Genomic DNA, 111,007 nt, shown 5'->3' with positions numbered 1-111,007 from the left:
TGAAGGCCGTCCCGGACCAGATCCGGCAGTTCGTCCCGAACGAGTTCGCCACCCTCGGCGCCGACGGCTTCGGCTTCTCCGACACCCGCGCAGCAGCACGCCGCTTCTTCAAAAACGACATCCACTCCATCGTCGTCAAAACCCTCCAGTTGCTGGCGGCGAGGGGCGAGGTGGAGGAGGGCGCGCCGTCGTACGCCATGGACCGCTACAAACTCCTCGACGTCACGGCGGGAACAACAGGAGGAGCCGGAGGCGACTCCTGACCCACTGCCCGCTGGTTACCCCTCGAATCCCGAGTTTTGTCCAGATAATGGCCGCAAAAGGCCTCTGAAGTCGCGATATCTGGACAAAAACTCCAAGGTGGGGGGTGGTTGAGGGCTTGTCGAAACCCGGTTGTCGAGAAGATCAACTGCTGGAGCTTGCACTGCCTAAATAACGACGGCGGCCCTCACCTGGTGGTGGGGGCCGCCGTCGCGCTTCTTTGGGTTACGTCAGGGATGCCTGCGGTCCACGACGAAGCCGGTGGCTGCGCTCTCCCGGACTGCCGTGATCCCGGCGGCAACTGCCTTGATGTTGGGAAAGCTGGGCGAAACCGCAACCACGGTTCCGTCGTCTGCCGTCAGCCTGAACCGGTACTGTCCTGCGCCTGCCGTCTCGATTACGAATGTGCCTGCCATAGATGCTCCTTCCGACAACTGCACCCTTGCAGCCGCCATTACGACCCCCAATTGCCAACACGACATGTCCGAGGCTAGCCGCCATTCACTGGACGAACCACCCCTACTACCGGGTAGTCTTTGCGCCCCTAAGGTGGTGAGCATGGCTTCCTTACTTCCCAACACCACAGGCGTGTTGCTTGCAGGGGGTGCCGGCACCCGCCTGGGCCGCGGTCCGAAGGCACTGCTTCCGTTCCGGGGCCGTACCCTCGTGGAGGTCCTGGCGGACGTGCTGCTCGACGGCGGCTGCCGGGAGGTTGTGGTGGTGCTCGGTGCGGGCGCCGGGGATGTCCGCACGCGGGCTGATTTGGCCCGGCACACCGTGGTGGAGAACCCGGCGTGGGTGGGCGGGATGGGCAGTTCATTCCAGGCGGGACTGGACCGTGCACGCCAGGAGGACCATGTGCTGGTGGCGCTCGTGGACCAGCCCGGGCTGACGGCCGAAACTGTCGCCCGGCTTCTGCAGCAGCACCGGCCGGGCCGGGTGACGGCCTCCGCCTACGCCGATAAGTCCGGGAAGCTCCGGCGCGGCCACCCCCTCGTGCTCGACGCGACGCTGCGCGCGGAAGCGGCGGCGTCGGCGGGTGGCGACGCCGGTGCCCGGATTTTCCTGCAGGCGCACCCGGGGCTGATCGACCTCGTGGACTGCTCCGACCAGTCCGGCGGCGAGGACCTGGATACCCCTGACCAGCTGCACCTGCTGGGCTCTTCAGCTACTGCACCATCCCCGCCGCGAGAAGGTCCTGCAGCCCCTGCTTGAAGCGGGCCCTCCCGCCATGGGCTGGATGCCTGACTTTCGCCACGTCCAAGCCGCTGCGGCGGAGGCTGGCGTGCGCAACGTTCCCTACGGCCACCATGGTTTCAATGGGAAAGATCCCGGTCAGGGCCTGCCAGAACGGGGTCCCCAGCGCCGCTTCCGCGGGTGTTGGTGTGCGGTTGGACAGCGGCCACCCGGGCACATGCGTGTGCCAGGGGCAGGCGCTCCAGAGCAAAGGGAGGAAGCCGAGCTCGGCCAGCACCTCCCACATGACGGTGGCCGTCGGCTCGGCAGCGACGCCGGCAGCCTCCGGCGGTAGCCCGTACCCGTTCCCGGCCCCGAACAGTCCGAAGGGATTGGCGGCTCCCTGGAACATGCTGCGGTTGGTGAAGGGGACACCGGTGATCCTCATGCCGCGGAAGCCCGGCGCCTCCCCTACCAGCAGCACCTTCGGTGCCCGGTCCAGCATGTTCCCCAGATAGACCGCCAGGTTTTCCCGGCGCAGGGCGTTCGCGGGAACCGAGTGGTCGAAGAAGTTGTTGCACCCGGGCCCGGTTTCCACGGCGGCGAGCCGGTCAATGAAGCCGTCGATCAACGGTGAGGTCATGCGCCCGCTCCCCTCCACCCGGGTCACAGCGACGCGGGGTCAGATATCGCCCCTTTGAGGCCCCGGATTGGGCCGTAAGTGACCCCGCGTTGCATTTACCAGCGAGGATGGACCGCCTCACGGAAGTAGTGGTCGTAGATCCAGCGCACGCCTTCGTCGAACTCCGGGCTCAGCACGGTTACCGCCGCGGCGGCGTTGGCCCTGGCCTGCTCCACGGAGCGGGCGCCGGGAATAACGGACGTGACGCCGTCCTGCGCGGCGACCCACGCGATCGCTGCCTGCGCGGTTCCGGAGCCTTCCGGCACGAGCTGCTCGAACTCGGCAACGGCCTTGAGCCCCAGCTCGAAGTCCACCCCCGAGAAGGTTTCGCCGACGTCGAACGCGTCACCGCCGCGGTTGTAGTTGCGGTGGTCGTCCTCGGCGAAGACGGTCTCCTTGGTGTACTTGCCGGACAGCAGGCCGGAGGCGAGCGGAACCCGGGCGATGATGCCCACCCCTGCAGCCTTCGCGGCGGGGAGCACCTCCTCCAGCGGTTTGAGCCGGAACGCGTTCAGGATGATCTGTACCGAGGCAGTGCCGTCGTGGCGCAGGGCTTCGAGGGCTTCATCGGCCCGCTCCACGCTGACGCCGTAGTTCCGGATGGCGCCTTCGGCAACGAGGGTGTCCAGGGCGTCGTACACCTCGGCGCGGCTGTACACCGCCGTGGGCGGGCAGTGCAGCTGGACCAGGTCCAGGGAATCGGTCCGCAGGTTGCGGCGGGACCGGTCCACCCATTCGCGGAAGTTGGCGAGGTTGTAGTTTTCCGGGCGCTGCTCCAGCCTGCGGCCCATCTTCGTGGCCACCGTGATGCCCGTGCCCGGGTTGTCAGCGAGGAACGCTCCGATGGCCTCCTCGCTGCGGCCGTCCCCGTAGACGTCCGCCGTGTCGAAGAAGGTCACGCCGGCCTCGGCCGAGGCCGCCAGGATTGCCTGCGCCTGGGCCGGGTCAACGTTGCCCCAGTCCGCGCCGAGCTGCCAGGTTCCCAGTCCAACGACTGAAACGTTCCGTCCGGTCTTGCCTAAGATGCGCTGTTCCATCCTCCGACTATATGTTGCCGACCCCACGCGGGGTCACTTTGCGCCCTCCGGCAGCGGTTCATGGCGCACAAAGTGACTCCGCGTTGCTTGGACCTGCGGGAACGCCGGCCACGGGAACGCTGTCCGCCGCAGGAACGAGTCCGCGCTCCTTCAGCCCGAGGTAGATCTTGTCCCGGGCGATCGGCAGCTCGGCGAACCGCACGCCGGTGGCATTCCGGATGGCGTTGGCCAGCGCTGGCGCCACCGGGTTGAAGGGGCTCTCGCTCATGGACTTGGCCCCCAGAGGTCCCATCGCATCGTTGGTGTCGGCGAAGTACACCTCGCTGCGCGGCACATCGGCGAAGGACGGGATGTGGTACTGCCGGAGGATGTCCGTGGTGACCAGCCCGGCGCCGTCCACCCGCACCTCCTCGTACAGTGCGGCACCCAGCGCTTGCGCAATGCCGCCCTCGATCTGCCCCCGGCACTGCCGCGGATTAACGACGACGCCGGCGTCGGCCGCCTGCACGCTCTGCAGGATCCGCAGCTCACCGGTCCCGGTGTTGACGGCCACGCGGAAACCGTGGACGTTGAAGGCCACCGAGCGGGGCGTGCCGCCCCAACGGCCCTCGGCCTCGAGTTCGACGCCGGCCTGCCGGGCGGCGTCGAACATTTCCGTGAGCGGCACCCGGGTTCCTTCGCAGACCACGGCGTCGCCGTCGAGCACGCACCCGGAAGACTGGATCTGCCGGACGCCGGCGGCGAACGCCCCGATCCGGACGGCCAGTTCCTCGGCGGCGGCCAGTGTGGCCTTGCCGGCCACCACTGTGCCGGCCGAGCCGAACGCGCCAGTGTCGTGTTCGATCAGGTCAGTGTCGGACTGCCGGACGGTCACCCGTGCGGCCACCGTGGACAGCGCCGTCGCCGCCAGCTGTGCGTGCACCGTGGTGGTGCCATTGCCGAATTCGGCGGTTCCGACGTCGGCGGCGTACGTTCCGTCGGCCAGGAGCCGGAGCTTCGAATGGGCGAAGTGACCCCGCGGCGGCACGGTGTCGATCATGGACAGCGCCGTGCCCTCTCCCGTGACCCAGTCCGGCCCCAGGTCATCGAGGCCGGCAGCCCGGTACCGTTCCCGCCCGCGCTCCAGCGCATCCTGCACCAGCCGCGTGCACTGGTCCAGCCCGTAACTCCCGTAGCGGACGTCCTCCTCCGGCTCGGAATGGGTGGACAGCATGTCATCGCCCTCGCGGACCATGTTGCGGCGGCGGAACTCCAGCGGGTCCATGCCGATGCCCGTGGCCAGTTCGTCGACGGCCGACTCGATGGCAAAGATCATCTGGCTCAGCCCGTAACCGCGGAACGCGCCGGACGGCACGGTGTTCGTGTAGACGGCGAGCGCGTCCACCTTCTTGTTGGCGCACTTGTAGACGGCCAGGGATTCGCCGCAGCCATGGAACATGACGCCGGGGGCATGGTTGCCGTAGGCGCCCGTGTCCGTGACCACGTCCAGCTGCAGGGCCGTGAGCCTGCCGTCATTGCTAGCTCCCGCTTTGAGCTTGATGGTGAACGGGTGCCTGGTGGTGCTGGCGGTGAACTGCTCGGTCCGGGTGAACTCCAGCTGCACGGGCCGCCGCAATTTCAGGGCCGCGAGCGCGGCGATGTCCTCCGTCAGCACCTCCTGTTTGCCGCCGAAACCGCCGCCCACCCGGCCCGCCACCACATGTACCTGCTCCTCCGGCAGCCCGAACACGCGGCACAGCGTGCGGCGCACCAGAAAGGGAACCTGGCTGGACGTGCGCACCTGCAGCCGGCCGTCGCCGTCCACCGACGCGATGGACGCATGCGTTTCGAGCGCCACGTGCTGGACCCGCTGGGTGCGGTAGGTCTGCTCGTGGATGAAGTCGGCGGCCGCGAAGCCGTCGCTGACGCTCCCCAATTCGGAGTGCAGCTCGGCCACGATGTTCCGCTCCGGCTGGGCGATCCGCGCCGTGCCGCCGGCCTTGTCCCAGTGCAGGGCTGGCGCGCCGGGGAGGATGGCGTCCTGCGGGGTGAACACCGCGGGCAGTTCCCCGTACTCAACTCGGACCGCACGGACGCCCGCTTCCGCTGCCCCCACCGATTCAGCGACGACGGCGGCCACCCGCTGGCCGCGGAACCTCACCACGGTGTCCAGCAGCCGGGTGTCGTCGGGGTCGTCGGTGTAGAGCTCGTGCTGGGCGCTGGAATACAGCTGGTCCGGGGCGTCCTCGGCGGTGAGCACGGCCACCACCCCCGGCACCTCCATCGCGGCCGCGGTGTCGATGGCCAGGACCCGGGCGTGCGCGTGCGGCGAGCGCACGAGCTTCAGGTGCAGCAGACCGGGCATGGCTTCGGCCGGGACATCCAGCGTGTAGCGGGCCTGGCCTGTCACCACGGCGCGGCTGGCGGGAGCCGGAACGTCGTCACCCAGCCGGCCCGGCTCCGGGGCGGGCTGCCCGTCACCGGCGATCCCCGAGCCGGGTCCTTCCGGGGCCGGGTGGCCTTCGTGGCCGCAGACAGCGTCCGCGATGGCCCGGTACCCCGTGCAGCGGCACAGGTTGCCCTTCAGGTTGCGCGGCAGGTTTTCCTTCTGCGCCTCGTCGAACGTGGCCGCCGTCATCACCATGCCCGCGGTGCAGAAGCCGCACTGGAAGCCCTGGCGGTCCAGGAACTGCTGCTGCACCGGGTGCAGGTCAGATCCCCCGCTCGTGGCCGCGAGTCCTTCGATGGTTGTGACGGCGTGGCCTTCGGCGCGCACGGCCGGGTAGATGCAGCTGTGCACCGGGGTGCCGTCCACGTGCACGGTGCAGGCACCGCAGTCGCCGCCGTCGCAGCCCTTCTTGACGCCGAAGTTGCCCTGCTCCCGGAGGAACGTGCGCAGGCACTGGCCGGCCCGCGGGTGCGCCTGCACCGGCGTGCCGTTGATTTCCATGGCCATGCTCAGGCCCCTCTCTGCGTCTGTTGGGCCTGCGTCTGTTGGGCCGGTGTCTGCCGGGTCGGCTGCGGCTGTGTCTTCTGGGGAGGCCAGAAGTCGCCGGACACTGCTGCCGGAGCTCCGGCCGGCACGCCCAGTTCTGCCCGGATTTCCTCCGCCAGCCGGTGCGTGATGTCGTGGCGCCACGCGGGCAGCCCGTGGATATCGTCGTGGTACAGGCCCTCCGGGATGGCGTCCTCGAGTTCCCCCGCCAGCTCCGGCGCATCCGGCAGGGAGCCGAACCGCAGCTGCACGGGCCGCTTGGTGGCGGCGGTGACGGTCAGCGTGAACCGGCCGCCGCCGTCGAGCCTTCCGATCAGCAGCACCCCCGACCTGCCGAGGTTGCTCAGCGAGAGCCGGCGGAACGCCACTCTGGAGGACAGGGCCGACGCCGGGAGGCTGACGCTGCGGAGCAGCTCGCCGGGTGCCAGCGCGTTTTGCCCGTCCCCGGTGATGAAGTCCGCTACCGGCAGCTCCCGGGGGGAGCCTCCCGGGCCGAGGACCGTGGCCGTGCCGTCCAGTCCGGCGCACAGCGAGATCATGGGGCCGGCCGGCAAGGACGTGCACAGGTTGCCGCCCACGGTGGACATGTTCCAGATCTTGAAGGACGCCACGAACGAGTCGCAGCAGGGCCGGATCAGGTCCAGGGCCGGCCAGTCCCTCGTACCGGTACCGTCAGCTGCGAGCCTTTCCGGCAGCGCGTAAAGTTCGGCGACGGTGCACGTGGCGGCGAGCTCGATGCCGTCCGCCGTCACGGTGACGGGCTGCCACCCGGCCGAGCTGAGGTCCAGCAGGCGGCGCAGCGGCTCGGGGCCGAAGGCGCTGCTGCCGTAGGAAAAGAGGACGGTGCCGCCCGCGAGCCAGGCGTCGCCGTCGCGCCAGTCAGCGGGGTCGGTGGTGCGGACCACCGCCTCGATGGTGTTCATGTCCATGCGATCTCCTGGAATGCCTGTTCTGTGCCCGATGCTTGGTGGGTGCCTGATGCTTGGTGGCTGTATGCCGGTTCTGCCCCGGCGCCCTGGTCTGGGCTGGCGCTCCGGGCGGGAAGCGAATGGATGGGTCCCCTGCCGTCCCGCAAGGGAGTGCAGGTGGCGGAACCAGTGCGGGCTGCGATCAGCTCGGCAGTGATGGAGACGGCCACTTCCGCCGGCGTGGCAGCACCGAGGTCGAGGCCGATCGGCGAATGCAGGCGCGCCAACCGCTCCGGCACCACGCCGGCCTCAAGCAGCCCGTCGATGCGCTGCCGGTGGCTGCGGCGCGAGCCCAGGGCGCCGACGAAGGCAACATCCAGCTCCAGTGCTTCCTGCAGCAGCGGAATGTCGAACTTGGGGTCGTGGGTGAGGACGCAGATCACCGTGCGGGAGTCGGTCCGGCCTGCAGCGGCTTCCGCGGCGAGGTACCGGTGCGGCCAGCTGGTGGCCACCTCGTCCGCAGCCGCGAAGCGCTCCTGCGCTGCGAACGCCGGCCGGGCGTCGCACAGCGTGACGCGGTAGCCGAGCAGTTTCGCCGCCGGCACCAGCGCCGCGCCGAAGTCGTTGGCGCCGAACACCAGCAGCCGGGCCTGCGGCAGGCGGCTCTCCACCAGCAGGGTGACAGGCTCCGGCAAGGTCACGCCATCCTCAGTACAGTGGGTGCCGCGGGCTGGGACGACGCCGCCACAGCCCTGCGTCGGCGCAAGCCGGACCAGCCCCGTCCGTCCGCCGCGCAGCAGCGGTTCGAGCTGGGCGGCGGCCGCCAGCAGCACGGCCCGCCTGGCTTCAGCATCCACACTCAAAGCGTCCAGCCCCAGCAGCGCCGCGAGCTCCGACGATCCAACAACCTCGAACGAGCGCGGATCAGGAACCACCACGACGGAAGGCAGCTGTGCGTTGGCGTCGGCCGCTATCCCGGCAGCCCCCAATGCACTGCCGGACCCGGATTTGCCGGGTATGGTGCCGGTGCCGCCGTCGACGCGCCGGATCAGTGCCAGCGGCTGTTCGGGGTCCACGGTGGCCAGCCGGCGGAGGGCCCCGAGCCCGGCGGCGCTGCCGTCCAGGGGCTGGATGTGGACCTCCAGCTCACCGCCGCAGGTGAGTCCGACGGCGAACGCGTCCTCGCTGCTGAAGCCGAACGCCTCAAGGCGGGTGCCGCCGTCGGCCATCACCTCCAGCGCAGAGACAACCACTGCCCCCTCAACGCAGCCGCCGGAGAGACTGCCGAGGATCTCGCCGGATTCGGACACCAGCATGGAGGTCCCGGGCGGGCGCGGCACGGAGCCGCTGGCGGTGATGATGGTGGCCACGGCGCACCGTTCCCCGGAGGCCGCAGGGCGCCAGCCGGCCAGAGAAGGCATCAGATCCAGCATGGCAGCACTCCTTCTTTCCGTGCGATGGTGCCCATATTCTCGTTCCTATCGTTGGTAGTGGAAAGCGTACGACGCCGGTCAGGCCCAGCGACGCGCAAACGGTCCGGGGATGCGAGGAGTCCCGTGTCCTCCGGCCGTCTGCGCGTCGTGGGGCATTTTCCAACGTCGCTGCGTCCGGACCCCTATGCCCCGAGCAGCGCGCTGACCGGACCCCGCGCGAAGTAGACCACGAAGCCCACGGTGACCACCCACATCAGGGGGTGGATCTTCTTCGCCTTGCCGGAGGCCGCGCCAATCACCGCCCAGCTCACGAAGCCCACGCCGATCCCGTTGGCGATCGAGTAGCTCAGCGGCATGGTGACGATCGTCAGGAAGGCCGGCAGCGCCACCGCGAACTTGGTGAACTTGATCTCGCGGATCTGCGCCATCATCATCGCGCCCACCACCACCAGGGCTGCCGCCGCCACCTCCAGCGGCACCACGCTGGTGAGCGGGGTGAGGAACATCGAGCCCAGGAACAGCGCGCCGGTGACCACGGATGCGAGTCCGGTGCGCGCCCCCTCGCCGATTCCCGCAGCAGAGTCGATGTACACGGTGTTGGAGGAACCTGACGTGGCGCCGCCCACCACCGCGCCCACGCCTTCGACGATGAAGGCGGACTTGAGCCGGGGGAACGTGCCGTCCTTGTGCGCCACGCCCGCGCTCTTCGCGAGCCCGGTCATGGTGCCCATGGCGTCGAAGAAGTTGGTGAACACGAGCGTGAATACCAGCATCGTGGCGGCCAGGCCGCCGATCCGGCCGAAGGCGCCGAACAGGTCGAACTGGCCCACGAGGCCAAGATCCGGCGCGGAGACCAGGTGCCCCGACAGCACCGGCGTGTTCAGGTGCCAGCCACCGGGGTTGGTTTTGCTGGCAGGGCCGATGTGCAGGATTGCCTCGACGACGGCGGCGAGCGCCGTGGTGGCCACGATGCCGATGAGCAGGCCGCCCTGGACCTTCCGTGCCACCAGGATGCCCATGACCAGCAGGCCCACGATGAACACCATCGTGGGGATGGAGGTGATGGAGCCATTGTCGCCGAGCTGGACCGGCGGGCCGCCTGTGGTGGCCTTGACGAAACCGGAGTCCACAAAGCCGATGAAGGCGATGAACAGGCCGATCCCCACCGTGATGGCGGCCTTTAGCTCCTTGGGTACAGCCCTGAAGATCGCGGTCCGCGCGCCGGTGACACCAAACAGGACGATCAGGATGCCGTTGATGACCACCAGGCCCATGGCCTCGGCCCAGGTGACCTCGTGGATCACCGCCACGGCGAGGAAGGAGTTGATGCCCAGCCCCGCCGCCAGGCCGAACGGCAGGTTGGCGATCAGGCCGAACGCGATGGTCATGACGCCGGCCGTGAGCCCGGTGACCGCGCCCACCTGCGCCGCCGAGAGCCAGCCGCCGGCGACGTCGGTCGGGGCGTTGTCGGCACTGAAACCGCCGAGGATCAGGGGATTCAGGATGACGATGTAGGCCATCGTGAAGAAGGTGACCAGTCCGCCCCGCACCTCGCGGGCCACGGTGGAACCGCGCCGGGTGATATGGAAGAAGCGGTCAAGGAACGAGTTCGACGCCGGGGGTTTGGGGCTGCTGCTCCGCTGTGCTTTGCCGGTTGCCGTGTGCTTTTCGGGTGCCGCCGTCTGCCCTGTGACCGGAAGCACAGCCTGCTGTTCAGCGGTATTGTCCAGGATTGTCATGTCAGACACCGAGCCCTAGTAGTCAATCCTGGAGTCGAGCGTGTTCCAGGTGTTGAACGGTTCCAGGATGGCCGGGGCTTCGGGGTGGCCGAGCTCCAGCTTGGAGACCGGCATCAGGGTGTGCCGGTCCTCGTTGTCAAAGTACTCGTAGAAGACGGCGTCGTCGAAGCCCACGGAGGCGGCATCGTGCCGGTCGGCGGCGAAGACCACGCGGTCGATGCGGGCCCAGAGCGCGGAGGCGAGGCACATGGGGCATGGCTCGCAGCTGCTGTAGAGGGTGGCCCCGCGGAGGTCGAAGGTGCCAAGGCCGCTGCACGCGCGGCGGATGGCCGTGACCTCGGCGTGGGCGGTGGGATCGTTGTCGGCGGTGACCCGGTTGACGCCGTCGAACGCCTGACCGTCGGCGGTGACGATCACGGCGCCGAACGGGCCGCCGCTGTTCAGGACGTTGGCTGTTGCCAACCGGATGGATCTGGCCAGGAATGCCTCGGCCGTGACGGTGGTACTCATGATGCGACTCCCTTTGCTGTGGAAGCCGGTACCCCGCGGACGGAACGGAAAAGGACCAAGTGCGACGGTTACCAGGCTTCAGCATGTGCTTTTGAAGGTTAAGTTGCGCCTGGTAGATAGCTTCCCCGGAGTCCGGGTGCCCGCCTTTGGCAGAATCGAGATTAGCACCGGAATGTGGTCCGCGCCATAGTTTTCTGGAAACTTAATTTCGCAATGTGAAATGCATGTTTCGTTCGACTCACGGCCGGCGGGCACCTGGGTCGGTGACCGCGGCCGGTCACAATCCGCGGCCATTGACCGCCATCCGGTGCCCGCCCTACGCTGGTGCCGACTTGCGCCGCCGCGCTGCAGGCCCCCTGGATCAGCAGACAGGACCACTGAGCTGGAAAGTATCAGCACGCTCAGACAGGGACCCTCATGACCCAGCCCTTCAATATTCCGTCAGCACCCTCGCCAGCGCCCGCATCCCGGCTCTGGATCCAGAACCCTCTCGCGGCCTTCACGGCCAACAGCCTCGACGCTTCAGGCGGACTGGTGATCAGCGGCGGAAGGATCGTGGAGGTGCTTGGCGCCGGCCAGACGCCCTCCGCACCATGCCAGCAGACCTTCGACGCCGGCAGCCACGTGCTGCTGCCCGGCCTGATCAACACGCATCACCACTTCTACCAGACGCTCACCCGCGCCTGGGGTCCGGTGGCCAACGCTCCGCTGTTTCCCTGGCTGCAGAACCTCTACCCGGTCTGGGCCAGGCTGACCCCGCGGGAACTTGAACTCGCGGCCACCGTGGCCCTCGCCGAACTGCTGCTCTCCGGCTGCACCACCGCCGCGGACCACCACTACCTCTTCCCGGCCGGGATGGAGGATGCGATCGACGTCGAAATCGGTGCCGTGCGCCGGCTCGGCATGCGGGCCACGCTGACCCGCGGCTCCATGACATTGGGAGAGGACGACGGCGGGCTGCCGCCGCAGTCGACGGTGCAGGCGCCGGAGGCGGTGCTGGCGGACAGTGAACGGCTGATCCGCGAGTACCACGAGCGCGGGGACGGTGCCGCAATCCAGATTGCCCTGGCGCCCTGCTCCCCGTTTTCCGTCACCAAGGAGATCATGGCCGAGAGCGCCGCGATGGCGGAGCGGCATGACGTCCGGCTGCACACGCACCTCGCGGAGACCCTCGACGAGGAGCAGTTCTGCCTCGAGTCGTTCGGCCTGCGCACAGTGGACTACCTGGACAGCGTGGGCTGGCTGACCGGCCGGACCTGGCTCGGACACGGCATTCATTTCAGCGACGCCGAAATCGCCCGGCTGGGAGCGGCGGGAACCGCCGTCGCCCATTGCCCGACGTCGAACATGCGCCTCGCCTCAGGCACCGCCCGGGTGCTCGAACTGGAGGAAGCCGGAGTGCCCGTGGGGCTGGGAGTGGACGGGTCGGCGTCGAACGATGCGTCCAACATGATTCTCGAGGCGCGGCAGGCACTCTACCTGCAGCGGCTCCGCTACGGTGCGCACGTTCCGGTGGAGCGGGCACTGGGCTGGGCGACGCGGGGATCCGCGGCGGTGCTGGGCCGGCCGGACCTTGGCCAGCTGGCGCCCGGCATGCAGGCGGACCTGGCCCTGTTCCGGCTGGACGATCTGCGGTTCTCCGGCAGCCACGATCCGCTGGCCGCCCTGCTGCTGTGCGCTGCCGACCGCGCGGACCGCGTGATGGTGGGCGGCGAATGGTGCGTGGTGGACGGGCAGATTCCGGAACTGGATGTGGCGGGCCTGATTGCGGAGCATTCGGCGGCGGCACGGCGGCTCGTGAACGGCTGAGTCCCGCGCCGTTCCGCGCCGTTTCGACGGTTCCCTGCGCAGACGACGTTCCGCAACGTCGAGGGCGCAGGGAACCATCGAAATGGGGCCGGCCAACTGCTAGCGTGGCGGCATGACTCCGTCGAAGACGCCGGCCGAGATCCTAGACATCGCCGGCACCGAGGTCCGCATCTCGAGCCCGGACAAAGTGGTGTTCCCTGAGCCCGGGCTGACGAAGCTGGACCTGGTGCGCTACTACCTGGCCGTCGCGGATGGCGCGCTGCGCGGCGCGGGCGGCCGGCCGATGGTGCTCAAGCGCTTCCCGAAAGGCATCGACGCGGAGGCGTTCTTCCAGAAGCGTGTGCCGGATAACCACCCCGTCTTCATCGACACGACGACGCTGCACTACGCGTCCGGGACGTCTGCGGAGGAGGCGGTGATCCGGGATGCCGCGGGCCTGGCGTGGGTGGTGAATCTTGGCTGCCTGGACCTGAACCCGCATCCGGTGCGCGCGGAGGACCTCGAGCACCCGGACGAGCTGCGGGTGGACCTGGACCCGATGCCGGGGGTCGACTGGTCGCAGATCGTCGACGTCGCGTATGTGGCCCGGGAGGTCCTCGACGACGTGGGACTTGTGGGGTGGCCGAAGACGAGCGGGTCGCGGGGCTTGCACATCCTGGTGCGCATCGCGCCGCAGTGGCAGTACCGCGACGTCCGCCTCGCAGCCGAAACCCTCGCCCGGGAGGTGGAAAACCGCGCTCCGGGCTTGGCCACGGCGCGGTGGTGGAAGGAGGAGCGCGGCGAGAGTGTGTTCGTGGACTTCAACCAGAACGCGAAGGACCGCACCGTGGCCTCGGCCTACTCGGTGCGGCCACTGCCCGATGCCCGGGTCTCAACGCCGCTCACCTGGGGCGAGGTCCGCTCCGCCCGGCCAGAACAGTTCACAGTGCCCACGGTGCTCAAACGCTTCGCAGAGGTGGGCGACGCCCACACCGGCATTGACGATGCCGTCGGAACACTCGACGGGCTTCTCGCCCTGGCCGCCGAGCTCGGGCCGGCCGAGAAGGCCCCGCGCGCCGGCAATGGCTCCGGCCGGCGGCAGTCGGTGATGCCGCTCATTGAGGTGGCACGCACCAGGACCAAGCCCGAGGCCCTGGCGGCGCTCGACCAGTGGAAGTCCCGGCATGCGGACGTGGTCCCCGCATTGCACCCGGCCGATGTGCTGGTTGACGGAATGCGCGGGTCAAGCTCGCTCTGGTACCGGGTGCGGGTGAACCTGCAGCATGTCCCCGAGGCGGAGCGCCCGCCCCAGGAGGAGCTCGTTGCCGACTACGACCCGTGGGCCGGCGTCCGTTGGGACAGCAGGCCTTAAAGCTTGCCCGTACCAGCCCGGGTTCCGGTGCATTCGTTCAGTGATGCCGGGCTCGTAAAATGGCGGCATGGTGAAATCAGCTCCGCGATTGGCCGGATGAAGACCGCTGGTGGCCGTCTGCTGGCCGGACTCGAGCTAGACCGCGCCGCGACTCAGTCCTTGCACCGGCAACTGTATGAGCAGTTGCGCACACAGATCCTGGCAGGTTTGCTGCCGAGCGGAACCCGCCTGCCATCGACCCGGACACTCGTCAGCGAGCTGGGAGTCTCGCGGATCACGGTCGTCTCGGCGTTCGAGCAACTCACCGCCGAGGGCTTCCTGCGCTCACGGGCGGGAGACGGCACCTGCGTCGACACATTGTGGAGTGACGCCGCCCCGCGGCGGCCCATGTCCCGGCCTCCTCTTTCCGAACGCGGAGCGGCCACTTCTTCGCGTGGCACCAACCTGTTCGCCGAGGCGCCGTACGTGTGGGCGCCGACCGAAACGGAATCATTCGTCGCGAGCCAAGTGGCGTCCTCGGCTTTCCCCGCGGCCACCTGGAAGCGCCTACTGGGTCGCTATGCCGGGCGCGCCGATCCGTTCGTGACCGGGTACGGCGATCCGCACGGGCATCGCCCGCTGCGGGAGGCCATCGCGGACTACGTCAATGACGTGAGGGGGTTGGGGTGCACGGCGGACCAGGTGGTGGTCACCTCGGGTGCGCAGCAGGCATTTAACGTGCTGGCGGTGCTGCTGCTGGACGCCGGCGACCCAGTCGTCGTCGAGGATCCGGGGCACATCTCCGGACGGCTCGCCTTTCAGCCCCAGGGCTGCCCGGTCCGGGGCGTCCCCGTTGACGACGAGGGAGCGATCCTTCCGGATGAGCACGACGACGCGGCCCCGGCTCGTCTGGCTTGTCTGACTCCAGCCCGGCAGCATCCGCTCGGCATCGCGATGAGCCCGGCGCGGCGGGCGGAATGGATCGCCTGGGCGGAGCGAAACGGAAGCTGGATCGTTGAGGACGACTGCGACAGCGAGCTGCGCTACCGAGGGAAACTCCTCCCGACGCTGTTCGGGCTCGATCTGAGCAGGCATGTGATCACCGTGGGCTCATTCAGCAAGGTGCTGGCCCCGTCGATCCGCCTCGGATACTGTGTGCTGCCGGAGGACTTGGTGGAGCCTTTCGCATCCGCATCATCGATCATCGGCCGCCCGCCCGCGATGGTGCTCCAGCTGGCTCTTGCGGACTTCCTGTCAGAGGGGCATCTCCACACCCATTTACGCCGGACCCGGCGCCTGTATGCGGCACGTCAGGACGCCCTGCTCGATGCGATCGATCATCAGCTGGGCCACAGGATCGACGCTGCACCTGTGGACTCCGGCCTGCACGTCATGGGTTGGCTCCGTGAACAGGTCGACGATATAGAGGTGGCACACCCCCTCGGCGAGTACCGAGTCACCCGGCGGCTTGCCCCTGCGCTACTGATCGGGTTCGCCGGCACTGGTCGTCATGGCGGGGGGCACGATCTACAAACTCGCCAGCCTCAAGGACGCGTTCTACGTTCCCATGCAGGAGGCCATGGGACTCAGCCACTCCGAGATCGGCACGCTGCTGAGCGTCAATTCGATCGTGGCGACGGCGCTGTTCATCGTGGGCGGCTACCTTGCCGACCGTTTCTCCACGAGGATCCTCATTCCGCTGGGCCTGGTTGGCACCGGTGCGCTGGGCCTGTTCCTCAGCACCTTCCCGGGCTTCAGCAGTTTGCTGGTGGTGTTCGCGCTGCTTGCCGTGTGCTCGGACTGCCTGGTCTGGCCAGCGCTGTTGAAGGGCATCCGCCAGCTCGGCGGCTCGAAGGAGCAGGGACGGCTCTTCGGCCTCCTAGAGGGCGGCCGCGGCGTCGTCGACACCGCGGTGGCCTTCTCCGCGTTGGGAATCTTCGTGCTGCTCGGCTCGGGAGCAGGAGGATTACGCGCGGCCATCGCCTTCTACGCCATCGTTGACGTCGCCGTCGGCGTGCTGCTGTTCCTCCTCCTCCGGAACGAGGTCGGTGAGCAGCAGCCAACAGCGAAGAAGCAGAAGACCGGCCTCGGCGAGATCTGGCGCGCGGCCAAGCTGCCGCAGCTGTGGTGGGTGAGCTTCACCGTGTTCATGGTGTACGTGGTGTACTGCGGCCTCACTTATTTCATCCCCTATTTGACATACGTGTACGGGCTTCCCGTCGCACTGGTCGGCGCGTACGGAATCATTAATCAGTACGGCCTGAAGATCCTCGGCGGCCCGATCGGCGGCGTCCTTGCAGACAAGGTGTTCAAGGGGGCGAACCGGTATATCAGGCTGGCGTTCCTATGCATGGTCCCAGTGATGGCAGTGCTGCTGCTCATCCCGGCCGACCCGCGCAGCCAGATCCCGGCGATGATCGTGACCCTCTTGTTCTCGCTCATTGTCTTCACCATGCGGGGCGTGTTTTGGGCGCCGATGGAGGAGGCCGGGATCCCGGAGGAGACCAGCGGCACCGCCTTCGGGATCGCCTGCCTGGTTGGCTATGCACCCGGCATGTTCGCTTACATCGGCTATGGCGCGATCCTCGATGCGAACCCGGGAGCCGGCGGCTACCACATCGTATTTATCGTGCTCGCAGCGCTCGCGCTCGTGGGAGCGGCCGTCTCCAGCGGGCTCGTTCGGGTCGTTCGGGCCGGACGGGCAGCGGTCGGGGTCTGATCGCTTTTCCGGACACGCAAACGGACCAAGGACACGGAAGCGGTCCGGGGACACCACCGTTGGGTGTGTCCCCGGACCGCTGGCGCATCCGGCCGCGATTACCGCGTCAGCGCCGTCCGAAGCCGGGCAGGCCGTGGACCCAGCGCGAGAAGCGGCCTCGAACATGCTCCCTGTCCGCGGGGAGATGGAAGTCGGGATCCGTCCCGCCTCCGAGGGGAAGGTAGAACTCCTGGACTGAGGGTGCCGTCGTCTGTGCCGGAGCGACCGGCGTTGTGTCCTGCTGGTACATCTGATCCTCCTCTGAGGTGGTTGATTCTCGTTCTTTCGCAAAATGGAAAATAACTTTTGCTATGTGGAATATGCTAGGCGCGGTTGCATGGGTTCGTCAATGGCCCGGAAGGCGGCCAGTCACAAACTGATTTTTCGGATTGTGATGTACACCACCGGCATGCTGCGCTACTCTTGAAGTCAATTCGTGGCGCACGTCACGTAACCTGGGAGCAGCAGGCAGGGTCGTAATGAGCTGGCATCACAACTGATGTCGGCTCATTTTTTATTTGGGTCGACGCCACACGAAATGCGTGGGAAACACGCACTTAATTTCTATGTGGGACTTTCATTCCACATACCGGAAGTTGGGAACAGACCATGAGCAACAAGATCGTCCTCGGCCACAACCAGTACGGCAAGGCCGAAGTCCGCGTCGTCAAAATCACCCGCGACACCGACCGCCACGAGATCGAAGACCTGAACGTCACCTCGCAGCTCCGCGGGGACTTCGCCGCCGCCCACCTCGAAGGCGACAACGCCCACGTGGTGGCCACCGACACCCAGAAGAACACCATTTACGCCTTCGCCCGCGAAGGGGTCGGCTCCCCCGAGGCGTTCCTGCTGCGCCTCGGGGAGCACTTCACCTCCAGCTTCGACTGGGTCACCGGCGGCCGCTGGGAGGCCGAGTCCTACGCCTGGGAGCGCATCCAGGCTCACGGCAGCGCGCACGATCACTCCTTCGTCCGCAAGGGCCAGGAAGTCCGCACCGCCGTCCTGGTCAGGGACGGGGCAGCCACCCACCTGATCGCCGGACTCAAGGACCTGACCGTCCTGAAGTCCACGCAGTCCGGCTTCGTCGGCTACCCGAGGGACAAATACACCACCCTGCCGGAGACCACCGACCGCATCCTGGCCACCGACGTCTCGGCCCGCTGGCGCTTCAAGGCCGGCACCGATTTCAGCTCGCTCGACTTCAACAAGAGCTACGACGACGTCAAGAGCCTCCTGCTTGAAGGCTTCACCGAGAACTACTCCCACGCCCTCCAGCAGACCCTGTTCGACATGGGCGCGAAGGTCCTGGAAGCCCACAGCGAGATCGAGGAAATCAAGTTCTCGATGCCCAACAAGCACCACTTCCTCGTGGACCTCTCGCCGTTCGGGCTCGACAACCCCAACGAGGTCTTCTTCGCGGCCGACCGCCCGTACGGACTCATCGAGGCCACCGTCCTGCGTGACGACGCCGAAGCAGCCGACGCCGCCTGGTCGGGTATCGCAGGCTTCTGCTAGACCCCAGCCGGCCGGCCCGCGGACCAACAGACCAACAGACAAGGCCCGCGGGCCCGGCGGCACCCCACAGCACCACCGCCACAGAGTTTTTGTCCAGATATCGTGGCCTCAGGACCCTTAAGCGCCTAATAAGTGGACAAAAACTCCGGCCCAGCCCACCAAAATCGAGCCTCACGCCCGCATCCAACGGATTCGAGGCCCCACACCTCAAGACTCAAATTGTTAGCCAGACATTGTTAGCCAGACGAAGGCGTCTGCCATGAACCAAGAAAGTCTGCCATGAACATCTCCAAGAAAACCCGCCCAGCCGCAACCCGCCCGGAAGATCAGCGCCTCTCGATCGGCAGCACCTTCGCCTACGGGTTCCAGCACGTCCTCACCATGTACGGCGGCATCATCGCCCCGCCCCTCATCATCGGCGCCGCGGCCGGCATGTCGTCCCAGGACATCGGCCTGCTCATCGCCGCCTGTCTCTTCGTCGGCGGCCTCGCCACCATCCTGCAGACCGTCGGCTTCCGGTTCTTCGGCTCCCAGCTCCCGCTCGTCCAGGGCGTCTCCTTCGCCGGCGTCTCCACAATGGTGGCGATTGTCCACGGCGGCGGCGGGATCCAGGCGGTCTTCGGCTCGGTGATCGCGGCTTCGCTGATCGGGCTGCTCATCACTCCGCTGTTCTCCAAGATCATCAAGTACTTCCCGCCGGTTGTCACCGGCACGGTGATCACCACCATCGGCCTCACCTTGATGCCGGTGGCCGCCAACTGGGCCATGGGCGGCAACAAGGCGGCCCCCAACTACGGCAGCATGGCCAACGTTGGCCTGGCGGCCGCCACCATGGCGATCGTCCTGCTGCTGAGCAAGGTGGGCAACGCCGCCATCTCCCGTCTGTCCATCCTGCTCGCCATGGTCCTGGGCACCCTCATCGCCCTCGCCTTCGGCATGGCCGACTTCTCCAAGGTGGGCACGGGCGAGATTGTCGCCTTCCCCACGCCGTTTGCTTTCGGACCGCCGACGTTTGAGATCGCAGCGATCATCTCCATGCTGATCGTCATCCTGGTGACGCTCACCGAGACCTCCGCCGACATCATCGCCGTGGGCGAGATCGTGGGCACCAAAGTGGACTCCAAGCGGATCGGCGACGGGCTGCGGGCCGACATGCTCTCCAGCGCCATCTCCCCGCTGTTCAACTCCTTCACGCAGAGCGCCTTTGCCCAGAACGTGGGACTCGTGGCCATCACGGGCGTCAAGAGCCGCTTCGTCGTGAGCGCCGGCGGACTCATTCTCGTCATCCTCGGCCTGCTTCCCGTCCTTGGCCGGGTTGTAGCGGCGGTGCCGACGCCCGTCCTGGGCGGTGCCGGCGTCGTACTCTTTGGAACTGTTGCCGCCAGCGGCATCCGGACGCTCTCCAAGGTGGAGTACCGCAACAACATGAACCTGATCATCGTGGCCGCGTCCATCGGCTTCGGCATGATCCCGATCGCGGCGCCGGCGTTCTACGACCAGTTCCCGTCCTGGTTCAGCACCATCTTCCACTCCGGCATCAGCTCGGCAGCGGTCATGGCCATTCTGCTGAACCTGCTCTTCAACCACCTCAAGGCGGGCAACTCGGACAACCAGTCAGTGTTCGTGGCCGGCACCGGGCGCGTCGTCAAGGAGGAGGACCTGCACTGCCTGGCCGACGGCGACCGCTTCGAGGGCGGGAAGCTCATCGACTGCGACGGCAAGGAAGTCCCCATCGAGACATCCTCGAAGTCAGAGCACTAGCCAACGACAGCAAAGCGCGAACAAGCAGGTAATGCCCTCAAATCCCGGATTTGAGGGCATTACCTGCACGTTCGCGCTGTATTGAAGAACGACGGCGGGAGGTCAGTTTGGGGAAAGCGCGTCAGTTTTGGTTGAGCTCGTCCGAGATGGCCTGGGCTGCTTCGCGGAGGAGCGGCACGGCGCGGTCGGCGAAGGCCTGGTCCACGCGGGAGACCGGCCCGGAGACGGAGATGGCGGTGGGCGTGGGCGCATTGGGCACGGCCATGGCGAAGCAGCGCACGCCAAGCTCCTGCTCCTCCTCGTCGATCGAGTAGCCGCGCTCGCGGATCTGGTTCAGGTCCGCAATCAGGGCATCGAAGTCGCCGATGCTCTTGGCCGTGGGCGTGGGCATGCCGGTGCGGGTCACGATGCCGCGCACCACCTCGTCGTCCAGCTGCGCCAGGATCGCCTTGCCGACGCCGGTGTCGTGCGTATGGGCGCGGCGGCCCACCTCGGTGAACATGCGCATGGAGTGCAGCGACGGCACCTGGGCCACATAAATCACCATGTCCGAGTCCAGCACGGCCATGTTGGAGGTCTCCCCCAGCCGGTCCACGAGGGACTTCAGCTGCGGCCGCGCCAGGGCACCGAGCTGCTTGTTGGCGCCTTCGCCGAGCCGGATCAGCCGCGGGCCCAGGGCGTAGCGTCGGTTGGGCAGCTGGCGGATGTACCCCAGCGCCACGAGCGTGCGCAGCAGCCGGTGGATCGTGGGCAGGGGCAGGTCCGTGGAGGAGGAGAGCTCGCTGAGCGTCACGTCGCCGCCGGCGTCGGTGATCAGTTCCAAAAGTTCAAAGACGCGCTCAACGGACTGCACGCCTCCAGAGGCCTTCTCAGCCATGTAGCACTCTCCTGTTGTCTTGAATACGACAACTCTTATCCGCATCGTGAAAAAAGTTGCTTAGACAGCCAAAGATACAGCAAGCCCACAGGCCGCGTCGATGAAAGCAGTAGGGGCTTGTATTTCCATAAAGTAGATAATAATATCCATAATACGAAAATATTCACGAGAACAGCCCACCGCAGCGGCGGGCCCGAATCAGGAGGACATTCAATGGCGAACCCGAGCCCCGGAAACTCAATCACCCTGCGCGTGGAGGCACCCTCGAGCTTCACGGCCACCAGCGAGCTCGCGGCAGCCGTCGGCGCGGCCGGAGCGGCCATCACGGCACTGGACGTCACCGAGTCGCACCACGAGACGCTGGTTGTCGACGTCACCTGCAACACCACGGACCAGGACCACGCGGACCGCGTGAAGGACGCCCTTAACGCGCTCGACGGCGTCACCGTACGCAACGTCTCGGACCGCACCTTCCTGATGCACCTCGGCGGCAAGCTCGAGGTGGTCCCGAAGGTGGCGCTGCGCAACCGCGACGACCTCTCCCGCGCCTACACCCCCGGCGTCGCCCGCGTCTGCCTTGCCATCGCTGAAAACCCCGACGCCGCCCGGAACCTGACGGTCAAGCGGAACACGATCGCCGTGGTCACCGATGGTTCTGCCGTCCTGGGCCTGGGCAACATCGGCCCGGCAGCCGCGCTTCCGGTCATGGAGGGCAAGGCCGCTCTGTTCAAGCAGTTCGCCAATGTCGATGCCTGGCCGGTCTGCCTGGACACCCAGGACACCGAAGAAATCATCAAGATCGTCAAGGCCCTCGCCCCCGTCTACGGCGGCGTGAACCTCGAGGACATCGCCGCGCCGCGCTGCTTCGAGATCGAAAACCGGCTCCGTGAGGAACTGGACATCCCGGTGTTCCACGACGACCAGCACGGCACCGCCATCGTCACGCTGGCCGCCCTGGTCAACGCCCTGCGCGTCGTGGGCAAGAAGCTCGCGGACGTCCGCATCGTGGTCTCCGGCGTCGGCGCCGCAGGCTCGGCGATCATCCAGCTCCTCAAGGCCCAGGGCGCGCAGCACATCATCGCCGCCGGCCGCTCCGGCGCCATCCACTCGGGCGAAAAGTACGACGACGAACACCGCACCTGGATCGCGGCCAACACCAACGAGGAAGGCTTCTCCGGCACGCTGCACGAGGCCCTCAAGGGTGCGGACGTCTTCATCGGCGTGAGCGCCCCGCACGTGATCGGCGAGGAGCAGGTTGCCTCAATGGCGGACAAAGCCATTGTCTTCGCGATGGCCAACCCGACGCCGGAAATCGACCCCAGCATTGCGTCCAAGCACGCCGCCGTCGTGGCCACCGGCCGCAGCGACTTCCCGAACCAGATCAACAACGTCCTGGCCTTCCCGGGCTTCTTCCGCGGGCTGCTGGACGCCGGGGCATCGGACATCACGCCGGAGATGCTGGTGGCCGCCGCGGAGGCGATCGCCAACCGGGTGGCTGACGACGAGCTGAATGCGAGCTACATTATCCCCAGCGTCTTCGATCCCCACGTGGCCGCCGATGTCGCCACGGCGGTAGCCAACGCGGCACATGCGGCAGCGGGTGTCCGGACCGCACACGCAGCACCCGCTACTGTTGCGGCGCCCGCGGACGCGGCTCTCGCCAACGCCTGAATCAGCCCTGGAAAGGACCCACAATGGCTATCACAGTCACAGACCCCCGGCCGATCGAGCGTGCGGAGGAGATTCTCACCCCGAAGGCCCTCGCGTTCGTGGAGGAGCTCCACAAGCGCTTCGCCGGCAGGCGCGGCGAGCTGCTCACGGCCCGCAAAGTCAAGCGTGAGCAGGTGGCCCGCACCGGCAGGCTGGATTTCCTGCCGGAGACCAAGGACGTGCGCGACGGCGACTGGAAGGTTGCGCCGGCACCAGCGGCGCTGCAGGACCGCCGGGTTGAGATGACCGGCCCGGCCTCGCCGGCCAAGATGGCCATCAACGCCCTGAACTCCGGCGCCAAGGTGTGGCTCGCGGACCTCGAGGACGCCAGCACGCCCACATGGGGCAACGTCATTGACGCCATCCTCAACCTCCGCGACGCCGCCACCGGAACGCTGGCCTACACCTCCCCCGAGGGCAAGGAGTACCGCCTCCGCACCGACGCCCCGCTGGCCGTCGTGGTGGCCCGCCCCCGCGGCTGGCACATGGAGGAGCGGCACCTGCTGCTCGACGGCGAACCCGCCGTCGGCGGGCTGGTGGACTTCGGCCTGCACTTCTTCCACATCGCCAAGCAGCTGGTGCTCAACGGCCAGGGCCCGTACTACTACCTGCCGAAGATGGAGAGCCACCTCGAGGCGCGGCTGTGGAACGACGTGTTCGTCTTCGCCCAGGACTTCCTCGGCCTCGGCCAGGGCACCATCCGCGCGACTGTGCTGATCGAAACCATCCCTGCCGCGTTCGAGATGGACGAGATCCTCTACGAGCTGCGGGACCACGCCTCGGGGCTGAACGCCGGCCGGTGGGATTACCTCTTCAGCATCATCAAGTACTTCCGCGACGCCGGCGCCAGCTTTGTGCTGCCGGACCGGGCCACCGTTGCCATGACGGCGCCGTTCATGCGGGCGTACACGGAACTGCTGGTCAAGACCTGCCACCACCGCGGCGCCTTCGCCATGGGCGGCATGGCGGCGGTCATCCCCAACCGGCGCGAACCCGAGGTCACCGCACAGGCCTTCGAGAAGGTCCGCGCGGACAAAACCCGCGAGGCGAACGACGGCTTCGACGGCTCCTGGGTGGCACACCCGGACCTGGTGCCCGTCTGCCAGGAGGTGTTCGACTCCGTGCTCGGGGACCGCCCCAACCAGCTGGACAAGCAGCGCCCGGAGGTCTCCGTCACGGCCGGCCAGCTGCTGGACATCGCCTCCGCGGAGGGCCAGGTTACGGAAGCCGGGCTGCGCCTGAACCTCTACGTGGCTGTGGCCTACACCGCCGTCTGGATCTCCGGCAACGGCGCGGTGGCCATCCACAACCTGATGGAGGACGCCGCCACGGCGGAAATCTCCCGCTCGCAGGTCTGGCAGCAGATCCGCAACGAAGTGGTCCTGGCGGACACCGGCAACAAGGTCACGCGCGAACTGGTCACCCGGATCCTCGCCGAGGAAACCGAAAAGCTGCGCGGCGAGGTGGGCGAGGAAGCGTTCGCCCGCTACTACCAGCCCGCGAGCGCCCTGATCGGCGACATCTGCCTCTCCGAGGATTACACGGACTTCCTCACCACCCCGGCCTACGAACTGGTGGGCTGAGGCATGGCGGTACCCGAAACCTCGCTGACCGCAGCCGACCTGGCACGGATCGACGGGAAGCTGGCGGACACCGACCGGCTGCTCGAGCAGAACTACCCGGGCGACGACGGCTCCCGCCAGCCCGTCCACACGGTGTACGTCCCCGCTGACCGGTTCACGCCGTCGCTCGCCGCGGACTGGGGAACCCAGGCGCTGGCGACGGCTGCCGGCCACGGCGGGCTGGCCCGGCTCGGTTCGCTGCTGGGCCAGGACGCCGAGCTCGCCGAAGCGGTTGCCTCCCGGGTGGAGGCAAAGCTGGGCACCGAACCGATCGAGGACCTCCGGCTCGACTTCGAGGATGGGTTCGGGGATAGGGGCGACGACGCGGAGGACGCCGCCGCCATTGCCGCGGCCTCCGCCGTGGCCGCCGCAGTCTCGGCCGGCTCCGCGCCGCCGTTCATCGGGATCCGGTTCAAGTGCTTCGAGGCCCCCACCCGCGCCCGCGGGCTGCGCACCCTCGACCTGTTTGTCTCCGGCCTGGCCGCGGCCGGCGAACTGCCCGCAGGCCTGGTCCTGACCCTGCCCAAGGTCACCACCGTGGCGCAGGTGCAGGCCATGGACTACGCGGTCTCCCGCCTTGAGGAGATCCACTCGCTCCCCGCCGGACGGCTCCGGTTCGAGGTGCAGGTGGAGACGCCGCAGCTCATCCTCGGCCCGGCGGGAACGTCCCCGGTGGCACAGCTGCCGCACGCCGTTCCCGGACGGATCAGCGGGCTGCACTACGGCACGTACGATTACTCCGCTTCCCTGCAGATCTCCGCCGAGTACCAGTCGATGGAACACCCGGTGGCCGACTTCGCCAAGGAAGTCATGCAGCTGGCCGTGGCCGGTACGGGCATCCGGCTGTCCGACGGATCCACCAACATCATTCCCGTGGGCGACAACGTGGAAAAAGCCTGGCAGCTGCACGGCCGGCTGGTGCGCCGATCCCTGGAGCGCGGCTTCTACCAAGGGTGGGACCTGCACCCGGCCCAGCTCCCCAGCCGCTTCGCAGCAACGTATGCCTTCTACCGCCAGGGCCTGCCCGCCGCGGCCGCCCGGCTGCGGAACTACGTGGAGCAGACGGAAGGCGGCGTCATGGATGAGCCGGCCACCGCCCGCGCGCTCGCCGCGTTCGTGCTGCGCGGCGTCCAGTGCGGCGCGGTCGGTGCCGAGGAGGTGCTGGCGGCTGCCGGCGTCGGAATCCCCCAACTCACCGGACTGGCCCACCCACGGCTGGCCCAGACCACTTCAAAGTAAGGATCCAATGATGGGCAAGTACTACTCCCCTGAAGGCGGACTGCCGCCCCAAACGCACCTCACCACCGAGCGCGCGATCGTCAAAGAGGCCTACACCGTCATCCCCAAGGGCGTGCTGACCGATATTGTCACCAGCAACCTGCCGGGCTTCACGAACACCCGTTCGTGGATCATTGCCCGCCCGATCTCGGGGTTCGCCACCACGTTCTCCCAGCTGATCGTTGAGATCGGTCCCGGCGGAGGCGCCCCCAGGGCCGAATTCGAGGCCGGCGTCGAAGGCGTCGTCTTCGTCACCAAGGGACGGGTGAATCTGACGCTCGACGGCGAGCTGCACCAGCTGGAGGAGGGTGGCTACGCCTACCTCGCAGCAGGTTCAAGCTGGGGCCTGGAGAACGTCTCGGATGACATTGTGTCCTTCCACTGGATCCGCAAGGCCTACGAGCGGCTTGAGGGTTACGAGGCCAAGTCCTTCGTGACCAGTGATGCGGACGTTGAACCGAGCGAAATGCCGGACGTCAACGGCGTCTGGAAGACCACCCGCTTCGCGGACCCCAACGACCTGGCCCACGACATGCACGTGAACATCGTGACCTTCCAGCCCGGCGGCGTGATCCCGTTCCCGGAGACCCACGTCATGGAGCACGGCCTTTATGTCCTCCAAGGCAAAGCCATGTACCTGCTCAACAACGATTGGGTAGAGGTGGAAGCTGGCGACTTCATGTGGCTGCGCGCCTTCTGCCCGCAAGCCTGCTACGCCGGCGGCCCGGGCGAATTCCGCTACCTGCTGTACAAGGACGTCAACCGCCAGATCCGCCTGACGTAGCCTTCCTCCATACCTGCCACCGAAGTCGCCGGAAGCCTGCCCGTACGCTGGTAGCTTCCGGCGACTTCGTTGTCTTCCGGCGATTTCGCTGTGTTAGCCTGGCTGACCCACCCAACCCCTTGCGCCGCAACTGGGCGCAGGGAAGCATGAAGGCATGCTGACGATCGGAACGACTGTCCTTGGCGTCAACGACGTTGCCCGCGCCACCGCATTCTGGTGCGACGCCCTCGGTTACATCCCGCGGGAAGACGGCGACGAAACATGGGTGGTGCTCGTCCCACAAAAAGGCGACGGCGCCCGTCTCGCCCTCATGCTCAGTGAGACCCCGGCCCAGTCCCATCCGCGCCTCCACCTGGATCTCTACGCCGATGACCAGGCCGCCGAGGTGGAGCGCCTCGTCGAACTCGGTGCGGCCCGGGTGCGCTGGGACTCTTACCCGGACGACCCGGATTTCATCGTGCTGGAAGACCCGGACGGAAACCGCTTCTGCGTCGTGGATGCGGCAGCCTGAGGCCCCTAGAAGGGACGCACTGAAGGGACGCAGCATGGACTTCTCACCCCGCACCGCCATCGTCACCGGCAGCGATTCCGGCATCGGCCGCGCCACCGCTGAGGCGCTGGTCCGGGCAGCGGGCAGGGTTGCGGTGACTACCTGACCGGGGCGTCGTGGGCGGTCGACGGCGGCATGCTCCAGATGGGCCCGCAGGCCGGTTCCCACATCACCGGCCACGAGTGGCGCGAACAGTAGGACGAGCCCGGACGGAAAGCGGCTGGCGGGTGAGTCGCCCGCCAGCCGCCGTCCCGGACCTCGCTGCTAAAGCCCGGTGCCATTAAGGCCCGTCAGGGCTTGAGGACCACCTTGATGCAGCCGTCCTCTTTCTTCTGGAACTTTGCATAGAGCTCCGGTGCCTCGGCCAGCCCCGCTGTGTGGGTGACCAGATCCATCACACCCAGCGGATCGGCGTCGTCCTCCACCAGCGGAAGCAGCTCATCGGTCCACCGGCGGACGTTGCACTGGCCCATGCGCAGCTGGATCTGCTTGTCGAACATGGTGAGCAGCGGCATTGGGCTGGCCGTGCCACCATACACGCCGCTCAGGGAAAGCGTGCCCCCGCGCCGGACCGTATCCACGGCGGTGTGGAGCGCGGCGAGCCTGTCCACGCCGGCGGTTTCCATGGCCTTTTGGGCGACCTTGTCGGGAAGGAGGCCGAGTGCCTGGTGGGCGAAGCCCGCCACCGGCGAGCCGTGCGCCTCCATGCCGACGGCGTCAACCACCGAATCGGGCCCCCGGCCGCCGGTCATCTCACGCAGTTCGTCTGCGACGCCCTTGGAATAGTCCAGGACCTCGACGCCGTGGCGCGCCGCCATCTCGCGGCGCTCCGGAACGGGATCAACGCCTATCACCCGCTGGCCAAGGTAGCTGCCAATCCGGGAGGCGAACTGCCCCACCGGGCCAAGCCCGAAGACCGCCAGCGTTCCACCCGCCGGTGCATCGGCGTATTTCACGGCCTGCCAGGCGGTGGGAAGAATATCCGAGAGGAAAAGGTACCGCTCATCCGGCAGTTCCTGTCCCACTTTGACGGGGCCGTAGTCGGCGAACGGCACCCGCAGGTACTCCGCCTGGCCGCCGGGAACGGAGCCGTAAAGCTCCGAGTATCCGAAAATCGCACACCCTGAGTTCTTTTCCCGGACCTGGCTGGTTTCGCACTGCGACTGCAAGCCCTGGGAGCACATGTAACAGTTGCCGCAGGAAATGTTGAAGGGAATGACCACACGGTCGCCCTTGGCCAGATGGGTAACGGAGCTTCCCACCTCTTCCACGATGCCCATGGGCTCGTGGCCCAGCACGTCATCCTTGTGCATGTATGGACCAAGCACCTCGTACAGGTGGAGGTCCGAGCCGCAGATCGCGGACGATGTGATCCGCACAATGGCATCCGTGGGCTCCTGGATGACAGGATCCGGTACTTCCTTTACGCTCACCGAGCGCTTGCCTTGCCAAGTCAGTGCCTTCACTGGAATGCCTTCCTCTCGCTGCAGGTCGCGTCCTTTCGACCGTAACGTGATCATGTCCGGATGTGAAGATCAGTATGCTTATCAATTTTTTCGGGATTCGAAGGTAGAAGGTAAGCATCCTTGCTTTTCTCTTGTTTCGGCCCGGGATCGCTCCTAGCGTAGGAACTGTTCTTGCCCCCCAGGAAAGGCGCCCATCATGTCGCTGTACCAGCCCGAACCGGTGGAAATTTCCACCCGCATGCGCCCCGGTGAATGGACGGAGGCCAGCCTGGAGGAGCTGGTGACCACCTACCGCGCGAAAATCCTCGCCATGGGGGCCGCGGTTTCGGAAGTCGTCACCGAGGTAGTAAGGAACGACGACGGCTCCGTTGCCGTTGCGGTGTCGTGGAGCAGAGGTACCTACGCCGACGAGCCCGAGGGCGGAGGGTTCACGGGCAGCGAGTCCACGGTGGACACGGCCGGACCCTGATCCGGCGGCCGGATCAGCTACCCGGCCAGCAGCTTTCCAATGGCGCTTCCGGCCAGGTTGTCCAGCAGGTCCCGGGGGTCCTCATACACCTCAACAGCCCCCGCCTCGCGGAGTTCCGCGTCGCTGGTGCCGCCGCAGGTGAGGGCGATGGTGGGGATGCCCAGCTTGCCGGCCGCCATGACGTCCCACACCGAATCCCCCACATAGACGGCCGCGGAGGCTTCAATCCCCACGGCCTCCAGTGCCGCCACGAGGATGTCCGGCTCGGGCTTGCTGTTCTCGGCATCGTTGGAGCTGGTAGCGGCATGGATGAAGTCATCTGCCCCCAGAGCCGACCGGAGCGCCTCGAGATCCTGCTCCCTCGCGGACGAGGCCAGGGCCACCGCCAACCCGCGCTCACTGCATCCGGCCAACAGGTCGCGGGCCCCGTCGAACGCGCGGAGCGAAGGCCAGTAGGTGCCGAAGATCCCGGAATGGGCGGACAGAACAGCCTCGTCCACGTCCTTATTCCGGGAGTCCGGCAGCAGGTGGTCCACCAGTCGCGCCCCGCCCATCCCTACACAGCGGTGGATCCGGGCCATGGGCACGTCGAAGCCTAACTGGCGGAACGCCTGCCACCAGGCGAGGGTGTGGATGTACGCCGAATCGATCAGCGTCCCGTCAACATCGAACAGGACGCCCTTCTCCCGGCGCCGCCCTGCTGGCAAGTGGCCCGCCGATTCCTCGCCCCCTGACACTCCTGCCGCCCTCAGCGTTCGGCCAACTGCGGCGCGGGTACCCGGTGCGGGACGGTCCTCGGGGACCCGTAACCCACCGCAACCGTGGACTTCAGCGCCTGCCTTGCGGGCTTGCCATGCCGCTTTGGGGCGGGCCGCTTCACAGCATCCTTGCAGCAGTCACGGATCAGGCCGGTGCCGGCAATCTCCCTGGCCTGGGCAACTCCGGCAACTGCTGCGCGCTTCGTCGGGAAGGTCACGGACACAGCCATCAGCGCACCCGTTCCGTCCAGCAGCCGGATCCTGTAACCGCCGTCGGGAGCGTCCACCAACTCGAAATATCCAGACATTTGGTTGTCCTCCTTCTTCACCTTTCGGTGACATGTTTAGTAAGTATACTTACCTACACGACGAAGGTGAGAGGTGTCACCCAAATTTCGGCTCGAACCGGGCCGGGGCACCGCATCCGATCACCCGGTCCCGGCCTTGGACGGTAGCGGCTTGTCGCTCCGGTGGGACCGGCGCTGGCTCAGTTGCAGGGCACTGGTCACCAGCGCGAAATGGCTGAACGCCTGCGGGGTGTTCCCCAGGTGCCGCCCACTTTGGACGCCCCATTCCTCACTCAGCAGGCCGACGTCGTTCCGCAGCGACAGCAGCCGTTCAAACAGTTCCGTGGCCTCCCTGCGCCGGCCTGCCCCAAGCAGTGCCTCCACGAGCCAGAAGGAACAGGCGAGGAAAACCCCTTCGCCCCCGGGCAGCCCGTCGTCGCTCGCCTCCGGCCGGTAACGGAGCACGAACCCGTCCTCCGTCAGTTCGCGCTGGATGGCGTCGATGGTGCCGGTCACCCGGGGGTCGTCGGGCGGGAGGAAGCCCACCCTGGGAATGAGGAGCAGGCTGGCGTCGAGTTCGGGCCGCCCATAGCTCTGCGTGAAGGTGTTCCGGTCGGCGTCGAAGCCGTTCGCCATGACTTCGGCGCGGATGGTGTCGCGGAGTGCCTCCCAGCGGTCCGCGGGACCGGGAAGCCCCGAATCCCGGACCCCTTTGACCATCCGGTCCGCTGCCACCCAGGCCATCACCTTGGAATGTGTGAAATGGCGCCGCGGCCCGCGCATCTCCCACAGCCCGTTGTCCGGCTGGTCCCATGCGCCTTCGAGGTATTCCATCAGCGCCACCTGGACGTCCCAGGCTTCGTCCGTGTGCTTCAGCAGCGAGTTGCGGGTCAGCGCAAGGCAGTCCAGCACTTCACCCCATACATCCAGCTGCAGCTGCCCCGCGGCAGCGTTGCCCACCCGCACCGGCGCCGAGCCCTCATATCCGGACAGCCAGGGCAGTTCCATCTCCGGCAGCCTGCGTTCGCCATGGATCCCGTACATGATCTGCAGGTCGGCAGGGTCCCCGGCCACGGCCCGCAGCAGCCAGTCGCGCCAGGCCGCCGCCTCGGCGGTGTAGCCGGCGGCGAGCAACGCCTGCAGCGTTAGGGTTGCATCGCGGAGCCAGCAGTAGCGGTAGTCCCAGTTCCGCGGCCCGCCCAACTGCTCCGGCAGCGACGTGGTTACGGCCGCCACGATGCCTCCGGTGGGCGCGTAGGTAAGGGCTTTGAGGGTGATCAGCGAGCGCTGCACGGCGTCCTTGTACGGCCCGGAGACCTTGCACTTGTCCGCCCATTCCCGCCAGAACCGCTCGGTGGAATCGAGCACTTCCTCGGCGTCCACGGAGCGGGGGCGGCGGACGTGGCTGGGCGCCCACGTCAGCACGAACGGCACCCGTTCGCCGGCCTTCACGGTGAAGTCGCTGACGGTGTGCATGCGTTCGCCGCGCAGCGGCGCGGAGGTCACCAAGTACGCGGAATCCGGCCCGGCGATGGCGTGAAGACCGTGGCTGTCCCGGCGTACCCAAGGCATGATGTGGCCATAGTCGAAGCGCAGGGCCAGCTCGCTCCTCATCCGCACGTGGCCGCTCAGCCCCACCACGATCCGCACGATGTCGGCCACCTCGTCGCGGGGCGGCATGAAGTCGATGACCCGGACGGCGCCGTCCTCGGTTTCCCACTCGGTTTCCAGGATGAGCGTGTGCCGGCGGTAGCGCCGCCGCGTGCAGCCGCCCCCGGTTGCGGGGGCCAGGAGCCAGCGGCCAGCCTCTGGGGTGTCGAGTAGCGCATTGAAGCAGGCCGGCGAATCGAACCGCGGCAGGCAGAGCCAGTCAATGGACCCTTCAGTGCTGACCAAGGCCCCCGTGTGGAGATCCCCGACAACCGCATAATCCTCAATGCGTACCATGCCCTTACAGTGCCATAGCCGGGCCCCGCCGCACGAGAGGCGGCCGGGTGTAGCCTAAAATTAGGCGGAGCGGCCGCCGGACCCTTGACCTGTTACCCGGCTGACCTGTGACCCGGCGCTCCCGGTTGTAGGCGGAAGTGGAGCCTTGAGTGGATAGTCGCGTGAACGAAGCCGACGTCGTGGAGCGAGTCCAGGACATGCTGCTGGATACCCAGGATGTTCAGGATTTCCTCGATGAGCTGGCACGGTTCTCGGCCGAGAGCATGTCGGGTCCGCGCGGCCAGATCTATTGCGGCATTACCCTCCTCCGGCACCGTTCGGCGGCCACCGTGGCCAGCAGCGGCGAGCACGCCCAGGCAGTGGACGAACTCCAGTACCAGTTTGGCGACGGGCCCTGCCTTCGGTCCTGCCGGGAGGGTGTCCTGGTCCACGTGCCGGACTTCGAGCTGGACTCTGAATTTCCGGAGTACAACGACACCGTGCTGATGAACGGCATCCGCTCGGTGCTGGCGGTGCCTTTCGAACTGCCCGGCGCCGACGCACGGGCGGGGCTGAACCTGTACTCCCGGACACCGAATATCTTTGACGCCGCCGCTGTGGAGAGCGCCATCGGCTATGTCCGCCAGGCCTCCAAGGGACTGCGGCTCGCTGTCATGCTGGCCCAACGCAACGACAACGCGGCCAACCTGAAGCGGGCCATGGCGTCACGGACCATCATCGACACGGCGGTGGGCATCATCATTGCGCAGAACCGCTGCAGCCAGGAGGACGCCATCAACCTGATCAAGTCGGCGTCCAGCACGCGCAACCTGAAGCTGCGCGACGTCGCTGCGGCCATCGTGGAGTCTGCCGGCGGCGGCCCTGTGTCAACCCACTTCGCGTGACGTCCCATCGGGTGAATATCCATATCGGCACGTCCGGCTGGAGCTACGACCATTGGGAGAACGTCCTGTACCCGCCCGGGCTTCCCACCCGGGACCGTCTGCAGCAATATGTGGCACGGTTCAGCACGGTGGAGCTGAACGCCAGCTTCTACCGCTGGCCCCGGGACACCACGTTCGCGGGTTGGCGGGCCCGGCTGCCAGCCGGTTTCGCCCTGTCCGTTAAGGCCCCCCGCGGCCTCACCCACGCGAAGAAGCTGTACGGCCCGGAGGTCTGGATCGAACGGATCTCCCGCTGCTGGCACGAGCTCGGCGACAAGCGCGCGGTGCTGCTGGTACAGCTGCCCCCGGGCATGGCAAGGGATGACGCCCGGCTGGACTATTTCCTGGGCGCCATGCCGGACTGGATCAGGGTGGCCGTAGAGTTCCGGCATCCGAGCTGGGAGCAGCAAGACGTGTACAGGCTGCTGGAACGGCACCAGGCGGCGTACACCGTTATGAGCGGCGCCAATCTGCCCTGCAATCTCCAGGCCACCGCCCCGTTCGTCTACGTCAGGCTGCACGGGCCTGACCACCAGCACCTGTACGGCGGCTCCTATTCGGACGAGGAACTGGGCTGGTGGGCGGACAGGATCCGGGAGTGGCGGAACTCAGGAAAGGAAGTCTTCGCATACTTCAACAACGACGGCGGCGGCAACGCCGTGCGGAATGCCGACACCCTGCGTGGAATGCTGGGAGACGGCGGCGGGTAGGGCGAGTAACAGAGCGCAGGGCGGCGACCCATGTGCCCCTGCCCTGTGGCAGAGTGAAGGCATGGACATGGCGTCACAGGAATCCCCGTTGTCAGGGACGAGTTTGTCAGGGACGCGCGTCTTCCGCCTCGCCCACCGGCTCTCGGATGCGATCAATACCTCGCGCCTGAAGGTGGCCCGGCGTTGGAAGTTCGAACCCAAGACCATCGCTTACCAGGGCTATGGTTCCACCGAGTGGGTCCGGGTCCTGGGCAGGGTGGTGCTGGCCAGCAAACCCGTGCCCGGCAGCCGCGCCGATCACGCCGCCCGGAACGGCACGCAGAACGTGCGGGGCTGGCGCGCCTTCACCAGCGTCCCCATTCCCCGCTCCGAAGTGGAGATCGAGATCGGCGGAACAGTCACGAAGGTCAACGCCGACCGGGGCGGACTGGTGGACATCGACATTCCGGTGTCCCTCGCCCCGGGCTGGCACACCGCCGTACTCCGCACAGCGGACACCGAACCCGTGGAAGCCAGCATCTTTGTCATCGCCCCGGACACAAAGTTTGGCATTGTCTCCGACATTGACGACACCGTCATGGTCACAGCACTGCCCCGGCCGTTTCTGGCCCTCTGGAACACCTTTGTGCTGAGCGAGCGGGCCAGGATGGCCACTCCCGGGATGGCGGTGCTGCTGGACCGGCTCACTGTTGAACATCCCGACGCGCCGGTCATTTACCTCTCCACGGGGCCCTGGAACGCAGCGCCCACGCTGGCACGGTTCCTGACCCGGAACATGTATCCGGCCGGCCCGCTGCTCCTGACGGACTGGGGACTGACCCAGGACCGATGGTTCCGCAGCGGCCAGGAGCACAAGCGCCGCAACCTGGAGCGGCTCGCGGCGGAATTCCCGCGCATGCGCTGGCTCCTGATAGGTGACAACGGCCAGCACGACGAACAGATCTACTCGCAGTTCACGCAGCACAACGCGGACAAGGTGGCAGCCATCGCCATCCGGCAGCTGTCCGTGAGTGAGGCCGTCTTCGCTGGCGGGCACTCTGAGGACGGCGACCACAGCGCCTCGACGGTGCCGTGGATCTACTCCCCCGACGGTGCGGGCATAGCCCGCCAGCTCCGGGAGCTCGAACTGCTCTAGGTGCCCAACTGCTCTAGGGGCCCAGACTGCTCTAGCGCCCGTAGTGTTTAGGTGCCCGAGGTGCTTTAGGTAACGGTCCCGCCGTCGGACGTTCCGCCGTCGGACATCCCGACGTCCGTCAGCATTCCATCAGTCACAGTGCCATCCGGACCTGCTGCAGCGGCAGCGACGGCGGCATCCGCGGCGGCGGCCAGCTTCCTTTCCTCCTGGAGTTCCTGGAACCAGTAGAACGAGGCCTTCGGCGTGCGCACCTGCGTCTCGAAATCCACGTGGACCAGGCCGAACGGCTGCTTGTAGCCGCCCGACCACTCGAAATTGTCCATGAAGGACCAGACGTAGTAGCCGCGCAGGTCAACCCGTTCAGCCACACCGCCGGGGGCCGTGGCACGGAGGGCGGTGCCGATGTGGTCGGAGAGGTAGCGGAGCCGCCGCTCGTCAGGGATGAAGGTCCGGTTGGCGGACTTGTCGCGGACCTTGACGTCCACAAAGCTCGCCCCGCCCTCCGTGATGATCACCGGCGGAAGATTCGGGTACCGTTCGGCCATTTCCTTGAGCGCGACGGCCATGTACTCCGGCTTCACGGGCCACCCGTAGGCAGTGGTTTCGGTGTCCGGCCACGGTTCGATGTGCAGCGGGGCACCGGGCGTGGCGTCCCTGAGGTCGTCCCCCATCGCCTCCGCCATGGCTGCCGGGACAGGGCTGTCCCCGCCGCCGGCCGCCACCCGGGTGGGCATGTAGTAGTTGAGGCCATAGAAATCCAGCGGCTGGGAGATGACGGCCATGTCCTCGTCCGGATGATCGAAGGACGAGAAGAACTTCCCGAGGCGAATGAGGTCCGGATATTTCCCTGTGAGCACGGGGTCCGCATAAAGCCGGTTCTGCGCAATGTCCATCGCTCCGGCGCTCATCCAGTCGAGGGGGTTGCCGGAGTGGGCCACCACGGGCGAGTACACGTTGGTCATGCCGATTTCACCGGGCACCTTGGCGGCCCGGAGGGCCTGCAGTGCCAGGCCATGGCCCAGCAGCTGGTGGTGCACGGTGGGCAGGCCGTTCGCAAAGTCCGCCTTGCCCGGTGAATGCAGCCCCAGGGCGTAGCCGTTGGTGGTCACGGTGGCGGGTTCGTTGATGGTCACCCAGCGCGCCACCCGGTCCCCGTAGGCGGCTGCCGCAATGGCGGCGAACTCGCCCAGCCGGTAGGCGGTGTCCCGGTTGAGCCATCCGCCGTCCCCATCGAGTGCCAGCGGCGTGTCCCAGTGGTAAAGCGTGACCATCGGCGAAATTCCGTTGGCCAGCAGCTCATCCAGCAGCCGGTCGTAGAAGTCCAGGCCGGCCCGGTTCACCGCTCCGCGGCCGTCCGGCTGGATCCGCGGCCATGCCAGCGAGAACCGGTAGGAATCGATGCCCAGCTCCTTCATCAGGGCCACGTCCTGGGGCATGCGGTGGTAGTGGTCGCACGCCACGGCGGGGCTGTGGCCGTCCACGATCGCCCCGGGTCTGGCGGCAAAGACGTCCCAGCCGGCGGGTCCGCGGCCGTCCTCGTCGAGCGCGCCTTCAATCTGGAACGCTGCGGTGGCCACCCCCAGGGTGAATCCCGTCGGAACCATGGCGGCCAATTCTTTGGCGGAAGGATGCATCGCTGGACCTCTGTGACGTTGTGAACGGCCGGAAGGCCGAGACTTCAGATTGCCGGAGTCTACCGCTCAGGGCGCCGCATTGCCCGGGTTGATCACGGAAATCACGTTTCCGGCAGGGTCCTTGAACCACGCAATATCCGGGCCCATCCCGCGTGCTATGCCTTTTTCGTCCGTCGGCAGGCCGGGATCGTCGTAGATCTTGGTCTGGACGCCGGCGGCGTTGAGCTCATCAACGGCCGCGTCGACGTCGTCCACTACAAGGTTCAAGACCGTGAAGGTGGCAGGCTCATGGTTGTCCTTGGGGTACACAAAAATCTTGTGGCCCTCGGGCATGGACAGCTCCAGGGCGCCCATCCCGCCGTCGGATACGGCCAGGCCCAGTGTCTGCCCGTAAAACTCCCTGGCCCGCGCTACATCATCGACGCTGAAGCTGGAAAACGAACCCTTGGGCGCAAACATTGGCCTTACTCCTTGGACGGCTTCAGTCCTCCGGCAGCTCCGGACTGCGGTACCTCTCAACTGCGGTACCTCCCAGAATGACACAGCGCAGGGCCGCTGACGAGGGGCGGCGGAGAGCCTTCGGAACGCCGCCCGCCTGCAGACACGGCAGGGTGTTGACTGCCGCTGATAGGGTCCTGCCCATGAATGAAAAATTGGGGAAGTTCATCGACGATTTCGCGCAGCTGGTAGAGATCGCACAGTCCGGGCAGCACCGCGTTAAGGCTGGCACCCAGCTGCTGACAGCAATCACGGAGCATCTGGCAGTACCGGCCGAATCACTCGCGGTGGTGGTGGAGGAGGTGCCGGCGCACCGGTTCGTGGACGCGGACATCCTGATGGCCGAACTCGCCGGCGAGGACGAACAGTTCCGGCTGGTGGGCATCGGCGGCGGAGACCAGCGCCACCACCAGTCCCTGAGCGACATGCTGCAGCAGTCACAGTTCTTCCCGCAGTTTCCGTTGTCCCAGCCCGACTACATCAACCTCGCGGTGGGCCCGGACGAACAGCGGCAGGCCGTGGCACTGGGACTGTGGCTGTTCCGGCACGGGGGCAGCCCTGTTGCGGTCCTGCAGCGGGACGCGGCGCCACGGTATGGGCGGCAAACGGCGTGCCTCGAGGTGCTGGCAGCCGACGCGAAGAACGCGGCCTGCTTCCTGGCCGAGTTCCGCCGGTGCATGCAGCGCGGCAGCATCCTGAAAGGCCAGGTCATCTCCCTGGTCATGGGCGAGTACGGGCCCAGCAGCGGAGGCGTAACGTTCCATGCCCGGCCTGAGCTCACCGCCGCCGACGTCATCCTGCCCCAGGGGCTTCTCCAAAAAGTGGCCGACCACGCCCTGGGCATCGCGGCTCACCGAGAGTCGCTGAACGAGTACGGCCAGCACCTCAAGCGCGGCATCCTGCTGTACGGCCGGCCGGGGACGGGCAAAACCCATACGGTGCGGTACCTGCTGAGCCAGAGCGCCGGCATCACTGCGGTCCTGCTGTCCGGGGGATCGCTGGCCCGGATTTCCGAGGCGGCCGCCATGGCCCGGGCCCTCCAGCCTTCGATCGTGGTGCTGGAGGACTGTGACCTGATCGCGGAGGACCGGAGCTTCGGGCACGGGCCGCAGCCGCTGCTGTTCGAGGTGCTGGATGCCATGGACGGGCTGGACAACGACGCCGACGTCGCGTTCGTCCTCACCACCAACCGCGTGGACATGCTCGAGCGCGCCCTTGCCCAGCGCCCCGGCCGCGTGGACCTCGCCGTGGATATTCCACTGCCGGCGCTGGACGAGCGGATCGGGCTGGTGACGCTCTATGCGCGTGGCATTCCGTTCAGCCCGGATGCTGTCCGGGACGCCGCCCACCGCGCAAAAGGAACAACGGCATCGTTCGCGCGCGAGCTCGTCCGCCGGGCCGTCGTGCGTGCGGCACTGGACGGCTCTGCCGTGTCGGACAGTCACCTGCTGGAGGCCGTGGAAGAACTGATGGCCGACGGCGAGACCCTCACCAGAAGCCTGCTCGGCAGCGGCCCCGCCGGCGGCGGGGACGGGCAGGGCGGATTCGGTGGCCCCGGCTTCCACGGGTCAGGGTTTGGCGGTCCGGGTTTTCCCGGGCCGGGCTTCTCCCCCGGGCCGGACTTTGGCAGCGCCGGCTTTCCCGGGCCGGCCTAGCCTACGAAGGGGCAGAGCCCAGCCTACAAACGGGGAGAGCCCAGCAGCTGGGTTGGTCAACCAGCCGGGCTGGTCACCACAGGGGTTAGTCAACCAGTGGAGGCGGGCCGAAGAGGAATTCGTTGGCGTGGGACACGGCCTTGCGGAAGGCGTCGTTCCGAAGGGCCACGAGGTTCGTTGAGCCGGCCTCGCCAGGCTCAAGGAACTGGGTGAGGCCCGGGCGAAGCACCCAGATGTCCCCGGCCGGCGGCAGGTAGAACACCCCGAACGTGCGGTGCAGGCGGTCGTCGTCGGACCAGATGGGCACCACGGCCAGTGCGGCACCGGTTGTGGGATTGATCCACTGTGCTCTGGGCAGCGGCTCCTCATGGGCCTCGGGGTCCAGGAACGGCGCCGTGCCCTCACCCCAGCGTTGCTCGAAGCGCTCATGGAAGGCCGGAATCAGGTGGGAGTCATAGCGGCGCCAATCGCTCATGGTTGTGGTTCTCCTCTGACGTTCAGGTCGATTCAGGCCCGCGGTCCGCTCTCCCACCGGACGGGGGTGACGCGCAGCGGCGGTTCCCGGTGCCGGACCACGTGGACGGGAATGCTGTGTGGTTTCCTGGCGGATTCACTGGCAGCCGCACTACCAGGAGCCTCGCGGTCGTAGGCGGCTCGGCGCTTAGGGTCCCGAAGCACGGCGAAAGCCTCCATAACGAGTTGCAGTTCGGCCGGCACCGCTTCACCGCCGGCAACATCCGGGTGGTGGCGGCGGATCAGCGCGCGGTAGGCGCGGGCGATTTCCTGCTGCGACGCTCCACGGGAAACATGCAGCACCGCATAGTAATCCGGTGAGGGGCTGGTCATCGCTGAAGCCTGTTGCAGTTGCGGTGGTTGTTGCTGGTTTGCCGCCGGCGGTGGCGGCCTGGCGGTCCGGCTGGAATCCGCAGGCCGCCACTGCCGGCGGGGAGGTCGGCTACGTCTCGATCTGGTGCAGCTGGCCTTTACTTTCGATCTCGATCTTCCGCGGCTTGGCCTGCTCGGCAACCGGGATCCGCAGTGTCAGCACTCCAAAGTCGTAGCTGGCCTTGATCTTGTCCGCATCCAGCGTGTCGCCGAGAATGACCTGGCGGCTGAAGACGCCGCGCGGCCGCTCGGAAACCACCAGCTCGACGTTTGGCTGGGTGGGATCCCGGCGCTCCGCCCGGACAGTGAGGACGTTCCTTTCAACGTTCAGATCCACGGCGTCCGGCGAGATCCCGGGCAGGTCAAAGGCCACGACAAATTCTCCGTCTTCCTGCCAAGCATCCATCGGCATGGCCGCCGGACGGGCTGCTGTTCCGAAGACCTGCTGGGTGAGCCGGTCCAGCTCACGGAACGGGTCAGTACGGATTAGCATCATTTCCCACTCCCTTCAGCATGTAGGCTTTATGGCTACCCATCACCGCTTATCTATGGTGTTGGATATAGATTTTTTATAGCACCAGTGACAAACTTGGGCAAGGGGAAGATCAAGAAAAAATTTGGACGGGGAATCACATGGCCAACCGGGACAGCACCGGCCGCAGGCTGTACGCCATTTCCGTGGTGGCGGAGCTCGTGGGAACGGGCCAGCAGAACATCCGGCTCTATGAGCGCCGGGGCCTGCTGACCCCGGAAAGGACCGACGGCGGCACCCGCCAGTACAGCGAATCTGACCTCGCAGTCCTGCGCCGCATCGCTGAACTCCTGGACGAGGGGCTAAACCTGGCGGGTGTGGCGAAGGTGCTGGAACTGGAGCTGGACAACGCCCGGCTCCGGGGGCAGCTGCAGCGCGCCCGGGCCCGGAGCGCCCGCCCGGACGACGCCGATTGATCCTGTCGGCTACTGCCGGCCGCCAGCTAGCAGGAAGGAGTCCTCGAGCAGCTCGGCGAGTTCACCGCCGTCGACCCTTGAAAGCCGAACGAGGACCAACTGGGGCGAATGCTCATGGTGCGGCGTCCAGAAGTACGTCTCCGGATCCGTTCCCGCGAGGGCCTCGCGTTCCGCGGTTTTGACCGTGAGCACGTCCGTTTCCCACATCCGGGCCATCAGGGTTTTCGCGAACCAGGCCGGCTGGTTCCAGCTGGTGCGCTCGGTCACGCCCGGCAGTGCCAGGCAGATCCTCCGGACATCGGCTTCGGTGGCCATGCCCGCTCAGTCCTGGGAGTCGGCTTTGGACAGCTCTCCGGTGACCTCTTCGCCCGGGATCCGGGCGGTACGCCACGTGTCCACGGCGATCACCGCGCCGAGCACCACCAGCGACAGGGAGACGGACGCCACGGCGTCGCTCACCCAGTGGTAGCCCAGATACAGCCGGCTGAGGCTGGCCAGCACCACGCCAATGATGGCGCCGCCAAAGCCGACGGCTGTGGCCTTGGGGTTCCGGTGCCGGGAAAACACCAGGAAGGCGGTCACCAGCAGGAAATCCGAGGCTCCCAGGACATGGCCTGAGGGAAAGGAGAACGTATTGTCGGCGCCGAACAGCATCAGGTCCACGGGCGGGCGTTGCCTCTCGACGCTTCTGCCGATGAGCTGCGCCAGTCCGACGCCGGTGAGCATGGCCGCCGCCAACAGGATGGGCCGCCACGCATGCTTTGCCAGAATGCCCCATACCACTGTCACGATGAGGACAATGATGGGCAGCCCCACCGGACCGAAGATGACGGCGAGGACAATCATCACCACGGTCAGCACGTCCGAGCGGGTGGTCAGCAGCCACTTCTCAGCCGGACCGTCTCCGCTGGCCAGTCCGTCCTTCTGCAGGACGCTGGCGAGCGTCACGAAGAAGATTGTTGCCCCCACAAGGGCCAGCACTATCGCCGTTGCGTAGAGGCCCTTTCTCGCGCCGGCTTCCATATAGCGTTCTTCGACCACAAACTTGTCGTGGAAGCCGCGCCACCAGCCCTGCTTGCCCGCTGATTCTTCTGCCACCTGAACGACCGCCTGTTGCTGAGGGAAACTGTCTTGAACTGAAGGTTATCCCTGTTCGGAGTCCGGCGGCAGGAGTCCAAAGCCCCTTACGGATGTCCTCCCCCGCTGTTACGGTGAAACTCCCAGCCCCACGAGGTCTCAGGAGACGACATGAGCACTGAAGGAACCGGCCAGGACGAGCAGAACGGCGGAACCTCACCGCAGACCACGGGGGACGGCGTTCCGGACTCCGGCGCCGGCGTCGCGATGGGAGCAGGCGAGCCGAACACGTTCGAACCGGAAGAGGGAACGGACAGCCCGCAGGCCGCAACGCCCCGCGACGGCCAGGTAGCCACGGCGGACGACACCCCGGATGTCGATGAAACGCCGGTGGACACCACCGAACCCAGCTGACCGGCGCTGGCGGTCCTCCCCGGACCCCGCCAGGGAACCCTCCGGCAGCATCCGGGCAGAACCGATAGACCCGTTCCGGTAGCCCTGTCCTCAATGGCGGGGGCGGTGGATAATTGGTCACACATTGAAGTGGCAACGGGGCTACGGAGGCTGCCGTGAGGATCATCGGAACGCTTGTGGTCATCTGGATCATCATCGGCGTATTTGCCGCGTTTCAGCGGGGCTACTTCAGCGGCTCTCCGGACTCCTGCACGGAGGCCGGAACCGTGGCGATCACCATAGCCGCCGGACCGCTGAACTACATGGGCGCCAACCCCAAGCTGACCTGCGAAGTGCCCCAGCCTTCCAAGTAGAGGCCAACTCTACAAGTCCGCGCCCCACACCAAAGCACCAGCCAACCAAAGTCCTCGGTGGTGCTCAGTCCTCGGTGGGTGTGGTGCGGTTGGAGTGGTAGGTCCGCCAGCTGTGCTCGGGCGCGTAGCCGAGGAGCCTCTTGGCCTTGTCGATGGACAGCAGGGTCTCATGCTCGCCCAGTTCCTTCGTGACTTTCACCCCGGGGAACACTTCCTCCGCCAGGCTGGCGCTGGAGCGGCTCATCACGGTGTCCTCGTTGGCGATGACGAAGGCCTCGAACCCTGGCGCCCGGTAGTCGAGGGCACGTGCCACGGCCTGGGCACCGTCCCGGCCATCGATGTAGCCCCAGAGGTTCCACTTGCGCAGGGTGGCATCCGAGTCAAAGGACGGAAACTCGTCATAGTCCTCCGGGTCCATGACGTTGGAGAAGCGGAGGCCAACAATGCTCAGCTCCGGGTCCCAACGCGTCATCTGGATGGCCATCTGCTCCTCGAGGTGCTTCACCAGCGAGTAGGTGCTCTCCGGACGCGCCGGATATTCCTCATCCACCGGGATGTAGGGAGGGTCGGCGTCGAACGGCAGTCCCAGTACCGTCTCACTGGAGGCGTACACGATTTTCTTGATCCCGGCCCTGCGGGCCGCCTGGAACACGTTGTAGGTGGACAGCATGTTGTTTTCGAACGTGGCGGCATCGGGCACCAGCCCTGGAGCCGGGATTGCGCCGAGATGAACCACCGCGTCGAACCCCTGGTGCCGGTCATCCAAGCCGAGGATAACGTCCACAACCTGCCCATAATTGCGCAGGTCCACGACGGCGAAGTGTGGACTGCGGATGCCCGTCCGGTCCAGGTTCAGGACCGAATGCCCGTCCGCCACAAGCCTGCGCACCACGTTCCGTCCGAGCTTTCCGCTGCCTCCCGTTACTGCAATTCTCACCGTGGCCTCCTCCTCTTGGTTGGCCGGCCCTGTCCGGGCGGCCGTTCTCCCTTGGCCTCGGCAGCTCCCGCCGCCCGGCACCTTTCCCCCAGCCTAGGACCCATAGCTGTAACCGCGGCCATGGTGGCGTGCCGAACTGGTGTATATTTTCCCGGTACGGTTTAGCAGAAGGCCGTTGGATTGTTGTTCGATCCGGCACCTTGCTCGCTGCTATCCGCCCCGGCCACGGGGCCCCCCTGCGCTGCGCCCGCCGGTTCGTCTTGACCCGAGCGAAACGGTACCGAAAAATCGTGGCCAGCGAGTCGACCGCAAAAACTGAAACCTCAATCACGGAGCACCTGAACGAGCTTGTGCTCACCAGCTCCGACGTGGGCGAATTCCTCCATGAGCTTGCCCGGGTCTCTGCACGCAGCCTGTCCGAGCCCGGGGACGAAGTCCTCTCCGGCGTGACCCTGCTGCGGCACCGCAAGGCAGCAACCGTGGCGAGCAGCAGCCCTGAGGCACAGGCCATGGACGAGATCCAGTACGATTTCGGCGACGGCCCCTGCATGACGGCCTCGCGCGAGCAGGTCACCATCCACATCACAGACCTGGAAAACCACGACCGCTGGAAAAGCTATGCGCAGACGGTGCTGGGGCAGGGCGTCCGCTCCATCCTCGCCATTCCATTCGTGCTCGAGGGCGAGACCCGGGCCGCGCTGAACCTTTACTCGCACCGTCAGGGACGGTTCGAGGGCCGCGTTCTGGAACTGGCGCAGGACTTCGTCAGCCAGACGTCGATGGCGCTGCGGCTGGCCGTGCGCTTCGCCCACTACAGCGACGCGGCGGCCAACCTCAAAGCCACGCTGGAAACACGTACGGTGATCGACGTCGCGGTCGGCGTGATCATGGCGCAGAACAGATGCAGCCAGGAGGAAGCCTTCGATCTGCTCAAGGCAGCATCGAGTACCCGCAACATCAAGCTGCGCAGCGTTGCGGCGTCGATCGTTGACTCGCTGGGCCAGGGACCGGCAAAGACCCACTACGAGGGCTGAACTGCCGGGCTGGGGGTCAAACGTAGGGCCCGGTCAAACGTAGGGCCCGGGGGAACCTAGGGCCCACCGAAGCTCTGGCCTTCGGGATCCTGCCCCATTGTCCCTGAAGGCCCCCCGGCCCCTGAAAACCCCTCGGTTCGCGCGCCGCCAGGCCGGGCACTCCCACTTCCGGAACCCGCTCTTCCGGCATCTCGGGAGACGCGGATCTTCTGGCCTCCGGCAGCGGGCTCCTCCGTCAACTGAACGCGCACTTCCAGGACGCCGTCCGTGTACGAGGCCCGGATGTCCTCCTGGTTCACCGGGGCGGGAAGGCTTACGGTTCGCGAAAAGGTGCCGAAACGGAATTCCGAGCGGTACCCTTCCTTTTCCTTGTGTTCCGATTTTTCTTCACGGCGGACGGTGATCTGTAACTGGCTGCCGGCCAGGGTGATGTCGACGTCATTGTCAGGATCGATGCCCGGCGCTTCGGCCTTCACCACCAAGGAGCCGGACTCACGATATTCCTCAACCCGCAGCCAGGCGTCCAGATCCCCCTCCAGGAAACGGCGGAAGGGTTCCGGGATATCGACGCCGGCACGCCTGAATATGTTGGTCATGGCTGTTACCTCCTGTCAGCTTCCGGCCCCGTTGCAGGATGCGGAGGACCGGTTCGGGCCCCAACACCAACAAAGCTACGCCCTTGCCCTGCGCTTGTTAAGGCGGTTGTCCGGGCACCCGTGGGGCCGAACCTCCCTGGCCTCAGGAAGCTCGGTGCCGGGAATCCTGAGAGATTCCCTATGAAATCCCGGGAAGTTTCTGGCGGAAGTGCCCGCGACGGCGCCGGACGCGGCGGTTTCACCAAACGGATCCCCCAAATGGCGCTCGCAGTGCGTCCGTCGAGGGGTGCGGGCACCGAGCTTTTCACAGGAGGCTTGCCGCACATTGGCGCCATGCAAAGGAAAACGCGAACACTCACGGAGGTCCTGATGGACGCTAGCGTACCCACCCCTAGCGAGCCCGCATGGCTCAAGACTGCCGCTGAACCAGGCCGATGTGCCCAGGACGCGGCGGACGCACTTGAGGTTTTCTGCAGTGACTCGCTGAGGTCGATCGACAGGACCGTCATGCGCGCCCAGGTCATCGAACTCATTCTGGACATCCTTGCCACCACGGAAGTCCAGTCGGAGGCCCGGCGCCGGCTGCTGCAGCATCTGGCCACACATCCGGGTTCCCCCGAGCAGGCGCTGCTGTGCCACCTGAGCGAGAACGCCTGCCTGCCGCCGGCAACCGGCGCCGACTACCTCGCGGCGGGCGACTACCTTCCGGCGGGCGGGGACTACTTTCCGGCTGCTGCCGGGGACGGGCCGGCGGAAAGCGGCGGGAACCCAGCGGACGGTCCCAAGCCCAGGTGGCTGCCGGCGCCGCTGCGGAACCTGCTGCGGCTCGACTGATTTGGACCTGCCGGTGAAGAGACCGCGGCGGTGTCAGCTCTGGTGGTGAGCGATCAGCCAGCCGGCCATCTGCTGCGCCCGCTTGGAAGCGAGGAAGTCACCCTCCGTCGCTGAAATGATGGAGCCTTTCATCAGGATGTGCCAGGAGCGGGCGAATTCATCAGGACGTTCCAGTCCGGCTTCCTCGGCGAGTGCCTGGATGTGGCCGCGGATCCTGGCGAGGTAGCCGATGCTGGCCTCGCCAAGCGGATGCCCGGGGCCCATCTCGAGGAGGACGTTGATGAAGGTGCACGCTTCGAAATCGTCCCGCTGGAACCAGTCGCCGAAGACGTCGAAAATGGCAAGCAGGCGCCCTTCGGGAGTGGTCCCCCTGCGCCTCGCCTCGGACACAATCAGGTCCACAGTCCATACCTGGTCGCGGAGTGCGAGGAAAGCCAGAACCAGCGCGTCCTTGGACGGGAAGTGGCGGTAGAACGTGGACTTGGCAACGCCGGACCGTTCGATCAGCTCATTGATGCCAACGTCGCGGACACCGCGGTGGGAAAAAAGCTCGTAGGCAGTGGCAAGGATCCGGTCCACTGGTTCACTATGGCCGGTATGCACCTCTTCAGGCAGCAAGGCTTCCCCGGTTGCATCAGGTGCACTCATCAGAAAATCAGTGTACCTTGGCACTGGCAGAGACAGACCTGTCTGTCTTATTGTTTTAGGAACATGACACCTCGTCCTCGGGAACAGTGCCACCTTCCCGGGCCGCAGGCGTTGCTGCAATGGGGCAGAAACAGGAGGGCAATGATGGACGAAGACATTCGCGCAGTGGAAGATGCTGTGGCGACGCTGGAGTCGGCACGGCTGGAGCACGACCCCGCCGCCATAAGCCTGCAGAACGCAGTTGCGGCGGCCGTAACCCACGGCAAGCCCATCCGGGAAGTGGCGGCCGCGGCGCATATGACCGCGCTCGAGGTCCTCGACGCCGCCGACGCCGTCACCTATCCGCAGCAGGCTCTCCAGGCCTCGACGCTGGCCTAGTAGCTGCGGGGCAACACCTTGCGGAAAGTTGATTTGATCCGGGGGTAAACCTGCGGCAAGCCTGATCGGCCTGAGGCACCCTTTATGCATCAGCCTCTGGAGGAGCGATCCTTCCAGGGAAAGCATGCAACTAGGACCGCAAGGAAGCCGGGGGGCCGCCATGAACCAGTCAGCAACTCTCGAGGAAGTCGTCGAAGTCGGCGGTGTCATCACCGACCGGGAGCCCTTGGACTTTTACCGGCTGGGGCTCGCCGGCTGCATTGACAGGCTTACGGGCCCGCTGCGCCGCCAGGGCACCTGCGTACACTGGGAAACGCCCCATCACGGCGTGGAAATCTCCTCCGGCTGCGCCTCGCTGCTGTACCAGTCTGCGCAGGAGGCGCTGAGCAACACGTTCAAACATGCCCACGCCACGGACGTCACTGTCCGCCTTGCCGCCGTTTTCCACGGCATCCGCCTGATGGTCGCCGACAACGGCGCCGGATTCGAAACGGTTCCGCCGGCGGCGGGCGCCGCACACGACGACTGGGACGGTGCGGGGCTCCGGACCATCTCACGGGCGGTGGAGCAAGCAGGCGGGACCCTGGACATCAACTCGGCTCCAGGCACGGGTACGGCCATCACCATCACCATTCCGCTGGACTGAGTCTCCGCGCATGGAGTGAACCTCCGCGCATCACAGCACGCGGGCACACGGGGCCTCCCCTAGGATGCTGTGCATGACCCTTCCGAACGTTGAGCCCCAGGCCGTCAGGGCTTTCGCGTCCGCGCAAATACAGCAGGCAGTCGCCGACCTGCGTGGCCGGCTAACCGCCGGACAGCGGATTCTCCTCGGAGTGGCGGGTTCACCGGGGTCCGGAAAGTCCACCTTCTCGGCCTGCCTTGCGGACGCCCTGGGCTCCGAAGCCCTCGTGGTGCCCATGGACGGTTTCCACCTTGGCAACGCCATTATTGACGGCACGCCCCTGCGGCACCGCAAGGGCGCCCCGGACACGTTCGACGTCGGCGGCTACCTTTCGCTCCTCCAGCGGCTCGTGCGCCGGGACGAAGAAGTTGTTTACGCGCCGGATTTCCGCCGGACGATCGATGAGCCCGTGGCCGCATCACTTGCCATTCCAGCGGCCGTCCCGATCATCATCACGGAGGGCAACTACCTGCTCAGCGACGGCCCGCGCTGGCGGCAGGTGCGGGCACAGCTGGACGAGGTGTGGTTCATCGACACCCCGCACAGCCTGCGCCTTGCCCGACTGGTGGAACGGCACATCCGCTACGGCATGGACCGCGCCGCCGCCGAAGCCTGGGCCAACGGCCCGGACGCAGCCAATGACCGTCTGATCGAAGCCACCCGCTCCCGGGCTGACAGGATCATTCCCTGGGCTTAGCTACCTGTCCTCGGCGTCCCACAGGCCGGATTCGTCCGCCGCCTCTTCCGGCTTGTGTTCGTTCTCGGGGGCTCCACTGCCCACGTAGCTGGCGGGCACCGGTCGCCTCCCAGTCTAGGCAAACTTAGGGTCTGCGAAGCGAGCCTGCCAGGAGCCAGAGCCAGCACGAAGCTTTGGTAGCTGCGCATCCCCCACTCCAGCCAGCGCATATCCTCTGCGGCGGCAAAGCGAACGGCCTTCTCGGTCCCCTCCGCGGCAGCCCAAGCGTCGACGGAGTGCTTCAGCGCCACGCCGTCCACCGCCTGCAGTCCGCCATAGAGTGCCAGCGCGGCGGCCGCCGCCCAGCTACCAAGCCGGGCCGTCCATGCCGAAAGTCCGGGCACACTGCCCACCACGGACCCGAGCACCAGCAGCCCGGCAATAAGCGCCGCCATGCCCGCGAACTGCCCCAGGTGCACAGCGATCCACAGGTCGCTGCGCGCGTACTCCGCGAACGCGGCCGCATGATCGTTCGCATTAGCCCCTTCCGGGTGGAGGGCACCGGCTGCGAAGGAAAGCACGACGCCGGCCACCAGCAGGACCGCAGCCAACCGCCCGACGCCCGGGCCGCCGTCGTTATGGCTGGCGTGGTGCTGACCGCCGTCGTGCTTCCGGTCCATAGGACCTTGATTCTTGTCCATGGAAACCGCCCCTCCGGGAGGAATCGTCCGATGCCAGCAGGCTACGCCTGTCCCTGCCCCTCCTGCGGTGCCCATCCCAAGGCCGGCGCGACGTGCCGGACGATAGTCCCCAGCAGCTTGGCGTTGTATTCCACCCCCAGCTGGTTGGGGACGGTGAGCAGGAGCGTGTCAGCAGCCTGCACGGCGGCATCGGCGGCGAGTTCGGCGGCGATGGCGTCCGGCTCACCGATGTAGCTCTTGCCGAACCGGGCCAGCGTGCCGTCGAGGGCACCCACCTGGTCCCGTCCGTCGCGGAGGGCGCTCAGCCCGAAGTACTGCCGGTCCTCGTCGTCGGCCAGCGGCAGGACGCTGCGGCTGACCGAAACTCGTGGTTCCCGGCTGTGCCCGGCCGCCGCCCATGCCTCGCGGAACATCGCGATCTGCTCAGCCTGGAGCTCATGGAACGGCACCCCGGTATCCTCGGTCAGCAGGGTGGAGCTCATCAGGTTCATCCCCCGTTCGGCCGCCCAGACCGCGGTCTTCCGGGTTCCGGCGCCCCACCAGATCCGTTCGGGCAGCCCCTCGGCGCGGGGCTGGACGGGCAGCAGCCCGGTGGCTCCCCCGGCGTACCTGGGGTCGGCCTCCACCACGCCGGCGCCGGCTATGGCCCGCCGGAACTCCTCGGCGTGCCGGCGCGCCATGTCGGCATCTGTTTCGCCCTCCCGCGGCACATAGCCGAAAACCGCCGCGCCGTTCCGTGCGGGTTCCGGCGAGCCGCGGCTGATGCCGAGCTGGAGCCGGCCGCCGCTGATGAGGTCCGTGGCCGCCGCCTCCTCAGCCATGTACAGCGGGTTTTCATAGCGCATGTCGATGACCCCGGTGCCGAGCTCAATGCGGCTGGTCCGGGCTGCGGCCGCTGCGAGCAGCGGGAAAGGAGACGCCTGCTGGCGCGCGAAATGATGCACGCGGAAAAATGCGCCGTCAATGCCCAGCTCCTCCGCCGCCACCGCCAGTTCGATCCCCTGCAGCAGCGCATCGCGCGCCGTCCTGGTGCGGGAACCCTGCACCGGACCCCAGTGGCCGAAGGACAGGAAGCCAATTCGTTTCATGCCCTTCTCAACATCCCGGTCTCTGCTGCCATTCCTGCAGGCCATGCCCCGTGACAGCCCGCGCGCGCCGGCCCGCGATCCGGATAGGTTGGTACCACCGCCTGGGGACGTCCGTCCCCAGGAGACTGAAGGGAATGTTGACATGGCTTTCATCACCGTTGGACAGGAAAACAGCACCGACATCGAGCTCTACTACGAAGACCACGGAACCGGACAGGCTGTTGTCCTGATCCACGGCTATCCCTTGGACGGATCGTCCTGGGAGAAGCAGACGGCCGCACTTCTGGACGCCGGCTACCGCGTCATCACGTACGACCGTCGCGGCTTCGGCAAGTCCAGCAAGCCCACCGCCGGCTACGACTACGACACCTTCGCCGCCGACCTCGACAGCATCCTCACCACCTTGGACCTCAACGACGCCGTGCTGGTGGGCTTCTCGATGGGAACAGGCGAGGTGGCCCGGTACCTCTCCACCTTCGGTTCGGCCCGCATTGCCAAGGCCGCGTTCCTGGGTTCTCTCGAGCCCTACCTCCTGCAGACCGCCGATAATCCTACCGGGGTGCCGCAGTCCGTCTTCGACGGCCTTGCCGAGGCAGTCACAGCGGACCGCTACGCCTTCTTCACCGAGTTCTTCAAGAACTTCTACAACAGCGACACCTTCCTGGGCACGCCCCGGCTCAGCGAGGAGGCCGTCAAGGCCAGCTGGAACCTGGCCACCAGTTCCGGCGCATTTGCCTCGGTAGCCGCCCAGCCCACCTGGATCACAGATTTCCGCCCCGACATCCCGAAGATCAGCGTCCCGGCGCTAATCGTGCACGGCACCGCGGACAACATCCTGCCGATTGACGCCACCGGCCGGGAGTTCACCAAGGCCCTGCCGGAGGCCGACTACGTGGAGATCGACGGCGCCCCGCACGGCCTGCTCTGGACCCACGGAGCAGAGGTCAACGAGGCCCTGCTCTCCTTCCTGCGCAAGTAACCGGGCAAGTAGCCGGGGATAGCCCGGCGCAAAGGGGGGGAGCCGGTGACGGGACCACCCGCCGTCGGCCCCTCCCGGGGCGGTCCCCCGACCCGTGTGAAGCTATTGGTTGACAATTCGCGTAAATAAGAGTTGACACCCACTTAAGGGCGTAAACTCTTATGGCTCCGCCAACACCATCCCGTCGCTCGGCCCGGGTTGCGTTGGTTTCCACCGTTTCGCTGGGCCTGCTTGCAGGCCCCATCGCCATGGCCGCTCCGGCTTCGGCAGACACCAAGAGTGCTGACTGCCTTGTTCCCGCCCGGATTTGTTCGGGTTCAGAGAGAACCGGTGGTGAACGTCCAACTGGCGGACTTCAGCGGGTTGCCCGCAAGGTCTCGGACCGCGGCGCCGCCGCCGGTCACAGCCACCGTGTATTTGGTCAAGGCGGCCAGGTTCGCCGACGGGTTCAGGAGCCACTGGTTCGTGGAGCCGTTGCGGGATACGGTGGCTGTCATCCTGGCGCCGGTGACGGCGTTCTTCAGCGTGACGGTGGCCGCGCCGGCACCCTGGACTGCCTCGCTGAAGGTCACGGCAATGTTGTTGGCTCGCCGTACCAGCGTGGCTCCCGGACGGGGCGTCATGACCGTGATCACAGGGGCCGGGCCGGTGGTGAACGTCCAGCTGGTGGTGGCCAGCGGGGTGCCCGCGGCGTCGCGGATGGCGGCCGGTCCGCCGGTCAGCGTCGCCGTGTACTTGGCGTCATTGGCGAGGTTGGCCGCGGGGTTCAGCGTGGCGGTCCGGGTGGTTGCGTTGTACGTGACGGCGGCGAGCACGGCGGCGCCGGCCGGCCCGTGCAGCACGAAGCTGCTGGCACTGATGCCCTGGACCGCTAAGCCTGATGTCCCGCTGCCGAAGGTGGCCGTGACGTTGCTGCCGGCGGCGACGGCGGTGCCATTCACCGCGGGGGTGCGTGCCGTGACCGTGGGGGCCGCGGCAGCGGTGAAGGACCAGCTGCCCGTCACGAAGGAGGTTCCGGCCGCGTCGCGGATGGCCGAGGCGCCTCCGGTCAGTGTCGCGGTGTATTTCTGCGACGCACCGAGCAGGCCGTCAGGATTCAGCGTTGCGGTGCGGGTGGCGGCGTCGTAGCTGACAGCTGCCGGCACCGTTGCTCCGGCGGCGTTCCTGAGGACGAATGTGGAGCTGCCCAGGCCCTGGACCGCGGTGCTGAAGGTGGCGGTGATGTTGGCCGCCACGGCGGCGCCGGAGGAATTGGCCGCCGGGCTGAGCGCCGTCACGGCCGGCGCGCTGAGGCCCGCCGCCGAAGGGTCCGTGAACAGCAGGCGGTTCGGTGTCCCGGCGGTGGCGGCGGAAACTGCGCCGGACGTGGCGGCGGAAAGCAGCTTCGACGCCAGGTCCGCCGGCTGCAGTGCCGGCGACCGGGACAGCATTACGGCTGCGGCGCCCGCGACGTGCGGGGAAGCCATCGAAGTGCCGCTCATCAGGGCTGTCGCCGTGGTCGAAGCAGGGGAGGCTGACTTGATGCCCACACCCGGCGCGTACAGGTCAACGCAGCTGCCGTAGTTGGAGAACGTTGCCTGCCTGTCCGCGGAGTCGCTCGCGGCGACGGTCAGCGCGCCGGGAACGCGGGCCGGGGAGCCGTTGCAAGCGTCGGCGGCGGAGTTTCCGGCGGCGACCACTGCGGTGACGCCGTCATTGATGATGCCCTGCACCGCGGCGTCCACCATGGGGCTGGCGGCGCCGCCAATGCTCAGATTGGCGACGGCCGGGGTTCCGGCCTGGTGGTTGGCGGCGACCCATTCCAGCCCCGCGATGACGTCCGAGTTGAAGCCCGAGCCGCTGCAGTCCAGCACTCTCACCGGAATCACGGTGGCGGCCTTGGCCACACCGTAGGTCTTTCCCGCGATCGTGCCGGCAACGTGTGTGCCGTGTCCGTTGCAGTCCCCGGTGCCGAGTCCATCGGAAATCGCGGTCCATCCCTGGGCCACGCGGCCGCTGAACTCCGCGTGCGCAGACAGCACGCCGGAGTCAATCACGTAGGCGCTCACGCCGGCGCCCGAGGACGCAGAGGTGTAGGTCCCGGACAGCGGCAGGGCGCGCTGGTCGATGCGGTCCAGTCCCCACGGGGCGGACTGCTGGGTATCGGCGGCCGTCACCGGAGCGTCGGGCTCGACGGCGGCAACGCCCGCCGAGCGCTTCAGTTCCGCGGCCTGCCCCGGCGTTGCCGTCACCACGGCACCCCGGATGGCCTTGGCGAATGTGCGTCCGACAGCGATGTTCCTCGAGCGCAGGCTCCGCACGGCCGAGGATACGTCGGTCCCGGCCGAGTAGCGCACAATGTAGCGGGCGGGGGCCGCCTGGGCGGGGGCGGCTGCGCCCGGCGAGACTCCCGCGAAGGCTGCTGCAAGGCCCGTCAGCAGCAGCGAGGCCAGGGCAGGACGGAGAACAGACGAAGCGCGAATTTTGGGTTCCTTCGAAAGGTAAGGGCCAATGGGGGAAACCGGTGGAAGGCTGTCTCCAGTGTATTTTCCGGGGACCCGCACCGGACCGCAGCTGTACTGAAGCTTCGGTGAAGCTTCGGCTCCTGCGGAAATACCGGCGTAATCCTGAGCTTTTCCCCTGAGGCGCCGGCCTGTGGGGCCGGACGAAGGCGCCGGCCTGGGGCCGGACGAAGGAACGGGCTAGATCCAGTTGTTGTGCTTGAAGGCGGCGTACAGGATCACACCCATGCCGATCATCAGCCCCAACGCCATGGGATAGCCGAAGATCCAGTCCAGTTCAGGCATCGTGTGGAAGTTCATCCCGTAAATGGTGCCGATGAGCGTGGGCGCGAAGAGAATGGCCGCCCAGGAGGAGATCCTCTTCACCTGCTCGCTCTGCGCGAAGCTGGACTCGGTGAGGCGCCGCATCTCGTCGTTCTGGCGCTGGGCAACGAGGGCCGCGTTGACCGCGAGCGCGTTCTGCAGCAGCGCCCTGAAGGACGCGATCCTATCGTTCAGCCGGAGGACGTGGTCCAGCACGTCGCGGAGATGGTCCTGGAGTTCGGCGCAGGGGTGACGGTCCGGCGTTCCAGTGATCAAGGCCTGCAGGATTCCTGCCAGCGGGCCGGTGGCACGTTGGACGGTGATGACCTGGCGGGACAGCTCGTAGATGCGGCGGGAGACCTCCGGATCCGCGCCGAACAGCTCGTCCTCGATCTCGTCGATGTCGTTTTCCAAGCCGGCCGCCACTGGTTCGTACTCGTCAACCACCTGGTCCAGGATGGCGTACAGCACGGCCTCGGGACCCAGTGCCAGGAACTCCGGCTGCGATTCCATGCGGCGGCGCACCCTGGCCAGGTCCGGTGATTCCGCGCGGCGGACGGTGACCACAAAATCCGTCCCGGCAAAGACGTGGATCTCGCCGAACTCCACCTTTTCGACGTCGTCGAGATAGCGTGCCGGGCGCAGCACCAGGAAGAGCGTTTCACCGTAATGCTCGAGCTTGGCGCGCTGGTGTCCGGTGAGCGCGTCCTCGACAGCCAGGGCGCTGAGATCGAACTCGTCCGCCACCGACCGCAGCTCGTGGGAGTCCGGACGGTAGAGCCCTATCCAGGCCATGCCTTCGCGCTGCCGCAGCAGGAAGTAGGTCTCCTCCAGCCCTTCCGGATCAGCGGTTCGGCGTCCGTCCACGTACACGGCGTTGTCAATGATGGCCATGGCAGCGACTCCTCAGCTGGACCGTAATCCCATGGCAGAGACGTTATCCCTTTCAGGAACGGCGTGCCAATACGACGCCGTGCCCGCACGCCACAGTCACGCCGGCGGGCGCCGGCGGCTTTGATTCCGGGGTTCAGATGCGAGCCACTCAGATTCTGGCGTGGAGGCCACGGCTGACAGGCCGCCCGAACGACGCCGCACCGAGGAATTCGACGGCCACGAACGGCTCGGAGCCCACCACCCATTCGTCGTGCCCGGGCGGAATCGCATAGGTGTCATTGGCCCGGATGAAGGAACGGTCACCCTCGGGTGTTTCCACCTCCATCACACCGGACAGGCAGAACCCCAGGTGGTTGTGTTGGCAGAAGGGCGTCTGTTCCGTGGGCTTGGTGCATTCGGACCAGCGCCACCCGGGGGCGAGGATCAGCCGGGCAACGGAGAAGTCGTTGACGCTGACCAGGTCCACCTCGGCTTTGTCCGGGCACCTCTTCTTATCCGGTTCATCGAAAGACTTGACGGCAAGGGCTGTAATGAAATTGGCGGTCATGGATGGTACCTGCAGATTTGGTTGAGACCTGAAATTTGAAGGCGGCTTCGGGGAGAAGCCTCACGCTGGCGAGGTGCGGGCTGCCGCCGAGTCATGACCGTGCAACAGCCGCATTTCTTGGTGTGGCTTCCCCTCGCCGCACACACACGCAACAGATCGATGTTGACGTAGTTCAACCGTAGACCTCCACAGGCCGAAGTCAATGGGAATCCAAGGGCTGCCGGCAGTCCTATTGGTAGTCCGCCGACCACAGCTCCGAAGGCCCGGACCGAGTCGCTTCTCCGGTCACGCTGGCACTGCACCGATTGCGGCGACAGCGCCGGCCCCGAAGTTAGTTGCCGTAGAGCTTCACGAAGTTCCGCAGGATCTTCATCGGTTCGGTGGCTGTGAAGGTCCGGGCTTCCGCCATCAGCTCCTCCGCGGATTCGGGCGGAAAGTATCCGGCGTGGCGGTAGATGTCGATCCTTGTCACCAGCCCCTCGGCGTCGAGCTCGGGATGGAACTGCGTGGCGTACAGGTTCTGCTTGATCCGGAACATGTGCACCGGGCACGCCGCTGAGCTCGCCAGCAACACCGCGTCCGGTGGCAGCACCGTGCACCCTTCCTTGTGGCCAGTGAACGCAGTGAACTGCGCCGGCAGGCCGGCGAGCAGCGGGTCCTCCAGTCCTTCCGGGCTCAGGCTGATGGTCACCCCGCCCAGCTGTTCACCGTAGGTCCGGTCGATCACGGCGCCCTGGTGCAGGCCCAGGGTGCCCACGCCGTAGCAGGCACCGAGGAACGGGAAGTCCTCCGCCACGACCCGGTCCAGCAGCCCGGACAATTCGCGCTCCACACGGTGCTGGGCTTCGCTCTTCTTCTCGGGAGGGTCGCTCGAGGTGAACGGGCTGCCGCCGACGATAATGCCGGAATAGTCGTCAAGGTCCAGCTCCGGCAGCGGCGCGCGCTCCATCCGGATCCTCTTCAGCTGGTCCGGCTCCAGCCCGCAAAAGCGCAGATAGGCCTCGTATTCGTCCTCCGCGGCAACCTCCTCGGCCCGCGATGCGAGCAGCAGAAACGGTTTCACGTGCTTACTTCAGCAGGGCGACGTCGGACACGAGGGTGATGTGGTCCAGCATCGCGGCCGCGGCGGCGCCGGAATCCTGGGCCCGGATGGCGTCCGCGATTTTCCGGTGCGACGCCAGGGACTGCGCCGGCCGGCCGGGCTGGCCCAGCGATTCGAGCCGCGTTTCCAGGATCATCTCCGCAATAAAGGTCATGAGCTGGGCCAGCACGCCGGAGTGCGCCGCTGCGGTGACGGCCTGGTGGAACAGTTCATCGCCGTGGGCCCCCTTGGCCCCCGAGGCCACTTCTTCCGCCATAACGTCAAGTGCCTTGTCGATGGCCTTCATATCCGCGTCGGTGCGCCGCTCGGCAGCAAGCTCTGCCAGCTTCACCTCAAGGGTGCTCCTGGCCTCGACAATCTCGGGAAGCCGGCTCCGGTGTTCGCGAAGGCCCTTGAGCACGGAGGGAATGTTGGGCCGGTAGACGAGGACAGCACCGGTGCCGTGCTGCACGTCGATCACGCCGAGGACCTCCAGTGCCACCAGCGCCTGGGCAAGCGTGGCCCGCGAGACTCCCAGCCGCTCGGCCAGGTCCCGCTCAGCGGGAAGGGTGTCGCCGGGCCCTAGCTGCGCGGACTCGATGAAGTCCATGAGCTGCTCCACGAGCTGTTCGTAGAGCCGGGGCCGGGCGACGCGGGAGATCTGTTGCGTTGCTGTCTTCCTGGGCATGCGCGTCCTTCCGGCGTTTCTCGGTCTAGCTTAGCGGAGGAGTATTGACAAAGTCACCTAGTGTCTAGGAGGCTAGGCCAGTGAGCCAGTAAGCCACGTCACATCAAAACTCTCATCCCGGAGGAACAACGATGTCCGCTCCCGTCCTATCCATCATCATCCTGGCCGTGATGTTCCTGCTGGCCACCGTGCTGCCCCTGAACATGGGCGCCCTGGCCTTCGTAGGGGCGTTCCTGCTGGGCTCGGTGGTCTTGGGAATGTCCACCAGCGACATTCTTGCCAACTTCCCCGGAGGCCTGTTCCTGACGATCGTCGGGGTCACCTACCTCTTCGCGATCGCCCAGAACAACGGAACCATCGACCTGCTGGTCCGCGGCGCCGTCCGGCTGGTGGGTAACAAAGTCGCGCTGATCCCCTGGATCATGTTCGCCATCACCGCGCTCATCACCGCCGTCGGAGCCCTGTCTCCCGCCGCCGTGGCGATCATCGCCCCGATCGCTCTGAGCTTCGCCGCCAAGCACAAGATCAACCGCCTGATGATGGGCATGATGGTCATCCACGGGGCGCAGGCCGGCGGTTTCTCCCCGATCGCCGTCTACGGCGTCACGGTCAACGGCATCATCGCCAAGACGGACCTGGAAGCCAGCCCGATGGCGATCTTCCTCGCCAGCTTCATCTTCAACCTCGCCATCGCCGTTGTGTTGTTCATCGTCCTGGGCGGCAGCAAACTGCTCTTCACCAAAACCGGCCAGCTCGTGGAGCAGGCCGCCGAAACCCGGATGGCCGTCAGCGTCGGCGCCCGCACCGCCGGTGTCACCCTAAGGGGCTCCGGCTCAGACATTTCCTCCTCCGGCGTCGCCCGCAAGGGAACCTCGGGTTCCGCCGCAGGCTCCTCTTCAGCCGCCGACGCCGTCGGCGCCCGTGCCACGGTTCCGCAGCTAGTCACCATTGCCGGCCTGATCGCCCTGGCGGTCATCTCGCTGGGCTTCAAGGTGGACGTCGGGTTTGTCTCGATCACCATCGCCATGGTCCTGGCCCTCGTCTCGCCAGCGGCACAGAAGGGCGCCATCAACAAGATCAGCTGGTCCACGGTCCTGCTCATCTGCGGCATGCTCACGTTCGTGGGCGTCCTCGAGGAAGCCGGCACCATCAAGTTCGTCTCCGACAGCGTCGCCCACCTCGGGATGCCCCTGCTCGCGGCCCTGCTGATCTGCTACATCGGCGCCATCGTCTCGGCCTTCGCCTCCTCCACCGCCATCCTGGCCGCGCTCATCCCGCTGGCCGTCCCCTTCCTGTCCACCGGTGAAATCGGTGCCGTCGGCGTGATCGCCGCCCTGGCCGTCGCCGCCACGATCGTGGACGTCTCCCCGTTCTCCACCAACGGCGCACTGGTCCTCGCCAACGCCCTGGAGGACGTGGACAAGGACAAGTTCTACAAGCAGATCCTGGCCTACAGCGGCATCGTCGTCATCGCCGGCCCCGCCATCGCCTGGCTGGTCATGGTGCTCCCCGGCTGGATGTAGCCCGGCCCGGAACCACCAGCAGCCCCTCCACGCAAGAGTAAGGAACTCCCCTCATGACCCCTGAATCAACACCCCAGCCCGAAGGCCCCCTCGCCGGGTACCTTGTGGTGGACCTGAGCCGCGCGCTGGCCGGCCCGCACGCCGGCATGATGCTCGCGGACCTCGGCGCACGGGTCATCAAGGTCGAGAACCCCGGCACCGGAGACGACACCCGCGGCTGGGGCCCGCCCTTCGTCGGCCCCGAGGACGACCCCCAGGCCACCTACTTCCTCTCCTGCAACCGCAACAAGGAGTCCATCGCACTGGATCTGAAGAGCGACGACGGGCGGACGGTGCTGCGCGAACTGCTCGAACGCGCCGACGTCGTCATCGAAAACTTCCGGCCCGGCGTGCTTGACCGGCTCGGCTTCTCCGCCGCGGAAATGCACGCGCTGAACCCCGCTCTGGTGGTCCTGTCCATCACCGGCTTCGGCCACGACGGCCCTGAATCGCGCCGCAGCGGCTACGACCAGATCCTGCAGGGTGAGGCCGGGCTGATGTCCCTGACCGGCTCAGGACCGGACGATCCCCAGCGCGTGGGCGTGCCCATCGCGGACCTCCTCTCGGGCATGTACGGTGCCTTCGGCACGCTTGCGGCGCTGCTGCAGCGCGAACGGACCGGCCAGGGGCAGATCGTCCGGACCTCGCTGCTTGCCGCGCTCATCGGTGTGCATGCGTTCCAGGGCACCAGGGCCACTGTGGCCGGCGAGGTCCCCAAGGCCCAGGGCAACCACCACCCGTCCATCGCCCCTTACGGCCTGTTCCACTGCAGGCAGGGCCGCGTGCAGATCAGCGTGGGCAGCGAGAAGCTGTGGCGCACGTTCACCGCGGCATTCGGCATTGACGCCGACCGGCCGGAGTTCGCGTCCAACGCAGAGCGCGTCCGGAACCGGGAAAAAGTTATCGAGGAGGTGGAGCGCGTGTTCGCCGACTACGAGGCGGAGCCGCTGCTCGCCCTGCTGAACGACGCCGGGATCCCGGCAGGCAAGGTCCGCTCCCTGGACGAGGTCTACGCATGGGAACAGGTCCACTCCCAGGGTCTGGTGATAGACGTCGACCACAAGATCCTCGGCAACGTCACCCTCCCGGGCCCGCCGCTGCGCTTCTTCGCCGCCGCGGACACCGCGGAAACCACGCTCAAAGCCCACACGGCTCCCCCGCTGCTGGACCAGGACGGCGATCAGATCCGCCAATGGCTCGGCCTCGTCCCGGCCAACGCCGCCGCCTCGGCCGCCGCTGCCAGGAAGGGCCGCTGAGCATGGGGACAGGCCAGAAGGTCCGGCACCTGGACGCCGCCGAACTCATCGCCGCCGTGCTCGACCCCGGCTCCTACCGGTCCTGGGACTCCCCGGTGGCGGACCCCGATCCCACCCCCGAATACCGGCAGGAACTCGCGGCGGTCCGGGAGAAAACAGGCGTCGACGAATCCGTCCTCACCGGTGAAGGCCTCATCCGCGGCCGGCGGGTGGCCGTCATTGTCAGCGAGTTCCGCTTCCTGGCCGGCTCCATCGGCCTCGCCGCGGCGGAACGGATCGTGAACGCCGTCGAACGCGCCACCCGCGAGGGGCTTCCGCTCCTGGCCGGACCGGCGTCGGGCGGCACCCGCATGCAGGAAGGCACCATCGCGTTCCTCTCCATGGTGAAGATCAGCGCAGCGGTCAGGGCCCACCGGCAAGCGGGCCTGCCCTACCTCGTCTACCTCCGGCATCCCACCACCGGCGGCGTCATGGCCTCCTGGGGCTCGCTCGGACACATCACCGTGGCCGAACCCGGCGCCCTCCTGGGTTTCCTGGGGCCGCGGGTCTACGAGGCTCTCTACGGTGCGCCCTTTCCGGAGAACGTCCAGGTGGCCGAGAACCTTTTCGACAAGGGGCTCGTGGACGCGGTGGTCCCGCCGTGGCAGCTGTCCGACGTCGTCGACCGTGCCCTGAGCATCCTGGTCGCCGGCCCCAACACGCCGGTCCGGCCGCCCCGGACACTGTCCGTGAAACCGTCCGACGCCGGAGCCTGGGAATCGATTGAAATCTCTCGGAACCCGCGCCGCCCGGACCTGCGGCAGCTGCTGGCCTACGGCGCCCGCGACGTGCTTCCGCTCAACGGCACCGGCCAGGGCGAAAAGGACCCCGGGCTGCTGCTGGCACTGGCCCGCTTCGGGCAGAGGTCCTGCGTGGTGATCGGGCACACCCGTCCGCGGCCCTCGCAGCAGACCGCCATGGGCCCGGCGTCGCTGCGTGAAGCCCGCCGCGGCATGCGCCTGGCCGAGGAACTCGGACTCCCCCTGGTGACCGTGATCGACACCGGCGGCGCGGCCCTGTCCAAGGAAGCCGAGGAGGGCGGGCTCGCCGGCGAAATCGCGCGGTCCCTCCACGACCTCATCGGCCTGAACTCCCCCACGGTATCCGTCCTGATGGGCCAGGGCACCGGAGGAGGCGCGCTGGCGCTGTTCCCGGCCGACCGCACCATCGCCGCCCAGCATGCCTGGCTGTCCCCGCTGCCGCCCGAGGGGGCAAGCGCCATCGTGCACCGCAGCACCGAGTTCGCCCCGGCCATGTCCGAGGCGCAGGGCGTCAACGTCGCCTCACTCTACGCCCACGGCATGGTGGAACACGTCGTAGACGAACGAGGCGACGCCGCCCTCGAGGGAAGGGCATTCTGCCAGCGCCTGGGGCAGGCGATCGAATACGAACTGACCGCACTCTCGGCCGCCGGAGTGGCCGAGCTCCTTCCGCAGCGGCTCGACAAGTACCGCCATCTCGGCGGCCTCGTCCCCCTCCCCCTCTAGAAACCCCTCTCTCGCTAGGAGTTTTTGTCCAGATAATGCGGTTTCGAGGCCCCCGAGCGGCCATTATCTGGACAAAAACTCGGGCGAGAGGAGGGGTGCGGGAGGAAGCGGGATCCAGTTAGCGGGAGAGCTTCTGGGTGTCGGGTTCCGGATCGCCGATGTGGCCCGGTGCGTTGGCCGCCAGGACGCGCTGGACGAAGGCGCCGTACTCTTCCATGTAGTGCCGCAGGAAGGCCGCGGTGGATTCGTCCTTGACCTCGCCGTCGCTGCCGAATATGTCCGGGTTGAACTTTACGTAGGCTTCTGGGGCGTTCAGCTGCGGGGCGTCGAGGAAGCTCAGCACGGCCCGCATGGAGGACTGCATCACCGCCGTGCCGATGCTCCCTGGCGAGGCGCCGATGATGCCGGTGGGCTTGCGCGCGAACGAGTTGGTGCCCCAGGGACGGGAGCCCCAGTCGATAGCGTTCTTCAACGCGCCGGGAATGGAGCGGTTGTACTCCGGGGAGACAAAGAGGATGCCGTCGGAGCCTTCGATGGCATCCTTCAGGGCCCGTCCTTCCGGCGGGAAGTCGGCGTCGTAGTCATAGCTGTACAGCGGCAGGTCCTTGATGGGGATCTCGGTGAACTCAAGGTCCTCCGGGGCGAGCTTGATGAGGGCCTCGGAGAGCGTCCGATTGATGGAGCCGCTGGCCAGGCTTCCTACGAAATAGCCGATCTTGTACGGTGCCATAGTGGTGTTCCTTCCCAATAGCCGGTGCGAACCGGCTGGGCCGACGGTGCAAAAGGGCAGTGCCGCGGCTGGCTGCCGCAGGGGGCATTTCGGGTGCAACCCCAACAGTTCAGCACAGAACAACATCCCCTGCCAGAGCACAGGTCCCGGTTCTTGACAGCCCGACTGGTGCAGTAGCTAGATGAAGGTTAATCGATGGCCCCCAGCACACAACCGCAACAGAGGAGCGGCAGTCATGAGCGAAAACCCGGAGTCGTTCCAGCGCATCCACAGCGAGGCCCCTGCGGAAGGTGATGAAACGGCCGACCCCACCGACATCCGCATGCATTCGCAGGATCCGGCGGAAGGTGCTGACGACGTCGTCATTGAATCCCTGCCCAAGAGTGCGGAAACATCCTGACCAAAGTCGCCACCCGCCGTCGGGCAGTCCGCAGCGGTTGAGAGAATAGCCGCATGGAAGTCGCCCTGGGGTTGCTGGCACTCGCCGCCGTGGTCTGCGCGGTCAGCGCGCTGGGCCGCAAGTTTGACGTGTCGGTCCCGCTGCTCCTGGTGCTGGCCGGGGTGGCTGGATCCTTCCTGCCGTTCGTGCCCCGCGTAGACCTCAACCCTGAGCTCGTCCTTGTGGGGCTGCTGCCGCCGCTGCTCTACGCCGCCGCACTGCGGACATCGCTGTTCGACTTCCGCTCCAACCGGCGGGCCATCGGGCTGCTCTCGGCGGGCTATGTCATCTTCGGCACCATCGTCGTTGGCCTGGTGGTCTGGTGGCTGTTCCCGGAGATTCCGCTGGCGGCCGCCATTGCGCTGGCTGCGGTGGTGGCGCCGCCGGATGCTGTGGCCGCCACGGCCATTGCACGCAAGGTGGGGATGCCGCGCAGGATTGTCAGCATCCTGGAAGGCGAGTCGCTGGTCAACGACGCAACCGCCCTGGTGTGCCTGCGCGCGGCCGTCGCCGCCATCGCAGGAAGCGTTTCCGTGCTGGAGATCGGCGCCGACTTCCTGCTGGCCGCCGGCGGCGGGCTGGCGGTGGGCCTCGCCGCAGCCTACGTCCTCACCCAGCTGCGCCTGCGGATCCGCAACGTTGCCATCAATACAACGACGTCTTTGATGGCACCCTTCGCGGCGTACCTGCCGGCGGAGGCGATCCATGCGTCGGGCGTCCTGGCCGTGGTGGTGACCGGCCTGATCATGGGGACGAAAGCCCCCTCCATGCCCAACGGGGCCGCCCGGCAGAGCCAGCGGAGCAACTGGGAGACCGTGCAGTTCCTGCTGGAAAACTCCGTGTTCCTCCTTATCGGCTTGCAGGTGCGGACCATCATCGAGGGCGTCCAGGACGATTCGCTGGGCGCCGCCAGAATCTGGGCGGGCTGTGCGGTGATCCTACTGGCCGTGCTGCTGCTGCGGCCGGTCTGGGTCTTTCCGGCCACCTACCTGCCCAGGCTTATCCCGGCCGTCGCCCGGCAGGACCCGGCGCCGCCCTGGCAGTACCCTGCCATCATCTCGTGGGCCGGAATGCGCGGCGTGGTGACGCTGGCCGCTGCCCTCACGCTGCCCAAGGACCTCGAGCACCGGACCGTGCTGATCCTGGCAGCGATGGTGGTGGTGGCCGGCACCCTCGCGTTGCAGGGGTTCACTCTGCCCGCCCTGGTGCGGCTGCTGCGGGTGGAGGGCCCCGATCCGGGCGAGGACGCACTGGCGCAGGCCTCGCTGACGCAGCAGGCCACGGCAGCAGGAGTGGAGCGGCTGCACGAGCTGCGGACCGAGGATGACCTGCCCGAGGTGGTAGCCATGCTCAAGCGGCGGACGCTGGAGCGCGGGCTGGCCGCGTGGGAACGTCTCGGAAGGCCGACGGCGGAGGCCGCCACTCCCAGCCAGCGCTACGCCCAGCTGCGGCTGGCCATGCTCGAGGCCGAACGGGCGAAGGTCCTCGAACTGAGAAGCGGCGGGAACTACGCCCACGAGGTGCTGAGCAACGTCCTGGAGCGGCTCGACGTGGAAGAATCGATGCTTGACGCCGTCATCGAGGAGGCTGACGTTTCCGGATCCCGGGCCAGCGCCAGGCCGGGCGGCGACTGCGAGCATCTGGAGGTCGCCCGCGACGCCGAGGCCCCCCGCGACGCACGCTGTGATGCGTGCATCCGCGAAGGCACCACCACCGTCCACCTGCGGATGTGCCTGGAGTGCGGGAACGTCGCCTGCTGTGATTCCTCGCCGGCCACCCACGCGTCCCGGCATTTCCAGGCCACCGGCCATCCGGTCATGCGCAGCATCGAACCGGGCGAGGACTGGCGGTGGTGCTACGTGGACGATCTCCTCGGGTAGCGGGCTGCTCGGTTTAATCCCGTCTGGGGACGCGATAGCCCAACGGATCTAACAGCCCCGTAACCCGCCGTTAATCCCGCGGCGGGACACTGGAGACCTTGGATCCGCACGACTGGCCTTGCGTCTTGGGGGCAGCCACTCGACGAGGAGTTCGCCAGACATGAACCATTCCGACGACGACGCCCGGCCACTTCCCTCCAACCACCCCGTCAGCGGCGGGGAACGGCCCGATCTCAGAAGCTTCCACGTCCGCGAGGACGTGGCTCTGGCCGGCCGTTGCGGCAACATGCACCTGGCCACCGGACGGACCTGCATCCTGCCCGAACGCCACCAGGGCTCCTGCGACTTCGTGGGACCGGAGGATGCCATCGGGGTGTCAGGCTAGGCTCCCGGGCGGTCAGGCACCGAGCGGTCAGGCACCGCGTTCTCAGGTGCTTTTTGCCGCGGCCGTGGCCGGTACGGACGCGCCGGCAATGTCCGACGCCGGGGTGAGGATCCAGCGCTCCCCGTCCTGTTCGTAACTGATCACCATGGACTCGGGGACGGTGCTTGCCGCGTCCACGGCGAGCAGCAGTGCCGCCTGCATGCGGCTGGCATGCCCGAACCGTGCGTTCGCGGTGCCCTCAAGGTCGCTGTTGTCGATGAGAATGTACGCCTTGCCCCCGGCCACCGCCTTGATCGAATACCCGCGCTCCTCATGGACGGAGCCGCGGGAAGAGGCAATCTCCGTGACCCTGTCGGCCCGCACCAGACTGTGGCTGATCGTGCGGATCCACACGTCACCCATGGGGTCTCCTTTGCTGCCATTCGGGCTGGAATTGCCTCTACTTGCAAACGGTAGTCCGTGACAGCCCGGATGTAAGCCCCCCAAACGGTACAAACGCCGACGGGCTCCCGACTGCCAGCAGGTTTTCCCCAAGCTCCGGCAGGGCTTTCCCAAAGCTCTTTGGGAAATAGTGAACCCGACCAGGGACTATCCCTGGACGGTCTCAGAGCATCGCCCAACGCGCAGCGTTCGGGCGATGCCCGCGACCGCCGGTTCTTAGGGGGAGAGATGTTCTTTTGGCGGTTCCGCGCGGCCATAGCCCCGCATGTCCGGGCGCTCGGAGGGGGCGCCCTCCTGGTGGTGTTCGTCGCCGCCATGGAGGTGGCCCTGCCCTGCCATGACTGTGTCCAACGCAGGGGTCGACTACCACGGCACCCGCCTTCTCAACGGCGTGGGCGAGAGGGCCATGGCCACCATTCGGGCCGAAGTCTTCACACATCTGCAGCGCTTGTCACTGGCCTTCCACGACAAGCAGCGGCTGGGCGACCTCGTCACCCGCACCACCACGGACGTCGACTACGTCCGGGCGCTCATGGTGTCCATCCGGTCCGTGCTCCTGCCCAATATCTTCATCCTGGGGTTCGTCATCACGATTTGTGTGCTGATCGACCCGACCTTTGCGCTGATCGGCCTGGCGGTGTCCCCGCTGCTGTTCATCACGGTGCTGTTCTACCGGCGCCGCATCAAGGGCGCGTCGAAAGAGGCTCGCAACAGGGACAGCGACATCGCGGCCGCGATGTCGGAGACGTTCGCCTCGGTCCGGGTGATGCAGACCTACAGCAGCGAGGCGCGCCACGAGGAGGACTTCCGCACCCGGAATGACGGGCGGCGCGACGCCGGCCTGAGGGTCATCCGGCTGCAGTCCCTGTTCTCGCCGCTGGTCGATATCATCGCGACCCTGGGCACAGTATTGGTCCTCTGGATCGGTGCCCAGCGGGTGATGGACGGGAGCCTGACCCTAGGCCTGCTGCTCGTTTTCCTCGCCTATCTCAAGGCCCTGTACTCACCCATGAAGTCCCTGGCCAAGCTCACCACCGTCATCAGCCGGGGGCAGGCCAGCGCCGAGCGCATCCAGGAAATCCTGGATACTGCACCAGCCATCTCGGACCGGCCCGGCGCCCGGCCGGCCCCGAGGCTGGCAGGGGCTGTGGAACTCCGCTCGGTGAGCTTCGGCTATCAGGGCGACCGGCATGTGCTGCACGGGATTGACCTCAGGGCCGAGCCCGGCAGCGTCGTGGCGATCACGGGCCCGACGGGTGCCGGCAAGTCGTCCGTCGTCAGCCTTATTCCGCGCCTCTACGATGCGGCCGAAGGCGAAGTTCTCCTCGACGGCGTCAATGTTCGGGACCTGCAGGTGGCCACCGTGCGCCGGCAGATATCCATCGTGCTGCAGGAATCGATCCTGTTCCGCGGGACCAACTACGACAACATCGCCTACGGCTCGGAGGGCGCCACCCGGGAGCAGGTGCTGGCCGCGGCCGAGGCAGCCCACGTGGACGAGTTCGTCCGCAGCCTGCCCTGGGATACGACACCCCGGTGGCCGAGCGGGGCGTCAGCCTCTCCGGCGGGCAGCGCCAGCGCATCGCCATCGCCCGCGCGCTGGTCCGGGACACTCCCATCGGGATCCTCGATGAACCGACGTCCGGCCTGGACGCAATCTCGGAGCAGTACGTCATGCGCGGCCGCGAGCGGCTCATGGCTGGGCGCACGGTGATCGTCATCGCGCACCGGCTCTCGACGCTCAAGCGGGCCGACCGGATCTACGTGCTGGACAAGGGGCGGATCGTGGAAAGCGGCCGGCACGGCGAACTCGCCGCGTCCGGCGGCCTCTACAGCCGACTGGACAGCCTGCAGCATGCCAAGGATGGCCGGGCCCTTACCCTGGTTCCTGCCGAGAGCGGCACACTTCAGACGGAGACGAGCGCATGAGCAGGACCAAGCCCCCAACGTACGGCGCACTGCCTTGGCGAATCGGGAAGAAGGGTGCGCTCGAGGTGCTCCTGATCCACCGGCCTGCCCACGGCGACTGGTCCATCCCGAAGGGCAAGGCGGAGCCGGGGGAAACCGGCCCGGAATGTGCCGAGCGCGAGGTGCGGGAGGAAACCGGCCTGCACTGCCTCCTGGGCTCGGAACTGCCCAGCATCCGCTACGAGGACCGCAAGCGCAGAATCAAGACCATCCGGTACTGGGCTGCCGCGGCGGGATCAGGCAGCTTCACCGCCAATGAAGAGGTCGACGCCGTCAGGTGGCTTTCGCTGCCGGCAGCCTTGCGCGCGGTGACGGAACCGCGGGACAGGCCCGCCATCATCGCCCTGGGCACCCGGCTCCAGTCGGAGCTGGGCGTCCGGCCTGTTCCGAAGCGGGAGAAAATGCTGCTGCTGGTGCGCGGTGCCGAAATGACAAAACGGGACGACTGGGACCCGGCCGCAGGCAGCCGGCCGCTGGCGCCCACCGGCGAGCACGCCGCCACGCTGCTGGCCTCACTGGGGGACCTGTTTGACGTAGAACGCATCCTGGCCGCGCCCTCGGGCCGGTGCATGGAAACGGTCGCGGAGCTGGCCCGGCGGGAATCCCTGGACGTTGAGCGCTCGGACCATCTGACGGGCGGCAGGCTGGCGGCAACACTGAGCCTGGTAGCCCGGACCCGCGGCACGGGAACGGTCCTGTGCACGCACGAGGATGTCATGGCAAGTGTCCTGGCCCACCTCATCCACCACGACCGGACGGTCCTGACCAAGCGCTTCCGCGTCCGCAAGGGGTCGGCCTGGGTGGTGACCGGGGACCGCAACCGCTACCACTCCGCCTACTCCTACTACCTGCCGCTCTCCCCCACGGATCTGAGCACCCCGGCAGGCTTAAGCGCTGCAACGGACCTGAGCACCCCGGAGAGCCTCAGCGCCGCCGTCTAGCACCGTGTGCCGCTGCTGCCGCGGGGCGTACGCTCAGACCGTGGACATTGTGGAGTTCCTGTCCGCGCGCATAGCCGAAGACGAGGCGGTCGCGCGCAAGCTGCTCGGCGACCGAACGACGTCGGAATCCGGCAGATGGTACGAACGCCGCCTGCTGCTGGAATGCGAAGCCAAACGGCGCCTGATCAGCATCGTGGAGGCAGCAAGGCAGACCGCCCTGGCCACGCTCGTCAGTGATCCGTTCGGGGACGACACCGAGTGGATTCCGCAGGCGCTGGAATGGACCACCCTGTCGCTGAATGCGCTGGCGGTCCCCTACAGCGACCATCCCGACTTCAACCGGGACTGGCTCTGGTCCCCCTAGCCAGTCCCGGTTCGGTGCCCGGAAGACGGTTCAGGTGCTGCCCAGGATGCGGCGGGCGTCAGCCTGGGCGTCCAGCTCCTGCTGTGACACCACGGATCCGCTGATGTAGCCCGCCCGGGACCTCATGGCCCTGAGTTCGGCCACGGTGTACGGAACCCGGCGCCGATGCGCCATGGCATGGCAGTTGGGGCACAGCGGAACAAGGTCCCCCACAGGGTCCAGCTCGTAGTCAGGTCCCAGCTGGGCTGCCGGCACCAGGTGATGGACGTGGATGAAGCCCCCGCCTTCCGGGCCGTAGGCGGCCTCGAAGGAAAACCCGCAGGCGGCGCATGAGCTGCCATGGTGCGCCAGGCAGACCCGCCGGGCCTGCGGGTTCCGTTCGTACCGGTTCACGCCCACCCGGACCAGGGCCTCCTGCGGCAGGGTGCCGGGCACGGGAAGGACCGGATCGATCTCGTCCGCCGGCAGGCACTCGGCCCAGAGCTCCCGGATGGCGCGCGCCTGCTCCTCCGGAACCAGTTGCCACGCCTCCACGGCCGCCGCCGCAGCCCAGTCCGTCAGCGGCGCGCGGGCCGCCAGAACCTCCAGCGGGACCTGGTCTCCGAGCGGCAGCAGCATGTCGAAATCGACGTCAATGCATATTCCGGGTCCGTCCAACAGATGGTCCGGGTGCTCCGGCCCGGCAGCCGCATACGGCGCGGAGGCGACCACGCCATGGCCAATCAGCCCGCTGCCGGTCTTCCCATCCAGCAGGAGCCACGCGTCCGCTCCCGGTGCTGGCTGGGCGCCGGATCCGGTGGGCCACGCCCGCCGGTGCAGGCCGGCAGCGCCCAGCTCATCCACGACCCGTGAATATCCCGGCCAGGTATCGCCTACGCCCGGGTTCCAGCCCAGCAGAACAGCCACCATGCCTTTATCGTGCCACCTGCGCGTGATTAGGAGTGTGCCTTAGGAGGAGCGGTTGCGCAGCCGCCGCCACCATGGCGGTTTGGTTTCGGGGGCCGGCTCCGGAGCAGACGCTGCCACCGCCGCCCGCCGCTCGCGCCACCGCTGCACCTCGACGTCGGCGTCACGGGTTTTGGTGACCACCGGCGGTCCGCCCTGCAACTGCCGGCGCGCGTCGATGACGCTGGCGTTGAAGTCCTCGACGATGTCGCGCACCTGCTTTTCCGTGTACTGGGTGTCCAGTTTGGCGTCCAGCTCCGCGTCCTCAGTGCGGAGCAGGATCGCCTTGGGTCCCAGGCCGCTAAGATGCTCGCGCTGGATGAGGCCCTTGACCCACCAGTCGGGGTCGTAGCCCTCCCCCAGCCCGGGAATCGGTTTGCCGGAGTATTCCAGGTTGTCGAACTTTCCCTGCGCCATCGCATCCCGGATCAGGTAGTCGGCCCGGGCCGCATCGCTGGCCTTCCGGCGCTTTTCCCGCAGCCCGGCCTCAGCGGCGGACAGCTCGGCGTCGTCCTCGGCCGTCCCGCCGGAGGACCGCAGGGCGCGGAGTTCGGCTGCCCGTTCCACCTTCCGCCTGAACGCGCCGCCTGCTGAACCCGTCACCTTTTCACCGTCCCTGCCGCCGGATATCGTCCCGTTTCCAGTATTCCGGCGTGTGCCGGACTCTTCAATGGAGCGTTGCGTCAAGGGAATCGGGGGCGGACACCGGACAGATCGACGACGGCGGGACCACCCGCGGTCGTCCGCCGGCAGCGTGCCTGCTTACCTGGGTCCGGCTCACATGGGATCGGGCCAGTTGCCGATACCCGCACGGGCCGGAACCGCGGCCGCGTCGCCTTGCGGCCGCGGGCCGGAACCGCCTGGGGCGGCTGCGCGGGGCCCTGGCGCCGGACCTTGGACCGCCCCGGGGACTGGGCTCTGGACCGGGCTCTGGATTGGCGCGGCGGGAACCGTCGCGGCGGAGCGTGCGCCGGCGGCTGCTGCCGTGCCGGAGGGATGGCCGGGTCCCGCTTTCACAGGTGCCGTGTTCACAGCCGCCGTGACGACGGGAAGTTCAGACCTCGGAATCTTCATGGGGGCCCTCGCTGGTGGGCGGCAACTTTAAGCCGGACCGGGTACATAACCGTGATTGCCGGCCGTCAGTCGAGGCTCTGGCGAGCCCGGCGGCTAACTGATCGGCGATCACCGACGTGACGCACCAGCCGGGAAGAACCGGCTGGTGCGGCAACAACCGTGGCGGCCGTCCCAGCCCAGTGTGTGCCGGCATTTCGTTGCGCCGGCGCACTTTCCACCACCCGATACCTCAACCCTATGTGCCGCAGCGAGGGGCGGCACGCGTAGCAGGTACTCGAATTTGCACGGCGGCCGCTACTTGGGCACTCGCCGGCAGCCGGCCGTCCGGCGTCGTCTGGCGTAATGTGCGAAATACCTGCCGGCCGCCGGCTGTTGCGCCGGACATGACAACAATCGGAATTATCGGTGCAGGACACATTGGAAGCCAGGTAGCACGCAAGGCTGTGGAGCTTGGCTATGACGTGGTCATCAGCAATTCGCGGGAGCCGGAAACCCTGGCCGGGCTTGTTGCGGAGCTGGGACCGCGGGCACGGGCGGCCACGGCGGCGGAGGCCGCGGCCGCCGGCGACTTCGCCGTGGTCACAGTTCCGCTCAGGAGCTACCGGGACATCCCGGCGGAGCCGCTGGCCGGAAAGATCGTGATCGACACGAACAACTATTACTGGGAGCGGGACGGACGCTTCCCGGCGCTGGATAACGGGGAGGCCACCACGTCCGGGCTGCTGCAGGAACACCTTCCGAAGTCCAAAGTGGCCAAAGGCTTCAACCACATTATGGCCAAGCAGATCAGCTCGGACGGCACCCCAGCAGGCTCGGAGAACCGCCGCGCGTTGGCCACGGCCAGTGACTACCCCGAGGCGAGCGTGCTGGTAGCGAAGCTCTACGACGAGTTTGGCTTCGATACCGTGAACATCGGTCCCCTGTCCGACAGCTGGCGCGTGGAGCGCGACCGTCCGGCCTATGTGGTTCGGCAGAACGCGGCAGAGCTCACGGAGAACCTGGCGAAGGCCCCGCGGACCATCTGAGGCCCGTACCTAAGACAGCGGACCGGCTAGATGCAGGAGCCCGGGTCTAACGCAAGAGGACGACGGCGGGTGCGTCCCGCCGTCGTCCTCTGACGTTTCGGACCGGCTCACAACAGCCCTGCGGACCCCCGCGGGCCGGGCGGCAGGAGGTCGATGATGGGAAGGTGGCCGTCCGTGCGGATGCTGTCCCCGCCGCCGTTGCGGTGGTGGTACCCGGAGGAGAAATGCCGGATGACATGCACCGATTCCACGGCATTGGCCGTTTTCAGCGTCTCGATAATGAAGTCGCGTTCCTCGTCGGTCCCGTCGGCGATCTTGTGCGTGATCTGGAACGTGAACAGCGAGACGCCCACCCGTTTGTCGTACGTTCCGGCGCCCACCCAGTCGACGGCGAACCCGCCGGGAAGCATCCACCCGTCAGGGCATTTCCAGAACCGCACATGGTGCCGCTTGCGCGGGTTGCCGTCAATTTCGCGCTGGAACGCCATGTCCTGTTTCTTGCCGAAGACGTACAGGGCACTGACCGGTGCCTGCGGATAGCTCCTGCCCAGGAGTGTCGAGGTGAGCGTGCGCCAGGTGGTGGCGGGCGTGATGTGGTGGGCCTCGGTCCAGCCCGCCGTCAGCATCGCGGTGCGCAGTTCTTCCGCCGGGCCGATCACCGCGAGATTGACGGGGTCGCCCAGCACGCCGTCGCCCGTGCGCGTCCGCCCGATGAAGTAATTCGGGAGGTACAGGCTGCTGAGGATCTTGTGGACGCGGGGCAGGAAGGCATACGCGGCGATCAGCCAGACCGGAAGGAACACCCAGACCTGCTCCGGCCCCCTGGCCAGCCGGGCGAGCAGGAAGAAGTAGACGGCCCAGCCCACGGCGGCGGTGATGGCCACGTACAGCAGACGTTGAAGGACGGCGACGACGGTGGCCCACCGGGTGCCCCAGCGCGCCTTCCGGCTGTCCGGCCGGGAGTGCTCGGGCTCCTGCGGCGTTTCCTGTGTCGTAAGTCCGGCCACCTACTTGGGCAGATGCTCCAGCAGGTGCCCGGTGACCGCGCCGTACGCGACATGCGGCACGATGTCGCTCACCCAGTCAGAGGCGCTCCAGGTCCGTGGATCCGTCACGCCCAGGGCAGTCATGGGAACGTTCGAGACGAGCAGGGCGGCCAGGGAAGCCACCGCCACCGACTGGACTGGCCCGGTGCGCACCCCCCGCGATCCTGCCGCTCCCAGCACGGCGCCGAGGCCCATGCCGGTGGCGATCCCGAGCAGCGGACCCAGGGCCTCCACCCGGTTCCGGCGCTGGTCGCCGGTTCCGGGGATCGTCACGCCAGTCCTTTCAGCCAGCCGCTCCACCGAGTCAGTGGGCGTGGTGCTCGCCGCCCGGCCCCGCCACACCATGTCCAGGTAGCTGGCAGCATTCAGTGCCGTGGTTCCTGCCGCGCCGGCGAGCGCTCCGTTCACAAGTCCTTTGAAAAGGGACATCCTCAACTCTCCTTCGGCCCATCTGCCAAGCATGCTTTCCCCGAAGCTACGTCAGGTTCCCTCGCCGCGGCAACGGCAGCGGGGACCGCCGTCGGGAAATGAAGGTCCTTTTTGTCACCCGGCACCCTTATGCTTTGGGTGATCCATCTCGCGTGATGGCGACGTGCAACAACCAGGGGGACACTGTTGCGTCCGGATTCCAACTGGCGGGAGAGCCCGCCCCCGGCTGAGTTGCCGCCGGGCGTCCGGAGATCCCCCAGCGGACGGATTCCGCAGTGGGCCATCGACGAGGCTTTCGGGACACTGCAGGACCCCAACCCATGGCGCTCGGGGCCTCCCGGTCCTCTGCCACCGCCGGGCCCGGCCTACGGCCTGCGCCGAAAGCCCCGCCGCGGCAGGACGTGGGCCATCGGGGCGGGCATCGCGTTGCTTATGGGACTCTCCGCCGCGCCCATGGCGTTCGAGCGCTTCGTACTGCCCGCAGTCCTGCCGTACCTTCCCGGCGCTCCGGTGCCGCCGCCGGGAATCGAGGCCGCCGATGCCCCGCTCGGGCAGGTCCCGGCAAGCACGGGGTCACACGCGTACGCCCTGCAGAAGTCCCCGGATCCGGGCCAGCCGTTCGCCGCCTACGATCCGTGCCGGCCGGTGCATTACGTGGTCCGTCCGGACAACGCCCCGCCCGGCGCTGACCAGATGATCCGGGAGGCGGTCGCCAAAGTATCGGCCGCCACCGGGCTGCGCTTCGTCTACGACGGACCCACATCGGAGGCGCCCAGTGAGGACCGCGAAACCTATCAGCCTGACCTGTACGGCAAGAGGTGGGCGCCGGTGCTCATTGCCTGGTCCACCCCTGCGGAGAGCCCGGACCTGGCCGGGGACGTCGACGGCTTGGGCGGCAGCGGGTATGCGTACACGGAGGGGAAGCCCTACGTCCTGGAGGCAGGACAGGTGGCACTTGACGCCCCCGACTTCGCCGATATCCTGCAGTGGCAGGACGGGCACCGGTACGCCCGTGCCGTCATCATGCACGAACTCGCCCACGTGGTGGGCCTGGACCACGTGGACGACCCCACCCAGCTGATGAACCCGGAAGGCACCGGCGTCACCGAATTTGCCGCTGGCGACCTCGCCGGCCTGGCCGTCCTGGGCGGCGGGAAGTGCGTCCCGGAACTCTGATCCGGGTGACGGACAGCCGACGACGGCGGGAGGTCCCGCCGTCGTCCGCTTGCCTGACGCTTGTTCCGTGACGCTCCTTTTCCGCTATTCGCCGGCGTTCTTTTCCTTGGCGTCCTTTTCCTTGGCGTCCTTTTCCGCGGAGGCGATGGCCCACGCGGCGTTGACGAGGCCGATATGGCTGAACGCCTGCGGGAAATTTCCCAGCAGTTCGCGGCCGTCGGCCGCCACCTCCTCGGCAAGCAGCCCCAGATCCGTGGCGAAGCCGGCGGCACGGTCGAAAACCGTGCGTGCCCGTTCGGTCTGCCCGGCGAGCGCGAGCGCCTGGGCCAGCCAGAAGGTGCAGAGCAGAAAGGTCCCCTCCTCACCCGGCAGCCCGTCGGCGGCACGGTAGCGGTACACCAGGCCACGGTCATCAGTCAGGTGCCGGGCGACGGCGTCGATGGTGGCCAGCATGCGGGGGTCGTCGGCAGGCAGGAAGCCCACGATGCAGAGGAGCAGGCTTGACGCGTCGAGTTCCGCCGAGCCGAAGGCCTGGGTGTAGGCGTTCGCACCGTCACTCCAGCCCTGGCCGCGGATGGTGGCGGCGATCTCATCCCGTGCCTGCTCCCAGTCCGGGACCCGGTCCCGGGCGTCCAGGGTGTCGGCCAGCCGGATGGCGCGGTCCACGGCCACCCAGCACATGAGCTTCGAGTGCAGGAAGTGACGGGGTTCGCCGCGGACCTCCCAAATGCCGTGGTCCGGCGCCTGCCACCTGGCGGCGGCCCGGTCCGCCGCACCGGCCAGGAAGCGTTTCGTTTCCGGTTCCACGTCCGCGAGGAATTCCGGCAGCCGGGCCGCGGCGTCCAGCAGCTCCCCGTAAATGTCGAGCTGGCGCTGCTGCCAGGCACCGTTGCCCACCCGCACCGGGCTGCTGGAGCGCCAGCCCGGAAGATGCGCGAGTTCGCGTTCGGACAGGTCGCGTTCCCCGCCGATTCCGTACATGATCTGCAGGTCCCCGCCGTCCTGCTGCGTGGCCACCGCAGTGGCCAGGAAGCCGAAGAACTTCCCGGCCTCGTCCGGGCACGCGGCCACCCACAGGGCCTGCAGCGTCATGCTCGCGTCCCGGATCCAGGTGTACCGGTAGTCCCAGTTGCGGGTGCCTCCGGCCACCTCGGGCAGGGAAGTGGTGGCGGCGGCGATCATCGCACCCGTGGGATAGTACGTCAGCGCCTGCAGGAACCGCCCGCTGGCGTTGACCAGGTCCTTCCAGGGACCGCGGTAGCTCTGATGGAGCTCCGACCAGCTGTTCCAGCCCTGCAGGGTGTCCTCGAGCCGGCGCGATACCTCCTCCTGGCTCCACAGGGGCGGCCGGTCCTCCCAGCTGTGCCGGTGGTGAAGGACGAAGTGCGCCGCGTCGCCGGCGCGCATGGACAGCCGGGCCCGGGCAGGTCCGCCGTCCAGCTCGAAGGTGACCGGGCTGGAGAGGGCCAGCACGTCGGCCCCGCCCCTGGCGAGCAGCCCGCCGTCGGCCTGCTGCAGCAGCGGCCGGACCAGCCCGTATTCCGGCCGCGGATCGAAGATCACGTCCACACCGGCCTCACCGGCCGTGCACGCGACGCTCCGCAGCAGCGCCCCGGGCGAGCCGGCACCCAGCTCGTGGCCGCGGTTCCCGTCGCCGAGCAGCAGGGCATCGGTTACCGTCACCGTCCCGGACGCGGTGGTGAACGTCGTTTCGAGCACCATGCTTGGCCCCACATATCGCCGCGAGGTGCCGGTCACGTCCACCACCGGCCGGATCGCCCAGAATCCGGCGTCGTCGCCGAGAATCCGGCCAAAAACCGAGGGGCTGTCAAAGCGCGGAAAGCACAGCCAGTCCACGGATCCGCCGGCGCCCACCAGCGCGGCGGAACGGCAGTCGGATAGCAGGGCATAATCAGCAATCGGGTCACCGGCCATGCCCGCACCATAACTGATTCGGGAGGCCCCTGCGAGGGTACGGGCACTGACCGCGCTAAACGGCGGCGCAGGGCCGCACGGTCCACGTTGTCCGGAGCGGCGCAGCTGTGAAAACATGCCTCATGCGCGCCATGCAGAATTCCAGCCGTTTGCAAGATGTCCGGTACGACCTCAGGGGTCCGGTGCAGCACGCGGCGAAGAAGATGGAGGCGGAGGGCCATAGCATTCTGCGGATGAATCTCGGCGATCCCGCACCCTTCGGCCTGCATGCGCCGGAGTCCATCGTGGTGGACATGATCCACCACCTGCGCGAGGCGCAGGGCTACAGCGACTCGAAGGGCATCTTCTCCGCCCGGACCGCTATCTCGCAGTATTACCAGACCAAGGGCCTGATGGAGATCGGGGTCGAGGACGTCTTCATCGGCAACGGGGTCAGCGAACTCATTTCCATGACGCTGCAGGCTTTCCTGGAGGACGGCGACGAGGTCCTCATTCCGTCACCGGACTACCCGCTGTGGACGGCGGCCACCGTGCTCTGCGGCGGCAGCGCCGTGCACTACATGTGCGATGAGGAGAACAACTGGTGGCCGGACATGGCCGACGTCGAGGCGAAAATTACCGAGCGCACGCGGGCCATCGTGCTCATCAACCCGAACAACCCCACCGGGGCCGTCTATCCCCGGCACATCCTGGAGGGTTTCGCCGACCTGGCCCGGCGCCATGACCTGGTGCTGTTTTCCGACGAGATCTACGAGAAGATCACCTTCGAGGACAAGGTCCACATCCACACCGCCTCGGTGGCGCGGGACATTCCGGTGCTGACCTTCTCCGGCCTGTCCAAGGCGTACCGGATGCCCGGTTACCGGGCCGGCTGGGTGGCTGTTTGCGGGCCGCGCTGGGCCACCGCCGCATACCGGGAATCCCTGGAACTGCTCGCCTCGCTCCGGCTCTGCCCCAATGTTCCCGCGCAGCACGCGATCCAGACGTCGCTGGGCGGCTACCAAAGCATCACGGACCTGATCAGGCCCGGTGGCCGACTGCGGGAGCAGCGCGACCTCGCCTGCCGGCTGCTCAACGAGGTTCCCGGCGTGAGCTGCGTGCCCGCGGCCGGCGCGATGTACCTGTTCCCGAAGCTGGATCAGGAGATGTACCCGTTCGTGGACGACGAGCAGTTTGTCCTTGACCTGCTGCAGGACCAGAAAATCCTGGTGTCGCACGGGACGGCGTTCCACTGGCACGCCCCGGACCACTTCCGGTTCGTCATCCTGCCCGCCGTGGACGACATCCGCGAAGCGGTGCGCCGGATTTCCACCTTCCTCGCCTCGTACCGGGCCAAGGCCGGCCGCGCCCGCGCCATGTCCGGGAACGCCCACCATGGGCCAGAGGAGCTGACCGCCTGAGAACTGCCGCTGCAGCGGCCAAGTAAAGCGGACGACGGCGGGAGGCTCCCGCCGTCGTCCGCTTTTCTGTTCCCGTGGACGGGCCCGCGCGCAACCAGTAAGGTTGCTTACTAATTGCCCTGCCATCGGGTGCGGTGCAACGACGACAGACGGGACCCCGCATTGCCTGACGAACCGTTGACCGACAAGCCGCTCGCTGACAAGCCACTACCCGGCGGGCCACTGACCGACAAGCAGGGAACACCGCAGACGGGCGTGCGGGGCGAACTCCGCCAGGACACATCCGTCGGCGGCAGGGACCTCACCCGCTGGCAGAGCCGCTTCGGCCGCCTTCTGGTCGGAGCCGTCCAGCGGATCAGCCGGATCCTGGGCCCGCAGGGCGCCCTGATCCTGACCCTGCTGGCGGGAGCCGTCATCGCCGCCGTCCTCACGGCCGCCTTTGCCGAGGTCTACGAGTCGGTGGTTGCGGCAGATGGAGTTGCGGGGTTGGACCATCCAGTACTGGCGGCCGGCAAGAGCCTGCGCTCCCCCGGCCTGGATGTCGCCGTCACGGCCTTCACGGACGTGGGCGGAACCATCGGCATGCCGGTCCTGGCCCTCACCGTCATGGCCGCCCTGGCCTACCGGCGGCGTTCGTGGACGCCGGTCATCCTGATCGTGACGGCCGGCCTGGGGTCGCTGCTGATGACCATCGCGGGAAAGCGGCTGATCGGCCGCACCCGCCCGGACCTCAGCGACGCCGTTCCACCCTACGAACACTCCGCTTCGTTCCCCAGCGGCCATTCCCTGAACGCGGTGGTGATCGCGGGAATCGTCGCGTATCTGATCATCCTCCGGTTGAAAACGGCCCGGAGCCGGGTTCTCACCGGCGCGGCCGCCGCGGTTTTCGCCGCGGCCATGGGCCTGAGCCGGGTGTACCTGGGCCACCACTGGCTAACCGACGTGCTCGCCGCATGGGCGCTCGGCGCGGCCTGGCCGACGGCGGGAGTTCCCCGCCGTCGTCCGCCTCCCCTTTTGCGGCAGGGACGTCAGCCGATCGGCTCGGCCATCTGGTCCACGACGTACTGGGCGTCCACGGAGTTGCCGGTCACGGGGTCGGCCATCTCCACCTTCCAGCTGCGGGCGAACTGGTTCACGCCGCCGGTCATGGCCACGGTCCCGGAAATGAGCACCGTTCCCGGGGCGTTCAGCCCGCGTTCGGTGAGGACGTCCAGCCAGTAGTCCGGGGTCAGCAGGGCCTCCAGCGAGCTGTCCTGGATGAGGGTGTCGGGGGCGTCCCCCTCCCCCACCCAGCCCTTCAGCGTGATCTGGTCCAGGTGGTCCCGCACATCATCGAGGCGCCACGCTTTGCGGCCCAGCACATCCGGGCTCGCATTCTTGCTCCAGGCCACCCCGTGCACCTCCAGCTCGCGGTCCGTGTGGTCGCAGGCGACGGTGAGCAGGACGCCCACCTCGGTGATGACGAGGGCCCACTCGGCCTCCCCTGAAGTCCGGCCGTGCTGCACCTGGATTTCCGATACCTGCTGGGCTAGATAGGGGGACACTGGATACAGGGCGGGAGTAGTGGCCGGGCCAGGAACGCCAAGTTCAGCGAGCTCAGCAATGTGGGCCTGGACTTCCTCCTGCTCGCGCCCCGCGTAGCCGGCATTGAGGAGGTGCTTGATCTCGACGTCCTGCGTGCGGCCGTCGGGTAGTTCAAAGCTCAGAGTCGTCATTGTGGATCCATTCTTTTGCATCTGCTGCTGGAGAAATTTACAAACGGGAAACCGGAATCAGTCGCCAATGTACATCCAGTATGCGTAATGTATACATTTAACGCCAGCGTGACAGGCGTCACTACAGAGAAACCTCCTGGAGGACAACACCATGGCTAACGTCCCAGTTCCGGCTCCCGGCGGAACGCCGCATCCGCACCCGACGATTCACCCCAAGGGCCTGTTCAAGGCCTTTGCCGCCAGCCTCACCGGCACCGCACTCGAGTGGTACGACTTCGCCGTCTACTCCGCAGCGGCTGCCGTCGTATTCCCCGTCGTCTTCTTCCCGGCGACCGATCCGCTGACGGGGACGGTCCTTGCCTTCTCCACCTACGCCGTCGGCTACGTCTCCCGTCCGGTGGGCGGGATCATCTTTGGCCGGCTCGGAGACCGGATTGGCCGCAAGAAGGTCCTGGTGACCACGCTGATGATCATTGGCGTGGCCACGGTGCTCATCGGCGTGCTGCCCGGATACGCAAACATCGGCCCCGCGGCAGGAATCATCCTGGTCCTGCTGCGGTTCGCACAGGGCGTTGGTGTGGGCGGCGAATGGGGCGGCGCCGTCCTGCTCTCCAGCGAATACGGCGACCCGCATCGCCGCGGCTTCTGGGCCTCCGCGGCCCAAGTAGGTCCCCCTGCCGGCAACCTGCTGGCCAACGGCGCCCTTGCCGTCCTGACCGTCGCGCTCACGGAGGAGCAGTTCCTGAGCTTCGGCTGGCGCATCGCGTTCCTGATCTCCGCCGTGCTGGTCGGCTTCGGCCTCTGGATCCGGCTGCGGCTGGAGGACACCCCCATCTTCAAGGCCATCCAGGCCCACGGCGAACAGCCGCACGCCCCGGTCCGCGAGGTCTTCAGCAAGGAACTCCGTCCGTTGATCGCCGCCATTCTCTGCCGCGTGGGCCCGGACGTGCTGTACGCGCTTTTCACCGTCTTCACGCTCACCTACGGCATCCAGATCCTCGGCTACGAGCGCAACCAGGTGCTCACCGCCGTCCTGATCGGTTCCGCCTTCCAGCTGTTCATGATTCCGCTGGCCGGCGCCGTCTCCGACCGTTTCAACCGCCGGCTGGTCTACGCCGTCGGTGCTGTGGTGGGCGCCGTCTGGACGTTCATCTTCTTCGGCGTCCTGGGCGGAAACAACCAGCCGATGCTCATCATCGGCATCGTCCTGGGCCTAATGGCCCACTCCTTCATGTACGGCCCGCAGGCCGCCTTCATCGTTGAGCAGTTCTCCCCCAGGCTCCGGTCTACAGGCAGCTCGCTCGCCTACACCTTCGCGGGTGTGATCGGCGGCGCCATCGCACCCCTGCTGTTCACCCTGCTGCTTGCCGAGTTCGGAACCTGGATTCCGGTGGCCATCTACGTGGCAGTCGCATCAGCGGTGACCCTGCTGGGACTGGCCCTCGGCCGGGACAACGACACCATCGAGGACCTGGACTACCGCCTGCTCCTGGAGGGCTCCGGCTCGGCCCGCCAGCAGTCCGGCGCAGTCTAATTTCGAGTTTTTGTCCAGATATCGGCCGCTGAAGGCCTCGGAAGTCCCATTATCTGGACAAAAACTCCATCAGGTGCGGAGCAGGATGTCGCGGGTGACGGCAAGGTGGTGGTCGATAGCTTCCTGCGCTTTGGCTGCGTCTCCGGACACCAGGGCATCGAGGATGCGCTGGTGTTCGGAGCACACCTGCTCGCGCCGGCCTCCCGTCCGGAACAGGGCGGAAACCCCGACGACGATCTGCCGGACGTGCAGTTTGCTGTAGGTCCGGGAAATGAGTTCGTTGCCGGCAGCGTCGATGAGCTGCTGGTGGAAGAGGGTGTCCAGCCGGATGAACTCCTGCGCGGCCTCCGCACCCTGGTCTTCGGGCAGCCTGGACTGCTGGTCCAGGGTGTCCTTCATCTTGTCTGCCGGGACGCTCCGGTGCTCAATGACCAGGCGGGCGGCGTGGCTTTCCAGCACGCCGCGCAGTTCCATCAGCTCGGAGATTTCGCGGCCGGTCACGGGAGGAACATAGGCTCCGCGCTGCGGGATCAGTTCCACCAACCCGTCGGAGACCAGCAGCAGCAGCGCCTCGCGGACAGGGGTGCGGGAGACCCCGATTTCGGCGGCCAACTCCTGCTCGTTGAGGAAGCGTCCCTGCATCTCCGGGTCGGTCAGGACGTTCTCACGCAGGTAGCTGTACGCCTTCTCGCGGCCGGACGCCGCTGTCCCCGAACTTTTTCGCATACATCAGGTATACAACAGAGAAGAGTAGATACATGCGTTTAGCAGTTGCCCAAATCGTCACCGGCCCCGACCTCACGGCCAATCTGGAGCTGATCCGAGATTACGCCACACGGGCAAAGGCGGCAGGCGCCGAGCTGGTGGTCTTCCCCGAGGCGGCTATGCGCGCCTTCGGCCATCCCCTGGCCGGCATCGCCGAACCGCTGGACGGGCCCTGGGCCAACGCTGTCCGGGCCATCGCCCGTCGTCTGGACATCGCCGTCGTCGCAGGCATGTTCACGCCCGGCGACGGCGGACGGGTGCGGAACACGCTCCTGGTGACCGGTCCGGGCCTCGACACGTCCTATGACAAGATCCACCTCTTTGACGCATTCGGATTCGCCGAGTCCGATTCGGTGGACGCGGGCACCTCGCCGGTGACCTTCGAGTTCAACGGCACCACCATCGGGCTGGCCACCTGCTACGACGTGCGCTTCCCTGCGCTGTTCACGGCCAACGCGAGGGCCGGCGCCGCCATCAACATCGTTTGCGCGTCCTGGGGTGCCGGGGAAGGAAAGGCCGAGCAGTGGGACCTGCTGGTCCGTGCCCGGGCCGTGGACAGCACCACCTTTGTGGTGGGCTGCGGCCAGGGTGACCCGGCAACCCTCGGCCAGCCATCCGCCGGCGCGGCGCCTACCGGGATCGGCCACAGCGCGGTGATTTCCCCGCTGGGTTCTCCGCTGATCGTGCTTGGCGGCGAACCTGAGCTGGCCGTGATCGACGTCGACCCTTCCGTCATTCCCGATGTCCGCGGAAAGCTGCCCGTGCTGGCGAATGCCAGGAGCTTCTAGTGCGGATCTAAGTACCTGCCGGCACCCGGTACGTGCTCTCCGGAACGTCCGTAATGAACATGTGTCCGGGCGCATGGCTGATAGCGAAGGCCGGCATGGAGGCCATCACGGCGCTCTGCGGCGTCACGCCGCAGGCCCAGAAAACCGGGACTTCCCCGGGCCGGATGTCCACGGCGTCGCCGAAGTCGGGGCAGGAAATATCGGCGATGCCGAGCTCCCCCGGGGATCCGACGTGCACCGGTGAGCCGTGGACCTTTGGCACCTCCGCGGTGACCCGGATGGCGGTGTCCACCAGTTCGGCCGGCATCGGGCGCATCGACACGACCATCGGACCGTGGATCCGTCCTGCCGGGGTGCACTCGACACTCGTGCGGTACATCGGGACGTTGCGGCCCATCTCGGTGTGGCGCAGCGGGATGCCCTCATTTGCCAGGGCGGCCTCGAAGGTGAAGCTGCAGCCGATGAGCACCCCCACCATGTCATCGCGCCACACCGAGGTGACATCGGGGACTACGGCGGCAAGGACGCCGTCCTTCCACACCCGGTAGGCGGGAATGTCGGCGCGGATGTCAGAGCCTTTGGCGAGAGCACTTTCGTACTGCCCGGCCGGAATGACGTCGATGACAGGGCAAGCCTTGGGATTCAGCCGGCAGAATTCGAGGAACTCGTCGGCGTAGTCCGCCGTCACCGCGATGAGGTTCGCCTGGGTGTAGCCGTCGCTCCAGCCGGAGGTTGGTGTCACCAGGCCATTGCGGAACTGCCGCCGGGCTTCGGACGGCGCCAGGAGGGCGTTCGCCTGCGTCATCGGGCCGAGCTTTCGGCGACGCCGGCGGATGCCCGCAGGTATTCCTCGTCCTCGGCGACGTTGGAGTCGCGGCCGAGGGCAAGGCCCACCACGGTCAGCAGGCACGCAACACTGAGGTAGATGGCCACCGGGACCCAGCTGTGGAAGGTGCTCTGCAGCAGGGTGAACATGAACGGTGCGATGGCGCCGCCGATGATGCCCGCGAAGGTGTAGGCCAGGGAGCTGCCCGTGGAGCGGAGCCGCGGCGAGAACTGCTCGACGACGAACGCGGCCTGCGGTCCGTACATGAAGGAGTGGCACAGCAGGCCCAGGACGGTGCCCACCACGAGCATCACCGGGGAGCGGCCCTCCAGCACGATGAAGAACAGGTAAGCCCAGACCGCAGCAGCGACTGCCGCGATGCCGTAGACCAGGCGCCGGTTGATCCGGTCGGAGATGGCGCCCGCGAGGGGCATGGTGAAGAGCTGCAGCCCTGAGCCGATGAGGACGGCCAGGAGCACCTGGCCTCGGTCGAAGCCGAGTTCCTGGATGCCGTAGGTCAGGGTGAAGACCGTGCAGAGCGCGTACAGGACGTCCGGGCCGATGCGGCTGAGCATGGCCGCCAGGAGGGGACGGCGCTGGGTGCTGAGGAGTTCCCGGATGGGCGCCTTGGGCTGCTCGCCGCGGGCTTCCATGGCCTTGAAGACGGGGGTGTCTTCGAGTTTCAGCCTGATCCACAGCCCGAAGGCCACGAGCATAGAGGAGATCAGGAAGGCGATCCGCCAGCCGTAGTCCAGGAATGCCTGCTCGGACAGGGTCAGGGTGAGGACGGCGAGCGCGCCGTTGGCCAGCAGGTTGCCGGCGGGCGGGCCGATCTGTGCCGCGGAGGCCCAGAAGCCGCGCCGGCTGGGTTCGCCGAATTCGCTGGACAGCAGGACAGCGCCGCCCCACTCGCCGCCCACGCCCACGCCCTGGGCGAACCGCAGGAAGACGAGGATGGCCGGGGCCATGATGCCGATGTTGCCGTACGTGGGCAGCAGGCCGATGAGGAAGGTGGCCACGCCGATCAGCATCAGCGTGATAACCAGGACCTTCTTGCGGCCGATCTCATCCCCCAGCCGGCCAAAGATGATGCCGCCGACCGGCCGGGAAATGTAGCCCACCGCGTAGGTCGAGAACGCCAGGAGGGTGCCCGTCACCGGGTCCGAGGCCGGGAAGAAGATCAGCGGGAAAACGATGGCGGCCGCGGCGGAGTAGACCGCGAAATCGTAGAACTCCAGCGCCGTCCCCGTGAGGCTGGCCGCGAACGCCTTATACATGTCCTTGCGCCCGACGGCGGGCCTGGTCCCTGCGGAGGCCATTGCGGATTGATTGGCCATTTTGTTCCTCCAGAAAGAGTGTGGATGCCCATCCGTTTTGCTACGGATGCGCTGGTGCGCCAGTCCTGCCCTGCGACACTGACAGGGCGCGGGCACTGAGGCTGGTTGGCGGCTTCCCCCGGACGGCCACCGAAAGCGGAGTGTTCTGTTGGATTGTGGGAATGTAGAACAATCCTGAACGTGTTGAACAATCTACGCGACCTAAATCACACCGTCAAGGGGGCGGGAAGGGTGCACTGGTTAAGCGCGAAGGCGTCAGCTAGGACGAGTGGACGGCAGTCTGGTGCTCTTCGGACCGGGCCAGGTAGGTCAGGAGCCGTTCGGCAGCCCGCTCATACTCCCCGGCTTCCAGGGCCTTGCAGATCTGGTCATTGTCCGCCAGGTAGTCCTGGTAGAAGCCGCCGTCAATGGAGGCCTTGTGGAAGAACAGCCGCATCTCCGCCAGTACCTGCGACATGATGGTGTTGAGGCGCTCGCTGCCGGCCAAGGCCACGAGGGCCTTGTGAAAATGCGCGTTGGCACTGCCCAGCCCCTCGCTGTCGCCGGCCTCGGCGGCGCGCTTGCCCTCTTCCACGGCTGCGCGCACGGCCGCTATGCCTTCGGCGCTTCCGCCACCCCGGACTGCGCTGACTTCAATGGCGCGCCGGACGGCGTAGACGTCGTGGATGTCGCTGGCCTCGAGGCTGGCGACGAAGACGCCGCGATTGGGCTGGCGGACCACCAGGCGCTCGCTGGCGAGCTCGGCAAACGCCTCGCGCACGGTGTTGCGGGAGACCCCAAGCTCCTCGGAAAGTGCTTCTTCCTTCAGCTTCGCCCCCGGCGGAAGGGCGCCTTCCGCGATCTGCAGCCGGAGCTCGCTCGCGACCCGGGTGGCCACCGAGGGCACGGCCACTCTCAGCCGGGAGTCGCCTGCGCTCGGGTTCATTGTGGCCATACACCGAATTTACACGAGCCAACCACAATCGGATTGTTGAATTGTTGAACATTTGTTCCGAAGGGTGCATCCTTGTCTGAGGACGAGTTGAGATGAGGGTCACAATGCACGCAATAGATTTGAACAGCGACGTCGGTGAATCCTTCGGGCGATGGACCCTCGGAGACGACGCGGCCATGATGGCCTCGGTGTCGAGCGCCAACGTTGCCTGCGGATTCCACGCCGGCGATCCCAGCGTCATTCGCGCAACCTGCGAGGCCGCAGCCAAGGCCGGCGTCGTGGTCGGAGCCCACGTGGGCTACCGCGACCTCGCCGGATTCGGCCGCCGGTACATGGAGGTCGACCCGCGCGAGTTGGCGGACGACGTCGTCTACCAGGTCGGCGCGCTGCAGGCGTTGGCAGCGGTTGCCGGCACCCGGGTCCGCTACGTGAAGCCGCACGGCGGCCTCTACAACGCCATCGTCCACAACACCGCCCAGGCACGTGCCGTGGTGGACGCGGTGAAGTCGGTGGATCCCGGCCTGCCCATCCTTGGCCTGCCCGGCTCCGAGGTGCTGCGGCTCGCGGAGGCGGCCGGGCTCCGCGCTGTCTCCGAGGCCTTCGCGGACCGCGCCTACAACCCGGACGGCACGCTGGCGTCGCGCTCCCAGCCCGGTTCCGTGCTGGAGGACCCGGAGGCTGTTGCCGCCCGCGTCCTGCAGATGACCGCCGGGCAGGCCATCAGCGCGATCGACGGCTCCGACCTGAAAATCAGCGCCGAATCGGTGTGCGTCCATGGCGATTCGCCCGGCGCGGTTGCCATGGCCGTGGCAGTGAAGCGCGCGCTCGACGCCGCCGGAATCACCGTCAAGGCCTTCGTTTAGCATGAAGCGACGGATTCAGGACCCGATGGCAAACACCAGCATCGACGTGCCCTCCGCATCATCCGGCCAACCCGCCCCGGACGTGCGCGTAGGCACCGCCCTCCCAAACACCGCCCTCCCAAGCACCGCCCAGCCGGACACCGCCCGCCGCGGCAGGGTCCGCGCGGTGCGGCCGGTGGGAACCCGCACGGTCCTCGCGGAAGTCTCCGGAACGCAGGACGTGCTCGCCCTGCAGGCCGCGCTCCTTGAGGCTCCGCTGCCGGGCCAGCAGGATGTCCTGGCCGCCGCCGAGACTGTGATGGTCCGGGCCGAATCCCCCGCCGCTGCCCGGCGGATCGGGCAGGCCCTCCTGGAGCTGGACCTCACGGCACCGGCCGAGCAGGCCGGCGGCCTGGTGGTCATTGACACCGTGTACGACGGCGAGGACCTCGCCGAAGTGGGGAAGCTGACCGGCCTCGGTTCCGACGGCGTCATCGCAGCCCACACAGGCCAGGTCTGGACTGTTGCCTTCGCGGGGTTCGCCCCCGGCTTTGGCTACATGGTGGGCGAGAACCAGGCCCTGGAAGTTCCGCGCCGGAGTTCCCCCCGCACCGCGGTCCCGGCAGGATCGGTGGCACTGGCCGGGAACTATTCGGCCGTATATCCGCGCAAGTCACCGGGAGGCTGGCAGCTGATCGGCCGCACCGGAGCCAAGATGTGGGACCTCGACCGTCCCGAACCAGCCCTGGCCAGCCCCGGGCACCGGGTCCAGTTCCGTGCCGTCCGCGACGTGGTCCGTATGACCCCGGAAGCAGGCCCGCAGACGGTCCCTGAAACTACCTCAGGTCTCCGCGTCCTGTCACCCGGGATCCACAGCCTCATCCAGGACCTTGGCCGGCAGGGGCATTCTGCCCTTGGCGTTTCCGCCGCCGGCGCGCTGGACCGCGCGTCGCTCCGGCGGGCAAACCGCCTCGTCGGGAACGCGGCGTCGGCCGCCGCCATCGAGACCGTCTCCGGCGGGCTCAGGGTGCAGGCCGTCGGGGACCAGGTCCTGGCCGTAGCCGGCGCGCCGTCGGCACTCACCGTTGTGACGCCGTCGGCCTCCCCCGACGCGCCGGAAACCGGCGATACACAGAGCCGGCAGCGCATCGTTCCGGTGGCCACGCCGTTCGCCCTCCTGGACGGCGAAATCCTCACCATCGGGGTTCCCGACGCCGGCTTCCGCAGTTATGTGGCTGTCCGTGGCGGAGTGGACACGCCGCCGGTGCTGGGCAGCCGCTCCACAGACACAATGTCAGGAATCGGGCCGAAGCCGCTGGCGGCCGGGCAGCTGCTGCCGTCGGGCGGCGCGGCCGAGTCCGGCGTCGTGGGCAGCCCGGAAATCCAGCCGGACTATCCGCATGGCGGGGTCACCGTGCTGGACATCGTCCCGGGTCCGCGTGCGGACTGGTTCGACCAGGCCGCCATCGGCTCCCTGTGCGGCCAGGACTGGACGGTCAAGCCCGAGTCCAACCGCGTGGGCATGCGGCTGCAGGGGACGCCCCTGCAGCGAAGCCGGACCGCGGAGCTGCCCAGCGAGGGGACGGTGGCGGGTGCCATCCAAATGCCGCCGGAGGGTCTGCCCGTGCTCTTCCTCGCCGACCATCCCATTACCGGCGGCTATCCGGTGATCGGCGTGGTGGTGGACCACCAGCTCGACCTGGCCGCCCAGGTCCCGATCGGCGGGAGCATCCGCTTCCGCATCGCCCCCGAAACTACCGCAGCCGCCGGCCCCTCCGAAGAGACATCACACGAACAGACTCCACAAAGAAAAGCGAGCAACTGATGCACAAGGTCCTCATCGCCAACCGCGGCGAAATCGCCGTCCGGATCGCCCGGGCCTGCGACGACGCACAGCTGGCCTCCGTGGCTGTGTATGCAGACATCGACGCGGACGCCATGCACGTCGCCGCCGCGAACGAGGCATTCAGCCTCGGCGGCAACTCCCCGGCCGACACCTACCTGAACATCGACAAGCTCCTCGGTGCGGCAGCCGCTGCGGGGGCGGACGCGGTCCATCCCGGGTACGGCTTCCTGTCCGAGAATGCAGATTTTGCGCAGGCAGTGCTGGACGCCGGACTCGCGTGGATCGGGCCGTCGCCGGAGGCCATCCGGCAGCTCGGCAACAAGATCACGGCCCGGGACATCGCGGTCCGTGCCGGCGCCCCGCTTGTGGCGGGAAGCGACGGGCCGGTGGAATCCGCTGCCGAGGCCCGCGCCTTCGCGGAGGAGCACGGGCTCCCGATCGCCATCAAGGCCGCTTTCGGCGGCGGCGGCCGCGGCCTGAAGGTGGTCCGGAACATGGAGGAGGTCGAGGAGGCCTTCGACTCGGCGGTACGCGAGGCGGTGGCCGCGTTCGGCCGCGGCGAATGCTTCGTGGAACGCTACCTCGACCGGCCGCGGCACGTGGAAGCGCAGGTGCTGGCCGACACGCACGGCAACGTCATCGTCGTCGGAACCCGGGACTGCTCCCTCCAGCGCCGCCACCAGAAGCTGGTGGAGGAAGCCCCAGCGCCGTTCCTCAGCGACGGGCAGCGGAACCAGATTTACGACGCCGCCAAGGCAGTTTGCCGGGAAGCCGGCTACTCGGGTGCCGGGACGGTGGAGTTCCTGGTGGCGGCCGACGGGACCGTCGCCTTCCTCGAGGTGAACACGCGGCTGCAGGTGGAACACCCCATCACCGAGGAAACCACGGGGATCGACCTGGTCCAGGAGCAGTTCCGGATCGCCGCCGGGGAACGGCTGTCCCTTACGGAAGACCCGGCTCCGCGCGGCCATGCCTTTGAATTCAGGATCAACGCGGAGGACGTGGGGCGCGGCTTCCTGCCCTCCCCGGGCACCGTCAGCGAGTTCACCGCGCCCACCGGCCCCGGCATCCGGCTGGACACCGGCGTGCGCTCCGGCTCCTTCGTGGCGCCGCAGTTCGACTCGCTCCTGGCGAAGCTGATTGTTACTGGAGCCGACCGCCAGCAGGCGCTGCGGCGTGCCCGCCGTGCGCTCGCCGAGATCAGCATCACCGGCGTGGCCACCGTCGTCCCGTTCCACCGCGCCGCGGTGGAAGCCCCGGACTTCGTTTCCGAGACCGGCCTGGGCGTCCACACCCGGTGGATCGAGACGGACTTTGCCGACCAGATCCCGGCCGATCCTGATTTCAGCCCCGCCGGCCCCGAAGGCCGCCGGCGCACCATCACGGTGGACCTGGATGGCCGCCGCCTCGCCGTCGGACTTCCGGCCGACCTGCTGGACGGCTGGGCCCGCTCAGGCCAGGCCCTTCCCGGCGGCCTGGAACCTGCCGGCGCGTCCGACGGCGGCTCCCCGGACGGTGGCGCCGCTGACCCGGCAGAACTCCGCGCTGCCATGAGCGGCACCGTGGTGAAGTGGCTCGTGGAGCCGGGTGCCGAGGTGACGGCGGGCGATCCCGTGGTGGTCCTGGAAGCGATGAAGATGGAGACCAGCGTCCCCGCCCACCGGGCCGGCTTCCTCTCCGGCGTCGCGGCCGGGGCCGGAGACGTGATCAGCGCCGGATCGGTGCTGGGGCTCATCGGCTAGGCCGGGAATCGGTCAAGGCAAAGAGGACGACGGCGGGACCTCCCGCCGTCGTCCTCTCTGGGGCGTGTGGCAAACCTCACGGACCATTTGGGGCCTAATCGGTTGAAAAGCCTTCCCGCGCCTGTGCATCATGGAATGGACCCATATAGGAATACGCTTTCCTAGAAGTGGTTCAGAAGTTCAACACAACAAAATCCTGGTGGACGCAATGAGGCCAAACCGGTGAGCTCGTCGAGCTGCCATAGGCCTCCGAGCGTTCCTGGGCCGACCCGTTCCGCGGCATCGCATTGGCGCTATGCCCAGACACGAAAGCACTGAAAAATGACCTTTGAGACCGCCGAATCAATGACGATCAAGATCTGGGACCGTTCTGCAGTGAACCACACGCTGGAGACGCTGGTGCACGATTTTTCGAGCCGGGCCAACGCACAGAAGAGCGATGTTGCCGTCACTCTCAGCGGCCCGAACACCTTCACGCTCAGCCTGAACACCGCGGGCGCTGCCCTCTAGGCAGCACGCCGGACAAACCGTAAGAGGACGACGGCGGGACATTCCCGCCGTCGTCCTCTTGCGTTTTTTCGCAATAGCGGAGCAGCGCGTCAGGCGCGCTAGTGCTCGGCCAGGAGGGCATCGATCTGCCCGGCGGCCTCCTTCATTCCCTCCTCCATGCCCATCTCCACCATCTGGTTCATCTGCTCTTCCGATTCGAAAATGGAATGGACCATCATCCGGGTGCGGCCGCCGATGTCCTCCAGCGTGACGATGGCGTGTGTGATGCCCATGGCCTCCACCGGCGCGCCGTCGTCGTCGGCGAAACCGTCGTCGAACTCGAGGCGGTTCGGTGCCTGGATGTCGGTGATGCGCCACCAGCCGCCGGCCTTTTCACCGTCCGGTCCGGTCATGTAATAGGAAGCCCCTCCCCCGGGGGTGAATTCGTACTGGCTGAACGTTGCCGGCCAGGTGGGCGGGCCCCACCAGCGCTCGAGCTGCCGCGGGTCTTCCCAGATCTGCCAGACGCGCTTTACGTCGGCGTCGAACTCTGCCACGAGGATGAAACTGAGCGCCTCGGGGTTCTTGGTGGAACTGATAACCGTCATTGCCGGACCCTTCCTATTCTTCAGCGAGGATGTCTGCGATCCGCGCGACGCGCTGCCGCCAGATCGCCTCGTACTCGTCAAGCAGCCGGCGGGCTTTCTCCAGGCCGTCGTGATTGCCCCGCACGATCTGCTCCCTTCCGCGCTTCTCCTTGGTCACCAGGGAGGCGCGCTCCAACACCGCCACGTGCTTTTGGACGGCGGCAAAACTCATGGCGTAGAGGGCCGCCAGGCCGCTCACCGAGTACTCGCCCACCGTCACCCGGCGCATGATGTCGCGCCGGGTGGTGTCCGCGAAGGCCTGGAAGAGGCGGTCAAGTTCGGCGTCGCTAAGCTGATCTACAACCATTTGGTTGTAGGATATGACCGGTGCGGGACGGTGTCAATGGCCAGAGTCCGCCTGCATCCCGCTCAAGCTGACCCCACATCGGCGCCGGACTCCGCGGGCACGGTCCCTTCCGTGGGCATAGTCCCGTCGTCCTCGTATTCCACGGCACCGGCCAGGTCGCGGCCCGCAAGGTATCCGAATGCCAGGGCCGGGCCGAGGTTGATGCCGCCGGCCGGGTAGTGCCCGCCCATCACGCTGGCCTGGTCATTTCCGGCGACGTACAGCCCCGGAATGGGGTGGCCGCCGTCGTCCAGGGCGCGCGAGTGGCCGTCCACATCCAGCCCAGCGAACGTGCCAAAGCTGCCCGGCACCACACGCACGGCGTAGAACGGGCCCTTCTCGATGGGACCCAGCGACGGGTTCGGCTTCACCGTGGCGTCACCGCCGTAGCGGTTGAAGGGCGTGGAGCCGCGGCCGAAATCCGGGTCCGTACCCGCGGCGGCATTGCGGTTGAACCGCTCCACCGTCTTCTTCAGCCCGGCGGGATCAATGCCGCACCGCTCCGCCAGTTCCTCGAGCGTTCGGCCCTTCTTGAGGTAACCGGAGCGCAGGTAGGGGAAGAGCGGCACGGGCAGCGGCTTGGCAATGCCCAGCGGGAAGCGGCGCACAAAGCGGGAATCGGCGATCTGCCAGGCCTCTGCCGGCTCCCCGGGTGGCGTGGCCGCCAGCATCGCCGCCACGTAGTCGTAGTACCCGTTGGCCTCGTTGACGAACCTCTTCCCGCTGCGCAGGACGCCGATGCTCCCGGGCTTGGCGCGGTCCATGATGTGGGGAAAGGTGCCGGTCCGGCCGTTGCGGTACGGTACCAGCGACACAGGGCACCACGCGGCTGCGGACTTCACGTCGGTCCGAAAGCGTGCACCCACAGACTGGCCCAGACTGATCCCGTCGCCGCCGGCCTCGGCGGGCGCGAGTGTCCAGTGCTCGTGCCCGGTGGGCGTGTTCGGGAACAACTCCTTCCTGCGCTCCACCTGCTGCGGGAAGCCGCCGGCGGCCAGGACCACGCCGCGTACGGCGTTGATCCGCAGCTCCCCTTCGGGCGTTCCGACGACGGCGCCCGTCACCTTGCCGTCGTCGTCGGTCAGCAGGCGGCGGGCCGGTGTGGAAACGCGGATGTCGACGCCGAACCGGTCTGCCGACTGCAGCAGCCGGCCGGTCAGTGCTGTGCCGTTGACCAGCTGCATGTTGCGCCGGTGCCTCAGCAGATCAAGGATGTGCAGTCCGAAGCGCCAGCCTGCATGGAGGATCCCGCGCGGATTGCCCCGGGACGCAGACAGGAATTTGGCCAGATCCGGTCCGGCCATGATGCCCATGCCCAGGAACGAGGTTTCATACAGCTGGTGCCGCAGCTTGGCGCGCACCTCGGGACGGATCCGCCGGGCGTTCAGGGGCTTGGGTCCAACGGAGCGGTGCCCGGTCCCGGCGCCGGGAAGGCCGCCGTAGACGTCATTAATCCTGACACCCGGGACGAACTGCAGCGACGTCTTCTGGTGGAAGAAGCCCACCATGTGCGGCACGGCCTCCAGGAACGCGTCCACCCTGTCCGCCTGGTAATCAGTTCCCAGAACACTGCGCAGGTAGGTGCGGAAGGTCTCCTTGTCCTCGCTGACGCCGGCGGCCCTGGCCAGCGGGTTGCCCGGCGCCCAGGCCCAGCCGCCTGACCAGGCCGTGGCGCCGCCGCACACCTTGGCCTTTTCCACCACCACAACCTTCAGGCCGTGGTACGCGGCCGTCACGGCTGCGGCAAGACCGCCCGCGCCGGAACCCACCACCAGGACGTCGCAGTTCAGGGCGGGACCGCCCACGTTTTCATCAGTCGGGAAAGTCATCTCTTGCTCCAGTGCTTCTTTCAGTGTCCGAATTCGTCCGAGTCCAGCCGCGGCGGCGCGCCGGTGTCCAGGGCGTCGATGCCGGCCATTTCCGCCTCAGTGAGGGCGAAGCCGAAGAGGTCGAGGTTGTCGCGCTGCCGCCGGTCATCGGCGGATTTGGGGATGGCCACACGGCCGGACTGGACCTGCCAGCGGAGCACCACCTGGGCCGGCGTCTTGCCGTATTCCTCGGCCGGACCGGTGACGGCAGGGGCCGAGAGGAAGCCACCGTTCCGGCCCAGCGGGCTGTAGGCTGCGGTGACGATGCCGTGCTCACGGTGGAAGGCCAGCTGGTCCAACTGCTGGTGTTCGGGGTCAATCTGCACCTGGTTGATGGGAATATCCAGGCCCGCCGCCTGCAGCTCGCGCAGATGGGTCGGCTTGAAGTTGGAAACGCCCCAACACCTAATCAGTCCCTCCTCGGCCAGCCGGATGAGCCCCTCCGCGGCTTCGACAAACCGGCCCTGGATAGGATTCGGCCAGTGGATCAGGAAGAGGTCCAGGTAGTCGGTGCCAAGCCGCCGGGTCGCCGCGCAGAAGGCTTCGCGCACACCCGTCCTGCCGTGCCACTGCCTGTTGAACTTGGTGGTGAGGAACAGGTCCCCACGGGCAACGCCGCTGCGGCGGATCCCCTCGCCCACAGCCTCCTCGTTCCCGTAATTTTCGGCCGTATCAACGTGCCGGTACCCGTTGCCGATGGCACGGGCCACGGCGTCGGTGGCCGCTTCGCCAGTCATGGGCCAGGTGCCCAGGCCAATCAGGGGAATTACGACGCCGGGCGCCACTTCCGCCGTCGTGCTTTCCAGTACTTCGCTCACTTCGTTCCTGCTTTCAAGAGGTTGTCCGCTTCCTGCAACACGGCGGCGGCAGCATCCTTGAGCTTGCGTGCCCAGCCCAGCTCTCCCAGCCGGACCACCCGGCCGTCCGACGGCACCTCGACGCTCACCGGAACATCGGCGGGAGAAACGTTCACCAGTGCGGCAAGGTCGAATCCGCCTTCGCCCGGAACACCGCGTTCCGAGCGGGACTCCGCCACCAGGGCCGCACGGTCGGCCGGACGCTGCGCCGGCCCGTCGCACAGCTGCAGCAGCGGCACCAGGTCACGGTTCGCCTCGAGGTCCTGCCACTGCAAGGACCCCGGGACAGCCCCGAACCGGTTCAGATGGAGCGCGTCCATCACAATGTTGCAACCGGAGGTGCGGGCCAGGGCCACTGCGGCTGGGATGGAGTTCACCGCCTGGTAGGAGATGGGCTCAAGCGCAGGGACGATTCCGTAGTTGCGGCCGTCCTCGGTCATGCGGGCCAGTCTGTCGGCGAGGCGTGCGGTGTCGGGGTCGGACGCGGCCACAGTCAGGGATGCCGCACCCAGAGCCTGCCCGGCCTCCATCATGGCCAGCCACGCCTCGCGCTGATCGGTGCCATCCAGCAGCAGGAACTCGATGTCTCGGACCGTGACCCCGGTATCGGCCATCCGGGACAGGGTCTCCTTCAGCATCGGTGACCCCGGCCGCAGGTCATAGGGGCGCTCGGTGGGAGTGACAGCGCGGACGCGCGCGCCGATGAAGTCGAAACCGGCCTCGGCGGCGATGGCCACCAGCTGCGGCGGGGCGGTGTTGAGAAGGGACAGTTGGGCCAGGCCCAGTGGGCGGTGTGGTGCGCTCACGATGCTGCTCCGTTCATGCTGAGTTCGAGGGGTTGGGACGGCTCAGTGAGTGCCGCGGGCGCCGCGGCTATCGCTGCGGCGATGCGCTGTGCGGCGTCGTAGCCGCTCTTCACCGCGTTGGAGGCGATGGCCGGGGTCCGGTCCACCACAGTCCCGGCGAGGGTGACGGGTATGCCGGTGAGCCTGCTCAGCTCGGCGTCGCGTTCGCCGGCCGAAAGCGAATCGTCCAGCGGCCGAACGGACCGGGAAACCAGCAGCGGACCTGGCGCGCCCAGCCACTCGCCGGCGGGCGGAAGGCCTGGACCGGCAATCCGGATGCGGACGCCGTCGTATTCCTCGATCGTGGCACCCAGCCGGATCCGCACCCGCGGATTCTGCTCGAGCCGGGGCACGGCAAGGATCTTCGCCCGCCGCCCGGACTCCGGCGCGAGGACGTCCTGCGGCCCCACCAGCAGCACCGCCGTGCCGCGGTCCGCGAGGGTGTCGGCCAGGCTCATGGCCACCGAGTCGGCACCCCAGATGGTCACGGCTTCCGGAACACCGCCGCCGGCTGACCCATCAAAGTCGAGCACCTCGGGGTGCGCGGCGAGCCAGTCCTGCACGTCCGCCACGCCGGGCAGATCGGCACCGGGGAAACCTGCGCCGGGCCGGGTTCCGCCGGTGGCCAGCACCACGCCGTCGGCGGCGGTTTCCCGGACCAGCCCGGCCAGATCGGAAAGGTCCACTCGCTGGCCCAGACGGATGTCAATGCCTAACCGTTCGTTCTCGGCCGCCGACCAATCCGTGAACCGGTGGAAATCCGGCGTCGACTTCATCCGTTCCGCGAGGGCGAACTGCCCGCCGTACCGGGCGCCGTCGTCAAGCACGGTGACCTGCGCACCTGCCAAGGCAAGTTCCCGGGCGGCGGTGAGGCCCGCGGGTCCGGCTCCCACCACGGCGACCCGGGCACCCGGCCGCACGGCCGGCGTCGGAACGGGGACGCGCGAGCGCCCGACGGCGGGGTTGACGGTGCAGGTGACCTGCCCCTGGCCGAGGGTGTCGATGCAGACGTTGCACGCGATGCACGGACGGTAGGCCTCGCCGCGGAGCACGCCGCCCACAAAGGCGGGGTCCGCGTGGATGGCCCGGGCCAGGCTCACGAAATCGCAGACGCCGCCGGCGAGGACCTCCTCGATGACGGCCGGCGAGTTCAGCCGCCCCGCCAGGCCCAGTGGAAGGCCGAACTGCCGGTATGCCGCGGCGTAATCGCGAAGCAGGCCGGGCTTCCACTCGCCGGGCTGCACGATCCATTGGCCGGCGTCGTAGCTTCCGGCGGACAAATCGAGGAAGTCCAGCTGGTCCAGGTTCGCTTTGGCCATGATGGCCACCTGGCGTTCGGCGCTGATGCCGTCCGCCGGACCCTCGACGACGGAAACCCGAACACCTACAATCGCGTCCGGCGCCGCCTTCCGGACGGCGTCGATGACCAGGTTCAGGAAGTGCTCCGGCGCGGCGAACTCATCCGTGCGGTGGTTGGAGATCGGTGACATGAACTGGTGGATCAGGTAACCGTGCGCGCCGTGGATGTTGATCACGTCGAAGCCCGCGGCCACTGCGCGGCGGGCGGCCGCGGCGTACGCGGACACGAGGTCGTGGCATTCCCCCGCAGTCAGTTCCCGCGGCACCTCCCCGCCGGCCACCGCGCACGGCACCGGCGACGGCGCCACGTTCTTGTGCCCGGACACCGCCGTCTGCGCGGTCCGGCCGCCGTGGTTGAGTTCGACGGCGGCCAGCGCACCTCCGGCGTGCAGCGCGTCGGTGAGCCGGCGCAGTCCGGGAATCATGTCGTCGGTGTGCAGGCCCAGCTGGTGGGTGCGGCCCTTGCCGTCGGCCCGGACATAGGTGGCTTCGGTGGTGACCAGGCCGAGGCCGGCCTTTGCGCGGGTGAGGAGGTAGTCGATGTACTGCTCGGTGATGTGCCCGTCGGCCGTGCCGTAGTTACGTTCCATCGGGGCGGAGGCGAGCCGGTTGCGGAGGGTCCGCGGCGTGCGGCCGTTCCGGCCGAGGGTGAAGGGACGGGCGGCGTGCCGGGTTTCCAGGGTGTTGTGCGCTGTCATGGCCTAGCCTGCCGCTTCCGCCGGAACGCGGGTGCCAGCTGAAACCTCAACATCGGCCGGCACCTTGACATCCGATGGAACCTCGACGTCGGCGAAGCGGACGGGGCGGCCGGTGCGTGAGGATTCGTAGACCGCAAGCAGGATCCGCAGCGATTTCAGGGCATCCTTTCCGGTGATCGCCGGCTCGGAGCCGGCGTCCAGGGCCTGCACGAAATCGCGGACCTGGCTGGTGTGGTGCGGAATCAGCTGGCCGTTGATGGTAGAGAGGTCAACGTTAGGCTCCACGCCTTCGGGGTGGACAGGCTCCACAGTGATCTTCTCCCCCACGGCCCACAGGTCAAGCCGGCCGTCGCTGCCCTCGGGGAACTCCGTCAGCGACGCCGAAGCCCCCGTTTCGCCCGTGATCCGGAGCTGGATACCCAGGTTGGGGGACACCGCCGTCGACGCTTCCAGTGTTGCCATGGCGCCGGAGGTGAAGGTGATGACGGCCGTGGCGGAGTCCTCCACCTCGATGTACTCGCCGTGCCGGTAGGTGTTGACCTTTCCGTAGACCTCGGCCACGTCGCCGAGGTACCACTGCAGCAGGTCGATCTGGTGGATGGCCTGGGTCATGAGCACGCCGCCGCCGTCGTTTTCCCAGGTGCCGCGCCAGGCGTCGCGGGAATAGTATTCCGCCGCGCGGTGCAGCATCACGGAACACTGGGCCATGAGCGGCCGGCCCAGCGTCCCGTCGTCGATCGCGGAGCGGATCCGCTGAGCTGCCGGCCAGAAGCGGCGCTGGAACAGTGCGCCGAACTGCACGCCGGCCTCCGCGCAGGCGGTGACCATCCGCTCAGCCGACTCGATCCGGGTGGCGATCGGCTTTTCGCACAGCACATGCACCCCGGCTGCCGCAGCCTTGAGCACCACCTCTTCATGGGTGGGGTGCGGTGTGCAGACCGAGACGATATCCACGCCCAGCGCCAGCAGCTGGTCCACGGTGTTCACCGCATTCGGCACCTCCCAGGCGTGGGCGGTGGCGTGGGCCCGGTTCAGGTCGATGTCGCACACACCGACCACCTGGACATTGTCCAGGGCGCCGAAGGCCTCGAGGTGGTTGCGGGAAATGGCGCCGCAGCCCACGATTCCGGCTCGGTAGGTGCGGGGGGCGGTTGCTGACGGGGTCATGGTTCCAACTTTCTTGTGAGTGGGGGGCGGGGCCGGCTGCGGCTATCGGTGCAGGCCAAGTTCCTGGAGGGGAGTCTTGTGGGTTTCGCGGGCCGTGGCGATAGCGATCGCGGAGACCGCCAGGCAGGCCACCGTGAAGCCTGCCACCGGGATCCAGCCGCCGGGACCCGGCTGGGCCAGGAGGGTGGCGATGGCGGGGGCGAAGCCGGTGAGGATCAGGCCCACCTGGCTGCCGATGGCCATCCCGGAGTAGCGGACCGGCGCGGGGAACATCTCGGGGAAGAAGACTGTCCAGACGCCGTTCCAGCAGGAGTAGAAGACGGACATGTTCAGCAATCCGAAGACGAAGATCAGGGCGATGTTGTGCTCGCTGATGGCCCAGAAGTAGCCGAACGAGGTAACAGCGCAGCCGAGAGAGCCCACCAGGAGAACCTTCTTGCGGCCAAACCGGTCCGAGAGGATGCCGGCCAGCGGGATGGTAAACATTGACAGGCCGATGGTGACGGCGTTGACCGTGAGCATGAGGGTCCGGTCCAGGCCGATGCCCTTGCCGGTGGCGTAGGCCAGGGCGTACACGGTGAAGGTGGTCTGCATGACGGAGAACAGCATGACCAGGGCCACGCGCAGGACGTCGCGCCACTGCGTCTTCATCACTTCGGCCGCCGGAATGCCCTTGGGCTTCTTCGCTTCCACAGTCTCTTCGAACACGGGCGGTTCCTCCAGCCGGGTGCGGATCCAGTAGGCGACCAGCAGGACGACGGCGGACAGCCAGAACGGGATGCGCCAGCCCCAGCCCAGCAGCTGCTCCTCCGGGAGGGCGGCGAGCGGGATGAACACCACCGTGGAGAGCACCATGCCGGACGCGTAGCCCGTCATCACGAAACTGGTGAAGAAACCGCGGCGTCCTTCTGGGGAGTGCTCCATGGTCAGCGTAGAGGCGCCCGCGGACTCGGCGCCGGCGGAGAATCCCTGCGCCAGCCGGCCCGCCAGCAGGAGTGCCGTGGCCCAGTAGCCGACCTGGTCATAGGTGGGCAGGAAGCCGATGCCCATGGAGGCGACACCCATGATTACCAGCGTGATCATCAGCGCCTGCTTGCGGCCGATCTTGTCCCCGAAGTGGCTCATGATGACACCGCCCAGGGGCCGTGCCAGGTAGCCGACGCCGAACGTGGCCATCGCGCCGAGCAGGGCAACCACCGGGTCCCCGCCGGGGAAGAAAATCTTCGGGAACACCAGCGCTGCTGCCGTGCCGTAGATGAAAAAGTCGTAGTACTCCAGCGTGGATCCCAGGAAGGAAGCCAATGCGGCCTTCCTGGGGGTCTTCGCCGGGAGGCTTTCCGCGTGGTCCAGGACGGCGGTCTCCGCGGCGGGGGTTGGGGGCTGGACGTGTCCCATAGGTTCTCCTCATTGAGTTTCCAGGGCGGCCGCCACTAGCTGGTGGCGGCCGAAGTGTTGAGCGTGCACCGTGCCCGGTGGCTGTCGCTCTGGGGAGAAACACTAGGAGAAGGGGGAAGCGGCGCGGCGAAACTTCCCGTTCAACGGGACGCCGATAAGGTGGAGACTTCGACTGCGGAGAGATGTTTCGCGGCTGGGGTATAGCCTCAGGTCACGCGCCCTGCAGCCAGGGCCTCGTGCCGTACGGACGGCGCTCTGCGCCCATGGTCCGGGACAGGCCGCGCCCTGCGGCCACCAGGACGGGAAGCACCACCTTCGGGTCCTCGTCCGCCGTCGGAATAACGACGGCGATCGCTCCGATCACGCTGTTGCCCTCGCCAAAGACGGGGACGGCGTAGGCGGTGTTTTCCTGCACCAGGACGCCCGCCATGCGGACGTATCCGCGTTCCCGGATCAAGGCGAGCTGGGCGCGCAGGCGCGCCGGGTCGGTCTCCGTGGCGGCCGTGGTTTTCTCCAGCGTCCCCGCCAGGAACCGCTCCTGCACGTCGCGGGGCATGTGCGCCATCATGGCCATCCCGGACGATGTGTTGTGTATCAGAAGCCGGCCGGCCTCCGCGGCGAGATTGGTGGCAGTGCCGTGACGGTCCAACTGCTCCAGGTAGAGCACGGTGCGGGAATCGACGTCGGGAATGGAGAGCGAGACCTGCTCCCGGACAGCGGCATGGACGCCTTCGAGGAACGGAAGGCCCCGGCGTCGGAATTCCTCGAGGGGGTTGCTGCGGGACGCGAGTTCCCACATCTTCATACCGACGCCGTAGTCACCGGCCTCGCTGCGGTTCAGCAGCCCGCTGTCCACCAGGTCGTTGGCCAGCCGGTGGGCGGTGCTGCTGGACATGCCCGTGGCCCGGACCAGTTCGCTCAGGGACATCCGCGGGCGGCCCTTCGAAAACGCGTCCAGGATCTTCACCACGCGCTGGATGACCGATTCGCCGGAGGGCGAGTTGGCCATCAGGCCCGCCGCAGCCCGGTCGTGTCCCCGCCGTAGTCCAGGCCAATCCGCCGGGCAGCCTCCTGCAGGCATGGCACCACGGACTTCTCAATGTCCTCGGCAGGGGAACGGTGTGTCTGCAGGGAAACGTTGACGGCTGCCACCACGTCATGGCCGCGCCACACCGGCACCGCCACGCCACGCAGCCCTTCTTCCAGTTCCTGCGACACCATGGCCCACCCCCTGGACCTGGCACGCTCGACTTCCGCACGCAGCTGCTCGAGGCTTGCAATCGAGTGCTCCGTCAGCTTCTGCAGCCGGACGGTGTCGAAGTAGGCCCGCAGGCCCTCCTCGGTCAGCGCAGCCAGCAGCACACGCCCCATGGAGGTGGCCCAGGCCGGGAACCTGGTGCCCACGGTGATGGTCACACTCAGCAGCCGCGGCGAGGGCACGCAGGCCACGTACACGACGTCGGCGCCGTCGAGAATGCAGAGGGAGGTGGTCTCGTTGAGCTCGGCGGCGAGGGTCTTCAGATGCCGGGCCGCGATGGCGGGAAGCTCGAGGTTGGCCAGGAAGGACCGGCCGATGTCCAGCGAGCGGGCGGTCAGTTCGAAGTGCGCTCCGTCCGCCCGCAGGTAGCCGAGGTCCGCCAGTGTGAGGAGGAACCGCCGGGCGGAAGCCCTGGTCATGTCCGCAGCCGCGGCCACCTGGGACACCGTCAGCCGGGGAGTGATCGGAGTGAAGGCCCGGAGCACGTCGAACGCCTTTTCAACCGATTTCACAAAGTAGGCCGGCTGTTCGTCCATGAGCTCCCTGCACCTCCCGGCAACCTCCAGCGGAGACCGCTAAGACATGTGGAAGCTGCGCACTGTTCCTGACCTACCAAGAATACGGTCCGCCGTCCGGCGCCGCGGCGGACGATGAAAACGGATTGTGAGTCACTTCACTCTGCGCTATGCTTTTTTTAGTCGCATATCGCACGCTTGTTCGCGATACGCACAAATCAAAAATCCGGACCCCGTCTTTCAGTGCGGAAGGACCCCCTGCAATGACCTATCTCGCCCCCAATGTCACCGCCGAGGCGAAGCAGTACCAGCTCAAGCGCGCCAAGAAGGCCGCCCTCGCCGCCTTCCTCGGCGGCGCGCTGGAATACTACGACTTCTTCATCTACGCCACCGCGGCGTCGCTGATCTTCTCCAAGATCTTCTTCCCGTCCGGCGACCCCACCGTCGCCTTGATCGCCTCCTTCGCGACCTTCGGTGTCGCCTACGTGGCACGGCCCTTCGGCGCCGTCGTCTTTGGCCATCTGGGGGACAAGATTGGCCGCAAGAACACCCTCGTCCTGACCCTCGTGCTCATGGGATCGGCCACGTTCCTGATCGGTGCCCTGCCGGACTTCAACGCCGCCGGCTACTGGGCACCGGCCCTGCTGGTGCTGCTGCGCCTCACGCAAGGTCTCTCCGCCGGCGCGGAAACGGCTGGCGCTTCTGCCCTGTCCACCGAGGAAGCACCCGAAGGACGCCGCGGCTTCTTCGCCAGCTTCGCCATGAGCGGCATCTCTGCCGGCATCGTGCTGGCCTCCCTCGCCTTCCTCCCCGTGGCGGCCATGAGCGAAGCCGACCGCCTCGCCTGGGGCTGGCGCATCCCCTTCTGGCTCTCCCTCGTGGTGCTGATCGTCGCCTACCTGGTACGACGCTCCCTGGAGGAGCCCGAGGTCTTCGAGGAAAAGCACGACCACGGCGAACTGGTCAAGCTTCCATTCGCCAAGATGTTCAAGACGCACCCGGCACAGTTCTTCCAAGTGGCGCTGATGTCCTTCGAGACCGTCACCAACACGTTCATGCAGTCCTTCGGCCTCGCATATGCCGTGTCCGTCGGCGTCCCGACCTCAACCATGCTGTGGGTGAGCATCCTGGGCAACGTCATCGCCATGTTCAGCCAGCCGCTGCTGGCCAGGCTCTCGGACCGCCTGGGCCGGCGCCCGGTGTTCATCGCCGGCGTGCTGGGCTCCGGGCTGATGATCTTCGTGTACTTCTCGGTCATCTCCACCGGGAACATCCCGATGATCTTCCTCGCGAGCACGGTGATCACCGCCGGAACGTACTCCATGTCCAACGCGATCTACCCGGCCTGGTTCTCCGAACTGTTCAACGTCAAGGTGCGCTACTCGGGCATGGCCATCGGCCTGCAGATCGGCATCCTCTGCGCCGGATTCACCCCACTGCTGGGCACCGCGCTGGTCGGCGCCGACAAGGCCAACTGGGGCCCTGCCGCATGGATTGTCGCGGCGTCCTCCCTGCTGGCTGTGGCCGGCGCGTACTGGGCCCGCGAAACCCACAAGACCCCGCTGCGGGAACTGGGCAACCCGGTCAGGTAACCAGTCCGTTCCGCCAGCCCGCTCTGGTCACCACGGCATAGGAGTTTTTGTCCATCTGTCGCGACTTTAGGGCCCTTTTGCGGCCATTATCTGGACAAAAACTCCAACAGACGAAGCGCGAACGAGCAGATAGTGCCCTCACATTGCTACTTTGAGGGCACTATCTACGTTTTCACGACATGACTTTGGGTCCGAAGGGGGAATTGCATGGAGCTCCGGCAGATCGAGGCTTTCCTTGCCGTCGCCGAGGAACTGCACTTCGGCCGCGCAGCGCACCGCCTCCGGATGGCCCAGTCGCCGCTGAGCCAGACCATCAGGAAGCTCGAAAAGGAGCTCAGCTCGGACCTGTTCGAGCGCAACACCCGCTCGGTCGCCCTGACGACGGCGGGTGTCGCCTTCCTCCCCCATGCCCGCCGCATCATCGACGAACTCGATCTTGCCCGCCGTTCCGCCGTCACCGATCCCGGCACGTTCTACGGCCGCCTCAGCATCGGCTTTTCCGGAGCGCTGAACCACCGGACCCTTCCCCCGCTGACCCGGGCGCTCCGCCACCGCTACCCCGCCCTCGACCTCACCCTCACCGGAGGTTTGCTGACCCAGGACGCCCTGCAGCAGCTCCGGAACGGTTCGCTGGACCTCGCGTTTGTGGGGCTGCCGCTCGATGCGGGCGCGCTGGCCACCCGGACCATCGCCCTCGAACAGCTGGGCGCCACCGTGCCGGTGGACCACCCCTTGGCCGAACGGCCGGCGGTCGGGCTGGCCGAACTGGCCGACGACGGTTTTGTCACCATGCGTGCCGCGCAGGGATCCACCCTCCGCGAGGCGATCTTCGCTGCCTGCGCCGCTGCGGGGTTCCGGCCGAGGGTGGCACAGGAAGTCACGGATCCGTACACCGCGCTGTCGCTCGTTGCCGGCGGAGTCGGGGTGAGCCTGATGCCCTCCTCCGTCGCCAGCATCATGCCCGGCGGCACCGTGTTCATCCCGCTGATCGGCACCGTGCCGCTGCTGGAGTCGGGCCTCGCGTGGAACCCGGCCGGCATCTCCCCCGCCCTGGCCCTGGCCCTGGCCGTCGCCGAAGAAGTCCTCCCGACGCCGGTAGGCTGACCGCGGTCCTCACGCCGCGGTCACCGCGGCCGGCTGAGGCACTCAACCCGGCCTCCCGCCGTCGTACATTATGTGTTTTCTGCACATACTCATTGACCAAATAAGTGTTGGACGAGACACAATTGCGGCGATCACGATGGAGGGAACATCCACCCGCTCAACGATGAGGACACATCCATGGAAACTTTCGCTGTCACCTACGCCTACTCCGCCAACACGTCCGCAGGCCGGGACGAACACCGCCCCCGCCACGTCGAGTTCCTGCGGGAGCAGTTCAACGACGGCCGGCTGGTGAAGAGCGGTCCGTTCGGGCCGCAGGAGGACCCGGGCGCGCTGCTGATCATCGAGGCAGATTCGAAGGCCGACGCTGAGGCACTGATGGACCGGGACCCGTTCTATCTCAACGGCCTCGTAGAGCAGCGCGGCATCCGGCAGTGGAACATTGTCTTTGACACCAACGCCGACACCAACGCCGACACCAATGCCGGCGCCGACGCCTCCCGGAACTAGGAGCGCGTCTTGCTGATCGCGCGCACCGTCGCCAAGGAGACCATCCGCTACCAAGACGCTCCGGCGCCGGCCCTCGAGCCCGGCCATGCCCTTGTCCGCGTCCACAATGTCACCCTGTGCGGCACCGACCTGCACATCTGGGAGGACGACTATCCGGCAGGACTGCCCGTCATCCAGGGCCATGAATTTGCCGGCGTCGTCGAGTCCATCGGCCGGAACGACGCCGGCGTCCGCGCCGGTGACCGCGTTGCCGTCAGCCCGATGGTCTACTGCGGGGAGTGCCGGCCGTGCCGCCTGGGCCGGTTCAACATCTGCGAGGATATCGGCTGCATTGGCTTCTATTCTGACGGCGCGCTTGTGGAACTGCTCAGCGTGCCGGTGGAAAAACTGTGCCCCGTTCCGGACGGACTGGAACTGGATCTCGCAGCCATGGCCGAGCCTGCGTCCATCGCCATGCAGGCGGTGAACCGGGGCCGGCCGGCGCCCGGCGAGACCGCCCTGGTGCTGGGCAGCGGTCCGATCGGGCTGCTCGCCGCGCTGTACCTGACGGACCTCGGCGTGAGGGTTGTCTGCGCCGACACGGAGCCGGACCGGCTGGAGCTGGCCTCTGCGTTCGGGGCCGTGGACACACTGCTCGTGGATCCGTGTGCGGACTTCCCGGGTACGGACCAGGCCGTCCGCTTGGATGCGCTAACGGATTCATCGGGGCCATCCCTGGTCATTGAGGCCACGGGTGTTCCGTCCTCTCTTGAGACCGGCATCCGCCTTGTGGCGAGCGCCGGACGGATCGTCCAGGTGGGGATTTCGGCGCGGACCGCGTCCGTTCCGATGAATGCCGTCCCCTTCAAGGAGATTGACTTGCTGGGCAGCCGGAACAGCCTGAACCTCATCCCGGCAGGGCTGGAACTCCTGGCACGGCACCGGGACGAGGCCCGCACGCTGATGACGCACCGCTTCCGATTCGAGGACCTGCAGCAGGCCTTCGAACTGATGCGCAGCCGCACCGAGCCGGTGGGCAAGATCGTGGTGGACATGCCGGCCGCGCAGTCCGCTCCCTCGGAGGGAACCGCCGCGCTCACGGAGGCGAAGCTGTGAGCGGGAGCGAAGGCGTGGGCGGGGCGTCGGCAAGCCCGCTGCTCACTCCCGCCGGGAGCATCTCGGGCAGCTACGACGTGGTGGTGGCTGGCAGCGGCGCCGCCGGCCTGGTCGCGGCGATCCGGGCGGCCGACGCCGGGCTGAGGGTGCTGGTGGCCGAGAAGGCGGCGCTGCTGGGCGGAACCACCGCAGCCGGCGGCGGCGTGATGTGGGCACCGAACAACCACCTGGCCCGGCAGGCGGGTTACCGGGACAGCCATGAGGACGGGGTCGCGTACCTCACCGAGGCCGCCGGGCACGTGCTGACCCGCGAGGAAGTGGAGTGGTACGTCCGGACGGCGCCGCGCGCCGTCTCCTATCTCGACGGCGAAACCCGGCTTTCCCTGACGCCGATCTCCCGCCCGGATTACCACATGGAATGGCAAGGCGCGGCCGACGGCGGACGCGGCCTGGACAACGGTGCCTTCGACCCGTCGGGGTACCCGGGCCTCGCGGAGGCGATCCGGCCGTCGTCGTATTTTCCGCTGCTGACGATGACCGAACGCGACCGGCTCAACGGCCGGGCGGCGGATCCGGAACTGCTGGCCCGTCGCGCCGCCACGGGTGTGCGGACCATGGGCGGCGCCTTGGTGGGGTCACTGCTGGCGAGCGCCCTGGACCGCGGCGTGGAGATCGCGGTCTCCGCCCCGGTGGAGGATCTGGCCCGAGAGGGTGAACGGTGGACCCTGACCCTCGGCGGCGCCGCAGCCGGCAAAATCACGTCCGCGGCCGCCGTCGTACTCGCTTCGGGCGGTTTCGAGTGGAACCCGCGGCTCCGCCGGGCGTTCTTGCCGTTTCCCGTGACGCCCATCAGCGCGCCGTCCAACGAGGGCGACGGCCTGGAACTGGGGCTGGCGGCCGGTGCCGCTGTGGCGGACATGACCGCCATTTGGGGAGTTCCGGTGATTTCCGAGGCCGCCCACGAGTACGACGGCGAGCGGTCCGGCCGGATGGGGAATGTGGAAATGACCCTGCCCGGCTCGATCACGGTGAACGCGGCCGGGAAGAGGTTCGTCAATGAGGCGCTGAACTACCACGATGCCAGCCGCGTTTTCGCTTCCGTTGACCCGCGGACCGGACGCCAGCAGAACAACCCGGCGTGGCTGGTGTTCGATGCGGCCTACCTGGCGAAGTATCCGGTGGCCGGTTCGGCCGCGGGCTCGCCGGCTGACTGGATGACGGCCGCGGATGCGCTGGAGGAACTGTCCGGCAAGCTGGGGATCGATCCTGCCGGGCTGGCCGCCACGGTGGTCCGGTTCAATGCCGACGCCGCGAGGGGGGTGGACACGGAGTTCCACCGCGGCGCCACACCCCAGGACCGCTTCCTGGGCGACGCCGCCAACATGCCCAACCCGTGCCTGGCCCCTTTGACGACGGCTCCGTTTTACGCGGTCCGGATCTCCGCCGGCGTGCTCGGAACCTCCGGCGGCCTGGACACCGACTTCAACGGCCGCGTCCTGGACCGGCACCGGCGGCCCATCCACGGACTCTACGCTGCAGGCAATGTCTCCGCCGGCGTGTTCCGCAACAACTACCCCGGCGGCGGGGCAACACTGGGCTCGGCCATCACCCGGGCCTTCGCAGTAGGCGAGCACCTCGCGGCGAACCTCTAAGCGCTCCCACGGATGGAGTTTTTGTCCATTTGTCGCGACTTTAGGGGGCTTCAGCGGCCATTATCTGGACAAAAACTCCAAACGAGAGGAAGGACGACGGCGGGACTACCCGCCGTCGTCGGCTTCCAATTGCGTCTGCGCGGCAGCGGCGGTGCTCGAGGAGCGCCAACCCCCAAGGACGGAGTTTTTGTCCATTTGTCGCGACTTTAGGTGCCTTTAGCGGCCATTATCTGGACAAAAACTCAAGAGCCATACGGAAAGTTAGCCGAACCGTGGCAGCGGCTCCCCCGCTGAAATCCCCGCAGACAGTCCTGCGGACACCGCCGCGGAAAACGCCGCAGGATGCTTGGCCGGGTGGGACTGCAGCCAGGCCGGGATCCGCTCGGCCGGCAGCGGCTTGCTCCAGAGGTAGCCCTGGGCGAGGCGCACACCCAGCCGCCGGAGTTCGCTCAGCTGGACGCCGGTCTCGACGCCTTCGGCCACCACCTCAAGGCGCAGGCTCTCCGCCATGCCGAGGACCAGTTCGATGATGGTGGCGCCGTGCGGGTCGGTGCCCAGCTCCTCGACGAAGGTGCGGTCGATCTTGAGGGTGCGGGCCGAGAGCCACTTGAGGTAGCTCAAGGAGGAGTAGCCGGTGCCGAAGTCGTCGATGGACAGGCCAACACCCAGGCGGGCCAGCCGCTGCAGCGTTTCCTTGGGCAGGTCGGGCTGGTCCATGAGCACGGTTTCAGTGATTTCCAGGTGGACGGCGGCAGGGTCGATCCCGGTCTCGAGAACGGCAGCCTCCACGACGTCGGGAAAATCGCCGGCCACGAGCTGGCGGCCGGAGATATTCACTGCAGCCGTGAAGTTCTCCGCCCCCCGAACCTGCGTCCGCAACTGCTGCACCTGGCGCAGCGCCTCGCGGAGCACCCACGTGCCGATCGGCAGGATCAGGCCCGTCTCCTCGGCAATGGGGATGAAGGCGTCCGGCATGATCGGGCCGTGCTCGTGGTGGTGCCAGCGGAGCAGCGCCTCAAAGCCGACGGCGCCCTCCGTGGCGACGTCGATGATCGGCTGGTAGTTCAGCGACAGCTCATTGCGCTCCAGCGCAAGCCGCAGATCCGACTCGAGGTCCAGCCGCCCGGTGGCCCGCCCGGTCATGCGCACATCGTAAATCGCCGACGAATCCCCGCCGGCCGATTTAGCCCGGTACATGGCGGCGTCGGCCCCCTGCAGCATCGACTCTGCGGTGTCCTCCCCGTCTGCCAGGGCGATGCCCACGCTGACGTTGAGGTAGATCTGCCGGCCATCCACGTCGAACGGCTGCCGGGTGGCGTTCTTGATCCGTTCGGCGAGGTCCTGCGCTCCGCACATCTGCAGGTTCTCGCAGATCACCACGAATTCGTCGCCGCCGAACCGGCCCACGGTGTCGCCGTCCCTGACCGAGGCCTTCAGCCGCTCCCCCAGCAGCACCAGTATCGTGTCGCCCGCACCGTGGCCAATGCCGTCATTGATCAGTTTGAACCGGTCGACGTCGACGAACATCACCACCGGCCGGGCGGCCCGGTCCAGGAAATTCTGCAGGACCTCGGTGACCATGTACCTGTTCGGCAGGCCCGTCAGCGCGTCATGGCGCGCCTGCCACTCCAAAATCTGTTCGGCGTTCTTCCGGTCGGTGATGTCCAGGACGGTGTCCAGGAACCGGAGCGGCTTGCCGTCAGTGCTGTTCATGCTCCGAATCCGTGAGTGCAGCCACCGCTGTTCGCCGGTGGGCCGAATAATCCGGTATTCGAAGTCGGCGAAGCCGAGGCCATGGTCCAGGCTCTGCCACATGTCGCGGACGCGCTCCCGGTCCTCGGGGTGGGTCCGCGCGAGGATGGCTTCGCGGTCTTTCCGGTCCCCGGCGGACATTCCCAGGATCCGGTCGAATTCCTCGGAGTGCCATGTCTCCCCGGTGGCAACGGTGTGTTCCACGCTTCCGACGTGCGCCATCTCCTGGGCAGCCAGCAGCCGCTCGCGTTCGGCGTCGGCTGCGGCCTTCAGCCGCTGGATCTCCGTAATGTCCCTGGCAATGGCGGATGCCCCCACCCGGAAGCCGTCCTGGTCGTAGACAGGGGACACTGTCAGTTCGACGTCGATCACCGAGCCGTCCTTGCAGCGCCACCGCGCCTCCACGCCGGTGACGAACGCTCCGCTCCCCGAGCGGGCGGTGACTTCCGTGCCAAAGTACGCACCGTCGTCGGCCGTCACCAGCCCGTGGCTTTGCCCCACGGCCTCCCAGGAGCTCCAGCCGAGCATCCTCGCCGCCCCGGCATTCCAGCTGGTGATCTTGCCAGCGAGGTCAGCGCCGATGATGGCATCGCCGGAGGACTCGACCATGGCAGAGAGCCTGCGCAGGATGGCCTCGGTGTGCTTGCGGTCGGTGATGTCCTTCGAGATCGCCACGACGGCCACAGGCACGGTGTGCCGGCCCCTGATCCGGCTGACTGTCGCGTGGACCGGGAACTCGCGGCCGGTGCTGTGGCGAACCCACAGCTCACCGGCCCAGTCACCGCCGGCAGCCACCCGGTTCGCGATTTCACTGTCGGTGGCATCGCCGCCACGGACCTCGGCACCGCCGGTGATGCCCAGGTCCGTGATTTTCAGCCCCAGGACTTTGTCCGGGCCAAACCCGTACAGCCGCTCCGACGCGCGGTTCCAATACGTGACGCGCCAGTTGCCGTCCATGCCGATGACCGATTGGCCGATCTCGTCCAGCAGCAGTGATTGCATCACTAAATCGTCACGGTGTTCCCCAGCCATAACCCCTCCGACAGGTGCTCCCCCAGATGGCAGCGCGCTTAAGCACTCGGACCGTTTGCTTAGGAACAGTGCTGGAAGTAAATCAGCAGGTTGAGTTTCCCGCAAGGGCAGCGGACGACGGCGGGACCTCCCGCCGGCATCCGCTTCCTTTTCATTTGGCTCTTGTCAGCGCTACCGGTACGTGAGTAAGGTGCGGCCAGCCGGACTTTCGGCCGCACCGGATGTTTGGCATTTCAGCGCGGCGCCGGGAACGGCGCCGCCGTCAGGGGCCATGACCTGAACCAACATGACCCCGTATTTTCAGGCGCTCGGTCACCGCACCGGCACGGCCACGGGGACGCAGGACGCCACGCTTCCACTCCTCCATTCAAGGAAAACTGATGTTAGGCACCAGAAGCCGCCTCGCCGTCGTCGCTCTCGCCGCCGGCCTCATGGGCATCGCCGCCCCAGCCCACGCAGCCCCCGCGACGCTCGTAAGCGCGGGGCCCGGAATCCTCGTCGCCGACGGCGCCGCCGTCGATATTCCGCTCACCTTCGTCTGCGACACGGACCCCACCCTGCTGACTGCAGTACCCGTCATCCAGCTCACTCAAAGGGTCAGCGACGGACGGATTGCCGGAGGCCTCGGCAACGACCAGCTGGACTGCACCAGAAAGGCCCAGACCGTTACCATCCGCGTTGTTCCCAGCATGATGGCGTTCAACGAGGGCGCGGCAGCGGCCACCATCGTGCTGCAAAGCTGCAACGCGCAATTCCAGTGCTCCGCCAAGATCATTAACACCGAGGTGAAAATCGCCAAGGGCGCGGGCACCGGCATTCAGCCCCAGAGGTAGTCCGGCTAGGAAAGTTCCAGCTCGCGGACGATGCCGTCCACCAGCGATGCTGATCCGGCCTGAAAGCTGTGGCTGGCTTTAGCCGGCGAAGTTGAGGAGGACTTTGCCGGATTGGGCGGAGTTGCGGGCGATGTCGAAGGCTTCGAGGGCGTCGGTGACGGGGTAGTCGTGCGTGATGACCGGGTCGATGGTGAGGGTGCCGTCGGCGAGGGCGGTGATGACCTGGTCGATTTCGTCGTTGAACCGGAACGAGCCGCGCAGGTCCAGTTCCCGGGTGATGGCCAGGGAGATCAGGACCGGTTGCGGGCCGGTGGGCAGCAGCCCGACCATGACCACGGTCCCGCCCCTCGCGGCGCCCTGGATCGCGGAGGCCAGCCCGTGGTGGTTGCCGGAGGATTCGATCACGACGTCGGCCTGCACCTTTGCGATCGCCTCACCGTCGGCGGCGGTCAGGACCTCGTCCGCGCCCACCGCCGCGGCGATCTCCAASGGTTTGGCGTGCATGTCCACCGCCACGATCCGGGCCGCGCCGGCGCGTTTGAGGACCGCGACCGCCAACGCCCCGATCGGGCCACTGCCGATCACCAGCGCGGTTTTGCCCGCCACGTCCCCGGCCCTTGACACCGCATGCCAGGCCACCGACGCCGGTTCGATCAACGCCGCCGTCCGCAAATCCAGGGTCCCGGGCAGGGCCCG

General features: G+C 67.3%; 105 protein-coding genes and 5 pseudogenes. 55 read left to right on the top strand and 55 right to left on the bottom strand.

The window, feature by feature from the left end; translation table 11 throughout:
* A partial coding sequence (locus tag AC1DFE_RS16945; protein WP_476907036.1) for a hypothetical protein occupies positions 1-263 on the top strand: 263 nt, incomplete at its 5' end.
* Between the two features lie 228 nt (positions 264-491).
* Here the strand turns inward: AC1DFE_RS16945 and AC1DFE_RS16940 are convergent.
* Positions 492-677 (bottom strand): YegP family protein, encoded by a 186-nt coding sequence (locus AC1DFE_RS16940; protein WP_476907035.1) that lies wholly within the window; start codon positions 675-677, stop codon positions 492-494.
* A 142-nt stretch (positions 678-819) separates the two neighbouring features.
* On the opposite strand from AC1DFE_RS16940, the gene nboR reads away from it, so the two are divergent.
* The gene (gene nboR / locus AC1DFE_RS16935) at positions 820-1,476 is read left to right on the top strand and encodes a nicotine blue oxidoreductase (protein ID WP_476907034.1); all 657 of its coding nucleotides are present in this window, start codon (positions 820-822) and stop codon (positions 1,474-1,476) included.
* Here the strand turns inward: nboR and AC1DFE_RS16930 are convergent.
* The 7 genes from AC1DFE_RS16930 to AC1DFE_RS16900 all read right to left on the bottom strand — a co-directional run bounded on the left by AC1DFE_RS16930 (position 1,430) and on the right by AC1DFE_RS16900 (position 10,720).
* Positions 1,430-2,080, bottom strand: a complete 651-nt coding sequence (locus tag AC1DFE_RS16930; RefSeq protein ID WP_476907033.1) for a uracil-DNA glycosylase — start codon at positions 2,078-2,080, stop codon at positions 1,430-1,432. The genes nboR and AC1DFE_RS16930 overlap by 47 nt on opposite strands.
* Before the next feature lie 95 nt (positions 2,081-2,175).
* Positions 2,176-3,156 (bottom strand): aldo/keto reductase, encoded by a 981-nt coding sequence (locus tag AC1DFE_RS16925; RefSeq protein WP_476907032.1) that lies wholly within the window; start codon positions 3,154-3,156, stop codon positions 2,176-2,178.
* A gap of 58 nt (positions 3,157-3,214) precedes the next feature.
* A complete protein-coding gene (locus AC1DFE_RS16920; RefSeq protein ID WP_476907031.1) occupies positions 3,215-6,091 on the bottom strand; it encodes a molybdopterin-dependent oxidoreductase in 2,877 nt (958 codons plus the stop codon).
* Positions 6,092-6,093: 2 nt separating this feature from the next.
* On the bottom strand, positions 6,094-7,059 hold the full coding sequence (locus AC1DFE_RS16915; protein WP_476907030.1) for an FAD binding domain-containing protein: 966 nt from the start codon (positions 7,057-7,059) through the stop codon (positions 6,094-6,096).
* Positions 7,050-8,471 carry an XdhC family protein gene (locus AC1DFE_RS16910; RefSeq protein WP_476907029.1) on the bottom strand — a complete coding sequence of 474 codons (1,422 nt, stop codon included), beginning with the start codon at positions 8,469-8,471 and terminating at the stop codon, positions 7,050-7,052. Before AC1DFE_RS16910 ends, AC1DFE_RS16915 begins: the two co-directional genes overlap by 10 nt.
* A gap of 182 nt (positions 8,472-8,653) precedes the next feature.
* Positions 8,654-10,210: an NCS2 family permease gene (locus tag AC1DFE_RS16905; protein WP_476907028.1), complete on the bottom strand. Its 1,557-nt coding sequence runs from the start codon at positions 10,208-10,210 to the stop codon at positions 8,654-8,656.
* Between the two features lie 15 nt (positions 10,211-10,225).
* On the bottom strand, positions 10,226-10,720 hold the full coding sequence (locus AC1DFE_RS16900) for a nucleoside deaminase (protein WP_111904946.1): 495 nt from the start codon (positions 10,718-10,720) through the stop codon (positions 10,226-10,228).
* Between the two features lie 417 nt (positions 10,721-11,137).
* Here AC1DFE_RS16900 and AC1DFE_RS16895 point away from each other — a divergent pair, with 417 nt between their 5' ends.
* From AC1DFE_RS16895 to AC1DFE_RS16880, 4 genes and pseudogenes are all read left to right on the top strand, one after another.
* On the top strand, positions 11,138-12,529 hold the full coding sequence (locus AC1DFE_RS16895; protein WP_476907027.1) for an 8-oxoguanine deaminase: 1,392 nt from the start codon (positions 11,138-11,140) through the stop codon (positions 12,527-12,529).
* A gap of 112 nt (positions 12,530-12,641) precedes the next feature.
* Complete coding sequence (ligD, locus tag AC1DFE_RS16890) at positions 12,642-13,880, top strand: non-homologous end-joining DNA ligase (protein ID WP_476907026.1); 1,239 nt, start codon at positions 12,642-12,644, stop codon at positions 13,878-13,880.
* A 96-nt stretch (positions 13,881-13,976) separates the two neighbouring features.
* A pseudogene (gene pdxR / locus AC1DFE_RS16885) lies at positions 13,977-15,224 on the top strand (MocR-like pyridoxine biosynthesis transcription factor PdxR); the annotation flags it as partial.
* Between the two features lie 145 nt (positions 15,225-15,369).
* Positions 15,370-16,578, top strand: coding sequence for an MFS transporter (locus AC1DFE_RS16880; protein ID WP_476907025.1), 1,209 nt, complete (start codon positions 15,370-15,372; stop codon positions 16,576-16,578).
* 106 nt (positions 16,579-16,684) lie between these two features.
* On the opposite strand, the gene AC1DFE_RS16875 is transcribed toward AC1DFE_RS16880, so the two are convergent.
* Positions 16,685-16,867, bottom strand: a complete 183-nt coding sequence (locus AC1DFE_RS16875) for a hypothetical protein (RefSeq protein ID WP_476907024.1) — start codon at positions 16,865-16,867, stop codon at positions 16,685-16,687.
* A 359-nt stretch (positions 16,868-17,226) separates the two neighbouring features.
* Here AC1DFE_RS16875 and pucL point away from each other — a divergent pair, with 359 nt between their 5' ends.
* Both pucL and AC1DFE_RS16865 read left to right on the top strand, forming a co-directional pair.
* The gene (gene pucL, locus AC1DFE_RS16870; RefSeq protein WP_476907023.1) at positions 17,227-18,135 is read left to right on the top strand and encodes a factor-independent urate hydroxylase; all 909 of its coding nucleotides are present in this window, start codon (positions 17,227-17,229) and stop codon (positions 18,133-18,135) included.
* 279 nt (positions 18,136-18,414) lie between these two features.
* Positions 18,415-19,896, top strand: a complete 1,482-nt coding sequence (locus tag AC1DFE_RS16865; protein WP_476907022.1) for a nucleobase:cation symporter-2 family protein — start codon at positions 18,415-18,417, stop codon at positions 19,894-19,896.
* Between the two features lie 121 nt (positions 19,897-20,017).
* On the opposite strand, the gene AC1DFE_RS16860 is transcribed toward AC1DFE_RS16865, so the two are convergent.
* Positions 20,018-20,773 (bottom strand): IclR family transcriptional regulator, encoded by a 756-nt coding sequence (locus AC1DFE_RS16860; protein ID WP_476907021.1) that lies wholly within the window; start codon positions 20,771-20,773, stop codon positions 20,018-20,020.
* 213 nt (positions 20,774-20,986) lie between these two features.
* On the opposite strand from AC1DFE_RS16860, the gene AC1DFE_RS16855 reads away from it, so the two are divergent.
* From AC1DFE_RS16855 to AC1DFE_RS16830, 6 genes and pseudogenes are all read left to right on the top strand, one after another.
* Positions 20,987-22,444, top strand: coding sequence for an NAD-dependent malic enzyme (locus tag AC1DFE_RS16855; protein WP_476907020.1), 1,458 nt, complete (start codon positions 20,987-20,989; stop codon positions 22,442-22,444).
* Between the two features lie 23 nt (positions 22,445-22,467).
* The gene (gene aceB, locus AC1DFE_RS16850; RefSeq protein ID WP_476907019.1) at positions 22,468-24,066 is read left to right on the top strand and encodes a malate synthase A; all 1,599 of its coding nucleotides are present in this window, start codon (positions 22,468-22,470) and stop codon (positions 24,064-24,066) included.
* Positions 24,067-24,069: 3 nt separating this feature from the next.
* Entirely contained in the window at positions 24,070-25,344 is a 1,275-nt protein-coding gene (locus tag AC1DFE_RS16845) for a DUF6986 family protein (RefSeq protein ID WP_476907018.1), read from the top strand.
* 10 nt (positions 25,345-25,354) lie between these two features.
* A complete protein-coding gene (locus tag AC1DFE_RS16840; RefSeq protein WP_476907017.1) occupies positions 25,355-26,167 on the top strand; it encodes a bifunctional allantoicase/(S)-ureidoglycine aminohydrolase in 813 nt (270 codons plus the stop codon).
* Positions 26,168-26,321: 154 nt separating this feature from the next.
* Positions 26,322-26,678 carry a VOC family protein gene (locus AC1DFE_RS16835; RefSeq protein WP_476907016.1) on the top strand — a complete coding sequence of 119 codons (357 nt, stop codon included), beginning with the start codon at positions 26,322-26,324 and terminating at the stop codon, positions 26,676-26,678.
* 138 nt (positions 26,679-26,816) lie between these two features.
* Positions 26,817-26,915 (top strand): annotated as a pseudogene (locus tag AC1DFE_RS16830) (SDR family oxidoreductase); the annotation flags it as partial.
* Positions 26,916-27,007: 92 nt separating this feature from the next.
* Here the strand turns inward: AC1DFE_RS16830 and AC1DFE_RS16825 are convergent.
* On the bottom strand, positions 27,008-28,183 hold the full coding sequence (locus tag AC1DFE_RS16825) for a zinc-dependent alcohol dehydrogenase (protein WP_476907015.1): 1,176 nt from the start codon (positions 28,181-28,183) through the stop codon (positions 27,008-27,010).
* Between the two features lie 196 nt (positions 28,184-28,379).
* On the opposite strand from AC1DFE_RS16825, the gene AC1DFE_RS16820 reads away from it, so the two are divergent.
* The gene (locus AC1DFE_RS16820; RefSeq protein ID WP_476907014.1) at positions 28,380-28,652 is read left to right on the top strand and encodes a hypothetical protein; all 273 of its coding nucleotides are present in this window, start codon (positions 28,380-28,382) and stop codon (positions 28,650-28,652) included.
* Positions 28,653-28,669: 17 nt separating this feature from the next.
* On the opposite strand, the gene AC1DFE_RS16815 is transcribed toward AC1DFE_RS16820, so the two are convergent.
* The 3 genes from AC1DFE_RS16815 to AC1DFE_RS16805 form a co-directional block, all read right to left on the bottom strand.
* A complete protein-coding gene (locus AC1DFE_RS16815; protein WP_476907013.1) occupies positions 28,670-29,359 on the bottom strand; it encodes an HAD family hydrolase in 690 nt (229 codons plus the stop codon).
* A gap of 41 nt (positions 29,360-29,400) precedes the next feature.
* Positions 29,401-29,718, bottom strand: coding sequence for a YegP family protein (locus tag AC1DFE_RS16810; protein WP_476907012.1), 318 nt, complete (start codon positions 29,716-29,718; stop codon positions 29,401-29,403).
* A gap of 120 nt (positions 29,719-29,838) precedes the next feature.
* Entirely contained in the window at positions 29,839-31,644 is a 1,806-nt protein-coding gene (locus tag AC1DFE_RS16805) for a glycoside hydrolase family 15 protein (protein ID WP_476907011.1), read from the bottom strand.
* Between the two features lie 197 nt (positions 31,645-31,841).
* On the opposite strand from AC1DFE_RS16805, the gene AC1DFE_RS16800 reads away from it, so the two are divergent.
* From AC1DFE_RS16800 to AC1DFE_RS16790, 3 genes are all read left to right on the top strand, one after another.
* On the top strand, positions 31,842-32,528 hold the full coding sequence (locus tag AC1DFE_RS16800; protein ID WP_476907040.1) for a GAF and ANTAR domain-containing protein: 687 nt from the start codon (positions 31,842-31,844) through the stop codon (positions 32,526-32,528).
* An 11-nt stretch (positions 32,529-32,539) separates the two neighbouring features.
* Complete coding sequence (locus AC1DFE_RS16795; RefSeq protein WP_476907039.1) at positions 32,540-33,277, top strand: DUF72 domain-containing protein; 738 nt, start codon at positions 32,540-32,542, stop codon at positions 33,275-33,277.
* A gap of 61 nt (positions 33,278-33,338) precedes the next feature.
* The gene (locus AC1DFE_RS16790; RefSeq protein WP_476907010.1) at positions 33,339-34,412 is read left to right on the top strand and encodes an App1 family protein; all 1,074 of its coding nucleotides are present in this window, start codon (positions 33,339-33,341) and stop codon (positions 34,410-34,412) included.
* A 65-nt stretch (positions 34,413-34,477) separates the two neighbouring features.
* Here AC1DFE_RS16790 and AC1DFE_RS16785 read toward each other — a convergent pair whose 3' ends face one another.
* Positions 34,478-36,046 (bottom strand): GH1 family beta-glucosidase, encoded by a 1,569-nt coding sequence (locus tag AC1DFE_RS16785; RefSeq protein ID WP_476907009.1) that lies wholly within the window; start codon positions 36,044-36,046, stop codon positions 34,478-34,480.
* Positions 36,047-36,112: 66 nt separating this feature from the next.
* Entirely contained in the window at positions 36,113-36,505 is a 393-nt protein-coding gene (locus AC1DFE_RS16780) for a VOC family protein (protein WP_476907008.1), read from the bottom strand.
* Positions 36,506-36,687: 182 nt separating this feature from the next.
* Between AC1DFE_RS16780 and AC1DFE_RS16775 the strand changes: the two genes are divergently transcribed.
* Entirely contained in the window at positions 36,688-38,199 is a 1,512-nt protein-coding gene (locus tag AC1DFE_RS16775) for an AAA family ATPase (RefSeq protein WP_476907007.1), read from the top strand.
* An 85-nt stretch (positions 38,200-38,284) separates the two neighbouring features.
* Here the strand turns inward: AC1DFE_RS16775 and AC1DFE_RS16770 are convergent, their stop codons facing one another.
* The 3 genes from AC1DFE_RS16770 to AC1DFE_RS16760 form a co-directional block, all read right to left on the bottom strand.
* A complete protein-coding gene (locus tag AC1DFE_RS16770) occupies positions 38,285-38,674 on the bottom strand; it encodes a hypothetical protein (RefSeq protein ID WP_476907006.1) in 390 nt (129 codons plus the stop codon).
* 32 nt (positions 38,675-38,706) lie between these two features.
* Positions 38,707-39,045, bottom strand: a complete 339-nt coding sequence (locus AC1DFE_RS16765; protein ID WP_476907005.1) for a J domain-containing protein — start codon at positions 39,043-39,045, stop codon at positions 38,707-38,709.
* 109 nt (positions 39,046-39,154) lie between these two features.
* Entirely contained in the window at positions 39,155-39,577 is a 423-nt protein-coding gene (locus tag AC1DFE_RS16760) for an Hsp20/alpha crystallin family protein (RefSeq protein WP_476907038.1), read from the bottom strand.
* Between the two features lie 140 nt (positions 39,578-39,717).
* Here AC1DFE_RS16760 and AC1DFE_RS16755 point away from each other — a divergent pair, with 140 nt between their 5' ends.
* The gene (locus AC1DFE_RS16755) at positions 39,718-40,032 is read left to right on the top strand and encodes a MerR family transcriptional regulator (RefSeq protein WP_476907004.1); all 315 of its coding nucleotides are present in this window, start codon (positions 39,718-39,720) and stop codon (positions 40,030-40,032) included.
* Positions 40,033-40,041: 9 nt separating this feature from the next.
* Here AC1DFE_RS16755 and AC1DFE_RS16750 read toward each other — a convergent pair whose 3' ends face one another.
* Both AC1DFE_RS16750 and AC1DFE_RS16745 read right to left on the bottom strand, forming a co-directional pair.
* A complete protein-coding gene (locus AC1DFE_RS16750; protein WP_476907003.1) occupies positions 40,042-40,347 on the bottom strand; it encodes an MmcQ/YjbR family DNA-binding protein in 306 nt (101 codons plus the stop codon).
* 6 nt (positions 40,348-40,353) lie between these two features.
* Entirely contained in the window at positions 40,354-41,130 is a 777-nt protein-coding gene (locus AC1DFE_RS16745; RefSeq protein ID WP_476907002.1) for a phosphatase PAP2 family protein, read from the bottom strand.
* Positions 41,131-41,280: 150 nt separating this feature from the next.
* On the opposite strand from AC1DFE_RS16745, the gene AC1DFE_RS16740 reads away from it, so the two are divergent.
* Together AC1DFE_RS16740 and AC1DFE_RS16735 are read left to right on the top strand one after the other, a co-directional pair.
* A complete protein-coding gene (locus tag AC1DFE_RS16740; RefSeq protein WP_476907001.1) occupies positions 41,281-41,523 on the top strand; it encodes a hypothetical protein in 243 nt (80 codons plus the stop codon).
* Between the two features lie 155 nt (positions 41,524-41,678).
* On the top strand, positions 41,679-41,876 hold the full coding sequence (locus tag AC1DFE_RS16735) for a hypothetical protein (RefSeq protein ID WP_476907000.1): 198 nt from the start codon (positions 41,679-41,681) through the stop codon (positions 41,874-41,876).
* Positions 41,877-41,940: 64 nt separating this feature from the next.
* Here the strand turns inward: AC1DFE_RS16735 and AC1DFE_RS16730 are convergent, their stop codons facing one another.
* Positions 41,941-42,813 (bottom strand): NAD-dependent epimerase/dehydratase family protein, encoded by an 873-nt coding sequence (locus tag AC1DFE_RS16730; protein WP_476906999.1) that lies wholly within the window; start codon positions 42,811-42,813, stop codon positions 41,941-41,943.
* A gap of 290 nt (positions 42,814-43,103) precedes the next feature.
* Here AC1DFE_RS16730 and AC1DFE_RS16725 point away from each other — a divergent pair, with 290 nt between their 5' ends.
* Positions 43,104-43,847 (top strand): ANTAR domain-containing protein, encoded by a 744-nt coding sequence (locus tag AC1DFE_RS16725; protein WP_476906998.1) that lies wholly within the window; start codon positions 43,104-43,106, stop codon positions 43,845-43,847.
* A 56-nt stretch (positions 43,848-43,903) separates the two neighbouring features.
* Here the strand turns inward: AC1DFE_RS16725 and AC1DFE_RS16720 are convergent, their stop codons facing one another.
* A complete protein-coding gene (locus AC1DFE_RS16720) occupies positions 43,904-44,443 on the bottom strand; it encodes an Hsp20/alpha crystallin family protein (RefSeq protein ID WP_476906997.1) in 540 nt (179 codons plus the stop codon).
* A 369-nt stretch (positions 44,444-44,812) separates the two neighbouring features.
* Here AC1DFE_RS16720 and AC1DFE_RS16715 point away from each other — a divergent pair, with 369 nt between their 5' ends.
* On the top strand, positions 44,813-45,277 hold the full coding sequence (locus AC1DFE_RS16715; RefSeq protein WP_476906996.1) for a hypothetical protein: 465 nt from the start codon (positions 44,813-44,815) through the stop codon (positions 45,275-45,277).
* A gap of 33 nt (positions 45,278-45,310) precedes the next feature.
* Here the strand turns inward: AC1DFE_RS16715 and AC1DFE_RS16710 are convergent, their stop codons facing one another.
* Entirely contained in the window at positions 45,311-45,925 is a 615-nt protein-coding gene (locus tag AC1DFE_RS16710; RefSeq protein WP_476906995.1) for a TetR/AcrR family transcriptional regulator, read from the bottom strand.
* A gap of 144 nt (positions 45,926-46,069) precedes the next feature.
* Here AC1DFE_RS16710 and AC1DFE_RS16705 point away from each other — a divergent pair, with 144 nt between their 5' ends.
* From AC1DFE_RS16705 to AC1DFE_RS16695, 3 genes are all read left to right on the top strand, one after another.
* A complete protein-coding gene (locus tag AC1DFE_RS16705) occupies positions 46,070-46,303 on the top strand; it encodes a hypothetical protein (RefSeq protein ID WP_476906994.1) in 234 nt (77 codons plus the stop codon).
* Positions 46,304-46,463: 160 nt separating this feature from the next.
* Positions 46,464-46,949, top strand: a complete 486-nt coding sequence (locus tag AC1DFE_RS16700) for a sensor histidine kinase (protein WP_476906993.1) — start codon at positions 46,464-46,466, stop codon at positions 46,947-46,949.
* Positions 46,950-47,022: 73 nt separating this feature from the next.
* The gene (locus AC1DFE_RS16695) at positions 47,023-47,685 is read left to right on the top strand and encodes a nucleoside/nucleotide kinase family protein (RefSeq protein ID WP_476906992.1); all 663 of its coding nucleotides are present in this window, start codon (positions 47,023-47,025) and stop codon (positions 47,683-47,685) included.
* Here the strand turns inward: AC1DFE_RS16695 and AC1DFE_RS16690 are convergent.
* Positions 47,682-48,365, bottom strand: a complete 684-nt coding sequence (locus tag AC1DFE_RS16690; RefSeq protein WP_476906991.1) for a hypothetical protein — start codon at positions 48,363-48,365, stop codon at positions 47,682-47,684. The two genes, AC1DFE_RS16695 and AC1DFE_RS16690, sit on opposite strands and share 4 nt — an antisense overlap.
* A gap of 41 nt (positions 48,366-48,406) precedes the next feature.
* Positions 48,407-49,453 carry an LLM class flavin-dependent oxidoreductase gene (locus tag AC1DFE_RS16685; RefSeq protein ID WP_476906990.1) on the bottom strand — a complete coding sequence of 349 codons (1,047 nt, stop codon included), beginning with the start codon at positions 49,451-49,453 and terminating at the stop codon, positions 48,407-48,409.
* 142 nt (positions 49,454-49,595) lie between these two features.
* Between AC1DFE_RS16685 and AC1DFE_RS16680 the strand changes: the two genes are divergently transcribed.
* A complete protein-coding gene (locus tag AC1DFE_RS16680) occupies positions 49,596-50,432 on the top strand; it encodes an alpha/beta fold hydrolase (RefSeq protein WP_476906989.1) in 837 nt (278 codons plus the stop codon).
* Positions 50,433-50,749: 317 nt separating this feature from the next.
* Here the strand turns inward: AC1DFE_RS16680 and AC1DFE_RS16675 are convergent, their stop codons facing one another.
* From AC1DFE_RS16675 to AC1DFE_RS16655, 5 genes are all read right to left on the bottom strand, one after another.
* Positions 50,750-52,975, bottom strand: a complete 2,226-nt coding sequence (locus tag AC1DFE_RS16675) for an Ig-like domain-containing protein (protein ID WP_476906988.1) — start codon at positions 52,973-52,975, stop codon at positions 50,750-50,752.
* Positions 52,976-53,113: 138 nt separating this feature from the next.
* On the bottom strand, positions 53,114-54,130 hold the full coding sequence (locus AC1DFE_RS16670) for a magnesium and cobalt transport protein CorA (protein ID WP_476906987.1): 1,017 nt from the start codon (positions 54,128-54,130) through the stop codon (positions 53,114-53,116).
* A 148-nt stretch (positions 54,131-54,278) separates the two neighbouring features.
* Complete coding sequence (locus AC1DFE_RS16665; RefSeq protein WP_476906986.1) at positions 54,279-54,677, bottom strand: cupin domain-containing protein; 399 nt, start codon at positions 54,675-54,677, stop codon at positions 54,279-54,281.
* Between the two features lie 331 nt (positions 54,678-55,008).
* Positions 55,009-55,740, bottom strand: coding sequence for a glutamine amidotransferase (locus AC1DFE_RS16660; protein ID WP_476906985.1), 732 nt, complete (start codon positions 55,738-55,740; stop codon positions 55,009-55,011).
* Between the two features lie 4 nt (positions 55,741-55,744).
* Positions 55,745-56,446, bottom strand: coding sequence for a FadR/GntR family transcriptional regulator (locus tag AC1DFE_RS16655; protein WP_476906984.1), 702 nt, complete (start codon positions 56,444-56,446; stop codon positions 55,745-55,747).
* Positions 56,447-56,577: 131 nt separating this feature from the next.
* On the opposite strand from AC1DFE_RS16655, the gene AC1DFE_RS16650 reads away from it, so the two are divergent.
* The 3 genes from AC1DFE_RS16650 to AC1DFE_RS16640 are packed head-to-tail and all read left to right on the top strand — an operon-like array spanning position 56,578 to position 60,790.
* Positions 56,578-57,969: an SLC13 family permease gene (locus AC1DFE_RS16650; RefSeq protein ID WP_476906983.1), complete on the top strand. Its 1,392-nt coding sequence runs from the start codon at positions 56,578-56,580 to the stop codon at positions 57,967-57,969.
* Between the two features lie 53 nt (positions 57,970-58,022).
* Positions 58,023-59,264 carry a CaiB/BaiF CoA transferase family protein gene (locus AC1DFE_RS16645; RefSeq protein WP_476906982.1) on the top strand — a complete coding sequence of 414 codons (1,242 nt, stop codon included), beginning with the start codon at positions 58,023-58,025 and terminating at the stop codon, positions 59,262-59,264.
* 2 nt (positions 59,265-59,266) lie between these two features.
* Positions 59,267-60,790 (top strand): carboxyl transferase domain-containing protein, encoded by a 1,524-nt coding sequence (locus AC1DFE_RS16640; RefSeq protein WP_476906981.1) that lies wholly within the window; start codon positions 59,267-59,269, stop codon positions 60,788-60,790.
* A gap of 118 nt (positions 60,791-60,908) precedes the next feature.
* On the opposite strand, the gene AC1DFE_RS16635 is transcribed toward AC1DFE_RS16640, so the two are convergent.
* Positions 60,909-61,520 carry an NADPH-dependent FMN reductase gene (locus AC1DFE_RS16635; RefSeq protein WP_476906980.1) on the bottom strand — a complete coding sequence of 204 codons (612 nt, stop codon included), beginning with the start codon at positions 61,518-61,520 and terminating at the stop codon, positions 60,909-60,911.
* A 235-nt stretch (positions 61,521-61,755) separates the two neighbouring features.
* Between AC1DFE_RS16635 and AC1DFE_RS16630 the strand changes: the two genes are divergently transcribed.
* From AC1DFE_RS16630 to AC1DFE_RS16620, 3 genes are all read left to right on the top strand, one after another.
* A complete protein-coding gene (locus tag AC1DFE_RS16630) occupies positions 61,756-61,920 on the top strand; it encodes a hypothetical protein (RefSeq protein ID WP_476906979.1) in 165 nt (54 codons plus the stop codon).
* A 53-nt stretch (positions 61,921-61,973) separates the two neighbouring features.
* Positions 61,974-63,839: a Na+/H+ antiporter gene (locus AC1DFE_RS16625; RefSeq protein ID WP_476906978.1), complete on the top strand. Its 1,866-nt coding sequence runs from the start codon at positions 61,974-61,976 to the stop codon at positions 63,837-63,839.
* A 160-nt stretch (positions 63,840-63,999) separates the two neighbouring features.
* A complete protein-coding gene (locus tag AC1DFE_RS16620; protein ID WP_476906977.1) occupies positions 64,000-64,224 on the top strand; it encodes a hypothetical protein in 225 nt (74 codons plus the stop codon).
* 42 nt (positions 64,225-64,266) lie between these two features.
* Here AC1DFE_RS16620 and AC1DFE_RS16615 read toward each other — a convergent pair whose 3' ends face one another.
* Entirely contained in the window at positions 64,267-64,626 is a 360-nt protein-coding gene (locus AC1DFE_RS16615; RefSeq protein ID WP_476906976.1) for a hypothetical protein, read from the bottom strand.
* 304 nt (positions 64,627-64,930) lie between these two features.
* On the opposite strand from AC1DFE_RS16615, the pseudogene AC1DFE_RS16610 reads away from it, so the two are divergent.
* The 5 genes and pseudogenes from AC1DFE_RS16610 to AC1DFE_RS16590 all read left to right on the top strand — a co-directional run.
* Positions 64,931-66,142, top strand: a pseudogene (locus tag AC1DFE_RS16610) (ABC transporter ATP-binding protein); the annotation flags it as partial.
* A 59-nt stretch (positions 66,143-66,201) separates the two neighbouring features.
* A pseudogene (locus tag AC1DFE_RS16605) lies at positions 66,202-66,255 on the top strand (hypothetical protein); the annotation flags it as partial.
* Between the two features lie 105 nt (positions 66,256-66,360).
* Positions 66,361-66,594, top strand: coding sequence for a hypothetical protein (locus AC1DFE_RS16600; RefSeq protein WP_476907041.1), 234 nt, complete (start codon positions 66,361-66,363; stop codon positions 66,592-66,594).
* Positions 66,591-67,574 (top strand): NUDIX hydrolase, encoded by a 984-nt coding sequence (locus tag AC1DFE_RS16595; protein ID WP_476906975.1) that lies wholly within the window; start codon positions 66,591-66,593, stop codon positions 67,572-67,574. The genes AC1DFE_RS16600 and AC1DFE_RS16595 overlap by 4 nt, the downstream gene beginning before the upstream one ends.
* Positions 67,575-67,614: 40 nt before the next feature.
* The gene (locus tag AC1DFE_RS16590; protein ID WP_476906974.1) at positions 67,615-67,938 is read left to right on the top strand and encodes a DUF6221 family protein; all 324 of its coding nucleotides are present in this window, start codon (positions 67,615-67,617) and stop codon (positions 67,936-67,938) included.
* A 30-nt stretch (positions 67,939-67,968) separates the two neighbouring features.
* Here AC1DFE_RS16590 and AC1DFE_RS16585 read toward each other — a convergent pair whose 3' ends face one another.
* On the bottom strand, positions 67,969-68,847 hold the full coding sequence (locus AC1DFE_RS16585; RefSeq protein WP_476906973.1) for an HNH endonuclease: 879 nt from the start codon (positions 68,845-68,847) through the stop codon (positions 67,969-67,971).
* A gap of 39 nt (positions 68,848-68,886) precedes the next feature.
* Positions 68,887-69,486, bottom strand: coding sequence for a DnaJ family domain-containing protein (locus AC1DFE_RS16580; protein WP_476906972.1), 600 nt, complete (start codon positions 69,484-69,486; stop codon positions 68,887-68,889).
* An 854-nt stretch (positions 69,487-70,340) separates the two neighbouring features.
* Between AC1DFE_RS16580 and AC1DFE_RS16575 the strand changes: the two genes are divergently transcribed.
* Entirely contained in the window at positions 70,341-70,982 is a 642-nt protein-coding gene (locus AC1DFE_RS16575; RefSeq protein ID WP_476906971.1) for an NADPH-dependent F420 reductase, read from the top strand.
* Positions 70,983-71,089: 107 nt separating this feature from the next.
* Here the strand turns inward: AC1DFE_RS16575 and AC1DFE_RS16570 are convergent, their stop codons facing one another.
* A complete protein-coding gene (locus AC1DFE_RS16570) occupies positions 71,090-71,989 on the bottom strand; it encodes an LssY C-terminal domain-containing protein (RefSeq protein WP_476906970.1) in 900 nt (299 codons plus the stop codon).
* Positions 71,990-72,457 carry a hypothetical protein gene (locus AC1DFE_RS16565; protein ID WP_476906969.1) on the bottom strand — a complete coding sequence of 156 codons (468 nt, stop codon included), beginning with the start codon at positions 72,455-72,457 and terminating at the stop codon, positions 71,990-71,992.
* Between the two features lie 186 nt (positions 72,458-72,643).
* On the opposite strand from AC1DFE_RS16565, the gene AC1DFE_RS16560 reads away from it, so the two are divergent.
* Positions 72,644-73,633: a zinc metalloprotease gene (locus AC1DFE_RS16560; RefSeq protein WP_476906968.1), complete on the top strand. Its 990-nt coding sequence runs from the start codon at positions 72,644-72,646 to the stop codon at positions 73,631-73,633.
* A gap of 84 nt (positions 73,634-73,717) precedes the next feature.
* Here the strand turns inward: AC1DFE_RS16560 and AC1DFE_RS16555 are convergent, their stop codons facing one another.
* Positions 73,718-75,685, bottom strand: a complete 1,968-nt coding sequence (locus tag AC1DFE_RS16555) for a glycoside hydrolase family 15 protein (RefSeq protein ID WP_476906967.1) — start codon at positions 75,683-75,685, stop codon at positions 73,718-73,720.
* A 5-nt stretch (positions 75,686-75,690) separates the two neighbouring features.
* Here AC1DFE_RS16555 and AC1DFE_RS16550 point away from each other — a divergent pair, with 5 nt between their 5' ends.
* Positions 75,691-76,968, top strand: a complete 1,278-nt coding sequence (locus tag AC1DFE_RS16550) for a pyridoxal phosphate-dependent aminotransferase (RefSeq protein ID WP_476906966.1) — start codon at positions 75,691-75,693, stop codon at positions 76,966-76,968.
* Between the two features lie 582 nt (positions 76,969-77,550).
* Positions 77,551-77,931 (top strand): annotated as a pseudogene (locus AC1DFE_RS16545) (phosphatase PAP2 family protein); the annotation flags it as partial.
* Between the two features lie 65 nt (positions 77,932-77,996).
* Here AC1DFE_RS16545 and AC1DFE_RS16540 read toward each other — a convergent pair.
* Complete coding sequence (locus tag AC1DFE_RS16540) at positions 77,997-78,683, bottom strand: DUF2848 domain-containing protein (protein ID WP_476906965.1); 687 nt, start codon at positions 78,681-78,683, stop codon at positions 77,997-77,999.
* 151 nt (positions 78,684-78,834) lie between these two features.
* Here AC1DFE_RS16540 and AC1DFE_RS16535 point away from each other — a divergent pair, with 151 nt between their 5' ends.
* Positions 78,835-80,217: an MFS transporter gene (locus AC1DFE_RS16535; RefSeq protein WP_476906964.1), complete on the top strand. Its 1,383-nt coding sequence runs from the start codon at positions 78,835-78,837 to the stop codon at positions 80,215-80,217.
* Between the two features lie 69 nt (positions 80,218-80,286).
* On the opposite strand, the gene AC1DFE_RS16530 is transcribed toward AC1DFE_RS16535, so the two are convergent.
* On the bottom strand, positions 80,287-80,943 hold the full coding sequence (locus tag AC1DFE_RS16530) for a GntR family transcriptional regulator (protein ID WP_476906963.1): 657 nt from the start codon (positions 80,941-80,943) through the stop codon (positions 80,287-80,289).
* A 32-nt stretch (positions 80,944-80,975) separates the two neighbouring features.
* Between AC1DFE_RS16530 and AC1DFE_RS16525 the strand changes: the two genes are divergently transcribed.
* Complete coding sequence (locus tag AC1DFE_RS16525; RefSeq protein WP_476906962.1) at positions 80,976-81,770, top strand: carbon-nitrogen hydrolase family protein; 795 nt, start codon at positions 80,976-80,978, stop codon at positions 81,768-81,770.
* A 7-nt stretch (positions 81,771-81,777) separates the two neighbouring features.
* Here the strand turns inward: AC1DFE_RS16525 and AC1DFE_RS16520 are convergent, their stop codons facing one another.
* The 3 genes from AC1DFE_RS16520 to AC1DFE_RS16510 form a co-directional block, all read right to left on the bottom strand.
* Positions 81,778-82,575 (bottom strand): putative hydro-lyase, encoded by a 798-nt coding sequence (locus AC1DFE_RS16520; RefSeq protein ID WP_476906961.1) that lies wholly within the window; start codon positions 82,573-82,575, stop codon positions 81,778-81,780.
* Positions 82,572-83,933 carry an MFS transporter gene (locus tag AC1DFE_RS16515; RefSeq protein ID WP_476906960.1) on the bottom strand — a complete coding sequence of 454 codons (1,362 nt, stop codon included), beginning with the start codon at positions 83,931-83,933 and terminating at the stop codon, positions 82,572-82,574. The genes AC1DFE_RS16520 and AC1DFE_RS16515 overlap by 4 nt, the downstream gene beginning before the upstream one ends.
* A 259-nt stretch (positions 83,934-84,192) precedes the next feature.
* Positions 84,193-84,867 carry a GntR family transcriptional regulator gene (locus AC1DFE_RS16510; RefSeq protein WP_476906959.1) on the bottom strand — a complete coding sequence of 225 codons (675 nt, stop codon included), beginning with the start codon at positions 84,865-84,867 and terminating at the stop codon, positions 84,193-84,195.
* Between the two features lie 104 nt (positions 84,868-84,971).
* On the opposite strand from AC1DFE_RS16510, the gene AC1DFE_RS16505 reads away from it, so the two are divergent.
* The 4 genes from AC1DFE_RS16505 (at position 84,972) to AC1DFE_RS16490 (ending at position 89,807) form a co-directional block, all read left to right on the top strand.
* Positions 84,972-85,730: a LamB/YcsF family protein gene (locus AC1DFE_RS16505; RefSeq protein WP_476907037.1), complete on the top strand. Its 759-nt coding sequence runs from the start codon at positions 84,972-84,974 to the stop codon at positions 85,728-85,730.
* Between the two features lie 25 nt (positions 85,731-85,755).
* On the top strand, positions 85,756-87,534 hold the full coding sequence (locus tag AC1DFE_RS16500) for a 5-oxoprolinase subunit B/C family protein (protein ID WP_476906958.1): 1,779 nt from the start codon (positions 85,756-85,758) through the stop codon (positions 87,532-87,534).
* A complete protein-coding gene (locus AC1DFE_RS16495; RefSeq protein WP_476906957.1) occupies positions 87,534-89,297 on the top strand; it encodes an acetyl/propionyl/methylcrotonyl-CoA carboxylase subunit alpha in 1,764 nt (587 codons plus the stop codon). The genes AC1DFE_RS16500 and AC1DFE_RS16495 overlap by 1 nt, the downstream gene beginning before the upstream one ends.
* Positions 89,298-89,618: 321 nt before the next feature.
* Positions 89,619-89,807 (top strand): hypothetical protein, encoded by a 189-nt coding sequence (locus AC1DFE_RS16490; RefSeq protein ID WP_476906956.1) that lies wholly within the window; start codon positions 89,619-89,621, stop codon positions 89,805-89,807.
* Between the two features lie 98 nt (positions 89,808-89,905).
* Here the strand turns inward: AC1DFE_RS16490 and AC1DFE_RS16485 are convergent, their stop codons facing one another.
* The 10 genes from AC1DFE_RS16485 to AC1DFE_RS16440 form a co-directional block, all read right to left on the bottom strand.
* The gene (locus AC1DFE_RS16485) at positions 89,906-90,394 is read right to left on the bottom strand and encodes an SRPBCC family protein (protein ID WP_476906955.1); all 489 of its coding nucleotides are present in this window, start codon (positions 90,392-90,394) and stop codon (positions 89,906-89,908) included.
* A gap of 13 nt (positions 90,395-90,407) precedes the next feature.
* Positions 90,408-90,740, bottom strand: coding sequence for an ArsR/SmtB family transcription factor (locus AC1DFE_RS16480; RefSeq protein ID WP_476906954.1), 333 nt, complete (start codon positions 90,738-90,740; stop codon positions 90,408-90,410).
* Positions 90,741-90,802: 62 nt separating this feature from the next.
* Positions 90,803-92,608: an FAD-dependent oxidoreductase gene (locus tag AC1DFE_RS16475; RefSeq protein ID WP_476906953.1), complete on the bottom strand. Its 1,806-nt coding sequence runs from the start codon at positions 92,606-92,608 to the stop codon at positions 90,803-90,805.
* A gap of 20 nt (positions 92,609-92,628) precedes the next feature.
* Complete coding sequence (locus AC1DFE_RS16470) at positions 92,629-93,465, bottom strand: aldo/keto reductase (RefSeq protein ID WP_476906952.1); 837 nt, start codon at positions 93,463-93,465, stop codon at positions 92,629-92,631.
* Positions 93,462-94,310 carry a sugar phosphate isomerase/epimerase family protein gene (locus tag AC1DFE_RS16465; protein WP_476906951.1) on the bottom strand — a complete coding sequence of 283 codons (849 nt, stop codon included), beginning with the start codon at positions 94,308-94,310 and terminating at the stop codon, positions 93,462-93,464. Before AC1DFE_RS16465 ends, AC1DFE_RS16470 begins: the two co-directional genes overlap by 4 nt.
* Positions 94,307-96,406: an oxidoreductase gene (locus tag AC1DFE_RS16460; protein WP_476906950.1), complete on the bottom strand. Its 2,100-nt coding sequence runs from the start codon at positions 96,404-96,406 to the stop codon at positions 94,307-94,309. Before AC1DFE_RS16460 ends, AC1DFE_RS16465 begins: the two co-directional genes overlap by 4 nt.
* Positions 96,407-96,409: 3 nt before the next feature.
* Positions 96,410-97,573: a Gfo/Idh/MocA family protein gene (locus AC1DFE_RS16455; protein ID WP_476906949.1), complete on the bottom strand. Its 1,164-nt coding sequence runs from the start codon at positions 97,571-97,573 to the stop codon at positions 96,410-96,412.
* A gap of 42 nt (positions 97,574-97,615) precedes the next feature.
* On the bottom strand, positions 97,616-98,968 hold the full coding sequence (locus tag AC1DFE_RS16450; protein ID WP_476906948.1) for an MFS transporter: 1,353 nt from the start codon (positions 98,966-98,968) through the stop codon (positions 97,616-97,618).
* A 211-nt stretch (positions 98,969-99,179) separates the two neighbouring features.
* The gene (locus tag AC1DFE_RS16445; protein WP_476906947.1) at positions 99,180-99,977 is read right to left on the bottom strand and encodes an IclR family transcriptional regulator; all 798 of its coding nucleotides are present in this window, start codon (positions 99,975-99,977) and stop codon (positions 99,180-99,182) included.
* Positions 99,977-100,762 carry an IclR family transcriptional regulator domain-containing protein gene (locus tag AC1DFE_RS16440; protein WP_476906946.1) on the bottom strand — a complete coding sequence of 262 codons (786 nt, stop codon included), beginning with the start codon at positions 100,760-100,762 and terminating at the stop codon, positions 99,977-99,979. Before AC1DFE_RS16440 ends, AC1DFE_RS16445 begins: the two co-directional genes overlap by 1 nt.
* A gap of 242 nt (positions 100,763-101,004) precedes the next feature.
* Between AC1DFE_RS16440 and AC1DFE_RS16435 the strand changes: the two genes are divergently transcribed.
* The 5 genes from AC1DFE_RS16435 (at position 101,005) to AC1DFE_RS16415 (ending at position 106,694) form a co-directional block, all read left to right on the top strand.
* Positions 101,005-102,333 (top strand): MFS transporter, encoded by a 1,329-nt coding sequence (locus AC1DFE_RS16435; RefSeq protein ID WP_476906945.1) that lies wholly within the window; start codon positions 101,005-101,007, stop codon positions 102,331-102,333.
* Between the two features lie 207 nt (positions 102,334-102,540).
* Positions 102,541-103,437, top strand: a complete 897-nt coding sequence (locus AC1DFE_RS16430; protein WP_476906944.1) for a LysR family transcriptional regulator — start codon at positions 102,541-102,543, stop codon at positions 103,435-103,437.
* Positions 103,438-103,614: 177 nt separating this feature from the next.
* On the top strand, positions 103,615-103,947 hold the full coding sequence (locus AC1DFE_RS16425; protein ID WP_476906943.1) for a YciI family protein: 333 nt from the start codon (positions 103,615-103,617) through the stop codon (positions 103,945-103,947).
* Positions 103,948-103,956: 9 nt separating this feature from the next.
* Positions 103,957-105,042 carry a zinc-dependent alcohol dehydrogenase gene (locus tag AC1DFE_RS16420; protein WP_476906942.1) on the top strand — a complete coding sequence of 362 codons (1,086 nt, stop codon included), beginning with the start codon at positions 103,957-103,959 and terminating at the stop codon, positions 105,040-105,042.
* Positions 105,039-106,694, top strand: a complete 1,656-nt coding sequence (locus AC1DFE_RS16415; RefSeq protein WP_476906941.1) for an FAD-dependent oxidoreductase — start codon at positions 105,039-105,041, stop codon at positions 106,692-106,694. Before AC1DFE_RS16420 ends, AC1DFE_RS16415 begins: the two co-directional genes overlap by 4 nt.
* A gap of 261 nt (positions 106,695-106,955) precedes the next feature.
* Here the strand turns inward: AC1DFE_RS16415 and AC1DFE_RS16410 are convergent, their stop codons facing one another.
* Entirely contained in the window at positions 106,956-109,448 is a 2,493-nt protein-coding gene (locus tag AC1DFE_RS16410) for a sensor domain-containing protein (protein ID WP_476906940.1), read from the bottom strand.
* A gap of 410 nt (positions 109,449-109,858) precedes the next feature.
* On the opposite strand from AC1DFE_RS16410, the gene AC1DFE_RS16405 reads away from it, so the two are divergent.
* The gene (locus AC1DFE_RS16405; RefSeq protein WP_476906939.1) at positions 109,859-110,311 is read left to right on the top strand and encodes a hypothetical protein; all 453 of its coding nucleotides are present in this window, start codon (positions 109,859-109,861) and stop codon (positions 110,309-110,311) included.
* Positions 110,312-110,389: 78 nt separating this feature from the next.
* Here the strand turns inward: AC1DFE_RS16405 and AC1DFE_RS16400 are convergent.
* Positions 110,390-111,007, bottom strand: a 618-nt coding sequence (locus AC1DFE_RS16400; RefSeq protein ID WP_476906938.1) for a zinc-binding dehydrogenase, incomplete at its 5' end; no start/stop codon positions are given.

This window comes from Arthrobacter sp. 05T423 (assembly GCF_056396245.1).
This window is presented reverse-complemented; position numbering and strand designations above follow the sequence as displayed.

Coding starts and splice junctions, on each gene's coding strand:
- AC1DFE_RS16940 (WP_476907035.1), bottom strand. CDS start 677: ATGGCAGGCACATTCGTAATCGAGACGGCAGGCGCAGGACAGTACCGG.
- nboR (WP_476907034.1), top strand. CDS start 820: ATGGCTTCCTTACTTCCCAACACCACAGGCGTGTTGCTTGCAGGGGGT.
- AC1DFE_RS16930 (WP_476907033.1), bottom strand. CDS start 2,080: ATGACCTCACCGTTGATCGACGGCTTCATTGACCGGCTCGCCGCCGTG.
- AC1DFE_RS16925 (WP_476907032.1), bottom strand. CDS start 3,156: ATGGAACAGCGCATCTTAGGCAAGACCGGACGGAACGTTTCAGTCGTT.
- AC1DFE_RS16920 (WP_476907031.1), bottom strand. CDS start 6,091: ATGGCCATGGAAATCAACGGCACGCCGGTGCAGGCGCACCCGCGGGCC.
- AC1DFE_RS16915 (WP_476907030.1), bottom strand. CDS start 7,059: ATGGACATGAACACCATCGAGGCGGTGGTCCGCACCACCGACCCCGCT.
- AC1DFE_RS16910 (WP_476907029.1), bottom strand. CDS start 8,471: ATGCTGGATCTGATGCCTTCTCTGGCCGGCTGGCGCCCTGCGGCCTCC.
- AC1DFE_RS16905 (WP_476907028.1), bottom strand. CDS start 10,210: ATGACAATCCTGGACAATACCGCTGAACAGCAGGCTGTGCTTCCGGTC.
- AC1DFE_RS16900 (WP_111904946.1), bottom strand. CDS start 10,720: ATGAGTACCACCGTCACGGCCGAGGCATTCCTGGCCAGATCCATCCGG.
- AC1DFE_RS16895 (WP_476907027.1), top strand. CDS start 11,138: ATGACCCAGCCCTTCAATATTCCGTCAGCACCCTCGCCAGCGCCCGCA.
- ligD (WP_476907026.1), top strand. CDS start 12,642: ATGACTCCGTCGAAGACGCCGGCCGAGATCCTAGACATCGCCGGCACC.
- AC1DFE_RS16880 (WP_476907025.1), top strand. CDS start 15,370: ATGGCGGGGGGCACGATCTACAAACTCGCCAGCCTCAAGGACGCGTTC.
- AC1DFE_RS16875 (WP_476907024.1), bottom strand. CDS start 16,867: ATGTACCAGCAGGACACAACGCCGGTCGCTCCGGCACAGACGACGGCA.
- pucL (WP_476907023.1), top strand. CDS start 17,227: ATGAGCAACAAGATCGTCCTCGGCCACAACCAGTACGGCAAGGCCGAA.
- AC1DFE_RS16865 (WP_476907022.1), top strand. CDS start 18,415: ATGAACATCTCCAAGAAAACCCGCCCAGCCGCAACCCGCCCGGAAGAT.
- AC1DFE_RS16860 (WP_476907021.1), bottom strand. CDS start 20,773: ATGGCTGAGAAGGCCTCTGGAGGCGTGCAGTCCGTTGAGCGCGTCTTT.
- AC1DFE_RS16855 (WP_476907020.1), top strand. CDS start 20,987: ATGGCGAACCCGAGCCCCGGAAACTCAATCACCCTGCGCGTGGAGGCA.
- aceB (WP_476907019.1), top strand. CDS start 22,468: ATGGCTATCACAGTCACAGACCCCCGGCCGATCGAGCGTGCGGAGGAG.
- AC1DFE_RS16845 (WP_476907018.1), top strand. CDS start 24,070: ATGGCGGTACCCGAAACCTCGCTGACCGCAGCCGACCTGGCACGGATC.
- AC1DFE_RS16840 (WP_476907017.1), top strand. CDS start 25,355: ATGGGCAAGTACTACTCCCCTGAAGGCGGACTGCCGCCCCAAACGCAC.
- AC1DFE_RS16835 (WP_476907016.1), top strand. CDS start 26,322: ATGCTGACGATCGGAACGACTGTCCTTGGCGTCAACGACGTTGCCCGC.
- AC1DFE_RS16820 (WP_476907014.1), top strand. CDS start 28,380: ATGTCGCTGTACCAGCCCGAACCGGTGGAAATTTCCACCCGCATGCGC.
- AC1DFE_RS16810 (WP_476907012.1), bottom strand. CDS start 29,718: ATGTCTGGATATTTCGAGTTGGTGGACGCTCCCGACGGCGGTTACAGG.
- AC1DFE_RS16805 (WP_476907011.1), bottom strand. CDS start 31,644: ATGGTACGCATTGAGGATTATGCGGTTGTCGGGGATCTCCACACGGGG.
- AC1DFE_RS16800 (WP_476907040.1), top strand. CDS start 31,842: ATGCTGCTGGATACCCAGGATGTTCAGGATTTCCTCGATGAGCTGGCA.
- AC1DFE_RS16790 (WP_476907010.1), top strand. CDS start 33,339: ATGGACATGGCGTCACAGGAATCCCCGTTGTCAGGGACGAGTTTGTCA.
- AC1DFE_RS16785 (WP_476907009.1), bottom strand. CDS start 36,046: ATGCATCCTTCCGCCAAAGAATTGGCCGCCATGGTTCCGACGGGATTC.
- AC1DFE_RS16780 (WP_476907008.1), bottom strand. CDS start 36,505: ATGTTTGCGCCCAAGGGTTCGTTTTCCAGCTTCAGCGTCGATGATGTA.
- AC1DFE_RS16775 (WP_476907007.1), top strand. CDS start 36,688: ATGAATGAAAAATTGGGGAAGTTCATCGACGATTTCGCGCAGCTGGTA.
- AC1DFE_RS16770 (WP_476907006.1), bottom strand. CDS start 38,674: ATGAGCGATTGGCGCCGCTATGACTCCCACCTGATTCCGGCCTTCCAT.
- AC1DFE_RS16765 (WP_476907005.1), bottom strand. CDS start 39,045: ATGACCAGCCCCTCACCGGATTACTATGCGGTGCTGCATGTTTCCCGT.
- AC1DFE_RS16760 (WP_476907038.1), bottom strand. CDS start 39,577: ATGCTAATCCGTACTGACCCGTTCCGTGAGCTGGACCGGCTCACCCAG.
- AC1DFE_RS16755 (WP_476907004.1), top strand. CDS start 39,718: ATGGCCAACCGGGACAGCACCGGCCGCAGGCTGTACGCCATTTCCGTG.
- AC1DFE_RS16750 (WP_476907003.1), bottom strand. CDS start 40,347: ATGGCCACCGAAGCCGATGTCCGGAGGATCTGCCTGGCACTGCCGGGC.
- AC1DFE_RS16740 (WP_476907001.1), top strand. CDS start 41,281: ATGAGCACTGAAGGAACCGGCCAGGACGAGCAGAACGGCGGAACCTCA.
- AC1DFE_RS16720 (WP_476906997.1), bottom strand. CDS start 44,443: ATGACCAACATATTCAGGCGTGCCGGCGTCGATATCCCGGAACCCTTC.
- AC1DFE_RS16715 (WP_476906996.1), top strand. CDS start 44,813: ATGGACGCTAGCGTACCCACCCCTAGCGAGCCCGCATGGCTCAAGACT.
- AC1DFE_RS16710 (WP_476906995.1), bottom strand. CDS start 45,925: ATGAGTGCACCTGATGCAACCGGGGAAGCCTTGCTGCCTGAAGAGGTG.
- AC1DFE_RS16705 (WP_476906994.1), top strand. CDS start 46,070: ATGGACGAAGACATTCGCGCAGTGGAAGATGCTGTGGCGACGCTGGAG.
- AC1DFE_RS16700 (WP_476906993.1), top strand. CDS start 46,464: ATGAACCAGTCAGCAACTCTCGAGGAAGTCGTCGAAGTCGGCGGTGTC.
- AC1DFE_RS16695 (WP_476906992.1), top strand. CDS start 47,023: ATGACCCTTCCGAACGTTGAGCCCCAGGCCGTCAGGGCTTTCGCGTCC.
- AC1DFE_RS16690 (WP_476906991.1), bottom strand. CDS start 48,365: ATGGACAAGAATCAAGGTCCTATGGACCGGAAGCACGACGGCGGTCAG.
- AC1DFE_RS16685 (WP_476906990.1), bottom strand. CDS start 49,453: ATGAAACGAATTGGCTTCCTGTCCTTCGGCCACTGGGGTCCGGTGCAG.
- AC1DFE_RS16680 (WP_476906989.1), top strand. CDS start 49,596: ATGGCTTTCATCACCGTTGGACAGGAAAACAGCACCGACATCGAGCTC.
- AC1DFE_RS16670 (WP_476906987.1), bottom strand. CDS start 54,130: ATGGCCATCATTGACAACGCCGTGTACGTGGACGGACGCCGAACCGCT.
- AC1DFE_RS16665 (WP_476906986.1), bottom strand. CDS start 54,677: ATGACCGCCAATTTCATTACAGCCCTTGCCGTCAAGTCTTTCGATGAA.
- AC1DFE_RS16655 (WP_476906984.1), bottom strand. CDS start 56,446: ATGCCCAGGAAGACAGCAACGCAACAGATCTCCCGCGTCGCCCGGCCC.
- AC1DFE_RS16650 (WP_476906983.1), top strand. CDS start 56,578: ATGTCCGCTCCCGTCCTATCCATCATCATCCTGGCCGTGATGTTCCTG.
- AC1DFE_RS16645 (WP_476906982.1), top strand. CDS start 58,023: ATGACCCCTGAATCAACACCCCAGCCCGAAGGCCCCCTCGCCGGGTAC.
- AC1DFE_RS16640 (WP_476906981.1), top strand. CDS start 59,267: ATGGGGACAGGCCAGAAGGTCCGGCACCTGGACGCCGCCGAACTCATC.
- AC1DFE_RS16635 (WP_476906980.1), bottom strand. CDS start 61,520: ATGGCACCGTACAAGATCGGCTATTTCGTAGGAAGCCTGGCCAGCGGC.
- AC1DFE_RS16630 (WP_476906979.1), top strand. CDS start 61,756: ATGAGCGAAAACCCGGAGTCGTTCCAGCGCATCCACAGCGAGGCCCCT.
- AC1DFE_RS16625 (WP_476906978.1), top strand. CDS start 61,974: ATGGAAGTCGCCCTGGGGTTGCTGGCACTCGCCGCCGTGGTCTGCGCG.
- AC1DFE_RS16620 (WP_476906977.1), top strand. CDS start 64,000: ATGAACCATTCCGACGACGACGCCCGGCCACTTCCCTCCAACCACCCC.
- AC1DFE_RS16615 (WP_476906976.1), bottom strand. CDS start 64,626: ATGGGTGACGTGTGGATCCGCACGATCAGCCACAGTCTGGTGCGGGCC.
- AC1DFE_RS16600 (WP_476907041.1), top strand. CDS start 66,361: ATGGCTGGGCGCACGGTGATCGTCATCGCGCACCGGCTCTCGACGCTC.
- AC1DFE_RS16595 (WP_476906975.1), top strand. CDS start 66,591: ATGAGCAGGACCAAGCCCCCAACGTACGGCGCACTGCCTTGGCGAATC.
- AC1DFE_RS16585 (WP_476906973.1), bottom strand. CDS start 68,847: ATGGTGGCTGTTCTGCTGGGCTGGAACCCGGGCGTAGGCGATACCTGG.
- AC1DFE_RS16575 (WP_476906971.1), top strand. CDS start 70,341: ATGACAACAATCGGAATTATCGGTGCAGGACACATTGGAAGCCAGGTA.
- AC1DFE_RS16565 (WP_476906969.1), bottom strand. CDS start 72,457: ATGTCCCTTTTCAAAGGACTTGTGAACGGAGCGCTCGCCGGCGCGGCA.
- AC1DFE_RS16555 (WP_476906967.1), bottom strand. CDS start 75,685: ATGTTTTCACAGCTGCGCCGCTCCGGACAACGTGGACCGTGCGGCCCT.
- AC1DFE_RS16550 (WP_476906966.1), top strand. CDS start 75,691: ATGCGCGCCATGCAGAATTCCAGCCGTTTGCAAGATGTCCGGTACGAC.
- AC1DFE_RS16540 (WP_476906965.1), bottom strand. CDS start 78,683: ATGACGACTCTGAGCTTTGAACTACCCGACGGCCGCACGCAGGACGTC.
- AC1DFE_RS16535 (WP_476906964.1), top strand. CDS start 78,835: ATGGCTAACGTCCCAGTTCCGGCTCCCGGCGGAACGCCGCATCCGCAC.
- AC1DFE_RS16530 (WP_476906963.1), bottom strand. CDS start 80,943: ATGCGAAAAAGTTCGGGGACAGCGGCGTCCGGCCGCGAGAAGGCGTAC.
- AC1DFE_RS16525 (WP_476906962.1), top strand. CDS start 80,976: ATGCGTTTAGCAGTTGCCCAAATCGTCACCGGCCCCGACCTCACGGCC.
- AC1DFE_RS16520 (WP_476906961.1), bottom strand. CDS start 82,575: ATGACGCAGGCGAACGCCCTCCTGGCGCCGTCCGAAGCCCGGCGGCAG.
- AC1DFE_RS16515 (WP_476906960.1), bottom strand. CDS start 83,933: ATGGCCAATCAATCCGCAATGGCCTCCGCAGGGACCAGGCCCGCCGTC.
- AC1DFE_RS16510 (WP_476906959.1), bottom strand. CDS start 84,867: ATGGCCACAATGAACCCGAGCGCAGGCGACTCCCGGCTGAGAGTGGCC.
- AC1DFE_RS16505 (WP_476907037.1), top strand. CDS start 84,972: ATGCACGCAATAGATTTGAACAGCGACGTCGGTGAATCCTTCGGGCGA.
- AC1DFE_RS16500 (WP_476906958.1), top strand. CDS start 85,756: ATGGCAAACACCAGCATCGACGTGCCCTCCGCATCATCCGGCCAACCC.
- AC1DFE_RS16495 (WP_476906957.1), top strand. CDS start 87,534: ATGCACAAGGTCCTCATCGCCAACCGCGGCGAAATCGCCGTCCGGATC.
- AC1DFE_RS16490 (WP_476906956.1), top strand. CDS start 89,619: ATGACCTTTGAGACCGCCGAATCAATGACGATCAAGATCTGGGACCGT.
- AC1DFE_RS16485 (WP_476906955.1), bottom strand. CDS start 90,394: ATGACGGTTATCAGTTCCACCAAGAACCCCGAGGCGCTCAGTTTCATC.
- AC1DFE_RS16480 (WP_476906954.1), bottom strand. CDS start 90,740: ATGGTTGTAGATCAGCTTAGCGACGCCGAACTTGACCGCCTCTTCCAG.
- AC1DFE_RS16475 (WP_476906953.1), bottom strand. CDS start 92,608: ATGACTTTCCCGACTGATGAAAACGTGGGCGGTCCCGCCCTGAACTGC.
- AC1DFE_RS16460 (WP_476906950.1), bottom strand. CDS start 96,406: ATGACAGCGCACAACACCCTGGAAACCCGGCACGCCGCCCGTCCCTTC.
- AC1DFE_RS16455 (WP_476906949.1), bottom strand. CDS start 97,573: ATGACCCCGTCAGCAACCGCCCCCCGCACCTACCGAGCCGGAATCGTG.
- AC1DFE_RS16450 (WP_476906948.1), bottom strand. CDS start 98,968: ATGGGACACGTCCAGCCCCCAACCCCCGCCGCGGAGACCGCCGTCCTG.
- AC1DFE_RS16445 (WP_476906947.1), bottom strand. CDS start 99,977: ATGGCCAACTCGCCCTCCGGCGAATCGGTCATCCAGCGCGTGGTGAAG.
- AC1DFE_RS16440 (WP_476906946.1), bottom strand. CDS start 100,762: ATGGACGAACAGCCGGCCTACTTTGTGAAATCGGTTGAAAAGGCGTTC.
- AC1DFE_RS16435 (WP_476906945.1), top strand. CDS start 101,005: ATGACCTATCTCGCCCCCAATGTCACCGCCGAGGCGAAGCAGTACCAG.
- AC1DFE_RS16430 (WP_476906944.1), top strand. CDS start 102,541: ATGGAGCTCCGGCAGATCGAGGCTTTCCTTGCCGTCGCCGAGGAACTG.
- AC1DFE_RS16425 (WP_476906943.1), top strand. CDS start 103,615: ATGGAAACTTTCGCTGTCACCTACGCCTACTCCGCCAACACGTCCGCA.
- AC1DFE_RS16410 (WP_476906940.1), bottom strand. CDS start 109,448: ATGCAATCACTGCTGCTGGACGAGATCGGCCAATCGGTCATCGGCATG.
- AC1DFE_RS16405 (WP_476906939.1), top strand. CDS start 109,859: ATGTTAGGCACCAGAAGCCGCCTCGCCGTCGTCGCTCTCGCCGCCGGC.